Source organism: Erythrobacter sp. JB1-4 (assembly GCF_057365025.1).
The window spans coordinates 1,903,557-2,015,810 of record NZ_CP200292.1; the positions used below are offsets into that span (position 1 = coordinate 1,903,557).

At 56.5% G+C, this 112,254-nt stretch carries 112 protein-coding genes, 2 tRNA genes and 3 pseudogenes (1 of these 117 cut by a window edge); 43 read left to right on the plus strand and 74 right to left on the minus strand.

The annotated features are described in order from the left end of the window. The 3 genes in view from AC0V61_RS08910 to dapB are tightly spaced (at most 45 nt apart) and all read right to left on the minus strand, a layout consistent with a single transcriptional unit that may run on beyond the window. Positions 1-786: the 5' portion of a YwqG family protein gene (locus tag AC0V61_RS08910; protein WP_486156893.1), read on the minus strand. It extends 105 nt beyond the left edge of the window; only the first 786 of its 891 coding nucleotides appear in the window; it begins with the start codon at positions 784-786; the stop codon falls past the left edge of the window. A 45-nt stretch (positions 787-831) separates the two neighbouring features. Then, complete coding sequence (locus tag AC0V61_RS08915) at positions 832-1,695, minus strand: ion transporter (protein WP_486156894.1); 864 nt, start codon at positions 1,693-1,695, stop codon at positions 832-834. A 25-nt stretch (positions 1,696-1,720) separates the two neighbouring features. Continuing rightward, positions 1,721-2,449 carry a 4-hydroxy-tetrahydrodipicolinate reductase gene (dapB, locus tag AC0V61_RS08920; RefSeq protein WP_486156895.1) on the minus strand — a complete coding sequence of 243 codons (729 nt, stop codon included), beginning with the start codon at positions 2,447-2,449 and terminating at the stop codon, positions 1,721-1,723. Between the two features lie 113 nt (positions 2,450-2,562). Here dapB and AC0V61_RS08925 point away from each other — a divergent pair, with 113 nt between their 5' ends. Beyond that, positions 2,563-3,267, plus strand: coding sequence for an NAD-dependent deacylase (locus AC0V61_RS08925; RefSeq protein WP_486156896.1), 705 nt, complete (start codon positions 2,563-2,565; stop codon positions 3,265-3,267). Between the two features lie 5 nt (positions 3,268-3,272). Here the strand turns inward: AC0V61_RS08925 and AC0V61_RS08930 are convergent, their stop codons facing one another. Together AC0V61_RS08930 and yaaA are read right to left on the minus strand one after the other, a co-directional pair. Further along, the gene (locus AC0V61_RS08930) at positions 3,273-3,671 is read right to left on the minus strand and encodes a YidH family protein (protein ID WP_486156897.1); all 399 of its coding nucleotides are present in this window, start codon (positions 3,669-3,671) and stop codon (positions 3,273-3,275) included. Positions 3,672-3,675: 4 nt separating this feature from the next. Further along, complete coding sequence (gene yaaA, locus AC0V61_RS08935) at positions 3,676-4,464, minus strand: peroxide stress protein YaaA (RefSeq protein ID WP_486156898.1); 789 nt, start codon at positions 4,462-4,464, stop codon at positions 3,676-3,678. A 426-nt stretch (positions 4,465-4,890) separates the two neighbouring features. Here yaaA and AC0V61_RS08940 point away from each other — a divergent pair, with 426 nt between their 5' ends. Beyond that, complete coding sequence (locus tag AC0V61_RS08940) at positions 4,891-5,319, plus strand: Dabb family protein (protein WP_486156899.1); 429 nt, start codon at positions 4,891-4,893, stop codon at positions 5,317-5,319. Between the two features lie 11 nt (positions 5,320-5,330). Here AC0V61_RS08940 and AC0V61_RS08945 read toward each other — a convergent pair whose 3' ends face one another. The 4 genes from AC0V61_RS08945 to mutM form a co-directional block, all read right to left on the minus strand. Further along, the gene (locus AC0V61_RS08945) at positions 5,331-6,101 is read right to left on the minus strand and encodes a HesA/MoeB/ThiF family protein (RefSeq protein WP_486156900.1); all 771 of its coding nucleotides are present in this window, start codon (positions 6,099-6,101) and stop codon (positions 5,331-5,333) included. Positions 6,102-6,333: 232 nt separating this feature from the next. Continuing rightward, entirely contained in the window at positions 6,334-7,794 is a 1,461-nt protein-coding gene (gene dnaA, locus AC0V61_RS08950) for a chromosomal replication initiator protein DnaA (RefSeq protein ID WP_486156901.1), read from the minus strand. A 456-nt stretch (positions 7,795-8,250) separates the two neighbouring features. After that, a complete protein-coding gene (gene rpsT, locus AC0V61_RS08955) occupies positions 8,251-8,511 on the minus strand; it encodes a 30S ribosomal protein S20 (RefSeq protein WP_486156902.1) in 261 nt (86 codons plus the stop codon). A 160-nt stretch (positions 8,512-8,671) separates the two neighbouring features. Continuing rightward, positions 8,672-9,487, minus strand: coding sequence for a bifunctional DNA-formamidopyrimidine glycosylase/DNA-(apurinic or apyrimidinic site) lyase (gene mutM / locus AC0V61_RS08960; RefSeq protein ID WP_486156903.1), 816 nt, complete (start codon positions 9,485-9,487; stop codon positions 8,672-8,674). A 204-nt stretch (positions 9,488-9,691) separates the two neighbouring features. Between mutM and AC0V61_RS08965 the strand changes: the two genes are divergently transcribed. Both AC0V61_RS08965 and ubiB read left to right on the plus strand, forming a co-directional pair. Then, positions 9,692-10,447, plus strand: a complete 756-nt coding sequence (locus AC0V61_RS08965; RefSeq protein WP_486156904.1) for a class I SAM-dependent methyltransferase — start codon at positions 9,692-9,694, stop codon at positions 10,445-10,447. Positions 10,448-10,452: 5 nt separating this feature from the next. Then, positions 10,453-12,029, plus strand: a pseudogene (gene ubiB / locus AC0V61_RS08970) (2-polyprenylphenol 6-hydroxylase). Between the two features lie 15 nt (positions 12,030-12,044). On the opposite strand, the gene AC0V61_RS08975 reads toward ubiB, so the two are convergent. Continuing rightward, complete coding sequence (locus AC0V61_RS08975; protein WP_486156905.1) at positions 12,045-12,434, minus strand: hypothetical protein; 390 nt, start codon at positions 12,432-12,434, stop codon at positions 12,045-12,047. 136 nt (positions 12,435-12,570) lie between these two features. Here AC0V61_RS08975 and AC0V61_RS08980 point away from each other — a divergent pair, with 136 nt between their 5' ends. Then, positions 12,571-14,334 carry a bifunctional phosphopantothenoylcysteine decarboxylase/phosphopantothenate synthase gene (locus AC0V61_RS08980; protein ID WP_486156906.1) on the plus strand — a complete coding sequence of 588 codons (1,764 nt, stop codon included), beginning with the start codon at positions 12,571-12,573 and terminating at the stop codon, positions 14,332-14,334. 29 nt (positions 14,335-14,363) lie between these two features. After that, positions 14,364-14,822: a dUTP diphosphatase gene (gene dut, locus AC0V61_RS08985; protein WP_486156907.1), complete on the plus strand. Its 459-nt coding sequence runs from the start codon at positions 14,364-14,366 to the stop codon at positions 14,820-14,822. Here dut and AC0V61_RS08990 read toward each other — a convergent pair. The 6 genes from AC0V61_RS08990 to secB all read right to left on the minus strand — a co-directional run bounded on the left by AC0V61_RS08990 (position 14,819) and on the right by secB (position 21,107). Continuing rightward, positions 14,819-15,685, minus strand: coding sequence for an energy transducer TonB (locus AC0V61_RS08990; RefSeq protein WP_486156908.1), 867 nt, complete (start codon positions 15,683-15,685; stop codon positions 14,819-14,821). The two genes, dut and AC0V61_RS08990, sit on opposite strands and share 4 nt — an antisense overlap. Positions 15,686-15,697: 12 nt before the next feature. Continuing rightward, positions 15,698-16,627 (minus strand): energy transducer TonB, encoded by a 930-nt coding sequence (locus AC0V61_RS08995; RefSeq protein WP_486156909.1) that lies wholly within the window; start codon positions 16,625-16,627, stop codon positions 15,698-15,700. Between the two features lie 102 nt (positions 16,628-16,729). Beyond that, positions 16,730-17,437 carry a DUF4136 domain-containing protein gene (locus AC0V61_RS09000; protein ID WP_486156910.1) on the minus strand — a complete coding sequence of 236 codons (708 nt, stop codon included), beginning with the start codon at positions 17,435-17,437 and terminating at the stop codon, positions 16,730-16,732. A 229-nt stretch (positions 17,438-17,666) separates the two neighbouring features. After that, positions 17,667-18,686, minus strand: a complete 1,020-nt coding sequence (gene trpS / locus AC0V61_RS09005) for a tryptophan--tRNA ligase (protein ID WP_486156911.1) — start codon at positions 18,684-18,686, stop codon at positions 17,667-17,669. A 193-nt stretch (positions 18,687-18,879) separates the two neighbouring features. Next, a complete protein-coding gene (gene murJ, locus AC0V61_RS09010) occupies positions 18,880-20,529 on the minus strand; it encodes a murein biosynthesis integral membrane protein MurJ (protein ID WP_486156912.1) in 1,650 nt (549 codons plus the stop codon). Positions 20,530-20,576: 47 nt separating this feature from the next. Beyond that, the gene (secB, locus tag AC0V61_RS09015) at positions 20,577-21,107 is read right to left on the minus strand and encodes a protein-export chaperone SecB (protein WP_486156913.1); all 531 of its coding nucleotides are present in this window, start codon (positions 21,105-21,107) and stop codon (positions 20,577-20,579) included. Positions 21,108-21,496: 389 nt separating this feature from the next. On the opposite strand from secB, the gene AC0V61_RS09020 reads away from it, so the two are divergent. The 3 genes from AC0V61_RS09020 to AC0V61_RS09030 all read left to right on the plus strand — a co-directional run bounded on the left by AC0V61_RS09020 (position 21,497) and on the right by AC0V61_RS09030 (position 24,087). After that, a complete protein-coding gene (locus AC0V61_RS09020) occupies positions 21,497-22,168 on the plus strand; it encodes a Tim44/TimA family putative adaptor protein (RefSeq protein WP_486156914.1) in 672 nt (223 codons plus the stop codon). A gap of 29 nt (positions 22,169-22,197) precedes the next feature. Further along, a complete protein-coding gene (mltA, locus tag AC0V61_RS09025) occupies positions 22,198-23,481 on the plus strand; it encodes a murein transglycosylase A (protein ID WP_486156915.1) in 1,284 nt (427 codons plus the stop codon). Positions 23,482-23,556: 75 nt separating this feature from the next. Next, complete coding sequence (locus AC0V61_RS09030) at positions 23,557-24,087, plus strand: Smr/MutS family protein (RefSeq protein ID WP_486156916.1); 531 nt, start codon at positions 23,557-23,559, stop codon at positions 24,085-24,087. Positions 24,088-24,089: 2 nt separating this feature from the next. Here the strand turns inward: AC0V61_RS09030 and AC0V61_RS09035 are convergent, their stop codons facing one another. Together AC0V61_RS09035 and AC0V61_RS09040 are read right to left on the minus strand one after the other, a co-directional pair. Next, a complete protein-coding gene (locus AC0V61_RS09035; protein ID WP_486156917.1) occupies positions 24,090-24,680 on the minus strand; it encodes a 2OG-Fe(II) oxygenase in 591 nt (196 codons plus the stop codon). A 34-nt stretch (positions 24,681-24,714) separates the two neighbouring features. Beyond that, the gene (locus AC0V61_RS09040; protein WP_486156918.1) at positions 24,715-25,266 is read right to left on the minus strand and encodes a DUF2306 domain-containing protein; all 552 of its coding nucleotides are present in this window, start codon (positions 25,264-25,266) and stop codon (positions 24,715-24,717) included. 201 nt (positions 25,267-25,467) lie between these two features. On the opposite strand from AC0V61_RS09040, the gene AC0V61_RS09045 reads away from it, so the two are divergent. Continuing rightward, positions 25,468-26,073 carry a hypothetical protein gene (locus AC0V61_RS09045; protein ID WP_486156919.1) on the plus strand — a complete coding sequence of 202 codons (606 nt, stop codon included), beginning with the start codon at positions 25,468-25,470 and terminating at the stop codon, positions 26,071-26,073. Further along, a complete protein-coding gene (locus AC0V61_RS09050) occupies positions 26,070-26,336 on the plus strand; it encodes a LytTR family DNA-binding domain-containing protein (protein WP_486156920.1) in 267 nt (88 codons plus the stop codon). The genes AC0V61_RS09045 and AC0V61_RS09050 overlap by 4 nt, the downstream gene beginning before the upstream one ends. On the opposite strand, the gene AC0V61_RS09055 is transcribed toward AC0V61_RS09050, so the two are convergent. From AC0V61_RS09055 to aroC, 5 genes are all read right to left on the minus strand, one after another. After that, positions 26,313-26,963, minus strand: coding sequence for a Pr6Pr family membrane protein (locus tag AC0V61_RS09055; protein ID WP_486156921.1), 651 nt, complete (start codon positions 26,961-26,963; stop codon positions 26,313-26,315). The two genes, AC0V61_RS09050 and AC0V61_RS09055, sit on opposite strands and share 24 nt — an antisense overlap. 97 nt (positions 26,964-27,060) lie before the next feature. Then, positions 27,061-29,235 (minus strand): catalase/peroxidase HPI, encoded by a 2,175-nt coding sequence (gene katG / locus AC0V61_RS09060; RefSeq protein ID WP_486156922.1) that lies wholly within the window; start codon positions 29,233-29,235, stop codon positions 27,061-27,063. A 542-nt stretch (positions 29,236-29,777) separates the two neighbouring features. Then, on the minus strand, positions 29,778-30,668 hold the full coding sequence (locus tag AC0V61_RS09065) for an NAD-dependent epimerase/dehydratase family protein (RefSeq protein ID WP_486156923.1): 891 nt from the start codon (positions 30,666-30,668) through the stop codon (positions 29,778-29,780). Positions 30,669-30,695: 27 nt separating this feature from the next. Next, on the minus strand, positions 30,696-31,709 hold the full coding sequence (locus tag AC0V61_RS09070) for a fatty acid desaturase (protein ID WP_486156924.1): 1,014 nt from the start codon (positions 31,707-31,709) through the stop codon (positions 30,696-30,698). Continuing rightward, positions 31,709-32,800 carry a chorismate synthase gene (gene aroC / locus AC0V61_RS09075; RefSeq protein WP_486156925.1) on the minus strand — a complete coding sequence of 364 codons (1,092 nt, stop codon included), beginning with the start codon at positions 32,798-32,800 and terminating at the stop codon, positions 31,709-31,711. Before aroC ends, AC0V61_RS09070 begins: the two co-directional genes overlap by 1 nt. A gap of 266 nt (positions 32,801-33,066) precedes the next feature. On the opposite strand from aroC, the gene ruvA reads away from it, so the two are divergent. Genes ruvA through ruvB form a run of 3 tightly spaced genes read left to right on the plus strand, consistent with a single transcriptional unit; the run spans position 33,067 to position 35,398 of the window. After that, positions 33,067-33,675 carry a Holliday junction branch migration protein RuvA gene (gene ruvA / locus AC0V61_RS09080; RefSeq protein ID WP_486156926.1) on the plus strand — a complete coding sequence of 203 codons (609 nt, stop codon included), beginning with the start codon at positions 33,067-33,069 and terminating at the stop codon, positions 33,673-33,675. Next, positions 33,675-34,355, plus strand: coding sequence for a hypothetical protein (locus tag AC0V61_RS09085; protein ID WP_486156927.1), 681 nt, complete (start codon positions 33,675-33,677; stop codon positions 34,353-34,355). The genes ruvA and AC0V61_RS09085 overlap by 1 nt, the downstream gene beginning before the upstream one ends. Further along, positions 34,352-35,398 (plus strand): Holliday junction branch migration DNA helicase RuvB, encoded by a 1,047-nt coding sequence (gene ruvB / locus AC0V61_RS09090; protein ID WP_486156928.1) that lies wholly within the window; start codon positions 34,352-34,354, stop codon positions 35,396-35,398. The genes AC0V61_RS09085 and ruvB overlap by 4 nt, the downstream gene beginning before the upstream one ends. 640 nt (positions 35,399-36,038) lie before the next feature. Here the strand turns inward: ruvB and AC0V61_RS09095 are convergent. The 5 genes from AC0V61_RS09095 to AC0V61_RS09115 all read right to left on the minus strand — a co-directional run bounded on the left by AC0V61_RS09095 (position 36,039) and on the right by AC0V61_RS09115 (position 43,255). Then, positions 36,039-37,937 (minus strand): hypothetical protein, encoded by a 1,899-nt coding sequence (locus AC0V61_RS09095; protein WP_486156929.1) that lies wholly within the window; start codon positions 37,935-37,937, stop codon positions 36,039-36,041. A gap of 230 nt (positions 37,938-38,167) precedes the next feature. Beyond that, positions 38,168-38,470 carry a hypothetical protein gene (locus AC0V61_RS09100; protein WP_486156930.1) on the minus strand — a complete coding sequence of 101 codons (303 nt, stop codon included), beginning with the start codon at positions 38,468-38,470 and terminating at the stop codon, positions 38,168-38,170. 204 nt (positions 38,471-38,674) lie between these two features. After that, positions 38,675-38,944 carry a hypothetical protein gene (locus tag AC0V61_RS09105; protein WP_486156931.1) on the minus strand — a complete coding sequence of 90 codons (270 nt, stop codon included), beginning with the start codon at positions 38,942-38,944 and terminating at the stop codon, positions 38,675-38,677. 671 nt (positions 38,945-39,615) lie between these two features. After that, positions 39,616-42,288: an aconitate hydratase AcnA gene (gene acnA, locus AC0V61_RS09110; protein WP_486156932.1), complete on the minus strand. Its 2,673-nt coding sequence runs from the start codon at positions 42,286-42,288 to the stop codon at positions 39,616-39,618. Positions 42,289-42,346: 58 nt separating this feature from the next. Beyond that, positions 42,347-43,255 carry a DMT family transporter gene (locus AC0V61_RS09115; protein WP_486156933.1) on the minus strand — a complete coding sequence of 303 codons (909 nt, stop codon included), beginning with the start codon at positions 43,253-43,255 and terminating at the stop codon, positions 42,347-42,349. Positions 43,256-43,460: 205 nt separating this feature from the next. On the opposite strand from AC0V61_RS09115, the gene AC0V61_RS09120 reads away from it, so the two are divergent. Next, the gene (locus AC0V61_RS09120) at positions 43,461-43,604 is read left to right on the plus strand and encodes a hypothetical protein (protein ID WP_486156934.1); all 144 of its coding nucleotides are present in this window, start codon (positions 43,461-43,463) and stop codon (positions 43,602-43,604) included. Continuing rightward, entirely contained in the window at positions 43,576-44,883 is a 1,308-nt protein-coding gene (locus AC0V61_RS09125; RefSeq protein WP_486156935.1) for a L,D-transpeptidase family protein, read from the plus strand. The genes AC0V61_RS09120 and AC0V61_RS09125 overlap by 29 nt, the downstream gene beginning before the upstream one ends. On the opposite strand, the gene AC0V61_RS09130 is transcribed toward AC0V61_RS09125, so the two are convergent. The 3 genes from AC0V61_RS09130 to AC0V61_RS09140 are packed head-to-tail and all read right to left on the minus strand — an operon-like array spanning position 44,849 to position 47,581. Next, positions 44,849-45,280 carry a hypothetical protein gene (locus AC0V61_RS09130; RefSeq protein ID WP_486156936.1) on the minus strand — a complete coding sequence of 144 codons (432 nt, stop codon included), beginning with the start codon at positions 45,278-45,280 and terminating at the stop codon, positions 44,849-44,851. The genes AC0V61_RS09125 and AC0V61_RS09130 overlap by 35 nt on opposite strands. 3 nt (positions 45,281-45,283) lie before the next feature. Then, entirely contained in the window at positions 45,284-46,060 is a 777-nt protein-coding gene (locus AC0V61_RS09135) for a murein L,D-transpeptidase catalytic domain-containing protein (protein WP_486156937.1), read from the minus strand. Positions 46,061-46,117: 57 nt separating this feature from the next. Next, a complete protein-coding gene (locus tag AC0V61_RS09140; protein ID WP_486156938.1) occupies positions 46,118-47,581 on the minus strand; it encodes an NAD(P)-binding protein in 1,464 nt (487 codons plus the stop codon). Positions 47,582-47,647: 66 nt separating this feature from the next. Between AC0V61_RS09140 and AC0V61_RS09145 the strand changes: the two genes are divergently transcribed. After that, positions 47,648-48,247, plus strand: a complete 600-nt coding sequence (locus tag AC0V61_RS09145) for a hypothetical protein (RefSeq protein ID WP_486156939.1) — start codon at positions 47,648-47,650, stop codon at positions 48,245-48,247. Positions 48,248-48,254: 7 nt separating this feature from the next. On the opposite strand, the gene AC0V61_RS09150 is transcribed toward AC0V61_RS09145, so the two are convergent. From AC0V61_RS09150 to AC0V61_RS09195, 10 genes are all read right to left on the minus strand, one after another. Continuing rightward, positions 48,255-48,782, minus strand: coding sequence for a retropepsin-like aspartic protease family protein (locus tag AC0V61_RS09150; RefSeq protein ID WP_486156940.1), 528 nt, complete (start codon positions 48,780-48,782; stop codon positions 48,255-48,257). Between the two features lie 25 nt (positions 48,783-48,807). Next, positions 48,808-49,719, minus strand: a complete 912-nt coding sequence (locus tag AC0V61_RS09155) for a histone deacetylase family protein (RefSeq protein ID WP_486156941.1) — start codon at positions 49,717-49,719, stop codon at positions 48,808-48,810. Positions 49,720-49,722: 3 nt separating this feature from the next. Next, a complete protein-coding gene (locus tag AC0V61_RS09160; protein WP_486156942.1) occupies positions 49,723-50,022 on the minus strand; it encodes a type II toxin-antitoxin system RelE/ParE family toxin in 300 nt (99 codons plus the stop codon). Between the two features lie 2 nt (positions 50,023-50,024). Beyond that, entirely contained in the window at positions 50,025-50,288 is a 264-nt protein-coding gene (locus AC0V61_RS09165; protein ID WP_486156943.1) for a type II toxin-antitoxin system ParD family antitoxin, read from the minus strand. Positions 50,289-50,323: 35 nt separating this feature from the next. Then, entirely contained in the window at positions 50,324-50,836 is a 513-nt protein-coding gene (locus tag AC0V61_RS09170) for a thioredoxin family protein (RefSeq protein WP_486156944.1), read from the minus strand. Continuing rightward, positions 50,833-51,972 (minus strand): flavodoxin-dependent (E)-4-hydroxy-3-methylbut-2-enyl-diphosphate synthase, encoded by a 1,140-nt coding sequence (ispG, locus tag AC0V61_RS09175; RefSeq protein ID WP_486156945.1) that lies wholly within the window; start codon positions 51,970-51,972, stop codon positions 50,833-50,835. The genes AC0V61_RS09170 and ispG overlap by 4 nt, the downstream gene beginning before the upstream one ends. Positions 51,973-52,066: 94 nt before the next feature. Next, positions 52,067-52,729, minus strand: coding sequence for an NrsF family protein (locus AC0V61_RS09180; protein WP_486156946.1), 663 nt, complete (start codon positions 52,727-52,729; stop codon positions 52,067-52,069). A 1-nt stretch (position 52,730) separates the two neighbouring features. Further along, the gene (locus AC0V61_RS09185; protein ID WP_486156947.1) at positions 52,731-53,261 is read right to left on the minus strand and encodes a sigma-70 family RNA polymerase sigma factor; all 531 of its coding nucleotides are present in this window, start codon (positions 53,259-53,261) and stop codon (positions 52,731-52,733) included. 2 nt (positions 53,262-53,263) lie between these two features. Continuing rightward, entirely contained in the window at positions 53,264-53,737 is a 474-nt protein-coding gene (locus AC0V61_RS09190; protein WP_486156948.1) for a DoxX family protein, read from the minus strand. Positions 53,738-53,927: 190 nt separating this feature from the next. Continuing rightward, positions 53,928-54,209: a BufA1 family periplasmic bufferin-type metallophore gene (locus AC0V61_RS09195; RefSeq protein ID WP_486156949.1), complete on the minus strand. Its 282-nt coding sequence runs from the start codon at positions 54,207-54,209 to the stop codon at positions 53,928-53,930. Positions 54,210-54,430: 221 nt separating this feature from the next. Between AC0V61_RS09195 and bufB the strand changes: the two genes are divergently transcribed. From bufB to AC0V61_RS09210, 3 genes are read left to right on the plus strand one after another with little or no spacing between them, the layout of a single operon-like run. Then, a complete protein-coding gene (gene bufB, locus AC0V61_RS09200; RefSeq protein WP_486156950.1) occupies positions 54,431-55,288 on the plus strand; it encodes an MNIO family bufferin maturase in 858 nt (285 codons plus the stop codon). Continuing rightward, positions 55,285-56,073, plus strand: a complete 789-nt coding sequence (locus tag AC0V61_RS09205; RefSeq protein ID WP_486156951.1) for an HvfC/BufC family peptide modification chaperone — start codon at positions 55,285-55,287, stop codon at positions 56,071-56,073. The genes bufB and AC0V61_RS09205 overlap by 4 nt, the downstream gene beginning before the upstream one ends. 49 nt (positions 56,074-56,122) lie before the next feature. Continuing rightward, complete coding sequence (locus AC0V61_RS09210) at positions 56,123-57,061, plus strand: alpha/beta hydrolase fold domain-containing protein (protein ID WP_486156952.1); 939 nt, start codon at positions 56,123-56,125, stop codon at positions 57,059-57,061. Positions 57,062-57,148: 87 nt separating this feature from the next. Here AC0V61_RS09210 and AC0V61_RS09215 read toward each other — a convergent pair whose 3' ends face one another. Then, positions 57,149-58,315: a mechanosensitive ion channel gene (locus AC0V61_RS09215; RefSeq protein WP_486156953.1), complete on the minus strand. Its 1,167-nt coding sequence runs from the start codon at positions 58,313-58,315 to the stop codon at positions 57,149-57,151. A 136-nt stretch (positions 58,316-58,451) separates the two neighbouring features. Continuing rightward, positions 58,452-59,399: an SDR family NAD(P)-dependent oxidoreductase gene (locus tag AC0V61_RS09220; RefSeq protein ID WP_486156954.1), complete on the minus strand. Its 948-nt coding sequence runs from the start codon at positions 59,397-59,399 to the stop codon at positions 58,452-58,454. A gap of 65 nt (positions 59,400-59,464) precedes the next feature. Between AC0V61_RS09220 and AC0V61_RS09225 the strand changes: the two are divergent. After that, a pseudogene (locus AC0V61_RS09225) lies at positions 59,465-60,573 on the plus strand (isoaspartyl peptidase/L-asparaginase family protein). Positions 60,574-60,664: 91 nt separating this feature from the next. Here the strand turns inward: AC0V61_RS09225 and AC0V61_RS09230 are convergent. The 11 genes and pseudogenes from AC0V61_RS09230 to AC0V61_RS09280 form a co-directional block, all read right to left on the minus strand. After that, the gene (locus AC0V61_RS09230; protein ID WP_486156955.1) at positions 60,665-61,552 is read right to left on the minus strand and encodes a fatty acid desaturase; all 888 of its coding nucleotides are present in this window, start codon (positions 61,550-61,552) and stop codon (positions 60,665-60,667) included. Beyond that, the gene (locus AC0V61_RS09235) at positions 61,549-61,749 is read right to left on the minus strand and encodes a hypothetical protein (RefSeq protein ID WP_486156956.1); all 201 of its coding nucleotides are present in this window, start codon (positions 61,747-61,749) and stop codon (positions 61,549-61,551) included. Before AC0V61_RS09235 ends, AC0V61_RS09230 begins: the two co-directional genes overlap by 4 nt. A 1-nt stretch (position 61,750) precedes the next feature. Beyond that, positions 61,751-62,449, minus strand: coding sequence for a TetR/AcrR family transcriptional regulator (locus AC0V61_RS09240; protein WP_486156957.1), 699 nt, complete (start codon positions 62,447-62,449; stop codon positions 61,751-61,753). 68 nt (positions 62,450-62,517) lie between these two features. After that, on the minus strand, positions 62,518-63,459 hold the full coding sequence (gene bla, locus AC0V61_RS09245) for a class A beta-lactamase (protein WP_486156958.1): 942 nt from the start codon (positions 63,457-63,459) through the stop codon (positions 62,518-62,520). A gap of 12 nt (positions 63,460-63,471) precedes the next feature. Beyond that, positions 63,472-64,392 carry an RDD family protein gene (locus AC0V61_RS09250; RefSeq protein ID WP_486156959.1) on the minus strand — a complete coding sequence of 307 codons (921 nt, stop codon included), beginning with the start codon at positions 64,390-64,392 and terminating at the stop codon, positions 63,472-63,474. Further along, a pseudogene (locus tag AC0V61_RS09255) lies at positions 64,392-65,449 on the minus strand (stage II sporulation protein M). The gene AC0V61_RS09250 and the pseudogene AC0V61_RS09255 overlap by 1 nt, the downstream one beginning before the upstream one ends. Beyond that, positions 65,446-66,786, minus strand: a complete 1,341-nt coding sequence (locus AC0V61_RS09260; RefSeq protein ID WP_486156960.1) for a DUF58 domain-containing protein — start codon at positions 66,784-66,786, stop codon at positions 65,446-65,448. Before AC0V61_RS09260 ends, AC0V61_RS09255 begins: the two are co-directional and overlap by 4 nt. Positions 66,787-66,795: 9 nt before the next feature. Then, a complete protein-coding gene (locus AC0V61_RS09265; RefSeq protein ID WP_486159513.1) occupies positions 66,796-67,752 on the minus strand; it encodes an AAA family ATPase in 957 nt (318 codons plus the stop codon). Between the two features lie 26 nt (positions 67,753-67,778). Further along, on the minus strand, positions 67,779-69,089 hold the full coding sequence (locus AC0V61_RS09270; RefSeq protein WP_486156961.1) for a DUF4350 domain-containing protein: 1,311 nt from the start codon (positions 69,087-69,089) through the stop codon (positions 67,779-67,781). Beyond that, a complete protein-coding gene (locus AC0V61_RS09275; RefSeq protein ID WP_486156962.1) occupies positions 69,086-69,811 on the minus strand; it encodes a hypothetical protein in 726 nt (241 codons plus the stop codon). Before AC0V61_RS09275 ends, AC0V61_RS09270 begins: the two co-directional genes overlap by 4 nt. Positions 69,812-69,931: 120 nt before the next feature. After that, positions 69,932-70,852, minus strand: coding sequence for a prephenate dehydratase (locus AC0V61_RS09280; protein ID WP_486156963.1), 921 nt, complete (start codon positions 70,850-70,852; stop codon positions 69,932-69,934). A 164-nt stretch (positions 70,853-71,016) separates the two neighbouring features. Here AC0V61_RS09280 and AC0V61_RS09285 point away from each other — a divergent pair, with 164 nt between their 5' ends. Beyond that, positions 71,017-71,712 carry a c-type cytochrome gene (locus tag AC0V61_RS09285; RefSeq protein WP_486156964.1) on the plus strand — a complete coding sequence of 232 codons (696 nt, stop codon included), beginning with the start codon at positions 71,017-71,019 and terminating at the stop codon, positions 71,710-71,712. 29 nt (positions 71,713-71,741) lie between these two features. Here the strand turns inward: AC0V61_RS09285 and AC0V61_RS09290 are convergent, their stop codons facing one another. Next, positions 71,742-72,407, minus strand: a complete 666-nt coding sequence (locus AC0V61_RS09290) for an RlmE family RNA methyltransferase (RefSeq protein WP_486156965.1) — start codon at positions 72,405-72,407, stop codon at positions 71,742-71,744. A gap of 2 nt (positions 72,408-72,409) precedes the next feature. After that, positions 72,410-73,756, minus strand: a complete 1,347-nt coding sequence (locus AC0V61_RS09295) for a Ppx/GppA phosphatase family protein (protein ID WP_486156966.1) — start codon at positions 73,754-73,756, stop codon at positions 72,410-72,412. 167 nt (positions 73,757-73,923) lie between these two features. On the opposite strand from AC0V61_RS09295, the gene AC0V61_RS09300 reads away from it, so the two are divergent. The 3 genes from AC0V61_RS09300 (at position 73,924) to AC0V61_RS09310 (ending at position 77,022) form a co-directional block, all read left to right on the plus strand. Continuing rightward, on the plus strand, positions 73,924-74,739 hold the full coding sequence (locus AC0V61_RS09300) for a Dph6-related ATP pyrophosphatase (RefSeq protein ID WP_486156967.1): 816 nt from the start codon (positions 73,924-73,926) through the stop codon (positions 74,737-74,739). A 130-nt stretch (positions 74,740-74,869) separates the two neighbouring features. Beyond that, positions 74,870-76,048 carry a sensor histidine kinase gene (locus AC0V61_RS09305; protein ID WP_486156968.1) on the plus strand — a complete coding sequence of 393 codons (1,179 nt, stop codon included), beginning with the start codon at positions 74,870-74,872 and terminating at the stop codon, positions 76,046-76,048. Positions 76,049-76,122: 74 nt separating this feature from the next. Continuing rightward, a complete protein-coding gene (locus AC0V61_RS09310; protein ID WP_486156969.1) occupies positions 76,123-77,022 on the plus strand; it encodes an LOG family protein in 900 nt (299 codons plus the stop codon). 21 nt (positions 77,023-77,043) lie between these two features. On the opposite strand, the gene thiD is transcribed toward AC0V61_RS09310, so the two are convergent. Next, positions 77,044-77,844 (minus strand): bifunctional hydroxymethylpyrimidine kinase/phosphomethylpyrimidine kinase, encoded by an 801-nt coding sequence (gene thiD / locus AC0V61_RS09315; RefSeq protein ID WP_486156970.1) that lies wholly within the window; start codon positions 77,842-77,844, stop codon positions 77,044-77,046. 11 nt (positions 77,845-77,855) lie between these two features. Next, positions 77,856-79,193, minus strand: coding sequence for a phosphoglucosamine mutase (glmM, locus tag AC0V61_RS09320; protein WP_486156971.1), 1,338 nt, complete (start codon positions 79,191-79,193; stop codon positions 77,856-77,858). Positions 79,194-79,349: 156 nt separating this feature from the next. On the opposite strand from glmM, the gene AC0V61_RS09325 reads away from it, so the two are divergent. Further along, complete coding sequence (locus AC0V61_RS09325) at positions 79,350-80,615, plus strand: dicarboxylate/amino acid:cation symporter (RefSeq protein ID WP_486156972.1); 1,266 nt, start codon at positions 79,350-79,352, stop codon at positions 80,613-80,615. Positions 80,616-80,647: 32 nt separating this feature from the next. On the opposite strand, the gene AC0V61_RS09330 is transcribed toward AC0V61_RS09325, so the two are convergent. The 5 genes from AC0V61_RS09330 to AC0V61_RS09350 all read right to left on the minus strand — a co-directional run bounded on the left by AC0V61_RS09330 (position 80,648) and on the right by AC0V61_RS09350 (position 85,230). Then, on the minus strand, positions 80,648-81,823 hold the full coding sequence (locus tag AC0V61_RS09330) for an AI-2E family transporter (protein ID WP_486156973.1): 1,176 nt from the start codon (positions 81,821-81,823) through the stop codon (positions 80,648-80,650). A 90-nt stretch (positions 81,824-81,913) separates the two neighbouring features. Beyond that, entirely contained in the window at positions 81,914-82,546 is a 633-nt protein-coding gene (locus AC0V61_RS09335) for a sigma-70 family RNA polymerase sigma factor (RefSeq protein ID WP_486156974.1), read from the minus strand. Continuing rightward, positions 82,546-82,764, minus strand: coding sequence for a NepR family anti-sigma factor (locus AC0V61_RS09340; RefSeq protein ID WP_486156975.1), 219 nt, complete (start codon positions 82,762-82,764; stop codon positions 82,546-82,548). The genes AC0V61_RS09335 and AC0V61_RS09340 overlap by 1 nt, the downstream gene beginning before the upstream one ends. A 220-nt stretch (positions 82,765-82,984) precedes the next feature. Continuing rightward, positions 82,985-83,758: a response regulator gene (locus AC0V61_RS09345; protein WP_486156976.1), complete on the minus strand. Its 774-nt coding sequence runs from the start codon at positions 83,756-83,758 to the stop codon at positions 82,985-82,987. A 299-nt stretch (positions 83,759-84,057) separates the two neighbouring features. Further along, positions 84,058-85,230, minus strand: a complete 1,173-nt coding sequence (locus AC0V61_RS09350; RefSeq protein WP_486156977.1) for an N-acetyltransferase — start codon at positions 85,228-85,230, stop codon at positions 84,058-84,060. A 205-nt stretch (positions 85,231-85,435) separates the two neighbouring features. Here AC0V61_RS09350 and AC0V61_RS09355 point away from each other — a divergent pair, with 205 nt between their 5' ends. Then, complete coding sequence (locus AC0V61_RS09355) at positions 85,436-86,527, plus strand: fatty acid desaturase family protein (RefSeq protein ID WP_486156978.1); 1,092 nt, start codon at positions 85,436-85,438, stop codon at positions 86,525-86,527. 10 nt (positions 86,528-86,537) lie between these two features. On the opposite strand, the gene AC0V61_RS09360 is transcribed toward AC0V61_RS09355, so the two are convergent. From AC0V61_RS09360 to AC0V61_RS09395, 8 genes are all read right to left on the minus strand, one after another. Further along, positions 86,538-86,906 carry a hypothetical protein gene (locus tag AC0V61_RS09360; protein ID WP_486156979.1) on the minus strand — a complete coding sequence of 123 codons (369 nt, stop codon included), beginning with the start codon at positions 86,904-86,906 and terminating at the stop codon, positions 86,538-86,540. A gap of 45 nt (positions 86,907-86,951) precedes the next feature. Then, on the minus strand, positions 86,952-87,476 hold the full coding sequence (locus tag AC0V61_RS09365; RefSeq protein ID WP_486156980.1) for a GNAT family N-acetyltransferase: 525 nt from the start codon (positions 87,474-87,476) through the stop codon (positions 86,952-86,954). Beyond that, entirely contained in the window at positions 87,473-88,570 is a 1,098-nt protein-coding gene (gene lptG / locus AC0V61_RS09370; protein ID WP_486156981.1) for an LPS export ABC transporter permease LptG, read from the minus strand. Before lptG ends, AC0V61_RS09365 begins: the two co-directional genes overlap by 4 nt. 18 nt (positions 88,571-88,588) lie before the next feature. Further along, positions 88,589-89,848: an LptF/LptG family permease gene (locus tag AC0V61_RS09375; RefSeq protein ID WP_486156982.1), complete on the minus strand. Its 1,260-nt coding sequence runs from the start codon at positions 89,846-89,848 to the stop codon at positions 88,589-88,591. 104 nt (positions 89,849-89,952) lie between these two features. After that, positions 89,953-90,453, minus strand: coding sequence for a DUF427 domain-containing protein (locus tag AC0V61_RS09380; protein ID WP_486156983.1), 501 nt, complete (start codon positions 90,451-90,453; stop codon positions 89,953-89,955). A 19-nt stretch (positions 90,454-90,472) separates the two neighbouring features. After that, positions 90,473-90,883, minus strand: coding sequence for an ATP-dependent Clp protease adapter ClpS (clpS, locus tag AC0V61_RS09385; RefSeq protein ID WP_486156984.1), 411 nt, complete (start codon positions 90,881-90,883; stop codon positions 90,473-90,475). A 221-nt stretch (positions 90,884-91,104) separates the two neighbouring features. Beyond that, complete coding sequence (locus AC0V61_RS09390) at positions 91,105-91,902, minus strand: phasin family protein (protein WP_486156985.1); 798 nt, start codon at positions 91,900-91,902, stop codon at positions 91,105-91,107. Positions 91,903-92,040: 138 nt separating this feature from the next. Beyond that, the gene (locus tag AC0V61_RS09395; protein ID WP_486156986.1) at positions 92,041-94,062 is read right to left on the minus strand and encodes a PHA/PHB synthase family protein; all 2,022 of its coding nucleotides are present in this window, start codon (positions 94,060-94,062) and stop codon (positions 92,041-92,043) included. 190 nt (positions 94,063-94,252) lie between these two features. On the opposite strand from AC0V61_RS09395, the gene AC0V61_RS09400 reads away from it, so the two are divergent. From AC0V61_RS09400 to AC0V61_RS09430, 7 genes are all read left to right on the plus strand, one after another. Beyond that, on the plus strand, positions 94,253-95,452 hold the full coding sequence (locus tag AC0V61_RS09400; protein WP_486159515.1) for an LL-diaminopimelate aminotransferase: 1,200 nt from the start codon (positions 94,253-94,255) through the stop codon (positions 95,450-95,452). A 109-nt stretch (positions 95,453-95,561) separates the two neighbouring features. Beyond that, positions 95,562-96,161 carry a hypothetical protein gene (locus AC0V61_RS09405; RefSeq protein ID WP_486156987.1) on the plus strand — a complete coding sequence of 200 codons (600 nt, stop codon included), beginning with the start codon at positions 95,562-95,564 and terminating at the stop codon, positions 96,159-96,161. Between the two features lie 28 nt (positions 96,162-96,189). After that, positions 96,190-96,543, plus strand: coding sequence for a hypothetical protein (locus AC0V61_RS09410; RefSeq protein ID WP_486156988.1), 354 nt, complete (start codon positions 96,190-96,192; stop codon positions 96,541-96,543). Between the two features lie 5 nt (positions 96,544-96,548). Beyond that, a complete protein-coding gene (locus AC0V61_RS09415; protein ID WP_486156989.1) occupies positions 96,549-97,124 on the plus strand; it encodes a hypothetical protein in 576 nt (191 codons plus the stop codon). A gap of 53 nt (positions 97,125-97,177) precedes the next feature. Next, positions 97,178-97,567: a JAB domain-containing protein gene (locus AC0V61_RS09420; protein ID WP_486156990.1), complete on the plus strand. Its 390-nt coding sequence runs from the start codon at positions 97,178-97,180 to the stop codon at positions 97,565-97,567. After that, on the plus strand, positions 97,530-97,919 hold the full coding sequence (locus tag AC0V61_RS09425) for a winged helix-turn-helix domain-containing protein (RefSeq protein WP_486156991.1): 390 nt from the start codon (positions 97,530-97,532) through the stop codon (positions 97,917-97,919). Before AC0V61_RS09420 ends, AC0V61_RS09425 begins: the two co-directional genes overlap by 38 nt. A gap of 174 nt (positions 97,920-98,093) precedes the next feature. Next, positions 98,094-98,918 (plus strand): crotonase/enoyl-CoA hydratase family protein, encoded by an 825-nt coding sequence (locus AC0V61_RS09430; protein ID WP_486156992.1) that lies wholly within the window; start codon positions 98,094-98,096, stop codon positions 98,916-98,918. Positions 98,919-98,959: 41 nt separating this feature from the next. Here the strand turns inward: AC0V61_RS09430 and AC0V61_RS09435 are convergent, their stop codons facing one another. Further along, positions 98,960-99,739, minus strand: coding sequence for a thioesterase family protein (locus AC0V61_RS09435; protein ID WP_486156993.1), 780 nt, complete (start codon positions 99,737-99,739; stop codon positions 98,960-98,962). Between the two features lie 160 nt (positions 99,740-99,899). Between AC0V61_RS09435 and AC0V61_RS09440 the strand changes: the two genes are divergently transcribed. The 6 genes from AC0V61_RS09440 to AC0V61_RS09465 all read left to right on the plus strand — a co-directional run bounded on the left by AC0V61_RS09440 (position 99,900) and on the right by AC0V61_RS09465 (position 106,066). Beyond that, positions 99,900-99,973: transfer RNA gene (locus AC0V61_RS09440), tRNA-Cys, on the plus strand. Between the two features lie 24 nt (positions 99,974-99,997). Further along, positions 99,998-100,073, plus strand: a tRNA-Thr gene (locus tag AC0V61_RS09445). A 459-nt stretch (positions 100,074-100,532) separates the two neighbouring features. Continuing rightward, positions 100,533-101,528, plus strand: coding sequence for an efflux RND transporter periplasmic adaptor subunit (locus AC0V61_RS09450; RefSeq protein WP_486156994.1), 996 nt, complete (start codon positions 100,533-100,535; stop codon positions 101,526-101,528). Positions 101,529-101,559: 31 nt separating this feature from the next. Further along, entirely contained in the window at positions 101,560-103,272 is a 1,713-nt protein-coding gene (locus AC0V61_RS09455) for an efflux RND transporter permease subunit (protein WP_486156995.1), read from the plus strand. Beyond that, positions 103,230-104,630: an efflux RND transporter permease subunit gene (locus AC0V61_RS09460; protein ID WP_486156996.1), complete on the plus strand. Its 1,401-nt coding sequence runs from the start codon at positions 103,230-103,232 to the stop codon at positions 104,628-104,630. Before AC0V61_RS09455 ends, AC0V61_RS09460 begins: the two co-directional genes overlap by 43 nt. Further along, complete coding sequence (locus AC0V61_RS09465; RefSeq protein WP_486156997.1) at positions 104,627-106,066, plus strand: efflux transporter outer membrane subunit; 1,440 nt, start codon at positions 104,627-104,629, stop codon at positions 106,064-106,066. Before AC0V61_RS09460 ends, AC0V61_RS09465 begins: the two co-directional genes overlap by 4 nt. On the opposite strand, the gene AC0V61_RS09470 is transcribed toward AC0V61_RS09465, so the two are convergent. Beyond that, entirely contained in the window at positions 106,037-106,972 is a 936-nt protein-coding gene (locus tag AC0V61_RS09470) for a LysR family transcriptional regulator (RefSeq protein ID WP_486156998.1), read from the minus strand. The two genes, AC0V61_RS09465 and AC0V61_RS09470, sit on opposite strands and share 30 nt — an antisense overlap. A gap of 906 nt (positions 106,973-107,878) precedes the next feature. On the opposite strand from AC0V61_RS09470, the gene AC0V61_RS09475 reads away from it, so the two are divergent. Both AC0V61_RS09475 and AC0V61_RS09480 read left to right on the plus strand, forming a co-directional pair. Further along, positions 107,879-108,556: a hypothetical protein gene (locus AC0V61_RS09475; RefSeq protein WP_486156999.1), complete on the plus strand. Its 678-nt coding sequence runs from the start codon at positions 107,879-107,881 to the stop codon at positions 108,554-108,556. Between the two features lie 45 nt (positions 108,557-108,601). Beyond that, complete coding sequence (locus AC0V61_RS09480) at positions 108,602-110,047, plus strand: S41 family peptidase (RefSeq protein ID WP_486157000.1); 1,446 nt, start codon at positions 108,602-108,604, stop codon at positions 110,045-110,047. 20 nt (positions 110,048-110,067) lie between these two features. Here the strand turns inward: AC0V61_RS09480 and AC0V61_RS09485 are convergent, their stop codons facing one another. Beyond that, positions 110,068-111,255, minus strand: a complete 1,188-nt coding sequence (locus tag AC0V61_RS09485; RefSeq protein WP_486157001.1) for a helix-turn-helix domain-containing protein — start codon at positions 111,253-111,255, stop codon at positions 110,068-110,070. A 213-nt stretch (positions 111,256-111,468) separates the two neighbouring features. Here AC0V61_RS09485 and AC0V61_RS09490 point away from each other — a divergent pair, with 213 nt between their 5' ends. Continuing rightward, positions 111,469-112,227: a MipA/OmpV family protein gene (locus AC0V61_RS09490; protein ID WP_486157002.1), complete on the plus strand. Its 759-nt coding sequence runs from the start codon at positions 111,469-111,471 to the stop codon at positions 112,225-112,227. Positions 112,228-112,254 lie beyond the last annotated feature (27 nt).

A 112,254-nucleotide genomic window follows, 5' to 3' on the forward strand; every position in this document is an offset into this window, starting at 1 on the left:
TTCGTCCGATGTAAGACGTAAGAGCACGTGCGAGAAGTCTGTAAACTTGGGATCCTCGCGTACATCTGACTGAGTAAAAGCAGGATATCCCCCTGTGTGGTGGACGAGTGGCGATTTTTCTGCCGTCGCAATCCAGAGCGGCTCGAGATCATGTTTGCGGAAGTCGAGGCCCATTTCATTTTCCTTGGCGGTGACTTCGACAAGCCCCATGCTCGGCAGATCCATCGATTGCTCTGGGACCAATGATATGCCGCCAGCCATGTCGTCTTTGTTGTTTGCGGGAGTGTACTCGTACCAATCATCCTCCTCGCCTTCATCGGCACTGAGGTAGGGCGGATCATAAAGCGTAGTATCGGCATCAGCTGGGATCCATCTGACAAGATAATCGCCGTCCATATGGTCGGGGTAGCCCAGCCCCCATGTGTCGCCACCTGCGACAAAGAACTGGATTAGACCATCGCTGGGATAACCCTTGAGAGGGTCGCAATCTGCACAATCCAATTGAGCGAGAAAAACGAGTGCTTTCCCGTCTTTACCGGTTGGCCAGTCTTCATCGTTCTGCAAAAGAGCAGGGCCAAAGAGGCGCGATCCTTTTGCCTGAAAGGGCAGGGTGGGATCAGGGGTTAAAGTAACCGCAGGCTTGGCTTGTCGCTCGTGCCATTCGAGAAACTCCTTCACCATCTCAGGTGGAACTGGAGGAGGGCGTTGGCGGCGTCGGGGCGGCGGTGCGGTCGGTGCTGAACCCGCCGAAGATCCCGAAAGCAGCCTCTTCACAAAATCGAACATAACAACCCTTAGTACTTCAGTGTTTTCAAGCAGATCAGCCCATGATCAACCGGGCGGATTGTGACTGGCGCGCTCCAACTTCTCAAGCTTGGCGACCACATTTTCGTCAATCTCATCGAGCCGCTCCAGGTGCTCGCGCATTTCCTGGATTTTCTGGTCGCGGCGCGCTTGCATCGCGTCTGAAAATGCAGCGGCGATAATCCCGGTTGGCATAGCAACAAAAGCAATGCCTGAAAGAGCCAGCGTTCCGCCAATGATCTTGCCCAGTATCGTAATCGGATAGGCGTCACCGTAACCCACCGTTGTCAAAGTGATCACCGACCACCACAGCGCCCGAGGGATCGAGCCGAAGGCTTCGGGTTGAATGTCGCCCTCAACGATGTGCAACAAGGTGGCCCCTGTCAGCACAAAGATAAACGCCAAGGCAACGGTCACAATCAGATCATCGCCCCTGTCGGCAATCGCTCTCCAAACGGAATGTATCGCAAGGCTAAAGCGTCCAAATTTCATCACCGCAATCACCCGGAAGAGGCGCAGAACCCTGAGCACGGCGGCATCGCCTGCGATCAATGGAGCGAGCGTTGCCACCACCACGATGAGGTCGATAATCCCCAGCCAGCTGCGCATAAAGGCCCAGCGTTTCGACCAGGCGGAACCCTCTCCCGGAGCCTCAGCGGCGGCGTACACCCTGGCGATGTATTCGCTCAAAAAGATCGTCCCGAAAACGAGCTCTGCGACGAGTAATCCGCTATGCATTTGGGCCGATAGCTTGGGTTCGGTGCCCAGCGCCGCGCCTATCACCGCAAGCACAATCGTCACGATCAACAGGCGGTTCAAAAGCGTCAGCCGTCCGTCAGGGTGCGCTCCGACAAAGAGCTGCTCATATAGCTTTGTCCTCAATCCTGCCATTTTGATCCCCCCGGATTGGCCGCGCCTATAGGTCTAGCACATCCTCCATGGTGTAGCGCGCAGGGGGCTTTCCAATCAACCATTCGGCGGCCCGAACCGCTCCGCGTGCAAAAATCATCCGGTTTTCCGCCGAATGCGACAAGGTGAGCCGCTCTTCATTGCCTGCAAATATCACCGAGTGGTCGCCCGCAACTGTGCCGCCGCGCAAGGTGGCAAAACCGATATCGCCGGGGTTGCGCGCGCCGGTTTGGCCATGGCGTCCTGAATCCATTTTATCAGCCAGATCAACTCCGCGCCCATTGGCCGCCGCCTCGCCCAGCAGCTTTGCCGTGCCCGAAGGCGCATCCACTTTCATCCGGTGGTGCATCTCAAGCACCTCGATATCCCAGTCATCGCCAAGCCGCGCAGCCGCCTGTTTGACCAACGCGCTTAGCAAAGTGACGCCAAGCGAAGTGTTGCCGGTTTGCAGGACAGGGATGGCTTTTACGGCCTGCTCAATCGCACCAAAATTCGCCTCCTCCAGCCCGGTGGTCCCGATAAGGATCGGCACGCCTGCCACTTGCGCGGATTTGAGGTTGGCCTCGAGCGCCGCGGGAGCGCTAAAATCGATGAGCGCATCCGACTTTAGCGCCAGTGGCCCAGGCAATTCGCCTGCATCCACTCCGCCTGCGAGGGTATGTCCTGCCTCTTCAATAGCGCTTGCCAAGGCATTGCCCATGCGCCCTTTGCTGCCGATGATGCCAAAACTTGCCACATGCACTCCATAATCCGTTGCAGGGGGTGTAGGACAGCCCCCGCCCAATGCTGACCGCTGATTGCCCACCGCTCTAGGCCGATGTAGGGCATTTCAGCAAGCAGGAGGCAAAAGTGGCGTCTAAGTTCAACAACATCGTTATCCTGACAGGCGCCGGGATCAGCGCGGAAAGCGGGATCGACACCTTCCGCGACAGCGGCGGCTTGTGGGAAAATCACTCGATCGAGGATGTCGCAACGCCTCAAGGGTTTGCGCGTGATCCTGACCTTGTGCTTGGCTTTTACGATGCCCGCAGAGCAGCGCTTGCCGATGCCCAGCCCAATGCAGCGCATGTGGCCCTTGCGACGTTGGAGCGTGAGTTTTCCGGCAGTGTTCTCCTTGTGACGCAAAATGTCGACGACCTGCATGAACGCGGCGGGTCTTCCAATGTTTGCCATATGCATGGGCAGCTGAAGTCTGCGCTATGCACATCATGCGAGACCCGGTCGCCATGGGAGGGTCCTATGATTTCGCGCCCGCCATGTCCCGTGTGTCAAGCGCCCACCTTGCGCCCCGACGTCGTGTGGTTCGGCGAGATTCCGTACCAAATGCGCCGGATCGAAGAGGCGATGAAGCGGTGCGATCTCTTCGTCTCCATCGGCACCAGCGGCGCGGTGTATCCCGCTGCTGGCTTTGTCCAGCAGGCTAAGCGGCTTGGCGCGCGCACTTTGGAGCTCAACCTTGAGCCGAGCGAGGGCACGCCGATCTTCCACGAGGCCCGCCATGGTCCTGCGACGCAAGTGGTGCCCCAATGGGTGGAGGAAGTGCTGGCGGGTTGATCTTGTCAAAACTTCATCAACCAAATCCCCACCACGAGGCCGACGCTGCCTAGCGTCATAAGGGTGGCAATCAGGCGCATGTTTACTGTATCCAGCGGATCGGCTTTGTGCGCCTCAAGCCGGGCTGTGACCGCGCAGGCGTTGCGCTGGGCTGCGTAGAAGATGAAAATGCCGATCAGGATGAAAACCGTGGCAATCGCCTTGGGCAAATAGGCGGGTTCAATCTTGCCAAACAGGGCATTGAAGCCAAGCCCGATCCCCACCGCAGCAAGCCCCGTTCGCATCCATCCGGCAAAGGTGCGTTCATTGGCCATGAGCGTGCGGTCCTCAGCCCAATCGGTCCGGTCCTCGGCAAGGTCAGTGCGGTCTTCAGCAAGATCGTTGGAGGATTTCTCGCCGCTCATCGGCTCACTTCTTTTTCACTGGCGGTTGGGGACGAGTGAACACGAGCTCAGTCTCGCTCGAGGCGCTTGCATCCAGGGTATACCCTTCGGCATCAAAGCCCTTAAGGTCATCCGCTTTCTCGATCCGGTTTTCCATAATCCAGCGCGCCATAAGACCCCGGCCAAATTTGACGTGATACATGAGGCGACGCGCCTCCCCGTCTTTCACATTGAGAAACGTCGCCTCGATCACTTTGCCCGGCAGCGCGGAAGGATCGACCGCCTTGAAATATTCGTTGCTAGCCAAGTTCACGATGGTGTTGTCGCCGTGCCCTTCAAGGTCGCCTGCCAATTGCTCACCAATCCGGCTGCCCCAAAAATCATAGAGCGATTTGCCGCGCGCATTCTTCATCTTGGTGCCCATCTCAAGCCGGTAGGGCTGGATCGCATCCATGGGGCGCAGCACACCGTAAAGCCCTGACAAAATGCGCAAGTGGTCCTGTGCATAGGCCAAGGTTTCATCACCCAAGGACTTTGCCTCCAAGCCCCAATAGACATCGCCATCAAAGGTCAGCCCTGCTGGCTTTGCCGAATTGCTTCGGCCCTCCAGATCAAACGCCTGGAACCGCTCTGCGTTCAACTGCGCGAGTTTGTCCGAGATATGCATCAACTTGGCGAGCGATTTGGCTGACTGCTTTTTGGCAACGCCTGCAATCTCACGCGTGTCGTCCTCAAGCCGGGGGCGAGTGATCTCAAGCGAAGTGCTCGGCTCATCGAAATTGAGTTTCTTGGCAGGCGAGAGAAGGGTGATCATTGTGTTCTGTTCCTGAGCCGAAATGGGATTGCGTGGCGGGGTTAGTGGTTTGGGCCTCGCTTTGTAAACATCTGGGCGCTTATCGCGGTTCCCCTAAACTGGTGGCGGGGCTCATCGCCGGTCGAGGTAAAGCTCATAAAGTGACACATGTGTCACCTTTTCCCTACACGATTTTCCAGATTGTTAATATATTTCAATACTTTCCTTTGTTGGAAAAAGGTGACACCTCTTTCAATGACTTTGGCAGTGTTCGAGTATTTCGATGACGCTATCCAAGAAAATCCCGTGCCAGAATTACTGCCTGTAGGAAATCTCGCCGCGTATTTCCCGGCTGTTAAAGCGCAGTGTTGCGCGCGTCCTTTACACGCCGCGCTTACTCTGACAACGTTGTCCAAAATAGGACAAAAGGATCAAGGAGCCTCACCAATGCGCACACTGATTTCGATTATGACTGTGTTCTTGCTCGCCGGATGTGCAGCTCAGGCTGAGAGTGATCCAGCACCAACGTCGGGCGCTGGCGCTCAGGGTCCTTTGCTAACCCATTCGGTGTTCTTCGATCTCAAAGAGGCCGACGAGGCATCCGTTCAGGCCTTGGTCGATGGCGCATACAAATATCTCGAGCCGCATGATGGCATCGTCTATTTCTCAGCCGGGGCGCGGCATGTGGATTACCAGCGTGAAGTGAACGATCTGGATTTCGACGTGGCGCTCACCATCGTGTTCGAAAGCACAGCTGCGCAAGAAGCCTACCAAGTGACCGAGCCGCACAAGCAATTTATCACGCAGCTTGAAGGCAATTGGGAACGCGTGCGGGTGTTCGATAGCCTCGCGCCGGGCAGCGTTTCGGCGGATTAGGGCAAGCGCACCTAAATGTGTGAGCACCCCTTGCACGCGGGGTCCTTGGCGATGGTGAGCGTGCGCATTCCCGGCGTCATTCCGTCGAGGATATGCAACTTGCCCCACATTGGCTGGCCAAAGCGGCTCACGCCGGCCAAGAGCACCCGCACCGCTTGCATCGCGGCAAAGCTGCCGGTCCATCCTGCCATCGCGCCCAGCATGCCGTCCTCGGCGCAGGTGTCGCAGTCCTCGGCATCGAACGCATCACCGACAAAACAGCGGTAGCACGCGCTTCCCACAAGGTGTCCTGCGAAGGCGCCCACTTGGCCTTGGAACCGGCCAACCGCGGCAGAGAGGAGGGGGACGCGTTCGGCAACGCAAGCGTCCGAAACCGCTAGCCTTGTGGCAAAATTGTCGGTGCCATCGAGCACAAGGTCTGCGCCTGCAATCAGGTCGCCGACATTTTCTGTTGTGATGCGGCTGTCGGAGATGGTGACGTTCAAAGCATCGTCGAAATTGGCAAGCCACCGCCGTGCGCTGGTCGCTTTGCCATGGCCGACATCGCGCGATGTGAAGATCGTCTGACGCTGAAGATTGCTTGCATCGACCACATCGTCATCGACGAGGGTGAAGCGACCGATCCCGGCCCCTGCCAGATATTGCAGCGCAGGCGAACCGATCCCGCCAAGCCCGATGACGGCAATGTGCTTACCAGCAAGCGCCACCTGCCCCGCACCGCCGATTTCGGGCAGCACAATGTGGCGGGCAAAACGGTCTAGGCGGGCTGGTGACAAGGCCATGGATAGGCTGTTTACAGGATGTGCATGAGGTGTCGACAGGGCTGTGGGTAGCCCAGTGAATAAGGCGTCGATTAGCTGTTGGTGATTGGTTGATGAGCGGGGGCTAAACCCACCCCGCTGCGACTAAACTCACCTTCGGTTCGTTAAGTCTCGCTCCCCTACCGCTTGCGGGAGGGGCTGGGGGTGGGCCTGTGGATGCGCTGTGCAAATTGTGTGCGAATTAACCTTTGGACTAGCTCTCAAGCTGCCGCAGGAGGCTTCTCACATCGCCATCCATATCAGCATCGCGTGTGCGCAAATCCTCGATCAGGCGCACGGCATGGATCACGGTCGAGTGATCGCGCCCACCAAATTTGCGGCCAATCTCTGGATAGGAGCGGGGGGTGAGCACTTTGGACAAGTACATCGCCACCTGCCGGGGACGCACCACCGCACGCGCACGGCGTTTGGATGACATCTCGGCCCGGTCGATCCGGTAAAACTGGCACACGGTGCGCTGGATCTCGTCAATCGTGATCCGGCGGCGGTTGGCGCTAAGGATATCGGTGAGCTGCTCTTCAGCCAATTGGAGCGACACCTCCTGCCCTGTCAGCTGAGCGTAAGCGATAAGCTTGTTCAGCCCGCCGATCAGCTCACGAACATTGCGCGTGATGGTCCGCGCGAGGAATTCAATGACGTCCTCCGGCACGCTCAGCGGCGCGAAGCGGGCAAGCTTGGAATGAAGCACCTTCTTGCGAAGCTCAATGTCAGCAGCCTGAATGTCGGCCACAAGGCCCATCGAAAGACGGCTGAGCAGGCGCGGTTCAACCCCGTCCAATGCTTGCGGTGCACGGTCGGCGGCAAACACAAGGCGTTTGCCTTCGGCAAGCAGCGCATCGATCGTGTAAAGCAGCTCTTCTTGAGCCGATGCCTTGCCGATAATGAATTGAATGTCGTCCACCAAAAGCAGGTCAAAGCTGCGAAGGCGGGCTTTGAACTCGATCATCTGATTGGCTTTCAATGCCTGCACAAACTCCACCATAAAGCGTTCAGCGGAACAGTAGAAAATGCGCGCACGTGGGTGCGAGGCAAGGAAGCCGTGACCGATGGCGTGAAGAAGATGGGTTTTGCCCTGGCCGGTTGCAGCTTTCAGATAGAGCGGCGAAAACTGCGGCTGTTCCGTCGCAGCCATACGCTGCGCTGCGTTACAAGCCAGCACATTGGCCTCGCCCGTGATGAAGGCCTGGAAGGTCAAAGATGGGTCAAGCCCCACGCTTGATGTAAAGCCTGCATCGCCAAGAGTGCCCGCAGCCACTGCGATAGCGCTTGCGCCATCATTGGCGGGACGCCGGCCATCATCGATCCGCAGATCAGGCAGTTGGCGGCGGCCGGGATGCACCTGAATGTTTACCTGGCGCACATCGCTGCGCATGATCTTCCATGCCAGTTGCAGGCGATCATGAAAGCGATCTTTCACCCAATTGGCGGAAAATTCGGTTGGCAAAAACAGGTCAAGCACACCTGTCTCTTTGGTGATGCCGCCCACTTGGATCGGCTTGATCCATTGGCCATGCAATTGGTGGCCCAGGTCCTTTTTCAAACCCTGGCTAATGTCCGCCCAATCAGCGGCCAGATTTACGGCTTCTGCATCTTCCATCAAATCGTCATCGCTTTTGCGGCGCGTTGTTCGTGCCTTATCTGTATTAAACGACATTGCTTCCCCAATACTCTATTATCCTCGGAAGCACCTCTCCAAGGTTGCGATTTCATTCCTGCGACTGGGTAAAGGTTCCCCCTCCCCGTGAGGCACCCCTCACAGGCTAACCTGTCGACCAAATTGTATGACTCCGGACTGTCCCGCGCCGGATGACCTGTAATAAGCCGATTCCATGCCTCAAGCGCAAGCAATCAATTGCAATAAATCTTAAATATTTGTGTTGACTCGACCCGACCCCGCAGGGGTGCGTCTAAGTCATTGATTTCATTAAATCTGAGGCTGAAATTGATGCGAATCGTAGGGTTTCTGCGGCTTTCAGCGAGTCACAAATGTCATCTTTGTCGCAAAACAAAAGGGCCGCGCCTCACGACACGACCCTTAGTGGCTATACGCAGGCTGTTTTAGGGGAAACCACTATATGTAGTGGCCCCTAGAATAGCCTCTGAATGCGAATCAGAGTGAAGCGACTCGCTTCGACAGGCGCGACATTTTGCGCGCCACTGTGTTCTTGTGCATCACGCCGCGCGCAACACCGCGAGCAAGCTCTGGCTGTGCTGCTTTAAGAGCGGCGGCAGCCTCGTCCTTGTTGCCAGCTTCGCAAGCCGTTTCGACTTTTTTGACGAAGCTGCGGATGCGGCTCATGCGCGCTGTGTTCACTTCAGCGCGGCGGTTGTTGCGACGGATGCGCTTACGGGCTTGAGGCGTGTTTGCCATAGTTTTGTCTGTCTCGCGTCTTGTGTGGGCCGCCACGATGAACGGCCGGAAATCTAAATCGAATATACGAAAGGCGGCGATTCCTCGCCGGGAAAGCGCGCCACCTAGTGTGAAACGGTGCGAAAGGCAAGGAAACTTTGCCTCTATGCACTTTGAGCTGCTACTTCTGACAGATCGGGCAGTACCAGGTGCTGCGTCCACCCTGCACGATCCGTTTGATAACTCCGCCATCGTCGTGGTGGCACGGCTCTCCATCCCTGCCATAGACATCAAAGCGCGTGGCAAAATAGCCCAATTCGCCATCAGGTGCGGCATAGTCGCGCAAAGAAGAGCCTCCGTCGTGGATGGAGGCGGCAAGCACGTCCTTGATGGCGGGCACTAGCCGCTCCAGCTGAAGCTTAGTCACCTTGCCCCCTTGTTTGGTCGGACGGATGCCAGAGCGCCACAGCGCCTCGCACACATATATATTGCCAAGTCCTGCGACGATCCTTTGGTCGAGGAGGCACAGCTTGATGTTCTGGACCTTCCCTTTGAGCGCCGCTTTTAGATAGGCAGGCGTAAGCTCGGGTCCCAAGGGCTCAGGGCCAAGACTTGCAAACGGGCCCCATGCATCAAGCCCAGCCGTCGCCACCATATCGACTGATCCGAATCGCCTGGGGTCGCATAGGGCAAAGCGGTTGGTCGCCGTCTCCACAACCATATGGTCGTGTTTGTCGGGTTCGTCGGGATCAATGCGCCAACGCCCGCTCATGCCAAGGTGGAAGATCACAGATTGTTCGCGGTCGAGATGAAACAGCCCATATTTTGCGCGCCGCGAGAGGCTTGTGATGGTTGCACCCGTCATCACCTGCACAAGGTCTTGGGGGAAGGGGCGGCGCAAATCGGGGCGGTTCAACGTCACCCGCTCAATGCGCGCGCCATCGAGGAACTTTGCAAGTCCTCGGACCGTTGTTTCAACTTCTGGTAATTCAGGCATTCTTGATTGTTCTCGCTTTCGCTCGCGCCGGGCCACCCGCGCCCTCCACCCTTCCACCCGGAGCCTACCGGGACATAATCCGGGTGGAAGGGTGGAGGGCGCGGGTGGCTGCGGCAAGGCTTGCACGGATGTGCAAGCCGAATGCAATAAACGCCCCCCTAATCACCCTTTGCGCAGGGCACAATTCCCTCTAAGGCACCCTCCATGAGTGAAAGCACATCTGACACCGTCTCCTTTGGCTATGAAAACGTAAGCCCAGAGGAAAAGACCCGCCGCGTGGGTCAGGTCTTCTCATCCGTTGCCAAGAAATACGACATCATGAACGATGCGATGAGCTTTGGCATGCATCGGGGCTGGAAAGATCGCTTTGTGAAGCGGGTAAAACCGCAAGCAGGCGAGAACATCCTCGATATGGCGGGCGGCACCGGAGACATCGCTTTCCGCATGGCGGATCGCGGCGCGAATGTGACGGTTGCCGATATCAATCAGGAAATGCTTGATGTGGGCGCTGAGCGCGCGATGGAGCGTGATGAGGCGGCGGATGCTGGCAGCCTTGTGTTCTCCAATCAGAACGCGGAAAAAGTGACCTTTGCCTCCAATACTTTCGATGCATACACCATCGTTTTTGGCATCCGGAACGTCACCCACAAGGAAGAGGCGCTGAAAGAAGCGCTTCGGGTGCTTCGCCCCGGTGGCCGTTTTTACTGCATGGAATTTTCGGTCACGGATTGGACAGGATTTCGCGAGATTTATGACCTGTATTCTCACCACATCATGCCGCGCATGGGACAGGTGATTGCTGGCGACACGGAAAGCTATCGCTATCTTGCTGAGAGCATCCGCAAGTTCCCCCGTGCACCTGCATTTGAGGCGATGATCCGCGATGCTGGTTTTGTGAACACCAAGGCCGAGATCATCCTTGGCGGCGCTGTGGCCATTCATTCGGGGTGGAAGGTCTAACTCAAGTGACCCGGCCCACAACGCATCTCTTCCGTCTTGCACGATGGGGCGTGACCCTTGCCCGCCGCCGCGCGCTTGTCGGGATTGAGGAAGACCCCAACGCGCCAGCGCCAGTAAAGACCCTCGCGAAAGTCGCGCGTCTGGTGACCTTCACCGGCAAAAAGGGGACACGCGATTATGCGGGCGCTTTTCGTGCAATTGGCCCTGCGGCGATCAAGCTGGGGCAGTCTCTTGCAACGCGCCCTGACTTGGTCGGCGAAGAAGCGGCGAACAATCTGCTTGAGCTGCAAGACAATCTGCCCCCGGTGGATTTTGCGCTTATCAAACAGTCAATCGAGACAAGCTTTGATCAGCCTTTGGAAGCGCTTTTTTCTGAAGTTGACCCGGAACCTGTGGGCGCGGCTTCCATCGCGCAAGTGCACAAAGGCGTGACGACCGATGGGCGCAAAGTGGCGATCAAAGTGCTGCGCCCCGGTATCAAAGAGAAGTTTGAACAAGATATCGCCACTTACGAATGGGCCGCGGCCCATGTTGAGGCGATGGGCGGTGAGTTTGGCCGCCTGCGCCCGCGCGCGACAATCGCCAATTTCAAACGCTGGTCCTATTCTGAACTCGACCTTCGCCGCGAAGCTGCCTCAGCCAGTGAATTGGCCGAAGATATGAGCGGGGTCGATGGTTACCGCATCCCCGAGATTGACTGGGACCGCACCAATGGGCGTGTGCTGACGATTGAATGGGTTGATGGGGTCAAAATCTCGCGCCGCGATGAGCTTGTGGCAGCGGGCCATGACCTTCATCAGCTGTCTGAGCGCCTTGTGATCAGCTTCCTCACCCAAGCGATTAGCGCCGGGTTCTTCCATGCCGATATGCATCAGGGGAACCTTTTCGTGCAGGCCGATGGCACTATTGTCGCCATCGACTTTGGGATCATGGGCCGGATTGACCGGCGCGCGCGGCAATGGCTGGCGGAAATCCTCTACGGCCTCACCACCGGCAATTATAAGCGCGTCGCCGAAATTCATTTTGAGGCGCAATATGTGCCCAGCTATCATTCCGTTGGCGAGTTTGCGACGGCCCTTCGCGCTGTGGGTGAACCGATGCGCGGTAAGCCCGTGAAGGAACTCAGCGTTGGGCAAATGCTCGATGGGCTCTTTGCGATCACCCGCGATTTTGACATGCAGACACAGCCGCACCTGCTGCTTTTGCAGAAAACCATGGTGATGGTCGAAGGCATCGCGACGCAGCTTAATCCCGATATCAACATGTGGGACACTGCCGCGCCGTATGTCCGCAGCTGGATACGCGATGAGCTGGGACCAGAGGCAGCGGTGGCAGAGCGGCTTAAAGAAGATGCGCAGACCTTTATGCGTCTGCCCGACCTAATCCGCCGCGTGGAAGAACGCTTCCCCCCAAAGGCGGAGCGCCAGAACAAGCGCCTTTGCCAGAGATCAAGCTGCTTACAGACTTTGGGCAAAATGACGCGCCCAAACAAGCCAGCGGTGGCGGCTGGTTTGGCTATTTCGTCGCAGGGCTGGTGGGCGCAGGCGCGGTGCTGGGCGCTAGCGTTGCCGGAGTAATCTGAGCTTAGTCGCTCGCCTCAATCACTTTCGGGCAAAATCCGGGCCGCTGCGAGCGCCAGAACAACCGTCAAGAGCTCCACACCCATCGGCATAAACCAGCCTTCGAACGTGCCGTCGACTACGACGCTCACGCCGCGTGCGATAAACACAATGCCGACAAGAGCCGCGCCCACTTTGAGCAAGGTCACATTGGTCTTCCAAACGCCGATGATGAGGCTGCCTGCAAGCACCCAGAAGAACGATGTGAGATCGCCTCTGATGGTGGCCAAGCCTTGCGAACCCGCCTCAGCCACAGGCGCGATGCCAAAATCAGCGCCCGACCCCACCGGATCAGTCAAAAACCCGAAGCCCAAAACAAGGTATAAAACGCCGAGCAAAAACAGCGATACGCGCAAGATGACGGACAAAATGGATCCCCTCTTTTTGCCCCAAGGCAACAATGCCCCAAAGACCGTGCCGCATAAGTGCAATCTTAACCAAGAGAGCGCAAGGCTTCTCATACACTTGGCGTATGGGTCTTAGCTGGTTAGATGGGACAGTTGAATGGGTGTCGAACACCTTCATTTTGAGAGAGATGGATCAGGCGTGAGCGCTAAGGGACCCAAGATACTGCTCGTCGTGGGCGGCGGAATTGCCGCTTACAAATCGCTCGAGCTTGTGCGCTATATCCGCAAGGGTGGCGGTTCAGTGACGCCTGTTGTCACCAAAGGTGGCCAGCAGTTCGTGACCCCTATGTCGCTTGCGGCGCTGTCCGAAAACCAGGTTTACACCTCGCTTTTCGACCTCAAAAATGAGGTTGAGATGGGGCATATTGAATTGTCGCGAGAGGCCGACCTTGTGGTTGTGTGCCCGGCGACCGCTGATCTTATGGCGAAAATGGCGGCGGGCGTTGCTGATGATCTGGCGACGACATTGCTGCTTGCAACGAACAAGCCCGTCATGGCGGTCCCTGCGATGAATGTGAAAATGTGGGAGCATGCCTCCACGGTTCGCAATGTCGAAACTTTGCGCGAAAATGGCGTCACAGTCCTGCATCCTGACGAGGGTATGATGGCGTGCGGTGAGTTTGGTTATGGACGCCTGCCCGAACCCCCTGCCATCTGGCGCGCGATTGCAGGCCACTTTGGCATAGAGGTTGAAGAAGAAGTGCCTGTGGCAGCGCCCACGCTTCCCCCTGCTGATGTCGAGGCGATTGAGCCTGAGGATGATAGCCAAGATGCCGGTAGCGAGGCTGCTTCAACGGGTGGCCTTGGCGGTTTGCTCTCTCGCATTATTCCGCGCTCGACCGAGAAACGCAGCGCTGAAGACATTGACGCAGAGCTTGACGCGCTTGGCCTTGAAGAAGTGCCTGAGGAGTTCCTTGAGGAAATCCCCGAGGAAGAGATCGAGTTCAACCCCGACCTCGATGGCTCACCCTTGGCTAAGAAGGGTTCCGGTAAAGCCGCACCGCCGGTTAATCAGGACGCGATCAACCATGAGGTGGATGAGCGCCGTCTTGCCCCTGATGCGAGCGAAGAGGGGCTTAACGAGAAGGCGTCTGACCTGCTTGCAGAAGAGGAAAAAGCGCCGCCTCCAAAAATCGCCGCTAAGAAAGCCGCGCCTGTTCAGGTGGAGCAGATTGAGGCTGATGAAGAAGAGATCGCTGGCATTACCGCCGATGCATCCCATCAGCCGCTCAATGGCAAGCATGTGCTGGTGACCGCTGGACCCACGTGGGAATCGATTGATCCTGTACGCTACATCGCCAACCGGTCTAGCGGCAAACAAGGCTTTGCGATTGCAGCAGCAGCAGCTGCTCTGGGCGCGGATGTGACCCTTGTGGCGGGACCGGTCTATCTCAAGACCCCCGCCGGTGTGACCCGCGTGGATGTTGAGAGCGCGGAGGAAATGGCAACAGCGGTGAAGCGCGCGCTCCCGTGCGATGTGGCCGTCATGGTGGCGGCGGTCGCTGATTGGCGACCTAAGGAATATCGCGATGAGAAAATCAAGAAGCGCGGCTCTGCCCCGCCTGCTTTGATGCTCACCGAAAACCCCGATATCCTCACCAATCTGGCCGCCGGCAAGAACCGCCCAGAGCTGGTCGTAGGGTTCGCGGCTGAGACCGAGACCGTGATCGATCACGCCAAGCAAAAGCGCAAACGCAAGGCGTGTGACTGGATCATTGCTAATGATGTGTCCGGTGATGTGATGGGCGGCGATGAGAACGCTGTGCACATCGTCACCGGCGACGGGGTTGAGAGCCTCAAGGAAATGCCCAAAAGCGAGGTTGCCATGGCGATTATGCAAAGGGTGGCTGACACCTTGTAAGCGTGAACGGATTAGGCGAAAGCGGCCCCATGACGAACAGTGTAAATGTTGAAGTGAAGCGCTTGCCGCACGGCGAGGGCCTGCCATTGCCAGCTTATGCCACCGACGGCGCGGCGGGCATGGATGTGGTGGCGGCCGAAGATGTGAGCATAGCTCCAGGAAGCCGCCATGCAGTCGCCACCGGTCTATCGGTCGCGATCCCGCAAGGGTATGAAATTCAAGTGCGCCCGCGTTCAGGCCTTGCGTTCAAACACGGCATCACTGTGCCCAATACGCCCGGCACCATCGATTCAGATTATCGCGGCGAGCTAAAAGTGCTCTTGATCAACCACGGCAATGGTCATTTCAAGATCGAGCGCGGTGACCGCGTCGCCCAGCTTGTGGTCGCCCCTGTTACGCAAGGTGTTTGGCAAGAGGTTGACGAACTTGATGCGACGACGCGCGGCGAAGGCGGATTTGGCTCAACCGGCGGTCACGCGAAGCTTTAATACTCCACTTTCAGTATATATTCTGCTGCAACCGGCGTGCCGTCCGCATCTGTTTCGGGATCAAACTTCCCTCGCTCAAGAACCAACGGGCACGTTCGCTCATTTATCGCAGCAACATCGCTAGGCTCGTCAATTTTACAGTCGGTTGGAAGCCCATCTGGACCAACGGCAATAGCCACTTTGATATCCGTCGATCCCTTATCATCTGCGTAGATCGGAACATCCCGCCGGGTAATCCATTTGTCGACTTCAATTGGATTTACAATTCGATTGGCTGGCAGTGGTCCTTCGAGATCAGGATCGGGGATTGGTGCAGGCTCATAGCGGACGCTGATTGGCGGCGGCGGTGGCACAACCGGCACTGTGCTATTCGGCCACCGGCTGGCACATTTGACGAGCGACCTGTAAGCGGCAGCGCTGCCTTTCAGGGAGACGGTAAAGCGGACCTTGTCATCCACCCGGACTTCCATCGCGTTGGCTAAGCGAAAGCGCTCGATTGCTAGCTCATCGGTTGTTGCTGGGGAATAATAGTCCCCTCCAAACAGCGACCCGCGCACCACTTCATCGTCAAAGGCAAAGGTAACACTTCCCGGCCTTTGTGGTCGTGATGAACCAATTGCGCGAAGCGTCATATAGCCTACCTCGCCGCCGCCCTTGATGATGGTTAGCCTAACATCGTCTTGTTCTGGCGCTGTCAGTTTACAGGTTTGAGCGAAGGATTCGACAATCGTCCAACCGCCGATTGTGGCATATTCCTTGTCGCTACTTTGGGCGCTTACAGGCGATACACACAGAGCAGATACAAACGCTGCCGCACACAGCGAACTTGCGCATCGAGGGGTGCGGCAATTGGCCGATTGCATGAACACTATCTGCTATTCCCCCGCGAACCTCACACTTGCCGAATAACGGCCCTCAACCCGCTTGCCATCGCTCCCGCGTGCAGGCTCGAACCGGGCGCGTTGCACCAGGATACGGCAGGCGCTTTTGTCGAAGCGGCGTGAACCTGTGCTGCGATCGACTTCGCAATCTTGCGGGCGCCCGTCTTCGCCAACAAGCAAAGTGTAGCGCAAAACCCCGCGTCCTGCACGAAAGCCGCGTGATGGCCATGGCAGGGAGTCGTCATTGCTGATCCAGGCGGCCGGATTGATCGGGCGCGGTTCAAGCGGCGTGGTGAGTGTGGGCTGGCTCAAAGGCGGTGCAGCACCGTTTTCCCTCAATGGGGCGCGCGTGTTTGGTTGCGCTGTGGGAAGCGGTCTGGTGCTTGGCGCGCTCAATTGCCGGGTGTTGGCGCTGGCATAGCGCTGATACCAGGGGACGTAGCGCCATTGTTCAGAGCACTGTTTGAGCAGGCGAAATCCAGCGGAACTGGTTTTAAGATCGATCTGAGCGATTGTCTGCCCGCCGTGGCTTACGCTGAGCGTTTTGGCGGAGCGAAAGCCTGCCTCAACAGCCCGCGCGCCTGCTGGCAGCGAATAGCCGTTGTTCGCCTGATAACCGCCAAACCGAGCATTGTCGAAAGCCCACTCCACATCGCCGACAAGTCCGGTGAAGAACCGACCGGATCGGCGTTGCAATGCCATCATACCCGCCCGGCCATCGGACAAACGATAGCGAAGCACATATCGTGGGTCGTTGCTGAGGCGCAATTCGCAGGCTCGCGCTGCCTCATCCTGAACGATGACCCATCGGCCAAGGTCGACAAAGGTTTCCTCGCTAGACTGTGCGCTGACTGACGTGGCTGTCCCTGCGAATGCCAAGGAACCAATGATGCAAGTCAGAGGGGTTTTGCGAAGAGTGCTCATGGGGCCTTTGAGTGCTGCTAAAATGGGATCCTTAGAATCAAAAAGGCGGCGCTGATCCCTTCCGCCGCCTTTCCGTCCCGTCCAAGGGCAGTGTTGGGGTGTTTATCGGTTGACCGGCTTCACGCTCTTTCCATCCTCGCGGATAGTGATGCGCAGCACCTCGCCCGAGTTTCCGGGGAAATCGGTGAAGATTGCATCGACGAGGTTTGGTACAAGATTTTGTAGCCGATTGGTGCGCGAGACCGCTTGCGCTTGCCCTTCGAACAGGCGCTTTCCGGTCACAGTGTTATCGATCTTCACGTCGATATCGCTGGTGTAGACGGTGAAACTGCGGACCTCTGGGCCTGCAAGCCATGGGTCATAAAAGCCAAAGGCAAAGTTGCGGCGCAGGCCAAATCCGCCAAAGCGGCCCCAAGGTCCGAACGCGCCATAGCGGCCAAAACCGGCATTGGTGGAGCGCACGCGCTCGCGCCCATTATCGACACCGTAATCGAATCGCACCAGCAGTGTTGCCTCTTCAGGAGAAGACGCAGGCACATAGCCAAGCTCAGCCATCTCTTCGCCGACCAGATCAGCATAAAGCGAGAACTCGAGGCCCCCTGCAAGCGTTGGGTCCTCGGCGACAACGGCAAAGGATTGTCCTTGCGGTGCGGGCAGTTGCGCTTGGAAACGTGAGACGTCCGCCTTGAATGATGGAGCGCAAGCGGAAAGCCCAAGAGCGATGCTTGCAGCGAGGCTGAAACGCATCAATCGACCTTTGGCTGATGGGCGTGTGGTTTTTGTATCGCGGGTCATAACAGTGGGGTACATGGCATATCCTTCACAAAATCGCCAGCGCGACCTTGAAACAAAGGTCATCGTGGCAAGTCCCATTTGCGAGCTTGCTGTGCACATAACCCTCGCGCATTCCGGCGGTCATTGTCTCCGACAGGAATGCACCCACTTGCGACCAGTCACTCGCACGCCCAACACTAGCTGCGAGGCCTGAACCGAGTTTGAACACAGGCCCGAATGACAGTCTAGGCCATTTGGCAGATGCTTAACCCCGCACCAGTCCCAGCGCCTTATATGTTGCATTCAAGGTCGGGATCCCATGCTCGCGCGCTTGCGAGGCGCCTCGTGCCAGGATCGCATCAAGCGCCTCTTGATCGTCTTTCAGTTCCATAAAGCGCGCGTTGATGGGCGACAGCGTCTCAACCAGAACTTCGCCAAGCGCAGGTTTGAACGCGCCAAACCCTTGGCCGCCATGCTCGCTAAGGACTTCGGCTGTGCTCTGGCCGGTAAGCGCACCGTAGATGCCAACGAGGTTTCTGGCTTCCGCGCGTTCCTCAAGGCCCGCTTCTTCGGATGGCAAAGGCTCAGGGTCGGTTTTGGCCTTTTTGACCTTTTTCATGATGGTGTCGGCATCATCAGTAAGGCTGATGCGGCTCATTTCCGATGGGTCAGATTTGCTCATTTTGGCCGTGCCATCGCGAAGGCTCATAATCCGAGCAGCCGCAGGCGGGATGTAGGGTTCTGGCAGGGTGAAGAGCGGGGCGTTTTCGGGACAAAAGTCATTGTTGAACTTCTGCGCGATATCGCGGGCAAGCTCCAAATGCTGCTTCTGATCCTCACCCACCGGCACATGGGTCGCCTGGTAGAGCAGCACGTCAGCGGCTTGCAGTACAGGGTATGTGAAGAGCGCAATGGACTGACCCTCGCGGTTCTTGCCCGCTTTGTCCTTCCACTGCGTCATGCGGTTGAGCCAACCCATGCGCGCTGTGCCATTGAGGAGCCATTGCAGCTCTGCGTGGGCGGGGACCTGTGCTTGGTTGAACAGCACGGTTTTCGCCGGATCCACTCCGCAAGCGACCAAAGTGGCGACCATTTCCCGGGTGTTTTGCGTCAAATCCGCCGGATCATGCGGCTGAGAAATGGCGTGGAGGTCTGCGAGGAAAATAAAACACTCACCGCCAGCGGTGATGGCTTCTTCCTGCAACTTTACAAAATTCACGATCGCGCCAAGGTAATTGCCAAGGTGCGGCTTTCCGGTGGGCTGGATGCCTGAGACAACTCTCATTGTGGGTACTCTTTCTTCTAAATTTGTGCGGCGTGCTGAGGTGCTGGATCAGCCCTCTAGCCATCGCCAAGCCGCCCGCCCACGCAGTACGAATCGCGCAGGGGCAAAACGCAATGGGGCTGAACCGGTCGAGAAGAACGTGTTTGTCATCGCCCCTGCCAATAGCACATGCCTTGCCCCTTGCAAGAACAGCCTATTGCTTACGGGTGAGGGCTACGATGCGCGCTTTGTCGATTGCGCCAAACAGGAAGGCGAGCCCGAAATAGACGGTGACGGCTGCACCTACAAGCACGCCCAAAGCGCCAAGCCGTGCGAACAATCCTGCCGAATACCAATCGGTAAGGGTGCCGCTGGCGTAGAAGAGCGCTGCGCCCATAGCGGCGGCGGCCAGCACCTGTTTGGTGAGGCGGAAAATCAACATGGCGGGCATGCGATAATGCCCGCGCGCAGCCAACACGATCAGCAGGAACGCGACATTGATCCACGCGCCCACAACGCTGGCGGCTGCAATGCCCGGGACACCATAGCCAAGGCCCACAAGCTCAAATTCTGGGAAAGGGATTTCGATCAACCAAAGGTCGAGCGTGCCCCCGATGGAAATGCCAACATTGAGGATGCAAGCGCTGATGAAGACGCCCAAGGAGATAAATGCTGCCACCACCGGGGTTCGCGTATCCGCGCGGGCGTAGAAATTGGGCACCAGCACCTTTACCAGCACATAGGCAGGAAGGCCCAAGACAAGCGTCGCCAATACCTCGCCGGTCACTGCCGCATCGGCCAAATCGAACCGCCCGCCTTGGAAGATCATGGTCACAAAGGCTTCCGCACAAATCGCCAAGGCAACCGCGGCGGGAATGGTCAGGAGCATCGCAAGCTCAATCGCATCGGATTGGAGGGCGCTCGCGCGTTTTTCATCCTTGCCGCCGATAAATTTGGAGAGGTTAGGAAGGATCGCTGTCGCCAATGCAATGCCAATAATGCCCAGCGGCAATTGGTTCAGTCGGTCGGCATAGTTCATGTAGCTGACCGACCCATCCTCAAGCTGGTTGAGGAAGTAGAGCTGCACAAGCGTGTTGATCTGATACGCGCCGCCGCCAATCGCTGCGGGCAGGGCAATGATCGAAAGCCGCTTCACCTCTGGCGTGATGCGCGGCCACAACAGCTTTGGCCGAAATCCTTCAACCCGCGTCCAATAATACAGCCACGCCAGCTGCATCACCCCTGCGCCCGTCACCGCCCAAGCAATACCGTAAGCGATTTGTGTGACGCTTGCCCCGGTGGTTTGCGCAAACCACTCGCCCGTCAGCAGCGCCGCGATCAGAACAATGTTCAAAAGAATGGGAAAACTTGCTCCGGGAGCGAAACGCGAGACCGAATTGAGCATCCCTGTGAACAGCGTCACCATGCTGACAAGGATGATGTAGGGAAACATGATCCGCGCAAAATCAACCGCGAGGGGATAGGTCTCACCATCAATCGGCTTTTCCGAAAGCAGCCAGATGACGCCCGGCATCGCAATCTCAAACACCGCCACCAGCGCGATCAACACCGGCAGGAAGACACTCAGCACATCGTTGCTGAAGCTCTTGGCTTCTTCAAGGCCCGCCTCCGGGTCATCCTTCCCATGCAGACGCTTGGAAAACATCGGCACAAAGGCGGCTGAAAACGCGCCCTCTGCGAACAAACGCCGGAACACATTGGGTATGATAAACGCCTGAAACCACGCATCCGTCACGCCGTTTGCACCAAGGACACGCGCGAAAATCATCTCGCGCGCCATCCCGGCAACCCGGCTGACGAGGGTGAGGGACCCGATCGTCCCTACGTTTTTGAGCAGGCTCATGGGTGAGTGACTATCCCGTGGGCCAAGCCAAAAGCAAGGCGTGACCCTTAAGCGGTTGGCGCAGGAGTGGTCACACCGCCTTCTTGTGCACGGCGTGCTTGAAGCTGCTGAATGTAAAGACCGTTGAAATCAATCGGCTCAATCATAAGCGGCGGGAAGCCTGCATCGCGAACAGCATCGGCAATTACGCGGCGCGCAAATGGGAAGATGATGCGCGGTGCTTCGCCGTAAAGGAAAGCGTGCGCTTGATCTTCGGGGATGTTGCGAATGCCGACAAGCGCACAATAAACGAGCTCAATAATGTAGGCAGGACCCTGCTCACCGGCCGCGTTGATGTTGATTTTTAGATCAACCTCATGGACCTCATCACCCTTGGCTTCGGCACCGATGTTGAATTGCACGTCAACCTTGGGCTGATCGGCCCATTGGTACACCTCTGGAGCGCTTGGGTTCTCGACCGAAAGGTCTTTCACATACTGCGTGATAATGCCAGCAGCAGGCTGGTCATCCGCGCCGTTTGCGCCCTGGTTGTCGAGGTTGGTGAGAACGTCGCCTGGTGTGGGGCTGTCTTCGGCCATAATAATCGTATCTTTCGCTTGGAACAGGTGGGGTCTCTTGGGAGTTTTGGAAGGACACGATTGCCCCCCTTGGTCTCAAGGACATGAATCTGGTGAGCGCGCCTAGCAGGGGGCAGGCTTTTGGGCAATATTTCCCTTTTCCATTCGCAAAGCCGCCGGCAAGAACAGCAAAACCCGTCTTTCCGGTCCAATATTGCGGCATTCTGCTTCAAAAGGGGCGTTGGCGAATTGAATTTTATGCCTATCTGTGGGAGTGAACATCGCGGCTCGTTTGCAACCGCTGCGAATCCGGGCCGTATCTTGTGTCGGTATACACTTTCAATTCAGGCCTTCTGGCTATGATTGAAAAAATCGAGCCGGTGCAACTGAGGCCAAATCAAGGAAGTAATGTGATTTTAGAAATCGTTATCCTCGCCATGATCGCAGCGTTTTTGGGCTTGCGCCTCTATTCGGTGCTGGGCCGCCGCGCAGAGCATGAAGAGGAATCGATCCCCGGTCGCTTTGACGCTGGCGAAAACGGCGAAGCGAAATCCCCTGCCGCGGCACAAGGGCCGCAAGCCGTTCAGCCTCGCCCGGTTGAACTTGAAGGCGTGCTCCCAGCAGTAGAGCGTGGCATTCGCGATATCTCTGGCGCTGATCGCAATTTTGAATTTGCGACCTTTATGGATGGTGCACGCAGCGCGTATGAAATGGTGCTTGAGGCGTTCTGGGAAGGCGACAAAGACACTTTGCGTGAGCTTTGTGATGATGATGTGTTCGCAGGCTTTGAAGCGGCAATCGATGCGCGCGAGGCCGAAGGTCACGTACTTCAAAACAAGCTCATCCGGATCGAAGAAACCCGCGTTCACTCGGCCAACTTGGAAACCGCTAAGTTTAGCAAGGTTGCCCGGATTGCGGTGCTGTTCGTTGCTGATATCGCCGCGGTGACGCGCGATAAAGACGGCAACGTCGTAGCAGGCAGCCTCGATGATGCGATTGAAAGCCGCGATATCTGGACATTCAGCCGCGATATCTCTTCGCGTGATCCAAACTGGATCCTTGACGAAACCGATCAGGGTTAAGGCGCGTTTCGCCGGGGTTCGGGGCACTTATGTTCGGGCTGCGCAGGCACTCTTCTTATAGCAATGTAATTCGGCTGGACGGGCCGCACCCTCAAAGACATGCGCCGCGCTCGCTTGGTGCGGGCGCAGCTGCGCTTGCCTCCCTTGTCCTTCTAAGCGGCTGTCTGCGGCTTATTCCAGAGGGCAATGCACCGCGCCCCGACCTGCCAACCCCGCCCCCTGTTACCACCGCTGCGAGTGCGGCGCTTTCAGGGGTAGTGCGCGGCCCCAGCGTTGGCGCGCTTGGGATCAGCCAAAATGATGCAGGCACAGCTCTTGCCGGATTTATCGAAAGCTGCCCGCAGCTCCTTCGCCGCGAGGACAGAAGTGGCCTGTCGTATAACACCGATTGGCGGCCCGCGTGTGAGGCAGCTGTAAATTGGCCTTTGCGCGATGCTCCGCGTTTTTTCCAAACCCATTTTGAAACCGCCCGCATCGGCAATGGTGAGGCATTCGCCACCGGATATTTTGAGCCTGAGATCGCAGGCTCGCGCACGCGCCGCCCCGGGTTTGACGTGCCGGTCTACGCTATGCCGAGTGATTTGAAGCGCGGCTGGCCCCGCAGCACGCCTCAATCCGAACGCACCGGACGCGCACCATTGGGCCGCGAGCTGCCTAACGGCGATTTCGTGCCTTATTACGAGCGTGCCGAAATCGAAGATGGCGCATTGGAAGGCCGCGTGCCCGTCATCGCTTATGCCGCCGATCCGGTTGAATTCTTCTTCCTGCAAATCCAGGGCTCTGGCCGCCTTCGTACGCCCGAGGGCGAGGTGATCCGGATTGGCTATGCAGGGCAAAACGGGCGCGGGTACACCGGCATTGGCGGAGTGATGCGCGAGCGGGGGCTTCTCGGTAACGGGCCGGGGCAATATTCCGGCTCGATGCAAGGCATCATGCAATATATCCGCGAGAACCCGCGCGAGGGCAAAGCTCTGATGCGCGAAAATAAGAGCTGGATTTTCTTCCGCGAGCTAACCGGCGATGGCCCCTTGGGCGCGCTAGGTGTGCCGGTTCGAAGCGAGGCGTCTGTTGCAGCTGACCCTGCCTTTGTGCCGCTGGGCGCACCGGTGTGGCTCGACCTTGATCGCAATGAGGCGGATGGACTTTGGATTGCTCAGGATACAGGCGGCGCGATCAAGGGCGCGAACCGTTTTGACACCTTCTGGGGCGCTGGCGAAGAGGCACGCCGGATTGCAGGCGGGATGAGCGGGCGTGGCTCTGCGCTTCTACTGCTGCCCAAAGGCACCGTTGCACGCCTCAACCAGAGGCGATGAGCCTGTATTCATGAGCCTGCATCCATGAGCCTGCATTCATGAGATATCCCGGCGGCCTTTCCGAGCCCGAGCAGCGTGCACTGGGCACGGCTTGCATCGAGTGTGACGCCGATGCCGGGCAAGAAAGCGCCTGTGGTGCAAGAGGCAGAGGAAGCCAAGCCAGTCCAAAAGGTCAAGCCGGCTCCCAAACCCAAAGCACCGCCCGTTGCCAAACGCCCCCTGATGCGCGCAAACAGCCCGTCGCCTGTGAAACGGCCCATGGCCTCTAATCAGCTCGACGGTAGCTGGAACCGCAAGCTCAAATCGGGGCAAATCACGCCCGACTACACGCTCGACCTGCACGACCATAACCTCGACCGCGCCTATGACCGCATCATGAGCGGCCTTGACCAAGCGCGCATGATGGGCGCGCGGGTGGTGCTGGTGATCGCAGGGCGGGAGCGTCCGGTGGACCCTGCGGACCGCGGATCAAAACGCGGCGCAATCCGGGCAAAGCTTCTCGATTGGCTCGCAGTGAGCCGCCATGCGGATGCCATATCAGCAGTGCGGCGCGCTCATATCCGGCATGGCGGAGAGGGCGCGCTTTATCTGGTGCTGAGGCGCTGATCCTAAGGCTCTTCGCCGGGTTTTGGCGAGTACATCACATCGGTGCGCAGCATGTACTTCTCGCCTGATGTGACCACATCGCCCCGGTGAGAGATGGGGTGGAAGAACACAAGCGCTTTGCCCCTTGCAGGCTCGAAGCTAAAATCATCGAACAGGTAGGGAGTGAGCACCGCACTAAAGCTGGTCGCGCCCCCTTCAAAACCGTCGTTCAAACAAATGAGCACAGTGAACATGCTGCTCTCGCCATTCTCGCGAGCATAGACGCCGTCCTGATGCCAATCGAAGAAGTGCCCCGGCCTGTAGCGATAGATCCGGAAACGTTCGTTGAGGCCCATGGCGCGGCTGCCAAAGCGCATAGATTGTGAATGTGGCTCAATCTTTGTCCAAAGTCGCCCAGCCAAAGCCGCGTCATCAAAGATCACTCTGTCATTGTTGCGGATGTCCTTCCGCAGCTCGCCGCTGATCGAGTCATTGAGGGTCGCCTCGTGAAACCCATGAGAGTGAGCAAGCGCGATCACTTGCTGGCACTCTTCTGCGTCAAGAAATTCCGGGATTTCGACGACAAGGTCCTGAATGCATTCTGGGATGATCATAGCACGTACAGGTTAAGCCTCGTTTCTCCTATTGTCACCCAAAGAGCATCACATTCATCAGGCGACCGGGAAGGATGATTGCGAAGATGCCGGGGATCATCAGCGCGCCAAGGAAGAGGCTCACGATTTCCGCCTTGTGACGCTTGATATCGCCTTTGCGTGCGCTGCTGATGATGAGCCACGATGCGCGGTAGGTGAGCGGCACAAAGATATGGATCCAGGACAGCGCCATGCCTTCATGGATAAACAGCGTTGATGTCGCGGTGATCACCATCAGAGCAATCCAAAGCTTGCCAAGCGCCTTGTGCATCGCAGTGCCCTTTGGAGCGAGCAAAAGGTAAAGGCCGAGCGGCACGCAGGGGATGACGGTTGCGACGTGGAACGCGACGGCGGCATTGCCTAGGTGCGGCAGGTCAGGGGCAAAGCCAAAGAGGGCCCGCGCAATCGCTAGAAAGCAAACGGCTGTCATTGTAGTGCCTGCAAAAAGGACCGCTGCCCGTGTCACGAGACCCAATTGCATAACGCCTTTGGGTTGGTTCAACTCTTTGAAGGAAGCGAGTGGGTTATTGAGAGTTAGAGCGGTCATGGTGCGCCTTTCAAGTAAGCTTTGCGTTTCGTTGAGACCCACAATGACCTGAGCCCGTTCGCCAGCAATGTGTCCTGCGCCGCCGGGGCACAATGTGCGCGAAATGGCGAGAGAAATGGCGAATTCTCTAGCTTTGCCACTTTACGAAGCGCGAATGGGCAGGCAGTTTACCCCCACAAGATGACCGAGGGATCAGGCAACATGACGCAGGCACCAGAGCTCTCAGAACCACAACTCACAGGCCGGGCAGCGTTCTGGCGTGGGCTCCTTACTGATCTGGCGATCATGACGGGGATCGGCCTGTTTCTTGGCGTCCTTGGTCCCTTTGGGACAATCAACCTGCCTTTGGGTGTGCGTCTCGTTAGCTGGCTGTTCTTCGCCTATCTTGGCTATGCTTGCTATCGCCCGATGGAGCCGCTTGTCGCTTGGGGTGAGAAAGCTCTCGATTTGCCACGGATAGGGCTTTGGATTGCGGCGGCCGCGATTTCTTCGATCCCCATGACATGGGCTGTCTTGAGCATTGGGAACCTGCGCAATCCGTTCTATTGGCCCGGGCTTGATGTGGCTTTGACCAGCTATTTCTACGTCTTCGTCGTTGGCGGAGCAGTGACGCTGTTGTTCAATGTTTTAGGCCTGCGCAAGAAAGCGCAAGTCGCTGCGCCCCTGCGCCCCCTGCACCCCAACCAGACGCACCAGTGTCAGACGCGCCTGAACCTCCAGCATCTGCGCCGCCTCAACCCGCTCCGAACCCGCCCAAGTCCAACGCGCTTCTCGATCAGCTCCCCCCGGCTTTGGGCAGCGACGTGATCGCTTTGGAGATGGAGGACCACTATGTCCGCGTGCATACGTCACTGGGATCAGAGCTGGTGCTGATGCGCTTGCGCGATGCGATGATTCACGTTGCCGATATCGAAGGTCGCCAAGTCCACCGCAGCTGGTGGGTCGCGCGCCTTGCGGTTGAGGACATCAAGCGCGAGGGCCGCAATGTGCGGCTGGTGCTGCCCGGCGGTTTAGAGGCGCCCGTGTCGCGCGCTCAGGTTGCGGAGCTAAAGGCTGCTGGCTGGCTCTAGTCTCTCGCTTAGCATCGGTTGAAGCCGGTTCTTTACCGCCACCAATGCTGCGCCAAGCGCTGCGAAGAAAACCGCAAGCCCTGCGCTGTTAATGAGATATTGGGTCCATCCCAATTGGCTAAGGTCCATGAAGAAGTAGGCGTAAAACCCCGTGACCTGACCCAAAACCAAGGCGAAAGCTCCATAGGTAAGCGGCGGCACCATGATGCTTGGGATCAGTTTCATGGTTGAAGCGGCACGCGGTGTGTAGCGCAGCCAGAACAATACAAAGGCGAGGGGCACAAAGGTGTGGTGCGACTGGTTTGTGATCCGGTCGAGGCCAACCGGGTGATGGAGGTGCGCGAGCGCTCCCCAGTAGATCGCGCCAATCACCGTGAGCATCGTTGCCAAGGCTGCCATTACGCCCTTGGGAGGAGCTTTGCCCAAGCCAATCGCGGCAAGCACGATGCAGGCACCGATGTTTCCCCAAATGGTGAAGAAGCGCAGCAGAAAGCCAGTGTTCTCAAGATAGCCATATTCGCCAAGGAATGGCTGCACGCACAGCGCCGCAAAAGCGATGGCTGCGACGACCCTTGCGACCTTTCGGGCTTGAGGAGAATATAGGTTCAATTCTGATGGAGCGCTCATTCCGGCGTTCTAACGCAAACGGTCAATCGTGCTAGCCCAAGAAAAAGCCCCCGATGATCGCTCACCGGGGGCTTTTCTGTTTCGCGGTAATGTTCGCTTAGAAACGACCGGCGTTCATCACCTTGGTGAAGGCGGCGACAAAGTCGTTCACAAACTTCTCTTCGCTGCCGCTTTCCGCGTAGACTTCGGCCTGAGCGCGAAGTTGTGCGTTGGAGCCGAAGATGAGGTCCGTGCGGCTTGCGCGGAACTTCTCTTCGCCGGTTGCCCGGTCCGTGCCCACATATTCCTCATCGCCTGATCCATCGACAGGTGCCCATTTGGTGCTCATGTCGAGAAGGTTGGTGAAGAAGTCATTGGTGAGCTGGCCAACACGGTCTGTGAAGACGCCGTGCGGACGGTTGCCACTGTTTGCGCCAAGGACGCGCAAGCCCCCGACCAGAACGGTAAGCTCTGGGATCGAAAGACCCAAAAGGTGCGCCTTGTCGATGAGGAGGTCCTCGGTTTTTACATTGGCTTTGGTCTTGAGATAGTTGCGGAAACCATCGGCAAATGGCTCAAGCGCATCGAAGCTATCCGCGTCGGTCATCTCGTCGGTCGCGTCACCGCGTCCGCCGGTGAACGGTACGCTCACAGAGAAGCCAGCATCGCTCGCCGCTTTCTCTACGCCCGCGTTACCAGCCAGCACAATTGCGTCGGCCATGGAGATAGAACCGCGAAGCTCGTCGATCTTGGCGAGCACTTTGCCGAGCTCCTCAGGATCGTTAGCCGCCCAGTCCTTTTGAGGAGCCAAGCGAACCCGCGCGCCGTCTGTACCACCACGGTGGTCAGAATTGCGGTAGGTGCCGCCTGATGCCCAAGCCGCTTTCACAAGCTCGCTGACGGAAAGGCCGCTGCCGAGGATTGCCGATTTGAAAGCGTCCGCATCTGCGTCAGATGGCGCGGTGCCAGCGGGTACCGGATCTTGCCAGATCAGGTCTTCTGACGGCACTTCAGGACCCTGATAACGGACCTTTGGCCCCATATCGCGGTGGCACAATTTGAACCATGCGCGCGCAAATGCGTCGTCTAGCTGCTCTGGGTTAGCCAAGAAACGCTCAGAGATTTTGCGATATTCCGGATCCATCTTCAGCGCCATATCGGCGGTCGTCATGATCGTTGGAACCCTCTTCGACGCATCGCGCGCATCAGGTGCCATATCCTCTGGATCAGGATTCACCGGCGTCCATTGCTGAGCGCCAGCAGGGCTGTGCGTCAGTTCAAAGTCATATTTGAACAGCAGGCGGAAATAGTCATGGCTCCACGAAGTTGGGTTGTTGGACCATGAGCCTTCAATCCCGGACGTTGTGATGTGGCCTTTGCCAATTTCCTCTTCATCATGCAGCCAGCCGAAACCTTGCAGGTGGAGGTGCATGCTTTCAGGCGCCTCGCCGAACGTATCGGAAGGCTGCGCGCCGTGCGCTTTACCAAAGGCGTGACCACCAGCGGTAAGAGCGACCGTTTCCTCGTCATTCATCGCCATGCGGGCAAAGGTTTCCCGCATATCGCGAGCCGATTGCAGCGGATCAGGGTTGCCGCCGGGACCTTCTGGATTGACGTAAATGAGGCCCATCTGGATCGCAGCCAGAGGGTTTTCGAGCGCCATGCCTTCATCAGGCTGGATCCGGGTTTCAGCGCCGGTGTCGACCCAGAGTTCTTCTGTGCCCCAGTAAACCATCTCTGGCTCATAAACATCGGAACGACCGCCGCCAAAGCCGAACACAGGTCCACCCATGCTTTCAATCGCGACGTTGCCTGCCAGGATGTAAAGGTCAGCCCAGCTGATGCCTTTTCCGTATTTCTGTTTGATCGGCCAAAGCAGACGGCGCGCCTTGTCAAGGTTGCCATTGTCCGGCCAGCTGTTGAGGGGCGCAAAGCGTTGCTGGCCTGAACCCGCACCGCCGCGGCCATCGCCTGTGCGGTACGTGCCTGCTGCGTGCCAGGCCATGCGGATAAAGAACGGACCGTAGTGACCGTAATCGGCTGGCCACCAGTCCTGATCATCGGTCATCAACGCGGTGAGGTCAGCCTTCAGAGCGTTATAATCAATCGCGTTGAACGCGGCGACATAATCAAAGTCTTCGCCGTAAGGGTTGGCCGATTTGCCCTGCTCGGTCAGCAGGCCAAGGTCTGTCGCCTCTGGCCACCAATCTTTGTTCTGGCGGCCCAGCAACGTGCGGCTGCCGCCATCACCGTGGAAAGGGCAACCACTGATATCTCCGGTCTTTGCGTCCATTGTCTCTTCTCCTCAAAAAATTCACGCCTGCCCACAAGTCGCGGTTTGACTCGCGGTTCGGCGGTTATGATGAGAGGATGATGGAGAATACCAATTCGGTCCAATCGATTAATATGGCGAGATTGATTGTAAAAACCGATTGTAGCGGCAAGGCGGTGCTCAAACGTGGGCTGGCCCGGAAAAAAGGGGCTGCCCGAAAAAGGGGACCGCCTCAAAAAGGGGACCGCCCCAAAAAGGGAACCGGAAGCCGCAGACTAGTAAGGGGGAGAAGCCTGCAGACTTCCGGTTCTTTGCGATGTGCAGCCATAAGGGGGTGGGCTCACATCGAGGGTGTGAACAATCCGGCAGGGAGGGGGAGGGAGCCAGATGTTCTTCAAACGGGCGGGGTCACCCGTTGAGATGTCAAATAGGCAAAGGTTCTCGCAATGAAAGACGAGAGTTGCGATCAAACAAATCGAAAATTTGAATGTAACTTTTGAGAGCCCTTGCGAACAGGCCGAACACGAAAGGCGGTGTTCGCGATGTGCCTGGCGAAAAATGGTTTATTCCTTCTTCGGGGCAGCGCATACGCCTGGCGCAAGGACCTCCAGATCAGCCCGGTCGGCCTGTGCAAGCACCTCTTCCCAGCCCCAGCGCGTGCGCCAGCCGAGTTCCTTTTGAGCCGCAGCTGCATCGTAAACGCGGTCTATTGTGGGTGGAAGCTCCCAACCGCGTTTTTCAAACGCCGCTGCCAGCATGGGTGCGCGTTTGGCGATGAGACTTGGCGCATCTGTGGCCAGTTCCTCACAATCCGCACGCGCGAACGGCGTTGATCCTGATAATACAAAGCGCGCAAAAACGGGCCCATTGTAACCCAGCGCAAGCCTGTGCCCCTCTCCAACGTCCCTTGCATCAATACCGCGATGGAGCCGGTATGTTGCCATTTGCCGTGCGTCTTCCGGGAAGCAGCGCGACATGCGCAGCACCCGCACGGGGAGCTTTTCATTGGCGAGCGCCTCAAGGCTTTCTTCGCCAGCCAACTTGGTGCGGTGATAGATGCTCTTTGGGCTCGGCTCGGTCTTTTCATCCACCCAAGTGCAAGCGCCTTTTTGGACGGCGTGACCGTAAAGCGCGGTTGTCGAGGTGTAGAGGAAGCTCTTAATCCCGTCAGCAAGCGCCCAATTGTACAGATTGCGCGCCGCATCAACGTTGACACGGGTGAATTCCTCGTGCGCAATCTCTCCCACATGCGGTGCGTGAGGACCAGCTGTATGGATAAGAGCATCTGCCCCCTCGAGCAGTGGCCGCATGACAGTCTCATCAGCGCAATCATCAACCACCCTCGTGGTCGAAAACACCTTGGTGTCCACGCCAACCACATCATGCTCGCCCGCAAGCGCCCCAAAGATCGCGCGGCCAATTCGGCCTGAGGAACCGGTGAGGATGATCTTCATCGCGCCAGCTTGCTCCCCTGATCGCCCTTAAGCAATGGAGCGCTTCGCCTCGCGAAAAGTGACAAGCTTGCGGGCATCTTCATCCCATAGCGCCAGCCACATTGTGCCAAAGGCGTCGCGCATGCCGACGCGGTTATAGTCGGCAAGTTCAGGGTGCGCCTTTAACGCAGCGGGCAGGCGATAGAAGGGAATACGGCTCACCAGATGGTGGACATGGTGGATCGAAATGTTGCCGGTGAACCAGTTCATGACCGCTGGCAGATGGAGGTAGGAACTGCTCTCCAATGCAGAGGCGTGATAGGACCAATCCTCGCGCTTGTCCCAGGAGGTGTCTTCAAACTGGTGCTGGACATAGAACAGCCACACCCCGACAGACGCCGCCGTTAGCAGAACGGGCAAGAAGACCATCGCGGTGACCGATGCGCCAAATAGCAGGCCAAGCACCACCAAGAGCCCGCCAGTCACGGCATTGGTCAAAAGCGCGCTGATCCAATAAATCCAGCCCGCTTTCATCAGGCCGATGGGCAAACGGTGGCGCAAGAGGAAAAGGTAGGCAGGCCCAAAACCCATCAGGAACAGCGGATGGCGATAAAGGCGATACCACGCCCGGCCCAAGCGCCCCTTGGCGCGGTATTCGCGCACCGTCAAAGTGTCCACATCGCCAAATCCGCGCGCGTCCAGATTGCCCGTGCTCGCATGGTGCAGCTCGTGACTGCGCTGCCAGCAATCATAGGGCGTAAGCGTCAAAACGCCTAGCGTCCGGCCCAGCCATTTGTTGGTTGCCTTGCTTTTGAAGAAGGATCCGTGGCTGCAATCATGCTGGATAATAAACAGGCGCAGCAAAAGCATTCCAGCAAGCGGTGTCAGCACGAAAGCGGCATAATACCCCGCTTCGACCGCGAACAGCATGATGGTCATTAGGCCGGCAAATGGCAGGAAAGTGGAGGCCACTTCCCAAATGCTGCGGGCAACGCCAGGGGTGCGGTAAGCGGCAAGCTCGCGCGCCAATTTGCGCGGGTCGGGTATGGATTTTGCGTCCATTATGCGCCTCCCATCTGTGCGCGGTGAAGCAGCTTTTGATCCGCCAGCACCAGCGCCATCATCGCCTCGACCACCGGAGCGCCTCGGATGCCTACGCAGGGGTCATGGCGCCCTTTAGTGCGCACCTGGGTTGCCTCGCCATCTGAGTTGATCGAGTCCACCGGGGTGAGGATTGAGGAGGTGGGCTTAAACGCCACGCGGCACACCACGGGTTGTCCGGTTGAGATGCCTCCAGCGGTGCCGCCTGCGTGGTTGCTGGCATAGACGGGCTTGCCGTCTTCTCCGGGCCGCATCGCATCGGCGTTTTGTTCACCGGTAAGGCGCGCGGCTTCAAAGCCGTCACCAATCTCCACGCCCTTGGTCGCGTTGATGGTCATCATGGCGCTTGCAAGCTCGCTGTCCAATTTGGCGTAGATCGGCGCGCCCCATCCCGCTGGCACACCCTCAGCGACGCACTCAACAACTGCGCCCAACGATGAGCCGTTTTTCCGTGCATTATCGACCAGTTCTTCCCACCGCTGCGCCGCCCAGCTGTCGGGGCAGAAGAAGGGGTTCTTGTCCACGTTGTCCATCATAATGGCATCGCGCTCAATTTTGTCGCCGCCGATTTCGCACACGAAAGCTTTGAGTGTGACCTCGGGGATGACTTTGCGTGCGACTGCGCCAGCCGCGACCCGCGCCGCTGTTTCCCGCGCGCTTGACCGCCCGCCGCCTCGGTAGTCGCGAATGCCGTATTTGGCGTCATAGGTGTAGTCCGCGTGCCCCGGGCGATAGCTCTTGGCGATCTCGGAATAGTCTTTGGAGCGCTGATCGGTGTTTTCGATCATCAGATGGATCGGTGTGCCGGTGGTGACCTGAACCCCGTCCGCATTTGCGAATACGCCGGAGAGAATGCGCACCTGATCGGCCTCTTGGCGCTGCGTCGTATACTTGCTTTGCCCCGGACGGCGCGCGTCCAAAAAGGGCTGAATATCGGTCTCGGTCAAAGGGATACCCGGCGGGCACCCATCAATAACCGCGCCGAGTGCCGGCCCGTGGCTTTCGCCCCAAGTGGTAAAGCGGAAGACCCGCCCGAAGGTGTTGTAACTCATGGACAAGAGCCAATAACGGGTGCGCCTTGTTTGTCGAGAGTTTCAAATGCGGCCTATCTTGCTTTTGCGCCCACCCATCCGGGCGGGCGTCCTCGCTAGACGGGCAGGCAAGCTGCCCCCGCGTAGTTTATCCTGAGCGGCTGGCTTGCCAGCCAGCCGAAGGGGGCGGGCGGTCGCCCTTGCGACCCTTCGGGCCGTATGGCGCTCTTGCGGACAAACTGTGATGGCCTCTGGCGCGAGGCGCTAAGTTGGGGCAGGAACAAACCATGATTGCAAAGCTATCGGGCAGGCTGGACTCCATTGGCGAGGATTGGGCCATCGTTGATGTGCAAGGGGTGGGCTATCTCGTCCATTGCTCCGCGCGCACACTGAGCGCTTTGGGAGAGGTGGGTGAGGCTTGTACCATCCACACCGATATGCAGGTGTCGGAGAACGACATGCGCCTCCTCGGCTTTGCCGAAAGTGCAGAGCGCGATTGGTTCCGCCTTTTGACACAGGTTCAAGGCGTGGGCTCCAAAGTGGGCCTCGCAATCCTTTCCGCGCTCTCCACCGGAGAACTGCGAGATGCCTGCGCAGGCGGAGATGCGGCCAGCGTGGCGCGCGCGAATGGGGTCGGGCCAAAGTTGGCAGGCCGGATCGTCAATGAGCTTAAAGACAAGGCAGGCGCGTTGCCCGGTGGCGGCGTTGCCGGAGTGGCGATGTCAAGCGCGGCTCCCAAAGGCGGAGCAAGCGCCGATGCGATGAGCGCGCTGGAGAACCTCGGGTTTAAGCCTGCGATTGCGGCGCAAGCGGTGTCGCGGGCGCTGGAAGAATTGGGCGAGGGGGCTGGCGAGGGCGACCTGATCCGCGTGGCGCTGAAGAAGGCGGCTGGGTGATGGCCAAATCCATATTTCGATGGATGTTCAAGCTATTATTCGTTGCCAGCGCGACAGCTCTGGCATGGATAAATCTTTCTGCCTCGATAGTGTTCATTTGCGCTGTGCTTATTGTCGCGTTCGCTGACAAACTAGAGTCATTCGTCGAGGTCTCGTTTGGGCCCCTGAAGGCTAAGCTCGATCTTGATGTAAGTCAGGTGGAGGAGATCAAGAGCAAACTTAAGTCATTTGCTATCATTCAGGCTAAGGCTGGTATCGCTACAAGCTCAAGGACAGGGCGTTGGATATCAAATGAGGCCTGGAACTACGAATTGGTACTCGAAACGGAGAAGTACCTGCGCGAGCTAGGTGTTTCAGAAACTGAGATCCAGGCGGTAACATCCGACTTCGTGCGGTTTACACTCATTGACTTGAGTTGGTCGATCCTCGGTGGTTCATATGCGCCGGTCGATCTTGGGAATGACGCAATGGCGGGTTATCGCGAGTTAAGCAAAGGCAAAGAAAGGCCTGACCCGGATCAGATTGAGGCGTGGCTAATTGAATGGGGGCAGCTAAACGAGGACCGGAAACGGCGTCTTGAAGACATTAGGTGGATAATCGAGCATGACCGTATCCGCGACCGTGAGCAGTTTCGTAGAAGTCAAAACCCAATCCCTTGGAAAGAGGGGCAAGTGGGATGACTGACACCGCCCCACCCATCCACTCAGGCGAGAATCAACCCGGCGATCCGGACACAGCCCTACGCCCTAAGCGCCTTGCCGAATTCATCGGTCAGGAGGGAGCCAAGGATAACCTCTCGGTGTTCATCGCCAGCGCTAAAGCTCGCGGTGAAGCCATGGATCACACCTTGTTCCACGGCCCGCCGGGGCTGGGAAAAACCACGCTTGCTCAAATAGTTGCAAGCGAACTGGGTGTGGGTTTCAGAGCAACATCTGGACCCGTCATTGCCAAGGCAGGCGACCTTGCAGCACTCCTCACAAACCTTGAACCGCATGATGTCTTGTTCATTGATGAGATCCACCGATTGAACCCGGTGGTGGAGGAAGTTCTCTATCCCGCAATGGAAGACCGCGCGCTTGATATTATCATCGGCGAGGGGCCATCGGCGCGCAGCGTTCGCATCGACTTGCCGCCCTTTACGCTGATCGGGGCCACCACCCGGCAGGGCCTTCTTACAACGCCTCTAAGAGACCGTTTCGGCATCCCTGTGCGTCTGCAATTCTACACCCATGATGAGCTCGACCTTGTGGTTACCCGCGCGGCTAACCTCCTGGGCCTCAACATAGACCCCGCAGGCGCGCGTGAGATCGCCAGGCGAAGCCGCGGGACGCCCCGTGTGGCAGGTCGCCTCCTGAGGCGTGTGCGCGATTTTGCGCAAGTGGCAGGTGAGAGCACTGTGACACAGGCAATCGCCGACAATGCGCTCACCCGGCTTGAGATCGACCGGCTGGGATTGGATGCGATGGACCGGCGCTATCTCACCATGATTGCAACCACTTACAAAGGTGGACCCGTGGGCGCATCGGCCCTCACAGCAGGCCTCGCAGAACAACGCGATACCGTCGAAGAAGTGATCGAACCTTACCTCATCCAACTGGGCCTGATTGCGCGCACTGAACGCGGCCGGATGCTTAATGATGCGGCTTGGAATCACTTGGAAATGGCCAAACCGATTCTTCCCAGTTCGGTTAATCAATCGGGCCTTTTCGACGAAAACGACTAACTAAGCCGCTCTTTTTGGTCTCAAAACGGGACAGCGAACCGGAAAACCGCCGATTTTACGCCCTTTGACCCGCTGAACGAGCCTTGGACATGGTTAACCCCATTGCGGTCAACCTTATTTCAATCCCATCAGAGCATAGGAAATTGGTGAATGTGCAGACCGGCTGCACACGGCCATGACATGCAAGGTTCGGTTTTATGTCGATCAAAATGATATCAGCTAAGCTCGCGGCAACGGCCGCTGGAGTTGCGCTTCTGCAAGGTGGGGCGGTTCGGATGGCCGAGCCGATGAACACCGACCAGCCGCGCTTCGCGTCTGACGCGAAAGGACAGCTGGTGGAGAGCAAGGCGCTTCCCGTGGCTCGGCCCATTGGCGAACCGCGCTATGTGAAGACGCAAGGGTTTGGTGAGCCGCGTTACGTAAAAACGGATCGCGCCCGCGAACTTCCACCGCTTCCGCAGGTTGAGCCTGATCGTCGCCGCCGCATTGTTGAGCGCACGATTGAATGCGCTCCAGCGCCGGGCCCTTACGGTCCGTTTGGTGGCCCTTCTGGTGGACGTGATGTGGTGGCCGGAACCACACCGATCCCAGGCGATATCGTTGAAACATATTATGATGATGTAGAATGCCCGCCAATCGCTCAGGTCGCATATGCGCCTGCGCCTCTTCCACCTTTGCCACCTATTCGTGGCGGCGGCGGCGGCTTTGCTGGCCCGATCGCAGTTGGCGGTGGCACCGGCTTTGGCGGTGGTTTCGGCGGCGGCTTCTTCGGCGGCTTCTTTGGCGGCGGCGGTGGCGGCGGCGGAGGTATCTCCTCTGGCAACGTAACAACCACCACGACCACGTCAGGTGGCGGTTCGTCAGGTGATGTATCATCAAGCACGAGCACCAGCGGCGGCAGCACGAGCGGTGGCAGCACCAGCACCAGCGGCGGTAGCACCAGCACCAGCGGTGGCGGTTCAAGCTCGTCGGGCGATGTTTCCAGCACAAGCGGCTCTAGCGGTGCAGGTTCGAGCGGCAGCACGACCACGACGACAACGACCACGACGTCGGGCAATGTATCAAGCACGACTTCGGGTAACATTTCCTCGAGCACCTCTGGCAATGTCTCAAGCAGCACATCGGGCAACGTGTCTTCAAGCACATCGGGTAATGTGTCCTCGAGCACGTCAGGCAATGTCTCGTCGAGCACGAGCTCTGGTAATGTCTCGTCGAGCACCACTTCGGGCAACGTTTCGTCAAGCACGACGTCTGGCAACGTATCGAGCACGAGTTCGACCTCGGGCAATGTATCCAGCACGACCAGCTCGACCTCTGGCAATGTCTCAAGCACGAGCACGTCGACCACCTCTGGCAACGTGTCGAGCACGTCGAGCACCTCTGGCAACGTGTCGAGCACCTCGAGCACATCGGGCAACGTGTCCAGCACTTCGACCTCGACCTCTGGCAACATCTCCAGCACGTCTGGCAATGTATCGAGCACCAGCACCGGCGGCGGTTCGTCTTCATCAAGCTCATCGTCGTCAAGCAGCAGCTCAAGCTCGTCTTCGAGCTCATCTGGCGGTAGCGGCTCAGGCGGTAGCGGCTCAAGCGGTGGCAGCACCGGCGGTGGATCAAGCAGCTTTGGCGGCTCAAGCTCGTCATCTTCATCGAGTTCATCCTCGTCGTCGAGCAGCTCATCCTCTTCGGGTGGTGCAAGTTCGGGCGGCGCCACTAGCGGCGGCAGCTCCGGCAACTTCAGCAGCTCGACCAGCTCTTCGTCGTCAAGCTCATCTTCCAGCTCGTCCTCGTCTTCATCAGGCGGTGCTAGCTCAGGTGGCGCAAGCTCAGGTGGCGCAAGTTCAGGCGGCTCAAGCAGCTTTGGCGGCAGCTCATCTTCATCGAGCTCTGGCTCCTCGTCATCGAGCAGCGGTTCTTCTGGCGGTTCGAGCAGCTTTGGCGGAAGTTCGTCATCCTCAAGCTCAGGCTCATCCTCCAGCAGCAGCTCTTCATCGGGCGGCGACAATGGTAGTTCCGGGGGCAGCTCAGGAAGCAGCTCAAGCGGTTCGTCTGGTTCATCAGGCAGCAGCTCGGGTGGCTCAAGCAGCTTTGGCGGCAGCTCTTCGTCTTCCAGCTCAGGCTCGTCTTCTTCGAGCAGCAGCACCTCAGGCGGCGCGTCTAGCTCATCGTCAGGCGGTAGCTCTGGATCATCGGGCAGCAGCACATCAGGCGGATCAAGCAGCTTTGGCGGAAGTTCTTCGTCTTCAAGCTCAGGTTCGTCCTCAAGCAGCTCCAGCACCTCAGGCGGCGCAACAAGCACGTCTTCAGGTGGAAGTTCGGGCAGCTCGGGCTCATCAACGAGCACTTCGGGCGGCAGCACGACAAGCACATCAACCAGCGGCAGCTCAGGTTCGACAACGTCAACCAGCACCGGTGGCTCGACGACATCAACATCGACTTCTACCTCTGGCTCATCATCGTCCAGCACCAGCTCTTCGACCTCGGGTGGAAGCAGCGGTGGCAGCAGCAGCGGCGGCAATGAAGTGCCAGCGCCGCCCATGATGATCCTCTTCGGCCTTGCAGCCGGCGCGATCCTCTCTCGCAGGGCGTTCGGTGCAAAGACTGCCAAGACCAATGAGGGTGCAGCGGTTTAGAAAAGACCCCAACCCGGGGTGGCAACACCAAAAGGGCGGCTTCCTTAATCAGGAGCCGCCCTTTTTTATTCCTTTTTCACTGTATTCGAAGTGCTGAGTGAGCGCGATGCCAATACGCAGCGCCCAGCCGTTACGGCTAGGTTCCGGGGGATTCACCGGGCACTTGGCCGCGGCGTTGAAGGTTTGCGGCCTTGTAGCGCGACTCTTCGGCCAAAGCCCGCCATTCGCCCCGTGTCGCGCACACTTTCTTCTTCATACGCGAGCCAATAACCGCGACCCGCTTGCAGACGCGTTCATTATCATCCTCAGCCGCTTCAGCCTGTGGAGGAGCCCCGTGCGTGACCACGTCCGAGACCCCATGCGTGACCGCGTGCGTGACTACTGGCGTGGCTTGGACCCAAAGCAAAGCAGTGGCGGCTAGTGTTGCAGAAAAGAGCATTTGCAAATCCCTTCAGTGATGAGGATTGACACTCTAGAATAACACCAGCGCCGTGACCATGGGCGCTCAATCATAAGCCAACCTTAAACACTGGGCGCGATGCTCAAACGCAAAAAGGCGGCCTTCGCAATCGGAAGACCGCCCTTTTAGATTTCTTGCGGGTCTTTACGCCCTGGTCTTTACGTTCTGGTCCTTGCGGTCGGATCAGCCGCCGATGCCGCTGCCCGGGACCTGCCCTCGGCGTTGAATGTCTTCGGTGGTTGAGCGCGATTGCTCAGCCATTTCGCGCCACTCCTTGCGCGTGGCACAGACCTTTTTCTTCATGCGAGTGCCGATCAGGGCCACCCGGCGGCATTCACGCTTGTTGTCATCTTCCGCTGAAACCTGCGCGTCAGCCGCAGCAGCCTGCGTTTCGACCGGTGTCGATTGGAGAGAAAAGGCAAGCGTTGCAGCAAATGTTGTCGTCAATAGCATTGGGAGAGGTCCTCCGATATTGGGGCTTTGATGTGTAAGGCCTATAGATAAGCGGTGCTGTAATCTAGCCCAGATCGACAAGAGGCGACCTGGTAACCACGAGCAACATGGCGCCGAAAAGCCGTTCGATTGACCAGCAGTGATAGATTGTTGCTTTAGTTGAGGGCCTTAGCCGCGCGGGGGTGTTGGTGGTTGAGACGCGCTGTAGTCTTTGTGTTGGTGCGCAGCTTTGCCTTTCAATGGTGCGCCATTTGGCCCTTCTTGCGCAAATGCGCTTTTCAGGCGCAAGGCTGGCAGCGATATTGTCTTACAGATTCGCGCACTGTCATCCAGCACTGCTGCCGCCGCGACCAAATTATGCTCGTGCCGTCGCTCTAAGGGCTATTGTAAGTTGAAAGAGCATCACTTTGGATGCCACGTGCCCCCGAAAGATGTGCGCCCGAAAGACGTGCGTCCAAAAGACGCTGGTTTAATGACGGCTTGATGCGACGCTGTGCGTATTATTGTGCTTGTTATGATGCTGGGCGTCGAGATGCGCAAATTCATAGCCAAACGGGGCCTGTGTCGGAGCATCTTCAGCCTCATTCCCCGTCGGCGCACAGGCAGCAAGTGCCAGCGATACCAATGCACACAAAGAGAGGCTTCTGATCATATTACCGAGTGTCCGTCTTTTACGAAGCGAGCTTTCTCAAAACATAGTGGAGAATGCCGCCATTGCGGTAATACTCCATCTCGTTTTGAGTATCTATACGGCAAAGTGCAGTGAAAGTGAAGGTTGAACCATCGCTGCGGCGCGCCTCGACTTCCACGTCTTGTCCCGGCTCCAAGTCAGCAAGGCCTTTAATCGAGAAGGTCGTGTCCGCATCAAGGGCGAGCGTTTCGCGCGTGTCGCCCTCTTTGAATTGCAGCGGGAGCACGCCCATTCCCACAAGGTTGGAGCGGTGGATGCGTTCGTAGCTTTCGACAATCACAGCGCGAACGCCCAAGAGGATCGTGCCCTTGGCTGCCCAATCGCGGCTGGAGCCGGTGCCATATTCCTTGCCGCCCACCACGATCAGCGCGGTGCCATCTTCCTTGTGACGCATGGCCGCGTCATAAATCGGCATGCGCTCGCCATTGTAGGTGGTCTCGCCGCCCTCAACGCCGGGGACCATCTCGTTTCTTATACGGATATTGGCAAAGGTGCCGCGCATCATCACATCGTGATTGCCGCGGCGCGAGCCATAGGAGTTGAAGTCCTTGCGCGCGATCTGGTTGCTCTTGAGATAGGCGCCTGCGGGGCTGTCTTCCTTGATGGAGCCAGCAGGAGAGATGTGGTCGGTGGTGACGCTATCGCCGAGGATTGCGAGCGGCTTTGCATCCACGATATCGGTGATGGGCGCAGGCGTCATTTCCATGCCTTCGAAGTAAGGCGGATTGGCGATGTAGGTCGAGCCCGCGCGCCATTGATATGTGTCGGAAGGCTCAACCGTGATCGCCTGCCAATGTTCATCGCCATCGAAGACGTTAGCGTAGCGGTCCACGAACATTGAGCGGTCGATATTGGCCGCGCGGTGCTCAGCGATTTCGGCGTTGGAGGGCCAAAGGTCGGCGAGCATCACGTCATTGCCATCTTGGTCTTGGCCAAGCGGTGTTTCGGTGATGTCTTCGGTCACAGTGCCTTTGAGCGCATAGGCGACCACCAATGGCGGCGAAGCCAAGAAGTTCGCGCGCACATCGGGGCTTACGCGGCCTTCGAAATTGCGGTTTCCTGAAAGGACGCTGGCAGCCACAATATCATTGCCATTAATCGCTTCGCTGATCGGAGGGGCAAGCGGGCCGGAATTGCCGATGCAGGTCGTGCAGCCATAGCCGACAAGGTCGAAGCCGACTGCGTCGAGGTCATCCTGAAGCCCGGATTTGACGAGGTAGTCGGTCACCACTTGGCTTCCGGGCGCAAGCGAGGTTTTCACCCAAGGCTTTGGCCGCATACCGCGCTCGTTTGCTTTCTTCGCTACGAGGCCCGCTGCGATAAGCACATCGGGGTTGGAGGTGTTGGTGCAGCTGGTGATTGCCGCGATTACAACGTCGCCATCGCCAATGTCGTGATCGGTATCGGCCACGTCCACGCGCGCAGGTTCGCTCTTGGAGTAAACCTTGGCGAGGTCTTCATTGAAGAGCTCATCAACCATGGGCAGCGTCACGCGGTCTTGCGGGCGCTTGGGACCGGCAAGGCTTGGGACAACTGCGCCCACATCAAGCTCAAGCGTATTTGAGAATACCGGCTCATTGGCGGGATCGAACCACATGCCCTGCTCCTTGGCATAGGCTTCAACCAGCGCGATTGTCTCCTCAGAGCGGCCTGTTAGGCGCATATATTCGATGGTCTTGTGGTCGATCCCAAAGAAGCCGCAGGTCGCGCCATATTCCGGAGCCATATTGGCGATCGTCGCGCGGTCAGCGAGGGTGAGGTTGGCGACGCCCTCTCCGTAAAACTCAACAAAGCGGCCCACCACGCCCACTTCGCGCAGCATTTGGACGCAGGTGAGCACTAGGTCGGTCGCGGTGACGCCTTCGGCCATCTTGCCCGTTAGCTTGAACCCGACCACTTCGGGCACCAGCATCGAAATTGGCTGGCCGAGCATAGCGGCCTCCGCCTCAATCCCGCCAACACCCCAGCCAAGGACGCCAAGCCCGTTGATCATGGTGGTGTGGCTGTCGGTTCCAACACATGTGTCAGGATAGGCGACGAGTTCCCCATTCGCATCCTCGCTCGACCACACGCCGCGGCCGATATATTCAAGGTTCACCTGGTGGCAGATGCCTGTGCCGGGAGGGACGGCTGAGAAGTTTTCAAAGCTCTCCGCGCCCCATTTGAGGAAGTCATAGCGCTCGGCATTGCGCTCATATTCGAGCGCCATATTGGCTTCCATCGCTTTGGGATGGCCAAACTCATCGACCATGACCGAGTGATCGATCACAAGGTCAACGGGGACCTGCGGATTGATCTTGGCCGTGTCTCCGCCTAGCTTTTTGATCGCATCGCGCATCGCCGCCAAATCGACGACGCACGGGACGCCGGTGAAATCTTGGAGCAGCACGCGCGCAGGCCGGTATTGGATTTCGCTGCCGGTGACAGGATTGTTCTGCCAGTCGATGATGCCCTGAATATCCTCACGGCCCACCGTAAAGCCGCCATCTTCAAAGCGCAGCATATTCTCTAGCAGCACCTTCATCGAAATCGGCAACTTTGACACATCGCCCAACTGCTCAGCGGCTTTCGCGAGCGAATAATAAGCGTATGATTTGCCGCCCACTTCGAGAGTAGAGCGCGTCGAGAGGCTGTCTTTACCGGTGGCTGTCATATGCGTTGATCCCTTGAAATTGTCCCACCCCATAATCTGGGCGAATGGGTGCCTTTGTTCAAGGTATGGTTTCGGGCGCCAAGGGTTCCTTAGTTTTGCCCTTCCGGGTGGCGAGCCAGCATCCGGTGACGATCAGGCCCGTCCCAGCAAGTGTCGGCAGCGTCACAGCCTCTTGGAAAAACAGCCAGCCCAGAACGCTCGCCCACAAAAATCCTGAATATTCAATCGGCACCAACGCCTGTGCCTCGGCCCGCGCATAGGCCCAGGCAAGCGCCATTGCGCCGATCACCGTCAGCGCGCCCGCAGCGATCAGGGGCACTACAGCCTCGCCTGCCAAGGGGCCTGCAAATAACGGCGCGAACACTCCCAAGATCACCGCGCCTACCCCGCTGTGGAAGGTCGCAATTTCGATAGGCCCAGCGGCCTGCGATTGCTTGCGGATTACGATGAAGTTGTAGGCATACAGAACAGCGGAGAAGAGAACAGCGGCAATGCCCAACATCGCATCGTCGTCGAAATCGCCCTGTCCCATTTTGCCGCTCACAATGATGATCGTGCCTGCAAAGCCCAGAATACTGGCGAAAATCGCTGCCGGCTGGATCACTTCGCCCAGCAAAACACGCGCAAGATAAAGCGCGATGAGCGGCGCGATAAAGCTGATCGCAATCGCTTCGGCCAAAGGCAATTTGGTGATCGAATAGAAGAAGGAAAGCGCCATCAACGCGCTGATCAGCCCGCGCTCTAAATGCAGCTTCAATGCCGCGCGCGAGGGCCAACCTGTCCACTTCCACAGCCAGAACGGCGCGATAATCAAAAGGCCAATGCATGACCGCAAAACGGTCGCCGTGTACGTGCCGGTCGCAAGCGCGGCCTCTTTCATAAAGGCGTCCATGATCGACAAAAAGCCCACGCCCATAAGCGCTGCGAGGAAAGGCAGCAGCGGGGAGGAGGGAGCGGGGCGGTTCATGATATCGCGCTCTCTACTGCCCCCATGCCGCCGCGTCACCCACCATCGCGCACAAGTTTTATGAGCAAATTCAGCCTCGCGTCATCTCTTATGGTTGATAGCAGCACTGAAAAAGCGGTATATTTACCTTTAAGGGGCAACTTTAGGGCTGACCTTGCGCGCATTTGACGAGAATTTGGCGGGCAAGCGGTATTAGGTGGATGAAATGCACAAACGGTTAGGCACTTTTGCAGGTCTTTTGGCAGGAGCTTCGGTTCTGGCGACGGGCGCTTTTGCGCAAGATACGCTGGTTGACAATCCTCTGGCGCAAGACAGCGGTTTTGAAGATCTCGCAAGGCTCGGCCGATGAGCAGGTCGAACGCGATGCGAGTTTCGATGAAGCCTTTCCCGCGATGGTATCAGAGCCTCTGGTGCAAGGCGCTGAAGGAGGCGACCTCGCGCCTCCGGGTCCGATGGTCCAAAACTGGCTTCCCGATGATCTGAACGCATTGGTCGAAGTCATCGAAGGGATTGGCGCAGAAGGCCTTGACCCCGCCGATTACAATTTGGCCGCCATCAAAGAGCTACAGGCGCAAGGCCCCTCCGAGACGCTCGACAAGCTTGCATCGCAGAGTTTTGTTTGGCTTGTCGAAGATATCCGAGACGGGCGCACCCCGATGGATGCACGCGTTCAGTGGTTCGTGGTGGACCCAGACCGCGACCGCTTCCGCACGCGCGATCTTTTAACAGAAGCGCTGCAAACGGGCGATGTCAAAGGCACTTTGGCAAGTCTCCACCCCACCCATCCCGATTACGCTGCTTTACGCGCAGAACTCGCGGCCACCCCGCAAGAGGAAGCCGCCAAGCGCAAGCTCATCCGTGCAAATATGGACCGTTGGCGCTGGCTCGCGCGTGATTTGGGCAGCCAATATCTCATCACCAATGTGCCAGAATTTCAGCTGCGCCTGACGGTGGCTGATAAGATTATCAGCACATACCGCACGGTGGTCGGCAAGCCGGGCCGCACTGCGACCCCGCAATTGGCGGAGGTTGTGTCTGGCGTGGTGTTCAACCCCACCTGGACCGTCCCCCAATCCATCGTCAAAGGCGAGGGTCTGGGCGAGCGTGTGCTGAACAACCCTGCGTGGGCGCGCTCAAAGGGCTATAAGGCGACCCGCCACGACAGCGGCTGGATCAGTGTTGTCCAGCAGCCCGGGCCCACCAATTCGCTGGGCCGGATGAAGCTGGAGATGCCCAATCGCCACGCGATTTTCTTCCACGACACGCCTTCGCGTCATCTGTTCAACAACAATATGCGCGCGCTTTCGCATGGCTGCATCCGGACAGAGCGCGCGCTCGAGCTGGCGATTACCATGGCGATCCTTGGCAAAGGCGCGACCAAGGAAGAGGCCGTTCGAATTGCCACTAGCGGTGAATACACCAAGGTGATGATCGAGAAGAAGATGAACGCCTATATCACCTATTTCACTTTTGGAGTGGATATTGACGGCAACCTTCGCGAGTTCAAAGACATCTACGGCCGCGACAAACCAGTGCTCGCAAGCCTCGACAAACCGCGCGTGCAAAATCGCTCGGGTGAAAGCGATGATGAGGTTATCGTGATTGAGAACAACCCGCTGGCGGGGTGAGCTGCCACCAAAGAGTAAATCCCGCGCCAAGGGCGAAGGGAATTGGAATAAGCCACTTCAACTCATAGCTTGTTATACCTGCCCAACTGTACCAAGCTCCAGTTGCGATTGTCGCGCCAAGCAGACACAGCGCAAGTGCTGGATAGCCATTCAGATTGCAGCCGCGAACAATCAGCGCGGTCGGGACGCCTCCTAAGAGCGTACAAGGCGCTACAAAGACAAGGCTAAATACGGCGATAAAGAACGGCAAAAATAGGACGCGCCAGACCGCACTCAATTCGAGCGATATTTCGCCAAGTACCAGAAGCGCGATGGTAACAACGAGACCGCCAATCCAGGCGCCACCTAACATCGCTCGCACGATTGCTTCGGGAGTGGAAACAATCTCAGTTCGCATTACTCAAAACGTCCCCGGCACGCGCCTTTGCATCGCCGTAGGGTTATCCGGCGTCAGCATTTGCATATTCGGCCCGTTTGCATTTCTCTGGCTTAGCGCCAATTGCTGCTCGCGGCTGAGCATTGCGCCGTCTTCCTGAAGGCCCAAGCTGTCGGTGTAGAGCAGACGCCCGCCTGAGAGATTGAGCAAAACCTCGCGGAAATCCTGCGTGCCAAACACAAAGCACCCTTGCGAGCGGCCCATCTTACCCCAGCGCTGTAAGTGCGATGGCTCTGCATAGGCTGCGCGGTGCATCACGATATAGCGGCGAAGCGCGGCCTCATTGGAGGCTTCCAAACCGCCAAGGCGCACCGAAGTGCCATATTTGCCCTGATACCACTCCCAAGTCACATAAGCGCCGCGGCTTGATGCATGGGAACCCTCACGGTTGGAATAGCTATCGAGCCAGCCATCGTGATTGCGGTCAGAGCCCGAACCGTGGCTGACATGGAAAGCGGTCACTTCTTCAAGCCGCATGTTCACGAGGTAAAACCGTTGCCGCGCCGAGTGGACGCCATAATCGCAAATGCCGACGATATCCTTGCGCCAAATCGCATCGCCAGCGCGGGCCAGTTGTTCGCTCGCGATATCGAAGAGCGCCCGGTCGCGCGGGGTGCCAGTGCGGGCCTGAGCTGGAAGGGGTTGGGCCGCGAGTTTTGCCGGCAGGACAGGCAGCGTCGCAGAACCGGCAAGCACTGCGCCAGTTGCCAAAGAGCCCTTCAAGAGATCGCGACGGTTCATACTTGCCTTCTTACGTAGAGGATAATGACCTTCCCGTGAATCCCTAAATAGCGCCGTTTATGCAGCTTCGTGAATGGCCTTAGCCGCCATGCCCAATTTTATGACACCGGGCATATTGGATTGGATCTTGGGGCCAATCTGAGAGAGCGCCGCGAGACGAGGATCACCCTTCGCCATCATCTCTGCCACCGCTGGCCCTGTGGGATGCAGGCGGCTTCGCGCGTTGAAAGCGTTGGTCTTTTCATTGCCTGACAGGATCGCAGTGCTCATGAGGTTTGCCATCATCGCGTAAGGATAAGTGTCGGTGCTGTCAGTCAGAGGCGCTGGCGGCGCAAGGTTGTTTTTCTCCTCATCGGTCTCGAAATTCGCCTCAATGAATGCCGCCAAAGCTGCGCTGTAAGGTACAAATGGCGCTTGAACGATTTGCAGCGTGATCGTGTCGCCGTCGAAAAACTTGCGCGTCTGGTCGCGTTGCTCAAACGGAACCGCGCTCGCCGTGCAATTGATGAAGAGCGTGCCTTCGGGCATTTCCACTCTCTCATCACCAAAGTGCATGGCGGCCGGTTCAAGCGCGGTGACCCGCTTTTCGCGGTGTACCTTGGTGATCTGCTGGAGGAGTGCGACTTCGGCCTCAGAAATCACAGCAAAATGGAACATCTTAGGCGTCACATTCTCATCGATCCGAAGCATAGTGCCGCGCTCGCCCAGCTTTGCGAACATCTCATCGCCTGTCTCAGACCCATTGGCGCATTCGACAAGATCAATTTGGAACTGCACGAGGTCTTCGAGGTGGTGTTTTGCTGGTTGCAAGAGCTTGCGGTTGAACATCCAGCTGTCACGCGGGCGCACCCAGTCGATTTTGTCGGCTGGAACGCCTGCTTCAAGAAGCCAAACGGCGGTATCCATCGCCGTCTTACCCCCGCCGATGACACAGTAATGCTGCGGCAGATTGTCGGTGTCCATCCATAGCTTTGGCAGGTCGCCGGGGATCGCAAAGCGGGTGCCCTCAGCGATGTCAAAACCGGGCGTATGCGTTGCTGGCACACTGGTTTTGAACCAAGTCCCATCGACTAGCTTGCGGCGCACTTGGAAAGAATGCTCTTCACCTGAGAGAATGCTGCGGGCCTCGTGTTTGCCATCACCGCCGCCTTTGTAGTCGGTCAGCGGGAGATATGTCACGCGCCCGGAGGGCACAAAGCGCTCGCTCATCAGCTTGCTGTAATAGGCGAGGATTTCCTCGTGCTTGGCGAGCGGATACAGCCCCTTGTTGTGTCCGTCAGTGTCGACGCGGTCAGGACACATCTCCGCAGAATTCACACCGTAAGTCGCGCTTGGCTGGTGCAAGGTTACGAAGGAATACGCGTCATTCCAGTGGCCACCGGGCCGCGCGTGCTTGTCGATGATAGTGATGTGGCAGTCGAGATCTTCGTCCAGCAAAGTATCGACAAAAGCCATGCCCACAGCGCCGGCGCCAACGACAAGATAATCGGTTTCGTGAGAATTCATGGGGCCAGTGCTCATGGGAGTGGTTCATCCTTTGGGATCTAAGGGTGTATGATGTCTCGCGAATCAGGGAAGAGATCAGTTATGCCTCGTCTATCATGCCTAATTACGCTTTTCGCGGGTTTTTGGACGTTGGGAGCAGGCACGGCGGTGCAGGCTCAACAAGAGCCGCCTGCGGTTGAGGATCCGCTCGCCCTCGAAGCGCCCGCTTTGACGGGCCTTAAAATCGTGAGAAGCAGCGAGGGGGATCTGCCCGATGTGATCGTTGTGGAAACCGCCGAAATTCCAAAGGCGCTTCCCCGCATCCTCGACCAAAAGGGTGCCGATAGGTTGATGCACAATGAGGGGGTGACGCTTCAGTGGATCGGCTGGGAAAAGCGCGGCACTGTCTGGGTGGCGGTGGCGCAAAGCGGGCATTGGCTGCTGCTTGGCGGACAAAACGGCGGCGAGGACGGGTTCATGGATTTGGAAGGCTTCATCAAGGAGATTGGTGAGGATTACTTCATCTTTGAGGGCACAATCAAAATTCTTGGGGCCCCCGATAAAGAGAGGGCCTGCAATGTGACCAAGACTTGGCGTTTTGAGGTGACGCAGAACCGCTCATATTATCGCCTGCGCGAATTTGAATGGTGCGATTATCTCACCGATTACATCGATATCTACTTCCCGCTGTCAATGAAGTAGGCGGATATCAAGCACCTGAAAGGACCATCTGGTTGCCCTCGATTTTGACCGAACCGATTTGGCCAAGATAGGACTGACCCAGAAGCGAGATATCGAGACCTTCAGGAACGATCATTGCGCGCACATTTCGGCGCGTGAAGCCGCCGACATCCACCACATCGATTTGACGAACGACCCCGTAAACCGTGCCACTCGCCCCGCGCGCGACTGGGCGAACCTCGCTTTGGTCCCAGTGCATTCCAGCGGCCCGCGCGTCTGATCCGGTGAGCGCGATAACGCTTGCCCCGGTGTCCACCAGCATACGAAGGCTCGCGCCGTTCACATTGGTGTTGGCATAGAAATGCCCGTCATATTCGCGAGAGAGCGTGTGTGTTCCGGAATACCAGTCCTCATTGGCGGCTGTGGTGGAAGTTTGCGCGACCGAACTGCGCGGCACCCAATCACCGCCTTTTTCAGAGCCCGCATTAGAGCCCCCTGCAACAAGCGCTGCAAACAGGCATACACAAGCGACAAGAGCGAGATAACGTCCAATCATGGTCAGACGGCTTAAGGCGAAAGGTTTAAGGCGCTCTAAACTTCGCGTTCTCTTGGGCCATTGCGATCATCGAGCGAGCGTGGCGCGCGGCGACTGCGCGTTGATCATCGCCATAGCCGCCGCCCAGCGCTGAGGCGATGGGAAGGCTGCGTTTGCGCGCTTCGCTTACAATGTATTGGTCGCGTTGGACGAGGCCATCATCGGTCAGCCCTAGGCGGCCAAGCTTGTCGTCCTTATGGGGATCAACGCCCGCCTGGTAGAAGATGAAATCAGGTTTGAAACCGTCCAAGAGCTTGGGAATGTGGTTTTCGAGAACCGTCATATAAGCGGCGTCATTGGTCCCATCGGGCAGGCCGATATCTATGTTTGACCGGGCCTTGCGCACCGGGAAGTTCTTCTCGGCGTGGACGGATAGCGTTGCAATATCTTCGCGCCCGGCGGTGAGCGAGGCGGTGCCATCGCCCTGGTGCACATCGAGATCGATGATGGCGATCCGCGCGGCATCACCTTCAGCGATAAGGCGGTTCGAGGCGACGGCGAGATCATTGAATACGCAATACCCTGCGCCTGTTTCGGCAAGCGCGTGGTGGCTACCTGCGGCGCTGTTCGCCGCGTAGCCGTGCTGCATCGCCAACTGCGCCGCCAGCCACGTTCCGCCATTGGTGTGGCGGACACGGTCACGGATGGCCTCTGTCACTGGAAAGCCGATACGGCGTTCTTTGACGTGAGGGACCTCTGCGCGAAAGACCTCGTCGACATATTCAGGATCATGCACCGCCTCGAGCCATTGCCTTGGACAAGGGTCCGGGGCGTGCTCGGTGATGGCAGCGCCAGATTCGCGCAGCTCCTCCATCACGAGGTAATACTTGTCGAACTTGAACGTGCCGCGCTCAGGGCGAGGGGCCATGTAATCGGGGTGGTGGACGACGTGGAGCATGGGTTAATCGAAGAGTGCGGTCAGGTTACGGCGTTCATGAATGATGCGGACAATCTCGACCCGCTGTTTTTGATCGAAATATCGGTAAAGCAGGATATGCCTTTCGCGCGCCATGGAGCGCAGGTCAGGCCCGATTTCCGGCCTTGTCCTGCCCATTAGCGGCGTTACTGCAAGCAGGTCGATAGACTGACCAAGCGACCGGACAATCCGGGAGGCCGCGCTGCGATCATGGGCCGCAACCGTGTCCCAAATGTCTTCGAGATCGCGCTCAGTGGCCATCGACCATTCGATTTGCGCACCCATTTCTAATCAGCCGATTGCGCCATCTTGCGTGCAATGAGTTCCTCTACACCGTTGTAAGGCTGATACCCGCTCGCATCCCCTTCTGCGACCAGCCTGCGCAATTCCTCAATCGCGGCGGCTTTGCGTGCCTTTTGATCTTTCCATTCGCGCAAGGCCTCGCGCACGACTTCGCTGGTGGAGGCGTAATTGCCCGACGCCACCGCGCTTTGCACTTCTTCGAGGAGTTCGCCGGTCAGCGAGATCGAGATTTTTTCAGCTTTGCCCATTGCTACTTGGTAGCAATAATTCGCACCAAGCGCAATTAGGCGCTCTTATCAGCCAGCATCCCCAGCTCTTCGTAAATTTCATCCTCGCTGCGGCTGGCGGTGTTGCGCCAGCTTTGGGCGGTGTCGGCGTTCAGCACTTCGCCTTGCGCCGTGAGCACTAGAACAAGCGGTGTGCCTTCCTGAGCCTCGATACCGAAGCGCCCGAGCACATTCTTGTTATGCCAATCCCCCGTTTGCGGCATGCCGACATTGACGAAGACAAGCTCATAGCGCTCTTCGATCAGGCCACCGATGTGTTCACTCTCAGTCCAACCAGCAAAAGCGCGGCTGTCGTGGCACCAGTTGGCGCCAAAGGCGATGAGGACGCGTTTGTCATTTTCGGCGGCTCTGGCAAGGGCAGCGTCAACGTCACCCATTGCGTCTTCGCTCACATCATAGAGCTTTGCTTCGGGATAGTCGTGCGAATGGTCGCCATCGCCCTTGGCAAAGGCGACGCCGCCAATCACTAGGACCCCTGCAAGGATGCCCGACAATATCGCCTTAATCATTCAGCCGCTTCCGCCGCGTGCGGATCAAACGCGGTCGCTTCGCCTGCTTCAATCGCGGCCGCCTTGTCTTCGACCAGTTTCACGATGTGGCTGAGCATGTCTTCATCCTCAATCGCGTGCGCTTTGACGCCGGAGAGGTAGACCATGTGCTTGCCATTGCCTCCGCCGGTAAGGCCAATGTCGGTCTCGCGCGCCTCGCCCGGTCCATTGACCACGCAGCCAAGCACCGAGAGGCTCATAGGCGTTTTGATATGCTCAAGGCGTTTTTCGAGTGTCTCAACCGTGCGGATCACGTCAAAGCCTTGGCGTGAGCAGGAGGGGCACGAGACCACACGAACGCCGCGGGTTCTAAGGCCCAAAGACTTGAGCATCTCATAGCCGACTTTGACCTCTTCCTCAGGCTCAGCCGACAGCGAGACGCGAATGGTGTCGCCAATGCCAGCCCAGAGCAGAGAGCCCATGCCGATGGAGCTTTTTACGGTTCCGCCGATGAGGCCGCCTGCCTCGGTGATGCCAAGGTGAAGAGGGCAATCGACCGCTTCGGCAAGGCCGTGATAGGCCGCGACCGCGAGGAATACGTCTGATGCCTTCACCGCGACCTTAAACTCGTGGAAGTCGTGATCTTGCAGAAGCTTGATGTGATCAAGCGCGCTTTCGATCAGCGCCTCTGGGCAAGGCTCACCGTATTTCTCAAGCAGGTCCTTTTCGAGTGACCCCGCGTTCACCCCAATGCGAATTGCACAGCCATTAGCTTTCGCCGCGCGCACCACTTCGGCAACACGGTCGGATGAGCCGATATTGCCCGGATTGATCCGCAAACACGCAGCGCCCGCATCGGCGGCTTCAAGCGCGCGTTTGTAGTGGAAGTGAATGTCCGCCACGATCGGAATACGCGCCGCCTTGGTAATTTTCGCGAAGGACTTGGTCGATTCCTCGGTCGGGCACGAGACGCGGATGATATCGCAGCCCACCTCCTCACACCGCCTGATCTGGTCAAGCGTTGCCACCGCATCTTCGGTGGGGGTGTTGGTCATGGTTTGTACGGTGATCGGAGCCCCGCCACCAACGGGCACATCGCCCACCATGATCTGACGGCATTCCCGCCTATCGATATCGCGCCAAGGTCTAACAGACATGAGCGTCATATAGGCCCGGAATCATGAAGGGGCAATGACAGTAAAAAGGGGCGACACTGCATCGCCCCTTCAAATTGCGTCTAATTGTGAGTGCTTACCAGCGGATAAGCGGCGGCGCGGCATAGCGCCAGAAGACCGCTGCTAAGAAGACCGGCGCAACGTGGGAAAATCCGACGTGGGGCAGTGAGTCCAGAGGGCAAGTGAGGTTATAGGCAAGTGCGCCAAGCGAACCGCTTGTCAAACCAATCAGCCAACCTGCACGATTTAGCGAAACCGGAGCCCCGCGCCGCAGGAACAGGATTGAGGCGACCGCGATCAGCGAACTTGCACCAAGACCATAGGCTGCACATTCCCAATAAAGGAGGCCAGGATCATTAAGGCTAAGGCCATGATCGTGCCCTGCTTCGACAGACATCAAGCCGATGAATGCCGCAACAGGAAGCGCGGCCAACATCGCCGTGCTCCATGCAGGCGCAGAACTCTGTGCTCCGACGCGCGGCGATACGGTCGAGACAAGCGCCGTGGCACTTGAGGCACCCACAACCGCCAGCAAGAGATTGCTGATCCAGAAGAAGGGCGAGGCGCGGCCATCGATCATACCGCTCCAAAAGCCGAATATGACGATACACGCGAGCCCAGCTGCAATGGTGGCAAAGGCGATCAGACCGAGCCCATCGCGCGGGCGAACGGGCTTCACCGGAGTGATATCTTCTGTCAGGGCTGCGATCAGATCATCGCGGTTTTCAAACTTTTCCATACTATTCAGCTTTCTCAACCAACGTGGCGAGCTTCTTCAAGCCACGGTGGATATTCACTTTGACAAGGCTTTCGCTTTGCCCGGTTTTTTCGGCGGCCTCCCTGATTGAGAGCCCTGAGATTTTGACCATCTCAATGACCTCTGCCTGACGTGTTGGCAATTGCCCGAATAGCCGATCAAGGCTTACTCTTGCCATAACGACTTCCTCGTCGCTTTCCTGCGTCCCATCGTCGTCCATGAGCTCTTGCGCTTCATGCTTGTAGACCTTGCGCAAATGATCGACCCAGCGATAGCGCGCAATGGCTGCAAGCCATGGCAGAAACGGGCGGGACGGGTCCCAGGTTGCCCTCTTGGTGTAAAAGGCAATCAGCACATCTTGCACCAGATCATCGATGGAATGCGGAGGAATGCGCCGCCTGAAATACCGCTCAAGCCAAAGCCCGGCCTCAGACAAAAGCACATTGGTAGCGGCTTTATCGCCGTCCTGTGCTGCCGTCATCAGCCGGGCAAAGGTGGGCTCGTCAGCGACCATTGTTAGTCAGCTTTGGCAGGAAACATGCGATCGAACAGACGATCAAGCGAGAACATACCACCGCCGCGGCTGATCAGGATGAGAGCCATGGAGATAATACCAAAAGCCCAGCCCCAGAAGTGCCCAGATGTCGGGAAAATGAAAATCTGAATGACGATTGCCATCACTGCAAGCGCTGCTGCGCCAAACCGGGTGAACAACCCTGCGAACAGCAGGACGGGGAAAAGGAACTCGGCATAGATCGTCAACGGCATTGCGATGTCGGTTGGGATGGGAAGCCCTGAATACAGATCCTGAAACAGGAACGGGAGCGTATCGTTCGGCGTGAACCAAGTGCCTTCGGCGATCTTGGTTTTGTACGAGCGCCAGAACACGCCTGCAAGCGCGATGCGGATGCCAAGAAGACCGATGCTTTCGGCGACTGGGCTAGACAAAAGGCCGATTACTCGGGCGTAAGCGTTAGTAATTGCGTTCATGGTATCCTCCTTGAAAACCAGATCAGAAGCGCGGCTCGATTTGCCTGAAGCTGCGCGAGGCTCTTGGTTTTGTCCTAATTTTGAAAAGCTTGCCGTCACCCTCTCACCGGCCCTTGTGCACCGGAGTATGTCACACTTTTCTCCAGATGGAAGAGATGTGGTGAGAGAGCTTAAGGACAAGCGCTAGAAGTTAGCGGCGGATCGGGGTGAGCGAGCCGTTGCCTTTGGGTGTTTTGATGCTGGTGCAAGTGCCTTTGTTGACATATTTCCAAGCGTTGCCTTGGTAGTCGCGGGTCGAGGTGCCAGCGCAGCTTGTGCCGGGACCTGCTGCACAGTCGTTCTTGCCAGCAAGGCTGATGCCGTAGCATTTTTCTTTAGCGCCTTGAGCAGCGACTGGGGTGGTGGCCATGCCAGCTGCGATACCAGCGGTCAGAGCAAGGCCTGCGAGTGAAGCGATTGATTTCTTGTTCATGGCGTTTTCTCCAAAACGTGTCGTATCTAAAATCTTGCGTCCCGTTTCTCATCGGAACTGACCGGTGGTTCGCCATGAGGTTCAATTGGGTTACACTTTTTTCGAAAAAACGTGTCATCGCCCTCGGTCAAAGAGCTGTAACGGGCCCCGCGACTAGGGCGAATAGAGGTATGAAAGAGCGCGCTTTGGGTGCGCTGAAAATCTGCTAGGATTGAACCATCATGAGCCAGCATCTTGACCCTATCGAACCCTTCTCAGGCTTTGGCCTGGGATTGCGCCGTACGCATTATGAGGATTTTCTTGAGGGCGATGTGCCGGTCGATTTTGTTGAGGTCATCAGCGAGAACTATATGATCGAAGGCGGGCGGCAGATGCGTATCCTTGAAGAGGTGCGCGAGCGTCTGCCGGTCATCATCCACGGCGTTTCCATGTCTATTGGCTCTGCGCGGGGCCTTGATGCAGACTATCTGGCAAAGCTCAAATTGCTGGAGCAGCGGATTGACCCGCTTTGGGTGTCGGATCACCTGTGCTGGACGCGGACGAGTGCGCATAACAGCCATGACCTTTTGCCGATGCCTTTAACCAAGGAGGCGCTCACGGCAGTGTGCGAAAATATTGACCATGCGCAAAATGTGTTGGGCCGCGCGATGCTGTTCGAAAACCCGTCGAGCTATCTCACTTTCCCCGAGGACGAGATGACCGAATGGGAGTTTTTGAGCGAAATGACGAGGGCCACAGGGTGCTATCTGCTGCTGGATGTGAACAACATCTATGTCTCATCTAAGAACCACGGGTTCAGCGCTGAGGAGTATCTGGCAGGGCTTCCGCTCGACCGGGTGCGGCAAATCCATCTGGCTGGACATGACCCTGCGACGCCAGAGCGCGATATCATCATCGACACCCACGACCGCGAAGTGATTGAGCCTGTGTGGGAGCTGTATGCCAAAGCGCTTCAAATGCTCCCGGCTGTGCCAGCCGTGATGATTGAACGCGACGATCACATTCCCCCGCTTCCTGAATTGCTGAGCGAATTGGACCGCGCCCGCGAAATTTCTGGCCGGGTCTTGGAGCCCGCATGAACACTTTAGCAGAGCGGCAAGACGCATTCCTTGCATCCATCCTAGACGAAGGCGCACCTGCCCCCGACGGGTGGGGCAATTCTCAGGCGGCGGGGATGGCTGTCTATCGCGGCAATTATCGCTCAGCCCTGATGGGCGCGCTGGCAGAAACTTTTGAACGAACCGCACTTTTGCTTGGGGGCCAAGCCTTCGCGCAAGCTTCAATCAACCACGCGATTGCCCATCCTCCAGGCGGCTGGACGATTGATGAGGCGGGTAAGGGATTTGAGGACACTTGCGCCCAACTTTTCCCAGAGCGCCCCGAAGTCGCTGAACTTGCGTGGCTGGAATGGAGCATGATGGAGCTTGCGACCGCTCCGGACACTGTTCCTCTAACTGCGCAAGACTTCGCCGCGGCAAGCGCTGAGTTTGGCGATGAGGATTGGGGCGAACTGCGCTTGCAATTTCAACCCCGCGCGAAGGCTAGAGTGGTTACACACGATCTTGAGGCGCTTTGGCGTGCGATTGATGCTGGCGAAGAGCTTCCTGTTGTGCGCCTCGAGAGGCCGCGCGCCTGCATCGTATCGCGCCATGGGGAGCGACCTACCTTCACTCTTTTCGAAGAGGACCACGCCCCGGCATTCACCGCCATGCAGGAGGACGCGAGCTATGGTGAGCTGATCGCAGTGCTGCTTGATGGCAGTGAAGCTCCCAGCCAAGAAGACGTGCAATCTGCTGCGATGAGAGCCGGCGCGATGCTGGGGGCTTGGCTGAATGAGGGTCTGGTCGTCGCTATCAATTCTTGACTTGAGCGCCGCTTAGGCCACTCTCCCGCCCGAAAGAGGAGAGGGATCCATGTTGACAGACGCTTCCACCGAACTTCGCAGTGCAAAGCCAAGCATGCTGATGCGCACCATCAAATGGCTGATGTCGAAGCGCCCCGGCGTGTTTCCCAAAGACCCTGCCGGTCTTGGCCCATTTTTGAATGGCCGCGCGCTTCCCAAAGATGCGCCGATGCCCGATGGTTTTCGCGGCAAGTTCGTCGTCGAAGAATGGGAGGCGGCAGGCCAGAGGGTTGTCACGCTCCACCCAAAATCCGGCCCCGGAACCTGGCACATGCTCTATTTCCACGGCGGCGGGTTTGTCCTGCCGATGTTCAAAGAGCACTGGCCGCTTGCAGAGGCGATGGTGAATAAGCTTGGGGTCAGCATCACCCTCCCGCTTTACGAAGTGGTCCCGGAAAGCCCGCACACCCGCCAAGATGAGCTCGCCGATGCTGCCTTTGCAAAGCTTGCCGAAACCCATGACCCGGCCAAGATCATCCTCAATGGCGACAGCGCTGGCGGGCATATGGCGCTCAGCCTAGCGCTTCGTCTTGCAAGAGCGGGCGGGCCGCAGCCGGGGAAGCTGGCATTGTTTGCGCCTTGGCTGGATGTGACGATGGCTGATCCAGCCATGGAGGCGGTCGAACCCCATGACATCATGCTCAAGATCGGCACTTTACGCGGTTGCGGGAAGATATTTGCAGGCGAGGGCGATCCGGCCACCCCACAATTCAGCCCGCTTTACACCGCAAAAGAAGAACTGGCGCTTCTCCCACCAACGCGGATTTGGACCGGCCGCCATGACCTTTTCATCATCGACAGCCGCACTTTCACAGGCAAGCTGCGCGATGCGGGTGTCGATGCCAAGCTCTACGAATATGAAGGTGCGCCGCACGTCTTCATGGCCGTTGTGCCCACCAAGGAGTCCAAGGATTGTCTCAAACTCCTTGGCGAATTCATTGCTGAGTGAACATGAAAAAAGGGCGCGTCGGACTTTGCCAACGCGCCCTTCAGTTTACCGCGACCCGATGCCGCAGCTAGCGACCCGAGGTCTCGACTACTCTTTGTCGAGTTGCTCGAGCTTTTTCGCCGCCCATTCGCGTCCGCCAAGGCCAAAGGCAAGGGAACCCGCAACCGCAAGCCCGATGACCAGCGCGCTAAAGGCGGTCTGGACGATTTCTTCGCCCACACCCATGAACTGTAGGCCCATAAAGGCGAACAGCAGGATAGCGGCATAACGCACCACATTTGCGGCCATCGAAGAGCCGCCGGATGCACCGCCGACAAGCTTGGCGATGAGGTTTGCGACCATAAAGCCGACCGCGATAACCACCGCGCCAAACAGTACGTTGCCACCAAGTCCAAGCACATTGTCGAGGATCTCGGTCAGCTCGCCAAAGCCCAGCATGCGCGTGGCAGCGATGGCGAAGAACAAGATGATGCCGATTTGTGCAATGCGCGCGACGACCTCTGAGGCTTTCGTGCCATCGGGCAAAAGGCCAAGCGCCGTGATCGGACCATCAATGCCAAGCCCGCCAAGAAGCTCTGTGAGAAGCCCCACAACAAAGCGGCTGATGAGATAGCCAATGCCAAGAAGGATGCCCGCTGCGATAATGTTCGGGATCGCGGCAAGGATCATTTCCAGCATGTTGGTCGCTGGCACGGAAATGGTTGCAATGTTGAGCACGCCCAAAGCGCCGATGGCCACCGGGATAGCGATTAGCGTGTAAACAACCGTGCCCAGCGTCTTGGAGATGGTGTTGTTGCCAGTGACCTCATCAACGCCGCCTTTGTTGGCCCATTTATCAAGGTCAATCGCCTGCATCGCGGTCACCGCAATATCGCGAACGATACCGGCAATCATAAGGCCGATGAACAGGAGAAGCCCCGCGCCCACAAGGTTCGGCACATAGCCCATAACTGTGTCGAGCAGCTCAGTGATCGGGCCTGCAACCCCGCCAAGCTCAAGCACGTCGAGTATGGCAAGAAGGCCAAACAGCCACACAAGAAGCGAGACGATCTTGCCCAGCGACATACCGATGCTCTCACCTGATCCGGTGGGACGGCTAAGGAACCCGATCCGGTCAACCAGCTTTGCAAACGCCCATTTGGCCGCCTTTGCGACCGCCCAAGTGATGACAAGAATACCAAGCGCGAAAGCCGCCTTGGTTCCGATTTCGACCGCGAGTGCTGGGTCGAACTGATAGTTCGTGAGTTGCATCATATCCCCTCATTTTGTGAAACCGCGCTCAACAAACGGCGCGTTCAGACATTCTGCGATTTGTATAGAGCAAAATGTAAAATGGCGGGGTAAAGCCCTGTAAACTCGCGAAACGATTTGTAAAATCGGACGGTTGGCGTCAGTTGAATGTCTCGCCGATCATCTCTTCTGAAAGGCTCCACAAGCGGTCGGCGCTCGCCTTATCAAGCGCGTAGCTGCGCACACCGCTATTGCTGGAAACATCGTCCACCTCGGCGACGTGGCAGTCCTCGCAATAAACCCCGCCACGGCCCTCAAGCTCGCTTGCGGTGGCGGCCCAAACTTGCGTTGCGGCGCCTTGCGGGATGGTTTTGAATTTGAAATTGGGATCAGAGGCGGTGACGTTTTTGATCAGCTCTTGCTCTGCCTCTTCGGAAAGGTGGCGGGCAAGGTTGGTGTTAATCCCGCCCGGGTGCACAGCGTAGGCGTGGATGCCTTGACCTGCGAACCGATCTTCAAGCCCGCGGGTGAAGAGGATGTTTGCGGTCTTTGATTGGCCATAGCTTAGCCACGGCGCATATTCGGCACTCTCAAAGTTGGGATCGTCAAGGTTGGCAGGGCAGATGTGGTGCCCACGGCTTGAAAGGTTGACGATGCGCTTGTCTGCGCCCGCTTCGATGAGAGCCATGAGCTGTTTGGTCAGCGCAAAGTGGCCCAAGTGATTGGTGCCAAACTGCATTTCGAACCCATCAGCGGTGTGCATCTTGGGGCATGCCATGACGCCCGCGTTGTTGATGAGGATATCGACCTTGTCAAAGCGCTCATTCGCCTCCGCACCCGCTGCCGTGATGCTTTCCAATGACGCCAAATCGCAGGTGAGTGTATCGAGCCTCGCCTCCGGCACCTCGGCTCTGATCGCAGCGACTGTCTCATCCATCTGCGCAAGGTTGCGAGCTGTAATGATGACATGCGCACCCTTGGCCGCCATGGCGCGGGCGGTCTCTTGGCCAAGCCCTGAAGGGCCGCCTGTGACCAGCACTGTCTTGCCCGACAAGTCCTTGCCCTCAAGCACCTCGTCGGTTGTGGTCGTTGCTCCAAATGCGCTCATGTGTGAAGTCCTATCCCAAATCAGTGTCTGGCGTGCTGAGCTTAAAATGGTTAGCGATGCAAGTCATGAAAAACGCTCTTCTCACGATTGTTGCTGCCGCGCTTGCGCTGGCTGTCCCCGCAACCGCCTTTGCCGACGACCATGGCGAGGAAGCGAAGCCCAAATGGTCGCTTGCGATCCATGGCGGGGCGGGGACGATTTTGCCCGAGAACATCACGCCTGAGCAGCGGGTGGCCTATGAGGCGGCTTTGCAAGAGGCGCTGGATGCGGGGACTGAGGTTCTCAAAAACGGCGGCAGCGCGATGGACGCGGTCAAGGCGGCGATTATTCCGATGGAGGATAATCCGCTGTTCAACGCAGGGCGCGGGGCTGTGTTCACATGGGAAGGCGCAAATGAACTCGACGCCTCGATCATGGATGGGCGTGATCGCAGTGCTGGCGCTGTGACCGGGGTGACGACGGTGAAGAACCCGATCCTGCTCGCAGATAAAGTGCGCACTGACAGTCCGCATGTGTTCCTGATGGGCGAGGGAGCTGAGCAGTTTGCGGGAGAGCAAGGTTTTGAAGTGACCCCGCCAGAGTGGTTTGCAACCGAAAGCCGCCGTCAGTCGCTTGAACGGATGAAGGCGCGGGAGCTGTCAGCGCTGGATGTGGATTTGAAGTTTGGGACCGTGGGCGCGGTGGCCTTGGACCAAGACGGCAATTTGGCTGCTGGCACGTCGACCGGCGGCATGACCGGCAAGCGCTGGGGCCGGATTGGCGATGCACCTGTGATTGGCGCTGGGACATATGCGGATAACCGGAGCTGCGCCGTGTCAGCGACGGGCTGGGGGAGTATTTTATCCGTGTTGGTGTAGCTCAGGAGATTTGTACCGAACTTCGGCATGCTCAAGGCCACGCTTATGTGATCTACAATCAAGGCGAACCTCTGCCTGAAGCACCTAAGCAGCCGATGACCGAAGGTGTTGCCCAGGGCATCGCGGATGACGTCATGGCCGAAGTCAAAGAACTCGGCGGTGACGGCGGCATCATCCTTGTCACACCCGATGGCCACACAATCTACAGCTTTAACACCGCCGGCATGTACCGGGGCCGCGCGAACAGCGATGGGCTCAATGAAGTGGCGATCTTTGGCGGGGAAGAGGCTGGGGCATCGAACACGCCGGATCATTAATACAACACCCGTTCGTGCTGAGCTTGTCGAAGCACAGCCACCGTCTGCGAGCGTCCTTCGACAGGCTCAGGACGAACGGAGGTTGTGAGAGTTACAACTCCCCCAAATCACACCCGCGCGCCTCCAATATCGGCTTCATCTCCCAAAACGCAGCCGGGGTGCGGGTGAGGGGGATATAGGGGTGCAAATGGTGGACGATATGGAACTGCATCCACATCGAGCCCCAATTGCCCACCTTCGACTTCCAAGCGCGCGAATTGCGGTATCGGCTCGTCTCATTGCTCGGATGGTGCGGCGCCCATGAGAGGAAAAACACAATATAGCTGATCGCAATCTGATACGGCAGCCACCACAGGAACAGCGCTTCGAGTGCATAGCCATTCCACGCGAGCGTTCCCAAGATCGCGACAAATCCAAGCATATAGCCAAGAGTCAGCAACAGCAGACCGGGCCGCCCAGCGCGAATGATCGATGCTGCATAGTCGCTCTTGCGCTTGGCACCCGGTTGCCGCTCTTGAACGGTGCGCCAGAGCGCCGTCCAGGGGCCGGGCGCTTTGCAGCTGATGTCGACGTCACGCTCGGGATCATTGGTGTGGCGGTGATGGTCGAGATGCGTGATGCGCAGCACCTCAAACGGATACACCAGCATCCAGCTGGTGCCATGCCCGATGAGCTCATTGAGCCAGCGCCATTCTGTGCCCGGACGCCCGATAATATCGTGCTGCGCCTCATGTGTGGGCAGGTACACCAAGGCCATGTTCACGGTCGCAATGGGAAAGGCGATCCACAGCGGCAGGATATCCATAAACACCAGCGGCCACAGCGAAAGCCACACCGCCAGATTGCCAAAGGCCCACACAACCGCTTCCCACGGGAACATGCCCGAATGCTTGCGCGCGATTTTCAGCTCGAGGCGCTTAAGCTCGCCATTGGACAGCCGCGAAAGGTCGTCTGGCAGAATGATCGAATGCGCGTTCATATCCACCTCCCGCTGACCTGAGCAAAGAGCCCCCAAGCCCCTGCGACAATCAGGCCAAGGGTGAGCGTCGAAAGCCCGAAAGGCGCCGTCACACCCAGCGCCTGCAATCCCTGATCAATCACCGGCGCCAGAAATGCGAAGGCGAAGATTAGCGGCAGGCACCACACCAATGCCTTCAAGACACGTTCAAGGGTCATATCAAGCCGCCTCCCTATCTGCTTTGGCGTTGGCTGGAGCGGGCAGGGACAGTGCCGCAATCCGATCAAGCAGTTCTTCGCGAAACGCATCGGAAGCATCTGCTGCCATGACGGTGTAAAAACCGACCCTTTGCCGCCTTAACATTTCATCTGCATCTATCGCGTCATGCAGCCAGTCATCGAGTGCCGAGCGATAGACAGCAAACATCTGGATCCCGAGCTCGCGAGGCTCCAAACGCCCAAGCAATTGCCCTGTCGCAATCGCGGCATTGCAGGCATAATGCGCCATCGCCACAGCGCGCCTGGCGGAAATTGCGCCCGGGTCATCGCTCGTTGGGTGGTAAGCAAAGGCGATACCCAGCCTCTCCAACGCTATAAGATTGCCGCGGTTGAACCCAATATCGGCTGTGAGCTGCGCGAAGGCTTCCTCAAGGATCGCATCGGCCATAGCCAGAGGCTCCCCGCGCTCGTTCAGATGAAGGCGGCTCCATAAATCCTCCATTGAGGCCATCGCCATTGTGGTGATGATTGCCGTCTTGTCGCCAACCAGATTGTAGAGTGTGGGAGCGGTTACCCCGGCCGCTTTTGCAAGGCCGCGCGTCGTGAGCGCGTCATAGCCTTCGTGCGCAATTATGCTGCGCGCCGCTTCCAGGATGCGTGTCTTGCGGTCGGCGATTGACTGGTCGCGTTTGCTGAGCATGGCGCACAGCTAACCCGGTAAAAAACTTTTATCAATGATAAAATTTAATCAGCGATAAAATCTTATGCCTATTCCACCTTCTCCATGCCTTGCGCAAAGTCCTTTAAGACCTCGCCCACGCGCGCCAGGGGTTCTTCATGCGCACGATCAAATGAATTGTCTGTGCCGGGCGGACGGTAATAGGTCGCAAAGGTGATCGGAGTGCGCGCCTTGGGTTCGACAAAGCCAATATCGACATAAATGCCCGCAGTGCTTTTCATGAGGCCTGTGCCCGTCTTGTCGCCGCTGCGCCATTCCTCAGGCAGCCCAGCGCGCACCCGCCTGACCCCGGTAGGTGTGTCGACCATCCATTGGCGTAGGAGCGCGCGGGCTTCCTCTGGCAGCGCATCACCATAGGCAAGCTTGGCGACGGTTCGCGCCATCGCAGTTGGCGTGCTGGTGTCGCGGACCTCGGATGGGGGCACGGCGTTGAGTGCGGGTTCGTACCGGTCAAGACGGCTCACATCATCGCCCAAAGAGCGCCAAAATGCGGTCAGCGCCGAGGGTCCGCCAATTTCCTTGAGAAGGATGTTTGCCGCCGCATTGTCCGAATATTTCTGCGTTGCCTCTGACAATTCGCGCAAAGTCGCGCCCTCTTCCAGCTTGCGGGTGGTGAAGGGCGAGACGAACATCAGGTCGTCTTTGGTCCATGTCACGCGGCGATCTGCGCTGTCTTCTCCGCTTGCGTCGCGCTGAAGAATTTTGGCAGCGAGCGAGAGTTTGAACGATGAACAATGACCAAAGCGCATATCGCGGTTGATGCCCGCAGATTGTCCCGTTGCGATGTCGAAAAACTCAGCGCCCAAAGTGCCGCCCGTTTCCCCTTCGATCTGGCGCAGCATGGCCTCAAACCGGTTGCCGGGCCCAAGTTGCGGAGCTGCAATCGCAGGATTGTCCAAAGAGCAACCAGAAGCGGCGAGGCCAGCCAAAATGAAAGAGCCGCCTACGAAGTGCCGTCTATCAATGCTCATCAGTGTTTACCTTTAAGAGTTCTTATCCGCTTTGCGTTTGCCAAAGCGCATATCGCCTTCAAGTCTGGCGCGAAGCTGCGAATAGAAGGCTTCGAGGAAGGCACGTTCATCACCTTCGCCCGGATCCCAACCTATCTTGCGACAGATTGCCGCGTGAACGGGGCCAAGCGCGTCATCCTTGTCGTCGCGAAGCACTCGCTCGAGCACTTGCAACTCGTGCTCGCCATAGATGGACAATTCTGCATCGCCAAAATCATAGCGTGCGCCTGTCAAATCGCTTTCACCGCTCGCAGCAGCAGCGCCGCTGGTGGAAAGCGTATCGGCAAGCTTGGTGCGCGGCGCCTCGACCACCCACGTTCCTGCGATGATATCGCCAGCGCGCAATTTGTCTTTGTTAAAGAAAGGGAAGAGCACAAAGATGCCGAACCAGATGAGCCCGGCATATCCAAAACTGCCGATGCCGCCGCCCGGTGCTTCTTGAATAAAGCTGAGCGGCAAGAACAGCTCGATATCGCGGATCAGATTGCGCGCAACGACCGCTTCGGGTGTCAACCGCCCCCCGCCGCGCGCCGCCACGCGAATGCCGAGCATCCGTTTACCCCAGGTCGCGCCTCGGGGGCCAAGTTCCATGACCATGAAATAGCCATAGCGCATAGCGAAGTATACGATGATGAGAACGACCACCAAGAACTCAAGCGCGCTCCTTGTGTTCTCATTTTCTAGTGCCGCCAGCTCCTGCTCAAAGCCGCCCACCATAAATGCCATAAGTATCAGCAAGAGGACCGGTACGGCGACCAGTATGATGTAGTCGATCACCAATGCGCCAAAGCGGCTGGCGCGAGAGGCAAGCTTTACCGGCACGCTCAAACCCTCAGGTGTGATGAGGATGCGTTTTTTCTTGTCTTCCCTCGAGATGGCGGCGGTCTTAGGCATTATTCCTCCACCTTTCGCGGGGCGTAGAGGAAGAAATAGGCAAGCCAGAATACAAGAAGCCCGCCGCCTATGCCAAAGCGCGTTTGCGTACTTCCAATGAGTTCGCGGCCATATGATTCAAGCAGGCCTGCCATCACCATCATGATGGTGACCCCGACCATCACAACAGCTGTGCGCCTGCCAGCAATCGCAGCCGCCTCAAGCACCGATTTGTCACCCGGAAAGGCCATGGACCGACCGATATGCATGCCAGCCGCACCGGAAAGCAGGATCGCAAAAAGCTCTGTTGTCCCATGGATTGATAGCCACGCGGCGAACTCTATGTGCAGGTCTTGGCTTGCAAACACCCACATCATCGCGCCCAGCGTTGCCAGATTGTAGACCAGCAAAAGCAGCGATGGGATGCCGAACGCAAATCCAAGCGCAAAGGCCAGGATCGCAACGCCTGCGTTATTCTGAAACAGGAAGGCTCCAAAAATCGCAAGGCCATCGGGTTCGGTTTTCGCCGCTAAAGTTTCCATCAGTTCTTCGCGGCTTGCCCCTGGCACGCGTGTCTCGCCAAATCCTGCGGGCACTATGCGGTAATACCAATCCTGGTCTTGGGCCACCAGCAGCCAACCGACGATTGCGCCTGCAACCATCACGAAAAGAGCGATACACACATCGAGCCAGATTTCGCGGACGGCTCTGCTCCACCCGCCAAGGATGAACTCCTTGAACCATGCAAAGAACCCTTTGCGAGGGCCATAAACCTGGAACCACGCACGCTGAACGAGCGATTCAAGATAGCTTAGCGTTGCAGCATCAAGCGATGTTTCGCGCGCGACAGACAAGCTTGAGGCAGCGGTGCGATAGAGGGTGGGCAGAGCAAGCAGATCGTCATCGTCGATCCGGCGAAGCCCCCTTTTTCCATCCGGACAATAATATCTTCAAGCCTGCGCCAATCCTCTTCGCGCTCCAAACGGAAGCGGTCGGAACGAAGAGCAGCGCTCTCGATATCGGGCGGAGCCTCGACAGCGGTTTTGCCGAACCATGAGGAGATGACAGGCGCCTTCATCCTATCGCCTCGCTGTTTTTGATGGCGTAATACCGGTCGATCAGATCATAGCCGATACGGTCATAGGGCGCCTCAATCACATCGACACCCATCTGGCGCAGGCGTTGAAGCACGACCCGGCGTTGTTGGAGGAGCGTGTCTGCAGTGACACTGCGCGCCAGGGTCGCGACATCGCTGGGGCCGTCCTCTATGAAGGTTTCAAGTTCGCTGTCTTCGATGGTGACAAACAAGAGGAGGTGTTTCTTCACCAATCGCCCCATGCTCTCGATCATCAGTTCCGCGGCTGTGGGATCGGTAAAGTCGGAGAATAGGACAATCAAAGAGCGGCGTTGCAGTTTGGATGTGAGAGTTGCCAGAGCCAGCGTGAAATTGGGCTCTGCACTTTCATAATCAAGCGCAGCAGCGGCGCTTTGCAGCCTGTGAAAGGCGCGTGCGTCAGACACAAATGGCGTCATGACCTGTGGGCGCTGGGCAAAGCCAAAAAGAGACGTTTTGTCGCCGCTCTTCAAGGCAAGGTATGCACAGGTTAGCGCAGCTGACACGGCCCGATCGATCCGTGGAAGCCCTTCGACAGGTTCGCACATGGCTTGGCCGCAATCAAAGGCGAATACGATCTGGTTGTTGCGCTCGCTCTCATTCTCGCGGGCGTAAAGCGCGATGTGACGTGCGCTTGCTCGCCAATCGATACGCCTTCTGTCCATACCCGGCTCGTATTCTGTCAGAGCCTCAAACTGTGTGCCTTCGCCGCGAATGCGCCGTGCGATAAGGCCGGTTTGGGCATCTTTCAGGAAGGTTTGCAGCTCCTTGGAGCGTACAGGCGACAAATCGGGCCAAATGCGCACCTCGTGGTCTTCCAGAACCTTTTCCTGTTGCCTTGCGCCCAGTCCCAAGGGTCCACGCCAGCGCAGCCATGCACGCGTGACAGCCGCGGTCCCGCGCCGGCTAGGTTGCACTGTCTTGCTGCCGTTGTATTCGCCCGGATTGGCGCTGGGTAGAAGCGTAAAGTTTGCCATACCCTCAGGCCCGAGCCGTGGGTCGAATTCGAGAGCGGCCTCATGAACGGATGCAAGGCTGCGCAAGAAACGTGCATGAACATCGAGGTCGGTGTCCTGCCCCACTTCGGTATCGGCTGGCACGATGACATGCCATTCATCGCACTGGCCTGCGATAAGACCATCGAGAACCACCAAAAGCACCAGAGCAAGCGCTGCGACCGGAGCAACAATCCAAAGCTCGGGCGACGACGCGCCAATCACGACCGCGATAGGCGCAAGCCCAGCGATGATCCATGCTGCGCGCTCGGTGGGCACAAGGGGAAGGGAGCGGAGGCTAGCCACAGAAAATGCCTATCGCGGCGCCTCGGTCATTTCGATAAGCTCTGCCACCAGCGCCTCGATATCGCGGCCCTCGATTTCGGCAGCTGGGCTAAGCGTCAGGCGGTGGCGCAGCACGGGCACGGCAAGAGCCTTTACATCATCAGGGATGACATAGTCGCGGCCTTCCAGCGCAGCGCGCGCTTTCGACGCCCCTGCAAGCATGACCGCCGCGCGCGGTGAGGCGCCTACAGAAAGGTCAGCATGGGCACGCGTTGCACGCACGAGGCGCACGACATAACCCGCAATATCATCGGCCAAAGTCACTTGGCTAAGTGCCGATGTGGCGGCTGCCAAACTGTCAGAATTGGCCACTGCGCTCACCCCAAGATCAGATGGGTGCTGAGGGCCTTGGCGTGAGCCATAGTTTGCCACAATGCGCGCCTCGCCTGCTTCATCGGGGTATGGCACAAGGAGCTTAAACAAGAACCGGTCGAGCTGTGCTTCGGGAAGGGGATAAACGCCTTGGTTCTCGATCGGGTTTTGGGTTGCCACCACCATAAAACGCGGCGGCAATTGGTGAGTTTCGCCATCCAAGGTCACCCGGCGCTCCTGCATCGCTTCAAGCAGAGCGGCCTGCGTTTTGGGAGGTGTCCGGTTGATTTCGTCCGCGAGCAGAAGCTCACAAAAGATTGGCCCGCGCGTGAGAGTGAATTGGCTGGTCTGGAAGTTAAACAGGTTTGAGCCCAGAATATCGCCCGGCAGCAGGTCCGGGGTGAACTGGATCCGCCCAAAATCAAGTCCAAGCGCGGTCGAGAAGCTTTGCGCAAGAAAGGTCTTTGCCGTCCCCGGAGGCCCTTCCAAAAGCACATGGCCTTGCGCAATCAGCGCGACCAGCAATTGGTCAACCATCGCCTCCTGCCCGACAATCGCCTTTGCGATCTCGGCTCGGATATTGTCAGCAAGTGTCCGCACGTCCGCTAGAGACATGGTTGCAGTTGCGCCGGTATCGCTGGTCATCTTGTGGATTTCCCTGTTGTCTTTGAAACGAGATCGTTGAGGCTTTGTGCAGCGCGCACGACATCTGCGGCGCTGCTGGCGTTTTGAAGGCGTGCCACACGGTTTGAAAATGGTTCTTCATCGGGCAAGCGCTGGGCAAGGCCTGCGTCAATTGCTGCGGCATCTGGGTGGGATAGGCCAAGCGCAGAGGCCAATTTGCGCTGGGTCAAAGCAATATAGGGTTCGCCCAAAAGTTTTAGGCGACCCGCTCGCATAATGAGGCCTGCGCCATTGGAGACGAGCTGCGCCTTGCCAAAGCTGGCCACATTGGATTTTGCTGCAATGGGACCAAAGCGGAGGAATGCACGCCAACCCACGATCAACATTGCGACAATAAGGCACAGCGTCGCTGCAAGGAAAGGTGGCTGAAACGCGAGGGTCAAAAGGTTAGTCGTGCCTCCAAAACCCACCAAGGTCATATCGAAGATCACGTTTTTATCTTCATATCCAGACTGTTCCACGATCGCTAGCGCAAGGGCGGCGCGGGCAGGGTCGGCAAGGCCGTAATTGTTCATCAAGTCAGGTTCGATGACAAAGGTTAGGAAGTGCGCCTCGTCATAGAAATAGGTGCCCTCCTCGCCAATCACATTGGTTGCAAGCGGCCGACCGGACGGATCAATGACAAGCGCTTTGTGACCCGAGATTTCCTCTGCGTAAAGCGAGGATGCAGTGGGTAACTCACCCTTCAGACCCAATCCGGCCCACCGCCCATTTTCCTCTGTCTCGGGGGGCTCCTGGCTGACCTTGAGCGAGTAAGGTTCAGGCAATTCTTCGGTCCAGGAAGGGCGAGCAGTCGACACGAGGCGTACCCAGTCGTCTTTGACCCGGCCCTTATCCTCATCGGCAATCTCGCCGCGCGGCTTCATGGCAAACCACTTTGGCAAGATTACAAGCGTTGGCCCATAATATTGCCGATCCTCAAGGATCTTGGCGAATTCCTGCGCATTGGTCCCCTGTGTAGGCGTTAGGACCAGCAGATCCGGGGATTGATATCCGCTGCGCTCCAGTGATTTTGAGACCGTGTAGCCATTGGCTTCCAGCAAATCGGTGAGCCCGGCATAGCCATGCAGCGCGTTTGATGAGGCGTGGGCAGGCCCCGTTCCCCGGTTGCCACCAGTATCACCAACCCCAAGAAAATAGAGCATCGCAATGAACGCGCCAAAGCCGATGAGAAGGATCGCAAGGACCGAGCCGCGCGAGAAGGGGGAACTGGTCCTTGCTGCTGCAGTTGCCACTGAACCCTCACTGGAAACGCTTGCCGTGCTCATGCTGCCGCACCGCCTTTTGCGCCGATGGACCGGCTGGCAAAATCAGCATAGGCCGCACGCGCCGCTTCCCAGTCGGCCTTGTCGAGTGATCTCAAGGCAAAGAGGCTGCGCTCAACCCTATCGGAGATCGTTCGAAATGCGCTTCGGGCAGGATCAGAGAGCGCAGGCAGCGCTGCCAATTCACGCGCCGTGCTGCTGGGATCAACCCAATCGGGTTTCGCTTTGGCAATCTGGTTCACACTTCGCTTGAGCAGTAGGTGAGTTGCCTCGTCAAACCGCCCTTCTGCGGCCAACCGATCAGCGTCCTCCAATAACGAAAGGCTTTCCTCGCGCGAAGGTTGCCATTGTGGATCGCTTTGCGCTGCGCCTGATTGTTCTTTCTTCTCGCGGCGCATTCTGGCGAGCGGCCCGATACTGCGCGCAATCCAATAGAGCACGAACAAAACGAGCAGCGCCAAAAGGACCCATTTCAGAATATCCCAAGACCCTGCAATAAAGCTGCCAACAGGTCCAAAAATACCCGAGAAAAGCTCACCTAGACCTTCCAATACATCGTCGATCCAGCCCGGCTCGCGCACCTCGGGCGGCGCCATGGCAAATTCGTCGAACTGAATATCTTGGTTGTCCCTCAGCTCACGCCAGCCCTCAGGCGCTGGCACATCAGATGTGTCAAGCGCGCCGTCTTCTGCTGGAAGGGGAATGGTCGGAGCCGAGGTGGTCATTCTTAGTATTGAAGTGGCATGCCTAATGCGTGCAAGCAACTAACTAATTGGCTTCTCAACGCACTAATCATTGCAAGGATCGAGACAAAGCGGGGGTAATTGGGCAGCGATCATTACTAATCAACCGCGTTTGCGAGCCTGTTCATAGGACCCAAGGAGGCGCAATTCTTTGGAATGGAAGGCGCATTCCTCAAGGGCACGGTCCACCGCTGGGTCGCCTGGAACACCAATTATATCGGCATAAAAGCGCGTTGCCGAAAAGCTCGCGCCGACTTGGTAGCTTTCAAGCTTGGTCATATTGACCCCGTTCGTCGCAAAACCGCCCAGCACTTTGTAAAGGGCCGCTGGGATGTTTTTCACCTCGAAGATGAAGGTGGTCATCGCGGGCTTTTCCGGGTCAACCGATAAAAATGTGGGCCTGTCTGCAAGAATCACAAAACGCGTCATATTATCATGGGCGTCCTCAACATGGTCCTGCACGATATCAAGACCATAAAGCTCCGCTGAAATGGCTGGAGAAATTGCTCCAATCGTTGGATCGCCCAGCTCAGCGATGTGGGCCGCTGCGCCTGCGGTGTCGATAAAATTCAACGGCACGATATCGTGCTTTTTGAGAAACGCGCGCGATTGACCCAGCGCTTGTGGGTGGCTGTAGGCACCTTTGATCGAGTTGAGGGTCGGCTTGGCTTGTCCCTCTGCCACCGGAGGAGCCATCAAGGCATGGTGGATCGGCAGAAAGTATTCACCCACAATCGACAACCCGCTTTCGGGCAGAAGAAAGTGAATATCGGCCACCCTGCCATTGTGAGAATTCTCAATTGGAATAATGGCTTGGCCTGCCTCTCCCGACTTTACCGCATCAAGCGCATTGGCAAAGCCATAGCATGGGAGCGGGGCCATATCAGGGCACGCTTCGAGCGCGGCGCGGTGCGAATTGGCACCAGGCGAGCCTTGAAAGGCGATTGCATTGCTGGGATTGCGCTGTGCCTCTTTGCGCAATTGCTCAACTATGGGCAGGGCAAGGTCCGGAAAACTCATCATAATGCCTCCGGTGCTATCCTTCGCGCCGTCCAGTGACAAGACTTAGGGTTTTTGACTGAGGCCTTTGGCGACAGATTCTCTTTTCTCTTGTTGTAACGAATGCACCCAATGATGACGCGTTTGATCTTGCACACTGACAAACGCCAGCTTATGGGGGCGCCGGGATGACACAGGACAAAGCGAAAATGTCAGAAAATGACACGGGATCAGGCGATCTTTTCAACACTGCTGCTGGCTGGGTGCTCTTTGCCGCTGGCCTAGGATTGGGTCTTTCGATCCTGAGCGGAAAATATTTTCACGCTGACAACCCAGAGCGTCCAGAACAGCTGGGCTATGTGATTGAAGGCGTTGAGGAAGCAGGCGGCGGCGCTGCCGAAATGACGATGGCGCAAGCGCTCAACATGGAAAGCGTAGACGTTTCTGCCGGTGAAAAGGCCTTTGCGAAATGTGCAGCTTGCCACTCGATTGAGCAGGGCGGCGCGAACGGTGTTGGGCCCAATCTTTACGGCGTAATGGGCAAGCCTTTCGGTAACAACAGCGCCTTTAGCTATTCCACCGCACTCAAAAGCGCAGGCGGCACTTGGGGCTGGGACGAAATGAACGAGTGGCTCGATAACCCTCGCGGATATATCGATGGCACCAGCATGGGCTTTGCGGGTATCTCAAGCATTGAGGACCGCGCAGCAATCGCTCTTTATCTCAACTCCTTTGGCTCGAACCTTGAAGTCCCAAGCTATGTGGCTGACGTTGTTGAGGAAGCAGAAGCAGAAGCGGTTGCGGACGAGACGGCCGAAGTTGAAGCTGAACAAGATGTCGCCGAATCAACATCGGAAGAAACAGCCGAAGCTGCCGAAAGCTAAAGCGCTGTCCTGATTGTGAGGGCGCAGTCTTAACTGCGGCCCTTAAATCCTTGAGCAACGACATACCACTCCGATGAGCCCTTGCGGCTTGCCGGAGGTTTGGCGTGTTTGACGGTTTTAAAGTGCGCTTTGAGCAGCTTTAGCAAATCTGCATCGGTCCCGCCTGCTAAGACCTTTGCGATAAATGCGCCCCCTTGCTCGAGGGTTTCCACCGCAAACCAAGCACCTGCCTCGACGAGACCCATGGTCCGCAGGTGGTCTGTTTGCTTATGCCCAACGGTATTGGCCGCCATATCGGACATCACCAAATCTGGTGCCCCGCCTAATGCCTCTTCAAGGCGAGCGGGCGCTGCATCATCCATAAAATCCATCTCAAAGATGGTAACGCCCTCGATGGGCTCAGTGGGCAAAAGGTCGATCCCAACGATTTCTGCTTTAGGGGCCTTTGCACGGACCACCTGGCTCCATCCCCCTGGCGCAATCCCCAGGTCCACGACCCGCTTGGCTCCCCTTATCAAGCCGAACTTCTCGTCCAATTCGATGAGCTTGTAAGCGGCGCGGCTGCGATATCCATCGGCCTTTGCCTGCTTTACATAAGGGTCATTAAGCTGACGCTGAAGCCACCGTGTTGAGCTTTCGGTCCGCTTTTTGGCGGTCTTGACCCGGCGGTCTGGATTTCGGCCTGAGCGTGTCATTGCTATCCTGCTGCCCGTTTGTTTTGAGTTCCCTCGCGGGCGTCATGTAGGGATTGCAAACTGCGTTCGCTCTCACGATCAGCGGCCATCATGCTGCGCAAAATACCTTCGCGGATGCCTCGGTCGGCAACCCCCAACCGTTCCGCCGGCCACAGGTCGAGGATCGAGTCAAGAATGGCGCAACCTGCCACAACAAGGTCAGCCCGATCTTCTCCGATGCAAGGCAATTGGCTGCGCTCTTTGGGAGACATTCCCGACAAGCGCGCGCTTATATCACGCATGGCAGCCGAGGGCACGATCAGCCCGTCCACCGCTTTGCGATCATAATGCGGCAATTCGAGGTGTAGGCTTGCCAAGGTCGTCACCGTTCCACTGGTCCCCAGCAATCGGATGTCGTCGCAAGCCGCCGCGTCCGCAATTCGTGCAGCGAAAGGCCCGAAGCTTTCCGACACCAAGCGTTTCATTTCAGCGTAGCGGGCAAGCCGCGCTTCTTCAGGCCCCAGGTCAGCAGCATTGAACGAGCTGACCGTGTCGGTGAGTGAGACAACGCCCCAGGGGACACTTTGCCAGTCAATAATGTGCGGGATCTTCTCGCCAGGCTCAAGCAGCACAAGCTCTGTTGAGCCGCCACCAATGTCAAAAATCACCGCCGGACCTTGGCCCGCTTCAAGAAGGATATGGCACCCCAACACCGCAAGCCGCGCTTCTTCCTCAGCGCTGATGATATCAAGCGCAATGCCGGTCTCGCGCCGGACGCGTTCAATAAAATCCTCACCATTGGACGCCCTGCGGCATGCCTCGGTCGCAACAGAACGGGCAAGGCGCACATTACGGCGGCGCAGTTTCTCTGCACAAACCGCAAGCGCGCTCATGGTGCGTTCCATTGCATTATCGGAAAGGCGACCTGTCGTTGTCAGGTCCTCTCCAAGCTTTACTACGCGGCTAAAGGCGTCAATCACGGTGAAGTCGCGGCCCGAGGGCCGGGCAATCAACAATCGACAGTTGTTCGTCCCCAAATCAAGCGCAGCATAAGCCTCATTTGATCTCCTTGGCGAGTTTCCAGACCTGTTTGTGGGTGCAAACCGCGAAGGTTTTTTGTTTCTTTGAGCGCCAGAGCGAGCCTGCCGCGAAGCTTTGCCTTTTGGTGCGGGGTTGCGATCTTGTGACCGTGCGTCACCCGGCACCTTTGCGTCTTGCGCGCATGCACCCCGTTTCGGGCTTGCTCGCCTAGGCTTCGTTTTGCTCTGCTGACCGGAGCGTTTGTACCGAAAATCGGCTACTTTGCCGGACTTACCGCTCCGTCTCTTGCCAGCTTTCTTTTTCTCGTCCGGCGGAAGCGTATCCGCCATATTACATTCTTTCAATTCACCGAGTGCGTCGATTGCATCGGAACTTACCTGAATAGATAAACCATGAAGAAGTTAAGAGCAAGCAAGCTTGGCTTGACCGCTGTCATTGGCAGACCTACCCCGCCACCGCCCCAAGCGGCGTTTTGGTCATAGGGAGAGTTTTGAGAGTGACACAGGCGGATTATTGGTCACTCCACGAGGCGGCATGTGAGCGCGGCGAGACCACATATCTTGATCCAAAGACCGGCTTTGTCGTCTTCACAAAGTTGGGCCTGCTTGAACGTGCGAAATGCTGCGGGGCAGGGTGCCGGCATTGCCCCTTTGGTCACGAAAGCGTGCCCACCAAACGCAAGGCCGCCCGGATTCAGCAGCCTGCTTGGATGACCGATGCCCGCCCAGATGCGTCTTGCGATCTGGCTTTCCTTTTCTGGAGTGGAGGCAAGGATAGCTTCCTGGCGTTAAGAGCCATGCAACGCGAAGGCCGCCTCGCGCCCGTCCTGCTGACAACATTTGATGCACAGACGCGTGTGATTGCTCATCAGGAATTTCAAATCGAAGAGGTGGTTGCGCAAGCAGAGACGCTTGATGTCCCACTTATCGCAGTGCCGCTGCATTCTGGTGCGGATTATGTGGAGCAGCTTGGCCCGGCGTTCAAACTTGTGCCGACATGCAGTCATTTGGCCTTTGGTGATCTCCATCTTGAACACATTCGCGAATGGCGTGAGCAGGCTTTTGCTGAAAACGAGCAGACGTCGCCAATGATGCTCGAATTCCCGCTTTGGCAGGTAAGCTATGATGAGTTGCTTGAAGACCTTGTCGCATCAGGTGCCGTTTGCACCATCAGCGCGATTGCCGCTGAATTGCCAACCATTGCCCTGGGCGACCGGTTTGATGCTGAACTCATTGCAAAGCTTCCGGCTGGCATTGATGCATTTGGCGAGAACGGCGAGTTTCACACAAGGATTGTGCCTGCAAAATCGTAAGGTCGATGCGCACTGAAAGATTTGTTTGAGAACGCAAGATTTGTTTGGAAACAATTGATACGCGCTTCGTTGAAGTGACACGGCATGCAGGCGGAGCTCTCCTGCACAGTGCAATTGGCAAAAGGTATTGATGATCGAGGACACCCATCTCGATGAAGACGCGCGCAAGGCGATCGCTGGTGGCGAGCCGGTTGCGCGCGCGGTTCAATGTGCAGATGGGGCGCACTTTACCCGGGTTGTGGAGCCTTATCACTCTGACATAGGGGGCGTGAAGGTGACCTACACGCCTGCTGATGCCTCTTCATCGTTCACTCAATTGGCGATCAAGAACACGGTGCAGTCGCTGACCGCTGGCATGATGCAAGTCGGGGTTTGGACGCTTGAGACCAATGGTTTGCAGCTTGATTGGGATGAGGCTTTTGCGCAGATCACAGGCCTTAGCGGAACTGGTCAATCGCTGGATGACAGCGGCTTTGAAGAGCGCATCTTAGCAGAAGACCGAGAGAATTTTGCCCAAAGTCTGCAAGCGACAATCCAAGAAAGCAAAGCGCAAGATATTGAGCTGCGATTTTGCCCACCGGGAAAATCTCAGCGCTGGGTCAGGCTTCGAAGCGAGCGTTTGCCCAATCCCGGGGGTGATTTGATCGTCGGCATTCTGGCCGATGTGACGGAGAATAAAGACGGTAAAGAGCGCAGCGACTTTATGATGCGCGAGCTTGACCACAGGGTGAAGAACCTCCTTGCGATCATTCTCTCGATTGCTGAAATTACGGCTCGGTCTAACACTGATATTCAGACCTACAAGGGAGACTTTCGCTCTCGGTTGGAATCGATGGCGAGGACACACAATCTGCTCTCGCAAACCCTTTGGGGAGGGGCAGACCTGCGAACGCTTGTCGAGGAAGAGGTTTTCAGCCTTGTTCCCAAAAGTGCAGTGACGATCAACGGGGGCGCGCTTGAGATATCTCCTACAGCGACGCAATCGCTTGCAATGTTCTTTCACGAGCTCACCGCAAACGCCCTCAAGCACGGTGCCCTTGTGGATGAAGCGGGCCGTATAGAAATTTCTTGGGAGATCGACCGATCCGCAGATGCGCGATTGCGCCTTACATGGACCGAAAGTGGCGGAGGCGAAGTCGCAGAGCCCGCGCGCGAAGGTTTTGGCGGGCGCGTTATCAACCGTATCGTAAAGCGACAATTGGACGCACAGGTTACGACCGATTGGCACGCGGCTGGAATGAAGCTCTTAGTCAGCATTCCGCTACAGAACATTGCGGCCTCCTCCAGTGTCGATGGAAATGCCCGATAGGTTAGCTGCGTAAAGTGTGTTTTGGCCCAAATGCCGACTTGCGGGCGGGTTGGTGGGCGATTAGGTCGAACCTCATGAACAAGCCATCAAACAACAAGTCCCAAGGCGATGACCACAATCTGGTAAGCCGCAAATTCTATCCTGCACAAGAAGAAAGCCGGTTTGCCGACCAAGCACCGGTCAGCACCCCTCAGACGGAGCATCCGGCATATAAGCTCGCCTTTAGCGATACAGACTTCCTTTTGCGCGACGAGCTTCGGCCTGTCCGGTTCCAATTGGAGCTGTTGAAGCCTGAGATGCTGCTTGATGAGGCCCGCGTGGGCTCAACCATGGTGATGTATGGTTCGGCGCGCATTCCCTCGCCCGAGGAGGCGCAGGCGAAGATCGATGCGGCCAAAGACGGCGATGAATGGGACCAAAAAGTCGCGGCCAATCTGGCCAAGAAGGCCAAATATTATGACGAGGCGCGCAAGCTTGCCCGCCTGGTTTCTGAAAAAGCGATCATTGAAGAGGGTAAGCGCCAGTTTGTGGTGTGTTCAGGCGGTGGGCCCTCGATCATGGAAGCGGCCAATCGCGGCGCTAGTGACGCTGGCGGAGAGAGCATCGGCCTCAACATTGTGCTGCCTCATGAGCAAGCGCCAAACAGCTATGTCACACCTTATCTCTCATTGAACTTTCATTATTTCGCCCTGCGCAAGATGCACTTCCTTCTCCGCGCGCGGGCTGTTGCGGTCTTCCCTGGCGGATTTGGAACGTTCGATGAATTCTTCGAGCTCTTGACCCTTATCCAAACGGGCAAGATGAAACCGCTTCCCATCCTGCTTTTTGGCAAGGACTTTTGGACGCGCGTCGTCGATTTTGATGCGATTGCTGAAGAAGGCACGATTTCGAAGAAGGACTTGGACCTCTTCAAATGGTGTGAGACGGCTGATGAAGCTTGGGGCTATATCTCCGAGTTTTACGGGCTTAGCTAAACTTCGAGCTTACTCTTTGGGCTAAACCTTGCGCACCGCTTGGTGACCAAGGGGGCCGTTACCCTCGCCATAGCCAGGAGCGTTTTTGATCGCTTCAAGAACGAACCTGCGTCCAATGCGGGCGGCATCCTTGATCAACAGCCCATGGCCTAGCAGCGTCGCGATAGCCGAAGACAATGTGCAGCCAGTGCCATGGGTGTGCTTTGTATCGATGCGCTCGTGCTCAAACTCCTCGATAAGTTTGCCGTTGTAATTGACCAGAATATCGGTGACCCTATCGCCCTTAGCGTGCCCACCTTTGGCCAAGACATCAGCAAATGCGCGCTGACCCAATTCGCACGCCGCCTCAAGCATTTCCTGCGGGCCGTTGACGTCCCTGCCCAGAAGAAGCTCAAGCTCAGGCAGGTTGGGCGTGATGACGGTTGAACACTGAAAGATCTTGTCTTTGATGGCTTGAACCGCTTCTGGAGAAATCAAGGGATCGCCGCTGGTTGCGACCATGACAGGGTCAAGAACAATATCGGGGTCTGTATCCATTAGGGCATCGAGGACCGCCTCGATGGTCTCCTCATTGTGGAGCATGCCGATTTTGATCGCGTCCACTCCAATATCCTCGATGCAGGATCGGATCTGTTTATGAACAAGCTCAGCGGGTAGTGGGTGGACGGCCTGCACCCCGGTTGTGTTCTGCGCGGTGACAGCGGTGATAGCGGACATGGCATAGCCCGAGAGCATAGTAATCGTTTTGATATCGGCCTGTATGCCTGCGCCCCCGGAGCTATCAGACCCGGCAATGACAAGAATGCGAGGAGGCTTTGCCATGGGCCCTTGCCTTAGGCCGCGGTGCGCACAGCATCGCACACGCGGTCGACAACTGCTTCTACCTGAGAGGCATCATCGCCCTCTGCCATCACGCGAATGACCGGTTCAGTCCCAGATGGTCGGATAACCAGCCGCCCTTGGCCTTCAAGCTCGGCTTCTGCCTCGGCTATCACCTGTTTTACGGTCTCATTTTCCAGCGGCTTTCCACCCTCATAGCGCACGTTCTTGAGCAGCTGCGGGACGGGATCGAACTGATGAAGGATTTCGCTCGCTGGCTTGCCTGAGCGAACGAGCGAACTCAGCACACGCATCGCTGCGACCGTGCCATCGCCGGTGGTGGTATGGTCGAGCATGATCATATGGCCCGATTGCTCACCGCCTACGTTGAAACCGCCCTCTTTCATGCGTTCAAGAACATAGCGGTCACCCACTTTGGTCCGCTCCAGCGTCAGGCCTTGTGATTGCAAATGCCGCTCGAGCCCTAGATTGGACATCACAGTTGCGACCACACCGCTGCCTTTGAGAGAACCCTTCTCGTGCATGCGCGTCGCGATCAGGGCCATAATCTGGTCACCATCAACCTTGCGCCCTTTTTCATCGACCACGATCAGCCGGTCAGCATCACCATCAAGCGCAATCCCGATATGTGCGCCTTCTTCGACAACCTTGGCCTGCAACGCCTCGATTGCGGTAGAGCCAACGCCGTCATTGATATTGGTGCCATTGGGATTGACGCCAAGCGTGACCACTTCTGCGCCAAGTTCCCAGATCGCCGAAGGAGCAACTTGGTAAGCGGCCCCATTTGCGCAATCGACGACCACTTTGAGGCTGTCAAAACGCACATCGCTGCCAACGGAGTTTTTGACCGCGTGAATATAGCGCCCTCGCGCATCCTCAATACGGCGAGCACGGCCAATGTTTTCCGCTTCTGCAAGCTTTGGCTCGACCTCGAACAGCGCCTCGATCTCCGCCTCTGCCTCATCTGAAAGCTTGAAACCGTCGGGGCCGAACAGCTTGATACCATTGTCAGGGAAGAGGTTGTGGCTGGCCGAAATCATGACGCCAAGGTCAGCTCGCATTTCCCGCGTAAGCAATGCGATGGCAGGGGTGGGAAGGGGCCCTGTCATGATTACATCCATGCCGACACTGGTGAAGCCTGCGACCAATGCGCTTTCCATCATATAGCCGGAAAGGCGGGTGTCCTTGCCGATCACCACGCGGTGGCGGTGTGTGCCGCGCACAAAATAGTTTCCGGCCGCTTGGCCTACGCGCATTGCGGTTGCAGCGGTCATGACGCCTGCATTGGTGCGGCCCCGGATGCCGTCTGTGCCAAAGAACTTGCGTGACATTTGGTTTGCTCTTGTCCTTAGTCTGTTTGCGTACGCGTATAGCGGCACATAGTTGCAGCAGCGTTATTAGCCACAAGCGGATTTGTCACTTTCTTCTCGCATGGTTATCGCATCGAGGTAGCCCTCCCACGTGCTGCAATCGAAGGGACAAATTTCTTGAGCGTTACATCGGAAGCCTCACCGCAAGATACAGGGTTTGAGCTGGTCACAATTCGCTTGCCAGTCATCGCCACATTTTCAGCGCTCATCATTGGGTTGGGCTGCGGCGTGCTTGTTTCAGGCGCCGCAGTGCCGGAATTGGCGCTGGAGGTGCTTGGTCTTACCGGCTCGTTATGGCTTCGAAGCCTACAGATGACCATCATTCCGCTCGTCGCAGCGCTATTGGTGCTCGGCCTTGCGCAAATGGTTGCAGCTGCCCGGGCGGGCGCAGCTGCTCGCAAATTCTTGGGGCTGGTTTTCGGGGTTTTGATCCTTGGCGGTGTTTTCACCGCGTTTGCTCTGCCGATGCTCTTAAGCGTCTTTCCCATACCTGAAAGTGCGAGCGGCTTTTTGGCAGAGGTGCCCGAAGGTGAGCTTGCGGTTCCCAATATCCTCGAATTTCTGAAGTCTCTTATCGCACCCAACATCATCGCGGCCGCCAGCGAAACAGCAATGCTGCCACTCACGATATTCTTTGCGCTATTTGCGATTGCTATTTCCCAGCTCCCCAGGGCGCAAAAAGCTTCGCTCATGGGTTTTTTCCACGCTCTGGCAAACGCGATGCTGATCATTATCGGCTGGGTCTTGTGGGTTGCACCGGTGGGAGTGTTCGCTTTGGCGTTCGGAGTTGGAATGCGCAGCGGGGGAGGGGCCTTTGCAGCGCTTGCCCATTATATTCTCATCGTGTCGGCCATGGGCGGTTTTATTCTGGTGCTGGCGTATGTGATTGCGTGGGGCTTGGGCAGGGTCAGCCCTTTACGCTTTGCTCGCAGTGTGCTTCCTGCACAGGCGGTGGCGGTTTCCACACAAAGCTCGCTCGCCAGCCTTCCTGCCATGCTTGATAGCTCCACCCGTTTGGGGCTTCGATCAACGACCAGCGAGTTCGTTCTGCCTCTCGCGGTAGCGATTTTCAGAGCCACAAGCCCGGCCATGAACATGGCTGTAGCAATGTATGTCGCAGCGCTCGCCGGGGTGGAGATCACATTACCCTTGTTGATTGCTGGTGTGCTCGTGTCGCTTATCATCAGCGTTGGCTCGGTAAGTCTTCCCGGTTCTATCAGCTTCGTGGTCTCTATCGGTCCCATCGCGATTGCCATGGGTGTGCCGATTGAACCACTGGCACTGCTTGTCGCTGTCGAGATGCTGCCCGATATTATGCGAACCCTGGCGAACGTGACGATGAATGTTGCGGTGACGAGTGCGGTTGACCGCGACCAGGGTTAGAGCGGTCCTCATGATTACACTGGCCCCTAATACTAAAGTGGTCCGGCCTGATCTTCGACATGCCCATGCTCTAATGCGTCGCCATTGAACAGCGGCTCACCAAAGATGAAGCCGACGAGATTGGGTCTGCCTATATGGTCGAACAGCGCCGTGAGGGTGAGGAGAATTGGCACTGACAACAGCGCCCCTGGCACGCCCCAGATCCATGTAAAGTAAGACAGCGTGATCAAAATCATCACCGGGCTCATCGTAAAGCGCGCGCCTAATATCGATGGGGTGATTACATTGCCTTCAATCGTGTTCAATCCAAGATAGGCAAGCGCCGGGATCATGCCCAGGAACACCGTCTCACCTGTCCCGATGCCGAACAGGGCAAGCAGGGCGAACATCGCCATAGGCCCGATATAGGGGATAAAATTGAGGATCATGGCAAGTCCGCCCCACATAATGGGAGCCTCCACACCAAGCGCCCAGGCCCCAAGCGCGACCACTACGCCAAGCCCTGCATTGATGCAGCCAACGGTCATTATATAGGCTGCGACCCTGTCCTGAACCTCGCGGATTGCGCGTGCCGCTTTCACGCTTGAACCAAAGCTTGCCCGGTCGAACAAGAGATGCCGCCGCATCCGCACGCGGGCCTCGATCATAAAGAACGCCATCAGCACCATGATCAGCACAGACACCACCACCGATGGGGTCGCAAAGGCGATCTCTTCAAGCAGGCTTGGCGTTGCAAGCACGACTTGCGACGTGCCGGTGTCCCCCATGATCTTGGCAAGTTCGGCATTGGCAATTGCAAGCCATTCAAACTCGCCGCGAAGGTCCTCAAAACGTTGGCCTACAAGGCCTGAGATCTCAGGGATTTGCTCAAACAAATCGAGCGCAGGTTGAAGAATTAGGCCAAGCGCCAGGAAAAGCACGCCCACAAACACAAGCAGCGAGGATAGCGAGGCGAGCACATTGGGTAGGCCCAGTTTCGAAAGCCTATCCGCAAGAGGCGATAGCAAAATGGTCAGCAGCACAGCAGTGACTATTGGCAGAAAGACAACTGATCCGATTGAGAGCACAAAGGGCAATGCCAGGAAAACGCCAAACCCAATAAGCACCACCAGAGAAGACAAGAGCCTTGTCTCTTGGTGCGATGGCGCCGTCTCAGGCCATCCGGCGCCGTGCCCGTCATACGGCCTATCTGGTGCTTGTTGGTTCATTGTCTCAGCGCATTGCCCCCGCTGGAATCAGGTCTATTCAACACTGCCCTTCGCGCCAAGTCTGACCGACTGGCGACTGACAATTTGCAATCAGTCTGTGTCATCTCCGCTACCTATATCGCCTCCGCTAGCGACCACATCGTCTAGCTCGTCGAGAATGGCGCTGTGAGCGGTTGCATCTTTGGTTGAACGGCCAGGGACATTGTCCTTGGATAGCATTTCGTTGAGGGTCGCCCTGGCACGGCCAACCCTGCTTTTGATGGTCCCCAGCGCGCAGCCGCAGATTTGCGCCGCCTCTTCATACGAAAAGCCACCTGCACCCACGAGCAAAAGCGCCTCGCGCCGCTCTGGTGGAAGGGTGAGCAATGCACGGTGCATATCGGATAGGTGGATCGGCTCTTCTTGCGCGGCAGGTTGGGTTAGAACGCGCTCCGCAACGCCCTCATCATAGGTGCCCCTAAAGCGATTGCGGCGCATGTCGGTCAAATAGGCATTGCGCAAAATCACAAAGGTCCAGGCCCGCATCGATGTGCCCGGCTCAAATCGGTCCTGTGCAGCCCAAGCTTTCAGCAGAGCTTCTTGGACAAGGTCATCGGCCATATCAGCTCGGCCACACAGCCCGCGTGCAAAGGCACGAAGATGAGGAATGACCTCAGTCAGTTCTCGTTTGAAATCTGCGCGTTCACTCGCAGAGGGTTTGGGTTTTTCTTTTTGTTCGCCCACTAACTCTGCTTTCCGGTTCCGGCATCATCGCCGGGCCCGGTGCTTTTATCGAAAGCGTCGAGCAGGTCCTTGAATGCATCCGGTAATGGCTCATCCACCACCGAATCATAGAGCTGTTTAAGCCCCTCCGCCCAAGCCGGAGCGTCAACCGACGTGTCCCCGCGCGCATCAGCGAGCTGGGCAGCCTTATCCTGTTCCGGTTTCTTCGCGGAGCTCATCTACGAACCTGCTAAATCCCACCGCCTGCAAAAAATGTTGCAGACGCGATATATCGTTTGCGCTTTTGACTGTGCGCAAAAGATACCATTGAAACTTGCAAGTTACGCAAATGTTCCCTCGTTTATCCTGAGTGAGGCCGCTTAGCTTGGTGTCAGTGGGACTAGACGCTATTTTCTGACAAATAAACCTGCATTTGTAGCAGGGGCTCGGCGGTGCAAATCAGCCAAAGAAAAGCGCCTGGCTTATTGCGGCGCGAACGGTCTGCTCGCGAAACGGTTTTGTCACGAGATATGTTGGCTCCAACCGGTCGCCGGTAAGAAGCCGCTCAGGGTATGCGGTGATGAAGACTACGGGCACCTTGCTTGCCCCTAATATCTCATCAACCGCCTCAAGCCCGGATGAGCCGTCGGCCAATTGAATATCTGCCAGGACAAGACCCGGCTCACTGTTTTGCGCCGCATTCACCGCTTCTGCATGGGTGGTTGCGGTCCCGCAAATCTTGTGACCCAAAGAGGCCACCAAGTCTTCAAGCTGCATCAGGATCATTGGCTCGTCTTCGATGATAAGCACGCTCGTCTTTTGCTCATCATCGATTTGAGAAACAGCATCGTTCACCAGCGCTTCTACCTCGTCTGCGGTAATCTCAAGGATTTCGGCCGCCTGACGTGCTGAAAATTCTTCGACCGTCGTAAGGAGCAGGGCCTGACGCTTTTGATCCGTCATGGCCTTAAGGTTGCTGATCGCACGCGCCTCTTTTGTGTTCGAGATTTCGCTGGTCTGTGCCTCAATCATGGTTTCGCCAAGCGAGGCATGGAACACCTTATAGAGCGCAATTCTCCCACCTTGCAGTGACTGTTTAACCGCCGGGTTCCTAAGCGCTGCCTCCAGAGTTGTTTTGACCAGTGTATCACCCTTTTGCTGGGAACCGGTCAGCGCACGGGCATAGCGACGAAGAAAAGGAAGGTCGCCCGCGAGTTGTTGGCTGAGTGACACTGTCGCCTCCAAATAGATCAAATAAACATGAGACGAGCCTTTCGGATTGCGGCTCGTTTCTGCGCTTTCGTCTTCGAGCTATGCCCGCAAACAAGCGCCTGCGCAAAGCAGAAAGGAAAAAATTTTCAAGTGCTGGGAACCGAGTGGGCAAGAGCGCATTTTATTTGTGTCGTCAACACGATCCCCCTCCCGTCCATGTGGCTGGCGACAAGATCCCGAAAGGCCTTCACTCTCATGAGTGGAGGCCTTTTTTCGTGGCAGTTTGCTTTTTCTTTCAAAGGAAACCGGGCGCAGCAGTTTTACGCGATTGCCTTTTCATAGATAGCGTATTCGCGGTTCACCTTGCTCTTGATCGTGTCTGCAATCGCAACCATTCCCTGATTGTCGTCAAGTATCCAGCCGATCTCGCCGCGTTGAGACTGATACTTGGCTGCCGCATTATCGCGAATATAACTGATCATCATAAAGGCAAGCTGGCTGGCAAGGCGCGAGTTTTGAAACTCTTTTAAGACGCCCATTAAAGGCACTCGCATACCACCCTCGCGAGGGGTTCGCAGCCAGCGCAGCATATGGAACCATCCAAACGGGAAGAGCTTGCCGTCGATCTTGGCCAGAGCTTGGTTCACATCTGGAAACACCAACATGAATGCAACCGGCCGCCCGTCGACTTCGGCAATCATATTGAGCTCTTCTTTAATGATCGGCTTCAGCTTTTTGCCTGCATACGCCACTTCTTCAGGCGTGAAGGGTACAAAACCCCAATTGTCCGACCATGCATCGTTAAGGATTGAGAGCACGATCGCTGCATCTTTATCCCATTTTGATTTGTCGACTTGTCGCACGTTGATGCGCTTGTTGCGCTCACCTGACTTTACAATCCGTTGAACAAGCGGGGGAAACGGCTTTGTGACGTCCAGGTCATATGTCAAAAGGGTCTTGGCAAGAGTATAGCCCGCTTGCTCGATCCATGCTGCGTAATGGTCAGGGTGGTGGCCCATCATGACCATTGGCGAGTGGTCGTGTCCTTTGACCAATAGGCCCGGCTCTTCCCACATCGCCATAGAAATGGGGCCAAGCACGCGCGTCATGCCTTGCCCTTTGAGCCATTCTTCCGCTGTCTCGATAAGCGCTTTAGCCACCATTTCGTCTTCAGCATCGAAATAGCCAAACATTCCTGTGCCCGGCCCGAACCCTTGTTCAACCGGCATTTCTAAGGCGAGTTTGTCGATTTGAGCCGAGATTCGTCCAACAGGCTCACCGTCGCGCATGGCGATAAAGAGTTGTGCTTTGGCGTGACCAAAGAAAGGATTTTTGCCCGGGTCGACCAGCTCTAGCTGTTCGGAGCGGATCTGAGGCACCGAATGGGGCACATTTTGAGCAAACACACGGCCCAAATCCACGAAGCGGGCGCGGCCCTTCTTTCCCTCCACGGCTTCGATGATAAGGGTTGATTGGGCAGCTTGTGAAACCATTTTCTGGTGCTCTTCCGTATATTCCTAGCAAACTGATCGGCTGGCTTTGATATGCCTTCATGCATGGCCGTTGTGCCCTATGGAACCAAACAAGCCAATCGATCACTCTGATTGTATCACCGCGTTTGCGCTTTCATGTTGCTTTGCAGTATGAGGGGTAAAAGCAAAGGTATTTTGGCAACCTCTACCCCATGTTCTTTATCTCATGACAATGCATCAAACTATCTCTTCCCAGCCCGCAAAAGCGGTGAAACCCCGCGCAAAACGGGAAGATTTTCAGCGTGAGGATGACAAAGACATGCTGCGCGCGGCGCGCGATCTGACAAAAGATTTGGGTGAGGCAAAGGGCCGCATTTATTGGCCCGATATGCTGATCTCGACAGGGATCGGTTATGCCGGGATTGCGGTCGCAATTTTCACCAGCAATCTGGCGCTGGCCGTGATTGCAGGGTTTGTGGCCTCACTTGCGCTCTACCGTTCGCTGATGTTCATTCATGAGCTCACCCATATTCATAAAAGCGCACTTCCAGGTTTTCGCCTTGGATGGAACCTTCTTGTAGGAATCCCGATGATGGCACCCAGCTTCATGTATGAAGGCGTGCATGTCATTCATCATAAGCGCACGCAATATGGGACGATCGAAGACCCGGAATATCTACCGCTTGCTTTGATGAAACCGTGGAGCCTCCCGCTCTTTGTTGTCGTTGCCGTTTTAGCACCCATTGCAGTTATTATACGCTCGGGCATTTTGGTTCCACTTGGCCTTGTGATCGCGCCATTGCGCAGGCTGGTGTGGGAGCGGGCGTCCTCCTTGTCGATCAACCCTGATTTTCGTCGCAAGCCTGCCACAGGTGACTTTGCAAAACAGGTCCGTTGGCAGCAATTGGGCGCGAGCGTGTGGGCGATAGCCTTGATGGTGAGCCCGCTTGTTATCGGTTGGAAGCCGCTGCTTGTTGCTCTTGCAGTTCTTTCTTTCACTACGCTCCTGAACCAACTGCGCACTTTGGTTGCGCATTTGTGGGAGAATGAAGGTGAGGCGATGACAGTGACGGCTCAGTTCCTCGATAGCGTGAACGTGCCCCCACCGGGAATTGCTGCGGAGATTTGGGCGCCAGTGGGCCTGCGCTATCACGCGCTCCACCATCTGATGCCATCCATGCCGTATCATGATTTGCCCGAAGCGCACCGCCGCTTGGCGCGTGAGCTTGGCAACGGCTCGACTTATGAAGGCGCAAATCATCCGGGAATGCTTGCTCTTGTCGGGCGTATTGCGCGCAGCACAATGTTGCCGCGCTAATCGCTAAAGCTTAATTGAACCGCTGCACTTTTGAGCCTTTCGGAGGCTCAAAATCGGGAGGATTGCTGCCCGCTTCCATCGTATCAGGCAATTTGCGCTGACCCATATCGCCAGGTGTAGCGCTGCCCCTCGAGTTATTCGAAACCGTATCAGGTGAACCTGCGCTGGGCAGGGACGGCGTACCGGTTGAATTCTCACCGTCCTCATTGTTCACGCCGTCCGCAGCCGAACCGGTGCTCGCTTCGCCTTTTTCATCGAGGTTGAGCGGGATGGCCTCGGTGATATCCGGCGCCTCTTCTGCTTCGCCTCCACATGCCGAAAGGGCCAATGAAAAGCCCATCACACTGCACGCGGTAAAGCATGGACGGTGAAGTTTCATAACGGCGTTCTCCAAACCAGGTGGTGCCTCACTATACCCTTGAAGCTACTTGAGGAAATGGATCATCGCGCAGCGTCTCGAAACGGGAAGGCCATTGTCAGCCTCTAACGCCAACTCGCTAGCCAGCCGAGGGTGCGCATCGAGGGCGGTTACCTCTTCAAAGCCGCGCGCCTCATAGAACGGTCCATTCCACGGCACATCGCGAAAGGTGGTAAGGGTGATCGCTGCAAAGCCACAATTGCGTGCGTCAATCATACACGCGCGAAGCAAACCAGCACCAACGCCCAGCTTTTGAAAGTCGGGGTGTACATCCATTTCCCATATGTGCAGTTCGCGCCGGAACGGTTCTGTTACGATAAAACCGATCATTCGCTCGGCGCAATTAGCAACGAGGCAATGCCCTTTGCGGATATAGCGCTGCAAGCGGTCAACCGGCACACTGGGCCCGCCTGCAACACCGACCAGCCCTTCGACGCCTTGAAAAAGAGCGCCCGCTGCCCGCTCAATATCAGGCATAAATTGCGCATCATCCTTGCGTGCGAGCCGAAGGGACCACTCGGGTGCGCTCATTCTTCGGTGCGGATGAGGACGGTTTCACCCACCAACAGGAACAAGAAGAAGGGAGCCCAGGCAGCAAGGAACGGCGGATAGCCTCCGAAACTGCCCATGGCGAGGGCCGCGTTATCGACCACGAAATAGGCAAAGCCCAACGCCATTCCGATCACAGCACGGACGAACAATTGCCCAGAACGCGCCAGGCCAAAGGCAGCGATTGAGCCCAAGAGCGGCATCAAAAGTGCGGACAATGGCCCGGAAATCCGGTGCCACCATTTTGCGCGCATCTCCGATGTTCGCCTTCCGACTGCTTCGAACGCAGCAATGGTTTCGGAAAGCTCCCAAAAGCTTTGACCGTCAGGATCAACCGATTGGAGATCGATTTGGTCAGGCGTGAGGGTTTCCCCTACCACAAGGCTGTCTAGCTCTTCTGTCTCAGCGCTGCCGACATCGAAGCGTTTGGGGGTGTCGAGCCGCCATCCGGGCGCTGCATAAGTGGCGCTTGGTGCGCGAACCTGCTCGCGGATAATGCCGCCCGGAGCGCGCGTATACCACGTCACGTTGCTGAGTTTGATTTGCGAGCCTTCTCCTGTGAGGGACACGGCGGTCAAAATATTCTCGCCATCGGTGAGATAGACATTGGAGCGTGTGCCAGAATCTTCAGGGATCGGCCCATAATCAACCGCCTCCCATGCCTTGATCGTGGAGTTGGCGCGGGTCACGATCCTCTCGTTAAAGCCAAAGCTTATCACGGCCACCACCGCTGCCGTAAGGAGAAGGGGCGAAAGCACTTGGTGTGCGGAAAGCCCTGCGGCTTTCATTGCGACAACCTCGCTGTTCTGATTGAGCGTCACCAAGGTGATAAGCGTTGCCAGAAGGACCGAATAGGGGAGAAATCGCGATATCAGCTGGGGTATCCGAAGGCTGGCATATTTGATGATTTCAGCTTGCCCATTGCCCTCTGGCGCAAGGATTTTGCCGGTGTTGCCAAGCAGATCGAGCGCCATGAGCACCAGCACCAGCATGACAAGCACCGCCAGAATGCGCACGATGAACATCTTGGCCAGGTAAAGCGTCAAAGAGCGCGAAGGGAAAAAGTCCAGCTGCATAAGGGTGCTCGAATTGCTCTATTCTGCCGGCGCTATCACAGCGTCTTCGCTATCGGCCTGATGATCGGCAACAAGCGATTTAGGCTGCCTTCCAGCAAAAAGTTTTCCGACTTGCTTGCCGACTTTGTCAAACACCCGTTCCAGCGCGCCCAAGGCCTGCCCACCAGGTACATGTGCGGTGCGGTGGTACATCCATAAAATCAGCGCTGCGAAAAGCACAAACGGCCCCCAAAGTGCGATGATAGGGTCAATCCGGCCAAGGGCGGCGATGTCTTCGCCATACTGATTGATCTTGTGATAGGCCACGACCATGATGATCGAGGCAAAAACCCCCAATGCGCTCGTCGATCTCTTTGGCGGTACAGCAAGCGCGACCGCCAAGAGCGGCATCAGCCACATCATCACAATCTCGACCATGCGATAGTTGAAACTCGCCTGTGTCGCGTCTCGCTGCGCCTCGGTTGCCGTTTCGTCTGCCCATCCGATGCTTAAAAGTTCAGGCAATATATATTCCCTGCTCCCTTCGCCTCGTGCTCGGAATTGCTCGATTGCGGGCAGGTCTATTGGCAAATCATGGCGGGAAAAAGAGAGAACGCGCGGGGTCTCACTTCCGGTGTCTTGGACGATTGTTCCCTCGGTTAAGCGCAGGATTATGGTGTCCGGATTGTCCGTCGTTGCCATAAAGCTGCCCTCGCGCGCGCTGATCGAGAGGACCTGACCCTCACTGTTCGAGACGCGGGCGAAAATGCCGATAAGGCGCTGACCTTGATCTTCGCTTTCTTCAATTCGCAAGGCCATGCGATCTGCCAAAGTGGTGAATTCACCCACTTTGATCGATGCACCCAAAGCGCCCGATCGCAGCTCATACTCCATCTGTTCGTAGTAATAGCGGCTCAACGGTTGGATGTAGAAGACAAGCGCTACATTGACGGCCACTAGGATCGCGGTGAGAGCGTAAGGTACGCGCAACAGCCGCCAATAGGAAAGTCCCACACCGCGCATTGTGTCGAGTTCTGAAGAAGTTGCAAGCTTGCGGAAAGCGAACAGCACGCCCAAGAGCAGGCCCAACGGAATGGCAAGACTTGCATACTCAGGGATCAGAGCGCCGAGCATTTTGAAGACCACACCGATCGGTCCACCTTCAACCGCAACAAAATCAAACAGCCTAAGCATTTTGTCGAGCATCAAAAGCGAGGCCGCAAGCGCAAACACGCCGAGCATCGGCACGATCACGAGCCGAAAGATATAGCGGTCAATACTGGGAATGAAGTTCAACACGTCTTGTCCCGTCGCTCTTTCTCGTCTGCTAGAGCTTTCGCCTGAGCTCTAGCGGCAAATAGCGCGCGCGTCATGCCCCCAAATGTGGGTAGATGAGCCAAACCTCACCAGAACTGACTGCTAGGAATACCTTTGAAGGGTCCTGCTTCGTATTGGCTTATCCAGCCGCCATAGAATTGGCCGGGCTGCGGTGTGATTGGTTCGCCATCAATCAGGCACCGATCAAGCGGGTCAGGGTAGAATGCGATGAAGTCCCGAATGCTCGCAAAGCTCCGAGTTGGGGCGGCGTAGCACCATGCTCCCGCAGTGATCGTATCATTTCCCACCATGATATCGAAATAACGGGCCTGCCCTTTCCATTCGCACATGGTTCTGCGCGCATTGGTGCAAAGGTAATCCATCGCGATATCGGTCTGGGGAATGTAATATGTGGGCGGATGACTGGTCTCGAGCGTGCGCCATGCATTCGAGCTATCAACGAGCTCAACGCCTTTATGGATGATCTGGACCCGTCGCTTTGTTGGTTCGCAAATAGCGGGACGGGGGTAATCCCAAACGCTCTCTTGTCCCGGCTTTATCGGATCAGGTTTAGGGTGTCCGAGCATGCTGACAGCGTGCTTGGCCTTAAGCTTTTTCAAGCGTGCATTGCAGCGGATGCTGATTCTGCCGGGCAAAGTCCATCACCTGATTGACCTTGGTCTCGGCCACTTCGTATGGAAAAATGCCGCAAACGCCGACGCCCTTCTGGTGAACATGCAGCATGACGCGGGTCGCTTGCTCCAGATCCATGCTGAAAAATCGCTTCAAGACCATGACCACAAACTCCATCGGAGTGTAATCATCGTTGAGCAATAGGACTTTGTACTGGCTGGGTTTTTTGGGCTTTGTGCGGGTCTTTGTCGCGACCCCAACCTGCGCATCGCCGTCATCTTCATCCCCGCCACCCGGTTTGTCAGCGTCAGAATCCGAAGAGATCACCAAAACGGCGATTTCATGAGCTTGGGTTGGCAGAATATCGGGATCGAGCGTCTTCATCGGTTTCCATTATGGGATTCGTTTGCCGTCACGCAAGCTAAGACCGCGCCGATCCAGCACTTTCTCTCAGGCAATCCCCTCGCATTGGGCCATGAGCACAAAATAAAAGGACCAGAAAGACCGGGGGGTCTTTCTGGTCCCTGCGCTTTCGCGCTCTTTCGTAAACCGGGCGAAGAGAGAGAGGAGAGAGGCCCGGCTTAGGAACTCAAATGGTTGCTTGATTAAGCGGCCTTCGAAACTTTTTCAGCAGCAACGCTCACGCGGTTTGAGATCGGTGCAAAGGCGTCGTTGTAAAGTTTTACGATGGCTTCGGTGCGCTGTGAGCCGAAAGAAACCGCAGCATCGAAGTTACGACGAACGATTTCGCCTTGAAGTTCGAAAAGCTCGGTTGGTGATTTGATCGCAACAACTTTCTTGGCGTCTGCAGAAACAGTCTCGATCACAGCTTTGCCGGTTTCGACGTCTGATTTCACGAGTTCTTGCGCACCAGCAACGAAGATCTTGCCGCTTTCAACAACAGCTTCAACGTTTGCTTTGTTGAATTCGCCAGCTTCTGAAGCAAGCTCGCTTGCTTTACCGTAGGCGCCTTTGACGCGGGTTTGTGCGTCTGCAGCAAACTCTTTGGCCTTGGTTGCGATATCAGCGGTCAGGTCGGTTTTTTCTGCGGTTGCCATGATGGTGTCCTTGAGTTTTGAAATGGGGTTAGTGGTCGCGGCTGTCTTCGCCGCCACTTTAGCTGGTGCCTTTTTCGCCGGTGCTTTCTTTGCCACAGGCTTCTTGGCTGGAGTTTTCTTTGCAGGCGCTTTTTTCGCAGCCACCTTGCGGGCAGCAGGGGCGCGCTTCTTCGCAGGAGCAGCGACTGCTTTTTTGACCGCCTTGGTGCTGACAGCGGGTTTTGGTGCATCGGCTTCAACCGCGTCGGCAACTCTTGCAGCGCTCACGGTTTTCTTCGCAGCCGTCTCAGCTTTCACTTTTTCAGCAGCAGCGTCAATTTTTGATGTCGTCTTGGCGTCGGCCATGATTAACTCCGTTTGTTGCACTGCACAAAATAGGCATTGCAGCTGCGAAGTCAAGAATTTTTTGTGCGGTGCACAAAAATCAAGAAAGTGTTTTTATTACAGAAGGATAGGGGCGGACTGCGGGTGTTCTTAACACTATTAGCGCGATTTCACATAGGTCCCCGGTGCATCTTCAATCACCTTATCCCCGCGTCCGCCGGGCTTGCGTTTGCCGGTCGCAGGAACTTTTGCACTCGCCTGCCCATCAAGCCACTCAAGCCAGTAGGGCCACCAACTGCCAGGGTGCTCGCTTGCGCTTTCGATGAATTGCGAAAGCGAGCCTGCATTCTTATCGCCGAGCCAATATTGATATTTGCCGGCATCCGGGTGGTTCACAACGCCTGCAATGTGGCCTGAGCCTGCAAGCAGAAATTCCAGCGGCCCTTTGAAGTGATCTGTTAAACGCCACACGCTCTCAGCGGGCGCAATGTGGTCTTCGCGGCCTGCTTGAACAAAGGTTGGCGTTTCAACCATGGTAAGGTCTATCGGCGTCCCGTCGGCTTCCAGCGCACCGGGGACCACCAGCTTGTTGTCGCGGTATAAGTCGCGCAGATAATCATTATGCCATTTCGCTGGCAGGTTAGTGACATCTCCATTCCAATGAAGAAGGTCAAAAGCCGGGTAATCCTCTCCCAGCAGATAATTGTTGATCACATAGTTCCAGATGAGATCTTTACCGCGCAGCGCATTGAAGGTCGCTGCAAGATAGCGTCCATCGAGATATCCTTCAGGAGAAAGCTGTCCAATCAATTCAAGCTGCCCGTCGCCGATAAAGTGCTTAAGGTCGCCGCTTCGATCAAAATCGACTTGAGCTGTGAAGAACGTCGAGCTTTTGACTTTTTCGGCTTCGCCTCGAGCGGTCAGTATGGCGAGTGTTGCGGCCAGAGTTGTGCCTGCCACGCAATATCCGATTGCATGAACGCTCGGCACTTCCAGCCGCTCGCAGATGGTGTCGATCGCCTCGATCTGGGCGCGGATGTAATCGTCCCAGACCACCTCGCCCATTGTATCATCGGCTGATTTCCAGCTGACCACAAAAACGGTGATGCCCTGATCGACCGCCCATTTGATAAAGCTCTTTTGCGCGGTGAGATCGAGAATATAAAATCGGTTGATCCAAGGCGGGAAGATTACCAATGGGACTTCGTAAACGTCCTTGGTCGACGGCGAATATTGGATCAGCTGATAGAGCGGTGTTTGCGCAACCACCTTGCCAGGGGTGGCGGCTAAGTTTTCCCCTAAGGTGAAGGCATTGGGGTCGGTATGGGTGAGTTGTCCGCGCTCAAGGTCGGCGATAAGGTGGCGCATGCCATTTACAAGGTTTTGCCCGCGCGTCTCCACCGTGCGTTTGAGCACCACCGGATTGGTCGCAAGGAAATTTCCCGGGCTCATGGCTTCGGACAAAGCATTGATGGCAAACTTGAGCTGGACCTTTTTCTCGTCTTCGAGCCCATCCATATTGCTGGCGGCGCGTTGGAAATACTCTGTCAGCATCAGATACGTTTGATGCAGCAGAGCAAAGGCTGGATTCTCGCGCCAAGCAGGATCAGCAAATCGCCTGTCTGATCGGGGAAGGGCGGGATTGTCCTGATCACCAGATGCCCCCGCTAGGACAGCATTGGGAAGCTCGCTTGCGCCGCTCAGAAGTTGTTTGGCGACCCCCTGCCAAAGCTGCAATGCATCTCCGGCGATTTTAGCCTGCGTCTTGGCAAGTTCAGCCGGTTTAAGGATGTCGCTCGGCAGAGTTCTGACCATGCTTTGCGAGATCAAGAGCCATTGCGCTGGATCAAGCAGGTTCCGAGCAGAGGCGCTGCCTTTGCTGCCTTTGGCAGCTTGATTGGTGACAAATTGAAGCCACATCGCATGCATTTCGGTGCTGGCCTTGGTCCATTCGCCAAGGTCGCCCAAGTCTAGAGGGCCCAAGTCTAGCGGGTTCGTGCCCTCCGGCAGTGCAGGGGCGTTCCCTTGGGGCCACTGCGCTGCTCCTGAGGGGATTTGCGAAAAAAGAGACTGAAGCGCCTCGCCTTGCATTGCCATAAGGGAGCTTAAAGGAGCACCGGGCGCAAACGGATTGTCGAAAAAAGAGGAAGCCCCCTCGCCGTCTTTCTTTTCGTCAGCCATTATCGCGGTCCCATCTGCACTACGGCGCACCATATGCTCCGATACATCGTTTTGCCAGCCTGATAGCGCAATCTTGTGGCGGCGTAGCTAAAGCGGCGTATATAGAAAGTCTTTGGCGAATGAGATATTCACAAAAGGCTTGCAGCAAATGGTAAGTCAATCGCCGCTACAGGCACTCGGGCAGGACGTAATGAACGAACAATTTTATCGGATGAAGCGGCTTCCGCCGTATGTGATTGCTGAAGTCAATTCGATGCGCCACGCCGCCCGCCAGGCGGGGGAGGACATTATCGACCTCGGCATGGGTAATCCAGATCAGCCTCCGCCCCAGCATGTTATTGATAAATTATGCGAAGTGGCAGCCAAGCCTGATGCGCATGGGTATTCCCAGTCGAAAGGCATTCCGGGCCTAAGGCGTGCGCAGGCCAATTATTATGCCCGCAGGTTCGGGGTTGATCTTGACCCAGAGACCGAAGTTGTCGTCACCATGGGATCAAAAGAAGGGCTTGGTAGCCTCGCGACCGCGATCACTGCGCCCGGTGATGTGGTGCTTGCCCCTAACCCCTCGTATCCCATCCATACCTTCGGCTTCATTATCGCAGGCGCCACTATTCGTGCTGTTCCGACGACGCCGGACGAGGATTATTGGCGTTCCCTCGAAAGTGCGATGAATTTCACAGTGCCGCGCCCGAGCGTATTAGTCGTGAGTTATCCGTCTAACCCGACCTCTGAAATTGTGGACCTTGCGTTCTATGAGCGGCTGGTGGAATGGGCGCGCGATAACAAGGTGTGGGTGCTTTCTGACCTTGCTTATTCAGAGCTGTATTACGACGGCAACCCCACACCCTCAATCATGCAGGTGCCCGGTGCAAAAGATGTGGCCGTCGAGTTCACGAGTATGAGCAAGACCTATTCCATGGCCGGTTGGCGCATGGGGTTTGCGGTTGGCAATAAGCAGCTGATTGCAGCTCTTACCCGGGTCAAATCCTATCTCGATTACGGTGCCTTTACACCCATTCAAGCAGCGGCCTGTGCGGCGCTGAATGGTCCCCAGGACATCGTGGAATCGAATCGGCAACTTTATCAAAAACGCCGCGATGTCATGGTTGAAGCATTCGGCCGCGCCGGCTGGGATATTCCGCCACCTCCCGCCTCAATGTTCGCTTGGGCACCGCTTCCACCGGCATTGAAAGACATGGGAAGCCTTGAATTTTCGAAGCAATTATTGACAGAAGCACAAGTCGCTGTTGCGCCGGGCGTTGGCTATGGCGAGGAAGGCGAGGGTTTTGTCAGAATAGCAATGGTCGAAAACGAGCAAAGACTAAGGCAGGCTGCTCGTAATATAAAACGTTACTTTTCAGCAATGGGAATGAATTCTTCTGCAGCGTGATTGCACAGATGAGTAACTTATTTTCGTCGCTGTCTTGCGTGGAGTTAATTGGACAACTGGTCCGATTTTGATGTAAGTTAAGCTAATTGGATTAACGTAGGAGGTTGGCATGTCGTGGGATACACTGCGACCCCTTACAAATAGGCAACAGGCCGTCATCGAACGGATCGATCGACGCACCCCTATCAAAGTTATTGCGCGTGAACTTGGAGTCTCAGAGACTCGAATAAACCAACATATCAGGGCCCTTAAGAATATCTATAAGGCGGAAAGTCTCACCGACCTTGTTGAGGCTTATCGTGCAGAAAAGATCGCCAAGGAAGAATCTGAAAATCTCGAAAAAGAACCTATAGATCAAGAGGTTGAGGTTGGAGTTCAGGGCTTAAGCGAAGCTATATACAGCAAAAATCAGGTGCCCATCAGTGCGCTAATCGGTGATCCATTGGTGCAGGACGACCCAGGCGAACTCGTGATCCGCGATGTTTCATCTATGGTTGACGAGGCGCCTTGGCTGCGCCCCGGCGAACCGCAGGTCGTCCCCCGGGCGCTCGATGGCGAAAACGCCGTCTGGCTCCGCCTCGCTGCGATTGTTGGGATTGCCTTTGGCTTCCTGGCTGCAGTGGTTCTTACTGTCACAGCTGCTGTGACACTAAGTGAGGCGCTGGACGATCGCGTTGCTGTCCCGGTTGACCAACAAGGCTTCTCCTAACGAGTGAGGAGGGGCACGGAGACCTGATATGACTGATCGTATGCTCGCTGATGCCCATAACCTTAAGAAACTGGTTCGCGAGGCAGAGGCGCTTGCTGACGAATCTATGCTGGCCTTTGCTCGGTTGAAGCAAGCCATGCTGACCGCAAGACAAAACCCCAATGTGGAAGTGGACACCGGCCAGCGGGCGCTCCTGCGTCTTAACCAAGCGGAATCCCAAGCTTTGAGCATGTCGACAAGCTTGCTTCGAGTTCATGACGAACTTAGTAAAGTGGCTCGCGAACGAATGGCGGGAGACGAAGACATTCCGACTGAACTCCTTGAAGCGGATATCGAACCGGCTGAAGCCAAATCACCTCTCAAGGTTGCTGTAGAAGCATAAGCTAGATGTTGGACGCGCTCCTTCTTGAATACCGAACCAACGTCCAAGACATCGTTGCAATCACTTTTTGTTTGGCAGCGATCGTCTGGGGCGGGGGTCCGGAACGCGCGGTCGCGGCGACTTGGCTGATCGTTTTTGAGGTCGCTGGCAGGGTTCAGGACTGGATCTACGGACCTAGCGTCCAACTTGGCGGAGTTGATTGGTTTGTTGCAAGCTCCGATGGCGTTGCTTGTGTGCTATTTGTTCTGATCGCGCTGAATGCGAACCGCAATTACACCTTGTGGATTGCAGGGATGCAGGTCTTAGCCGTGACTGCCCATATGGCACGAAGCCTGGCCGATCTGATCTCACCTGTCACCTATGCCGTCATGTTTATAGCGCCAGGTTGGATACAGCTGTTCCTTCTTGGGATTGGACTTGCAAGGCACTTACAAAGACAGCGCAAGCACGGCCACTATCGCGCCTGGCGGGTTAGCAAACCAGCGATCGGCGTAAGCGCTGCGCCCTTGCCTCACAAAGGCGCAGGCACGGCCGTATGGCAAAAAGCAGGGCAGCCATCCTGGCGGGATGAGCTGAAATGATAAAAGCTGAGCCCAGGACCGTACCATGCAAAACCGCATGGCAAGATTGCGCGATGGTGGAATTTTTGAGGGCGATGGTGATCGCTCATCCTGCCAACGCTGAACGGTTTCACGTGCTCTTTGTTGACCATGCCGGGGCTTATATCGGCGATTGTCCGATGGGGGCCGGTGGGTCAGGCTGCTTGTCACTGCGCATGAGAGATATTTTCGCAAAAGCGCTCTCTCACAATGCAAATGGAATTCTGGTCGCACATAATCATCCATCTGGGCTTTGTCGTCCAAGCCGCGCGGACATTCTTTCAACGCGCCGATTGGAAACGGTAGCCACAGCGCTCGATATCGAGTTGCTCGACCATCTCATTTTTACAAAGGACGCGGTCTATTCGATGCGCGCGGGGGCACTTCATGAGTTCAAAAGTCGCAAGCCGGTTTTTTCCCGATAACGGAACCCTCATTCCCCGCTTTAGGCAGGCGGGTGAGGTCACCCTTGATCTGTTTCACCGCGATGGGCGTGTGGATGACCATTGGCTCGCCTTTCATCCCAGAGAATTCGAGGTTCTTTGGAGGCTGGCTGAAGAGGCTGGCAACCGGGTCACGAAACGCCAGCTTCTCTTTGATGTCTGGCGCATTGATTATGAGCCAGAGACCAACAGCGTCGCCGTCCATGTGGCGCGCATCCGAAGCAAACTTGAGCCACTTGGCCTTGCAGGGACAGTCGTAACGCACCCTGATGGGGGATACCTCGTCAACGCTCCGCAAAAAGACATGGACATGGCATTCATCGAGACCAGCTGAGACCCTCGTTGGGGCTTTCAGACTAACGGTTTCACCTCGTGATAAGGGCTGTTTTGCTCACTCTTCCTTTGAGATTGCGCCGATAAGGTTGCAGCCTGCAACTGACGGCTGGACAGTTTCCCACGCTTGCTGCACACCATCTGGCAAACAGCATATCCCAACGGAGAGATGAGAATGTCACAGGTCCAAACCCTCTCAACCAATGAGCGCGTCACAATCGAGCTTGCCGATAATGGCATTGCCCATGTGCGCTTTGTTCGTACCGACAAAATGAACGCGCTCGATCCAGCAATGTTCGACGCCATGATTGAGGCCGCGCAACTTCTTGCAAGCACGTCGGGTGTGCGCGTTGTGGTCTTATCTGGTGAGGGGCGCGCATTTTGTGCAGGTATCGACCTAAACAACTTCACCAATTCTGATGGTGCCACATCACATCGGCTCGAAACGCGCACTCATGGCAACACCAACAAGTTCCAAGAGGTCGCGTATCAATGGCGCCGTTTGGGTGTGCCAGTCATTGCGGCAGTCCATGGCGTATGCTTTGGGGGCGGCTTGCAGATCGCAAGCGGTGCGGACATCCGCATCATTCATCCCGAGACCCGAATGGCCGTCATGGAAATGAAGTGGGGCTTGGTGCCTGATATGGCAGGATATGCGCTTTGGCGCGGTTTGGTGCGCGATGACGTATTGCGTGAGCTCGTTTACACCAACAGAGAGTTCTCCGGCGCAGAGGCGCAGTCACTTGGTTTTGCAACCTATGTAGAGGATGAACCACTCGCCCGCGCCATGGAGATTGCCGAAGTGATCGCAGGCAAAAACCCTGATGCTATTCGCGCGGCAAAACGTCTCCAGGAAGTGATGCAAAATGAGCGAACAGATGACATTTTGATGAGCGAAAGCCTTGAGCAGGATAAAATCAGCCGCACGAAGAACCAGATCGAGGCAGTCATGTCATCAATGCAAAAGCGCCCAGGCGTTTTTGACGACGTCGCAGCATAGGTATCTTTGGCCTTGCCCCAGAGGGGTTTAGCAAAACTCGCTTAACCGAATACAGCCACGCACTGAAGGCCGTCGAGAACTTGGCGGCCTTCTGCGTCATACATGCGTAAGCGCTCAGAGGAGTAACCTGCATCCAAATGCTGGCTGGCGTTCTCTGAAAGATACCAGCCGTCTGCTGACCGGGTGTGCGGATCAAGCACATTGAAAGACCAATTGATCGAACTAATGGGGCCGGGCCGCTCCATGATCCGCATGGCTCCGGGCGGCATAACATCTCCCATTAGTACAAGCTTGCTCACCGGATCGAGGTCGTGATTTTCCGTGAGACGCGCCCATCGCCGGATCGTTGCGCCGTGGTCGTCGCCTTTGGTTTGACCATAGCGAATTTCAAAATTGTTCTGGATGAATGGGGGCCCCTTTCCCTCCATCGCGCGCGGATTGTCTTGAGGCGGGCCGGGCCAATCAACTAGCGGGTTGGCTGCACGCTTTCCATTTGGCTCTCGGTCCTCGGCAAACAGCCAGAAACCGGTGAGAGCCACGCCTTTCTCGTTGCGAATTTCGCTGCGCACTTGAGTAACATTGCGGCCTTGTCGCACAATCTGCGCGGAGAGCTCTATTTCTTCACCCACAGGCGCAACGAAGCCGATTTGAGCAGCGCGCAAGGGTGGCAAGTCGGGAAAGGCGCGCTTTGCCATTGTAAAGGCGACAAGAGCCGATGCGCCGCCATAGAGCGTGCGGCCTTGCATCCAATTTTGTGCGTGGGTCAGGTGCACAGGGCCCGGCATGCCGGTGATCGGTTCAAGCAGGCTTGCAATAGTCATAATGCATCCTTTGCCCTGCGTTTACGCGTTGGTCCAGATTGACGTTGCGTCAGCCGTCTTGTGCGCAAACGCACGGTATCAGCGGTCTGTTGAGCAGGAGTGCATTGCCTTTAGTCTCGCGAATCGCTAGTGCGCCGCTTCTGCCCAACTTTGGGCGCTCGGCCCGATGGCGGAGTGGTGACGCAGCGGATTGCAAATCCGTGTACGCCGGTTCGATTCCGGCTCGGGCCTCCACCCTCTCGCAAGATGCGAGAATTTGCCGCTTTAGCTCAGTTGGTAGAGCACATCATTCGTAATGATGGGGTCACAGGTTCAAATCCTGTAAGCGGCACCATGCCTTTCAGCTGAAAAATCAGATATATATGGACGGAAGTGCGCTCGAACTTATCCCGAAAATGCACTCTATTTAAGGCGTTTTCGCCCATTGATTGGCTGGCTTCTAAGTGGGATGGGCTTGGGTCAGATTATGGGCCGATAGCAGCATGTCAGTTTAGAGCGGCAAACCCACGAAAGCCGACGTTCCGGAAGCGACCCAGTTTCGGCCAATTTAGCGACGGCGCACTCGAATTCTTCCCTACGGGATTAGTCACACCAGCTTTTGTGAGACTGGAGAAGCCCCTCCTCTCAATAAAACGCAGAACTTCGCGCATCAAATGAGTTCTCGTGCGCGCGTTCTGGCATCGACTTCTGCATACCAATCGAGAAATTGGCAGTGGGATTTGATGAAGGGAGACTAGATTTGCGCCGGACTAGGCTCATTGCGCTTCTCGCGTTGGTTTGTGCCTGTTCTCCTATGGATCAGAGCGCAGAGCTTGCGGAACCAAGAGCTGTCAAACTCTTCGAAGTTACCCGAAACAAACAGTCATCTGGCATCGTTTACCCAGCAACTATTCGTTCGGTCCGCACGACTGATCTTGCCTTCCAAGTCAGCGGTCGGATCATCGAGTTGAATGCGCTCGAAGGACGTATTTTTGCCCGAGGCGATGTGATCGCTCGGATCGATCCGCGCTCCTTTCAGAATGCAGTGACGCAAGCACAGGCGGAATACGATAACGCCCAAAGCGAATACGATCGGGCGTTGCGCTTGATTGAAGAAGACGCAATCTCGCAAAGCGTACTAGAGGGGAGATTGGCGGAACGCAGGGTAGCTCAAGCACAACTCGATAGCGCGAAGAAAGACCTTGCCGACACCGTTATTCGAGCGCCCTTTGCTGGCAGCGTAGGCAAAACCTACGTTGAGCAATTCCAGAGCATCCAGGCTCAGTCTCCGGTCCTGACGCTACAGAGCAGACAAGTTGAAGCGATCATTGATGTCCCAGGTCGATTTGTGGCTGACGTGCCGAAAATCCGTAAGATCGATGCTGTTGTAGAGTTGGATGCCGTGCCCGGGCGAGAGATGGTGGCGAATTTCCGCGAGGCGTCTGGTCAAGCGGATAGTTCGACGCAAACATTCCAAGCCCATTTCACATTTAGGCCTCCCGCAGATGTGCTTGTCCTAAACGGCATGACAGCGAGACTGCGCGCAGATGTGCAGCTTTTTGAACAGGCAGAGGGCGATAGAGCTGCCATTCGTGTTCCATTGAGTTCTATTTGGACCAGCGACAATCGGAGATACGTTTGGATCGTTGTCTCCCCCGAAATGACAATTGCCAAGCGTGAAGTGCAGGTTGCCTCGAGTTTTGGCGATCTGATCGAGATTAGCAGTGGCCTTGAAGAAGGTGATACGATTGTCGCAACTGGCGGCGGATATCTAAATCAAGGCGACGCGGTTCGCCCATGGTCAAGGTGATGGTTTTGCAGCCAGAAGCCAGGTCGCGACCATGAACATTGCTGAATTCAGCATAAAAAACCGTCTGGTTATGTGGATTGCGATAGCGTTGTCGCTTGTGATCGGGTTTCAGGCCTACCGCGAGATGCCCAGGTTTGAAGACCCTGAATTCACGATCCGCATTGCGCAGGTTTTGACGAACTATCCCGGCGCAAGCCCTCAAGAGGTGGCCGAAGAAATTACAACTCCGCTTGAAACCGTCTTGCGAGAGATTGGTGAAATTGATTCGATCACCTCAACATCATCTGATGGATTTTCCGAGATACAGATTGAGGTGAAGTACTCCGCTTCGAAGTCTGCTGATCAGCTTGAAGCAATCTGGACTAAGGTCAGAAACAAGGTCGACGAAGCGCAGTCCGAGCTTCCTTCAGGTGCGACGCAATCGGTGGTCTACGACGAGTATGGAGACGTATTCGGCATCCTCTACATGCTAACAGGAGAAGGATACGATCTAGCCGAACTGAACGAATACGCGGAGCAGCTTAGACTGGAGCTACTTGCAGTAGATGGGGTCAGCAAGATCAACATCTCAGGAAACTTGGATGAGGTGATCTTCGTTGAGATACCGACAGAGACGGTCGCATCCCTTGGTAAATCCGTTGACGCAATCTTCGATCAACTCTCAGTTCAAAACGCAATTGTTCCGGCTGGCTCTTTGCAAATAGATGATCGGCAAGTCGTCATTACAGCAACTGGCGATGTAGACTCAGTAGCAGCAATCGAAAACCTTCTCATTTCCTCCAATGATGGCAGTGTCACCCGGCTAGGTAGCATAGCAAAGGTGACCCGCGGATACACCGACCCCCCTAGTTCTCTTGCCTATTACGATGGGCAGCAAGCGATTGGCATTGGCATTGCCGTAGACAGTGGCTCGAACGTGGTTGCCATTGGTGAAGCGTTGACCGCAAAACTTGCTGAGCTATCGAGCGCTCGCCCAGCTGGTATGGAGCTGCAGGAATTCTATCATCAAGGCAAAGTCGTTGATCAAGCGATAGGCGATTTTGTCGTCAATCTCGCGTCCGCATTGGCAATTGTAATTGTCACACTGCTGATCTTTATCGGCATCCGTTCTGGCCTCATCATCGGTGCAATGCTTCTCATTACGGTCGCCGCGACCTTGGCCACGATGTATTGGATGAACGTGCCAATGCATCGCATTTCTCTTGGTGCCCTCATCATTGCTTTGGGCATGTTGGTCGACAATGCGATTGTTGTTACCGACGGAATTCTAACCGGGATGCGTCGCGGGGAAGCCCCGATCAAAGCGGCCAGTAACGTGGTCAGCCGCTGCTTTTGGCTACTACTCGTCGGCACCCTAGTGTGCATTTTTGCTTTTTCGGTCGTCGGTCTATCGCCGGGTGCGGTTGCGGAGTTCACGCGCGATCTCTTTTGGGTGATTATGATTGCGCTGTTCTACAGCTGGCTTTTTGCGATCACTTTGACACCATTCTTGTGCGACTTGCTGCTCAAGAAGGAGGAGGAAACCTCGGATGCGGAGCCTAAGCCAAACCGCTTCCTCCTCTGGTTCAAGTCTGTTGTTCGGACCATGATCCGGGCAAGATATCTCACGCTCACTGGCGCAATTAGCCTCTTCTTGCTCTCGGTCTTTGGCTTCAATTATGTGAAGTCTGGGTTCTTTCCAGCGAGCACCTCTCCCAGGTGGTGGTCGACTATTGGGGGCTGGAAGGAACAGCCATCTCGATAACGGATGCAAGGCTTCAAGAGGTAGCCAAGTTTGCTGAATCGATTGAAGGCGTGACCAATGTCAAAACGCTCGTTGGTGCAGGCACGCAGCGTTACATGCTGATCTATGACGCAGAAAGCCAGAACAGCGCCTATGGTCAACTCCTCATAAAGCTCGAAAACTTCGACCAAATTGACCGGGTTATCGCGACCCTTCAAGATTACGTCTCCACCGAACTAACAGACAGCCAAGCGAAGGTCTGGCGTTTCACAATGGGGCCAAGCGGCGGTGCGAAGATACAGGCGAAGTTCTTTGGCCCCGATCCCGCACAGCTTAGGCGTCTTGCCGATCAAGCGACCGCTGTTCTGAATGCCCATCCAGACACGATTATGGTTGAGAATAGCTGGCGCCAGCAAGTGCCAGTAATCCAAGTCGACTACGCAGAAGATCAGGCGCTAAGGGCAGGGGTTTCGCGCAGTGATCTCGGCAATGCAGTCGCACGCGCGTTCTCAGGAGAACAGGTTGGGACCTATCGTGAAGGCGATGATCTGATCCCAATCACATACAGAGCGCCAGCAAGAGAACGCGAAACGGCACAATTTCTTCCAACAACACAGGTCAGCAATTCAACCGGAGATACTGTCCCGCTTATTCAAGTGGCGAATTCTGTCCAGACTATCTGGAGAGACGGCCGGATCAAGAAGGAAGACCAAGTCTACTCAATCACAGCTCAGGCTGATCCTGCACCCGGCGTGCTTGCGGGTGATGTTCAAGCCGACATTCAAGGCGATATCGAGGCAATTGAACTGCCGCCTGGATACTCATTCGAATGGGATGGGGAATTAGGAAGCAGCGCCGAGGCAAATGCTGATCTGTTTTCGGTGGTCCCATACAGCTTCGGCGCAATGGTTCTTGCAACAATTTTCCTTTTCAACGGACTGCGCCAACCCTTGGTAATCTGGTGCGTAGTCCCTTTTGCGCTTGTTGGGGTCGTGTTCGGCTTGATCGTTATGGGCGTACCGCTCGAGTTCATGGCAATCCTCGGTTTGCTGTCTCTTTCGGGCTTGTTAATTCAGAACGCGATCGTGATGGTGGACGAGATCGACGCACAGATTGCGAATGGCAAACCCAGATTTGATGCTCTAGTCGATAGCTCTGAAAGCCGATTGAGCCCTGTTGTGCTCGGCGCTGCTACGACCGCACTTGGTCTTATCCCACTTTTCTTCGACGCCTTCTTTCAATCTATGGCTGTAGTCCTGGTCTTTGGCCTGACCTCTGGAACAGTCCTTACGCTCGCAGTGGTCCCCACCGTCTATGCAATCCTTTTCCGCATCGGAAACGATGAGACAGCGGAGCAGAGCTTAGAGGAAGCTACATGAAGCTATCGCGGACCATTCTAGCCGTGTTATTTTCGGCAACAGCCTTTCTGGCTCTATCTGCCTGCTCAACTTTGAGCACACCGGGAGACATTCGAAGCGCGTCCCGACAAAGCCTTCCGGAATTACCCGACACATGGCTGGTGGCGGGAGCACAGCCGGGAGAAGTGCAAATCGGCTGGATTGATCATCTGGGAGACCCTTTGTTGTCGGACTATGTCCGACAAGCACAATTGGCGAACCCCGACATTCAGTCAGCCACTGCCAGTCTCGAAGCGAGTTATGCGGCTGCGCGTCAAAGCCGGGCTGATCTTTTCCCGGGCGTCGAATTCTCAGCTTCTGGGACAGAGAGCGATCTGTTCGATACGCCCAGCACAGGTGGTGAAAGCAGCAGTGTCCTGTCGCAATCAAGTTGGGATTTTAGCCTTCAGGCCTCGTGGGAAGCTGATTTGTGGGGACGTGTTCGCGCTGGTCGAAACGCAGCATATGCCAATGCGCGTGCGGTGGAAGCGGACTTCAAGTTTGCCCAACATTCTCTCGCTGCAGCAGTTGCCTCTGCATACTTCGCTATCATCGAAGCGGAGCTGTTGCTGCAGGTTAGTCAAGCCAACTTCGAATCCTACGCTGAAACGGATCGACTGGTACGTGTAAGAGCGAGGGAAGGGTATGCCGACGCGCAGGATGTCCGTACTTCGGCCTCAGACCTCGCATCCGTAAGGGAGAGCCTTGAAAGCGCAATTGTCGCTAAGCGGAGCGCAGTGCGCTCGCTTGAAATCTTGCTCGGACGATATCCAGGTAACTTAGCAAAAGGCGCATCTGACTTCCCGACCACGCCTCCTTCGCCCCCAGCCGGGCTACCGTCGCAGCTCTTGGAGAGACGGCCCGATCTGATTGCTGCCGAATACGAAGTCGCATCCGCGTTTGGCTTGCTTGATCAAGCGCGTGCGGCGCGTTTGCCCATCGTCAACCTAACCGCAAGCATTGGGGGATCGTCCAATGAGCTGAATGATCTTCTCGATGGACGAAATCTGGTCTGGTCGCTCATTGGAAGCGTGCTTCAGCCCGTTTTTGATGGGGGCCTGCGGAACGCTCAGGTGGATGAAGCTGATGCCAATCAACGTGCAGCAATCGCAGCTTACGCAAGCGCAGCGTTGACCGCCTTTAATGAGGTAGAAGATGGAATAGATCAGCTAGAGGCATTCCGGCTAAGAGAAGATCAGTTGCGCCGGTCGCGCGACGAAGCTGTCGAAGCAGTACGGCTGGCACGACTGAGGTACAAAGAGGGCGAAACTGACTTAATCGATGTCCTGAGTATTCAACAACGCCAGTTTACCGCTGACCAGTCTTATGTTGCGATCCGCCGTGCGCGCTTGGAACAGTGGATTGCTCTCAATCTGGCACTAGGCGGTTCATGGGAACTCGCTGGCATCGATGTCTAATTCAGTGCTCGTTGTGCTTGAGGCACTCCGCACATCAGTCAGATGTGACTGAGCGTACATCCTGAGGTGACGCACAAATGATGTCACCAGTTTCGTTCTGTGAAGGTCGACATGGGTGACGATCCAAACAGGTACAATGAGGGGTGTTCGAGTAGTTGGAACCTCTATAAGGTCAGGATCTTCCTCGATTTCTCTAAGCGTCGCCAGACCAAGACCGAGCCCTTCCTTTATACTGCGAAGAGTAGTGCTAGGCTCGTTGGAAGTTAGCTTGATCGAGTTTCGAGCGACACAAAAGGTTTTGACCAGATCTAGCGTCCCTTCGCTATTTTCGATCGCAATCAGATCATAGTTTCCAAGCTCCTCCTCATTTTCTGGGGCGCCGTGAGTTTCAACGTAACGCTTGTTCGCACAAAGCCCGAGACTGAACTCATGAGAGGGTAGCACAACATAGTCTAGTTCCTCAGGCTTCTGACCAAACTGTATCGCAACATCTGCCTCGCGTTGTGCTAAGTTTGGCACGTCAATCGTGGACTTGAGATGCACCGAAACGTCTGGGTTAAGAACAGAAAATTTTTGAATGGCCGGTAAGAAATAGGGATGTGCAGCTCCTATCGCCGTCACCTTAAGAGAGCCACTAAGGCTGGGTCGCTCCAGACCCAACTGTGACACAAAGCCATCAAGAAGGTCGTCGGTCGCATGCGCCAAAGAGGCCAGGCTCTCGCCTTCCTTTGTTACCGAATAACCATCGCGATGCCGAATGAAGAGCCTCTTTCCTAGATGACGCTCAAGTGCATCAATATGGCGAGTCACGGTCGCGCGATGAATGCCCAGCTCTTTTGCAGCCGCTAAAACCGTTCCGGCGCGGGCAAGCACCATTGCGGTGCGCATTTCGGTCCAAAGTTCCATCTAGCGAGCTTATTCCTATCCACTAGTTCGCAATTCGGCACTTCGCCGTCTGCGATCTTCTTTAGCGTGCCATTTGATAGATTTCTGCGCAAAGGCTTCAAGCGCTAAGGCCGTTGCAAAAATGCGCATATCTGCATGCTTGATGCGTACTGATGCACATAGTGAGGCACCCAATCAGTCCCCACTTCTGTCCGGTTTCACTCCCAATCTCGGACATCTGACGCCCCTCGCTCTCATGCCGATACCAGCCGCTGCAATGGGTATGGTTGCGGTCGACTTACGGAGGTCGGCTGAAGTAAAGCACTTTCGCTAGGAAACGGCGATCGTTGAACGCGAACGCACTTTGGGTTCACTGTGGGGTGGCGCAAAAGGTGGCTGCGTCGGGCGGTCTAAGGGTCTGACGAATATGGATTATTCCAAACTACTCCAATAAATTCGTAATGATGGGGTCACGGGTTCAAATCCTGTAAGCGGCACCATGCCTTTCAGCTGGGAAATCAGACTCATAAAGGCTTAAGTCTTTTCCGCTGTCTCCCGAAATTCAGCTTTGTTTGAGGCGTTTTTGTCCATTGATCGGTTGGGTCCCAAGCGGGGTGAACTTTGGTCCGATTCTGGGCCGGAGCGTCTAAATGAAATTTGAGAAACCGCTGTGCATTTCCCGCTTCTCGTGCCTCGCACTGGTAGCCTTGAGCGGCCTGACAATGAGCGCTTGCGCCAGCCAGATAACGAAGAGCTTTGTCAGCCGCGATGTCGCAAACGCCACTGTGGGCTACGGCCCCTTGGAAAAGCCAGACTTTGATCGCGAGTGATGTGGCGGATCACAAGGTGTCCTTGCCGCCATATGTGGACGCCCAATGCCTGCGTTCCGTATAACTGAATAGCTCCTAGCCAAAGGAGTACATCATAATGCTGCGCACTTTTCTGTTTCCATGCCTTTCGCTGATCGCCCTGAGCAGCGCAGCGAATGCCAAGACGGACGATCCACTAAACGCAGCTCTGGATGCAAACACGAGGGGGCCTGACTATTCCTATCAGCTTGACCTGAGAGTTGATGATTTTGAAGGTCGCGCTCGCATTCATCCAGACCGTCCCGCTGGAAAAAGGGTGGCCATGCTTGCCCCTAAACGCGCCGCCCTCAATTCCGAACAGCGCCAAGGCCTAAAGGATATTGATGCGGAGGCTTCGGATGATTTTTGGTGTCATAATTTTGCCCGGCGCATCCCTCGCACGCGAGCCAATTTGATCAGCCAAACCGCCACGACCGCGACTTATCGGTTCAAGCCATTACCGGACCAAACCGACAAGGATGACATCAAGCTGATGAAACATCTTACCGGCACCGTGACGGTCGATAAAAAGCAGCCCGCCATTCTCAGTTTTGCCCTTACAGCGCCCGAGTCATTCCAGCCGGCGATGGTCGCGAGAGTCGATGCTTTCAATTTGCAGGCGCAATGCGCCCGCACACCTGACGGGCGGACTTATGTGAGCAGTTTTGTCCTCAATGTGAGAGGCTCTGCGATGCTGCAATCGTTTGAGAATGTCCAGGAGCGCAAACACTCAAGGCTGCACCGCATAGGCGGATGAAGCAAAGGCCCACTCGGCGATTAACCAGACTAAGCGAGACAATTCATGACCAAACCTGCCCTTCGCAGCGCAATTTCAGCCACCACGATTATCGCGGCCCTAATGCTCCAATCCGGCTGCGCCACTGCTCGACTGCCTTCTGAACCGGGGGACGCGCATTCTCAAAAGCCTGATGGCGTTTGGCAGTCTGATGGCTATGGGTATGTCCTCGACCTCAGAGACGAGAATGTGGCGCTCTATCATGTGGCGGGCGATGCCTGCGTGCAGTCCAAAACCAGCGTCGAAAACCTGAACCATTATATCAGTAAAGGCGCGTTGAAGATCGCGGCCAATGGGTATGAAGGAAGCTTCACGCCAACCTTGGAAGACTATCCGATGCAGATGAACCGGATCGAGGCCGTCCCGGCCCAATGCAATACGCCTGCACGCGATGATGCCATCGGCACTTTCGATGCTTTTGCCGCCTATTTCGCAGAGCATTACGCCTTCTTCGATCTCTACGACACAGACTGGGCGGCGCGCGTTGCTAGTGCCCGCGCAAAAGTTACAGCCAACACATCGGACGAAGACCTGTTCGCAATCCTAACCGACCTGCTGGAACCGCTCAAAGATGGCCATGTGTCCATCACCGCACATGTGGATGGGTCAGACCAAAGCTTTGATGCCAATCCCAGCGTAGTCAGCCGGTATCTTACCACCGAGGCCGCGCGCACCGGGACCGCGCGATCGGAATTGAACGACAAATTTATCGAAGCATTCTGGCTGCGCAGTATCGCGGGCGATATCTTAAAGCGGCGCGGCGAGATGGCTGGCGATAACCGTATCCAGTACGGGATGGTGGACAACGAGATCGCCTACATGACTTTTATCACCGTCGCGGGATTTGCAGGCAAGGGATTGGGACATGAGAAGGACGACCTCGCTGAGCTGAACGCCGTTCTAGATAAGGCGTTCAAGCGATTTGAGAAACGCGGGGCCCAAGCACTAATCATAGATCTGAGTGTTAATATGGGTGGGTATGATTTTATCAGCCGCGCCATTGCCAGCCGCTTCGCCAGCAGCAAGATGCTCGGCTACAGCAAGCGCGCAGCTGACAGCTCAGTCACACAGCCTTTCGGCCATATAGTCTCCCCGCATAATGGGGCACGGTTCACAGGGCCGGTTTATGTTCTGACTTCGCAGGCAACCGTCAGCGGCGGCGAAGTTTTGACTCTCGCCTTGCGGGCGCTTCCGAATGTTACCCATGCAGGCCAGCCCACTCGCGGGGCATTTTCGGACGTGCTCGAAAAAGAGCTGCCCAATGGCTGGGAAGTTACCTTGTCCAATGAAATCTATACCGATGCTCAAGGTCGCAATTGGGAAGCGCGCGGCATTGCGCCTGAGCTTCCCATAACGGTTTTTAACTCGACCGATCTGGTTGCCAGCCACAGGCGATCAATCACAGAGTTGGCAAGAACGATCAAAGCTCGCCTCGCTGGCTCACAGCACTAAGGTGCCCTTGCAAAATGCTTTTAAGGCTCCGCGCGAACGCGCTCGCGATATTGCGTTGGTGTCTCTCCGGTCTCTCTTTTGAATGCGTTGTAAAACGATGACCGCGAATTGAATCCGACATCATACGCGATATTGGTCACTTGCTCATCGCTTTGTGCAAGGCGGGGCATAGCATCGCGGATACGCCAGCCATTAATGTAGTCAAAAAAGGTCGAATTCAGACGCCCGTTCAACGTTTGCGACACGTAGTTTGGATGGGTTCTGATGTGGCTGGCCAAGTGCCTCAATGATAGGTTGGGGTTAAGGTAGAGCGCATCTGTTCGCATGGCGCGGTCTATATCTTTTGCAATCCGATCTATATGCTCATCAGACAGAGCCGATTTGGCGTAGCGTGTCTTGTCATTGATATTGTTGGTTTCTTCTTCTTCTTCTTCGACAAGCGCAGGCTCATCGGAGACGGAATGGGCGCGCAAACCGGGAAGCTGTTTCAGTCCCCAAACAGACAACAACCAAATCAGTGCAACATTGGCGACTTCACCCACGATTTCCTCGTGGCCGGAGGTTTCGAAGAACGTTGTGTAAAGCGACCAGATCACATTAATGAGCAATAGGCCTAGCATCCAGATTACCCAGCTCAGATCACGTTTGTCTGTGCTCGCATAAAGGTCGCGCAGGCGCTTCCAATACCTAAGCAGTCTGTGAATAATCGGGAATGTGTATCCGATCAGTTGTGCGGCGTTTATGAGGATAATCGCAATCACAAGCAGAGTTGAGAAGAATACGACCGGTGCATCAGTGCGCGGTTGATCACCGAATATCTGCTCACGAACATCCTCCGATACGATGGCCATTGCGATGCAGACCAGAACGCCAAGGGCAAATGGTGCGAAATGCCACAACTGGCGTTTGGTCAGATGGGCCGGATGTTCAGAGGTGAGAGCGACGAGATAGATCCACACCGCTGGCGCCAAAAGCAGGGTCGCCGGTAGTCCTGCAAGGACAATAGCGTGTTCGATACTGAGGTAGGAAAATTCGAATAAAGAGGGCAACGAAGAAATCTCCGTCACTGCGTTCGCAATGAAAAAGACGATGAGCGGCATCCGCACATCTTTGGGGGCCTCACTAACCGACAGCAGGCTTGCACTGAGTAAAGACTGCCCCAGCGCCATGGCGGTCATGACACCAAGGAACATATCCAGATTGGTCAACGATTGCTCCTGATGACGGCGCTGTATGCGCCGCTTGCGTTCTGGCGAGAGGCGTAGTGTGGCACCTGCACAAAGCACAAGGTGTCCGCGTCCCGATATGAGGGGAAAGACACGGTTGGTTGTCTCAAAACACACCGCTGGATGCCCCTATCACCCGTTGCCTTCACATGTTCTTCGCAAGGCCAAATCCCCGGCCATTTTCTGGAGAATGTTATGCGTACCACTAAATTGCTTTTCGCCCTTACGATGTGTGCTGGTAGCCCCGCTTTTGCTCAGGATGGCTTTCAAGGGCCAGGCGAAGCCGAAGGGCTTACGATTGGTATCGCGGTGCTTGCAGATTTTTCTCCTTACGAAGGCGTGGATGAGGTTGAGGCCAATCCTTTGCCTTATGTCGCCTATGATTGGGAAAACATGCACATCGGCATCGACGGGTTCACGTACACATTTTGGGATAACGAGGTGTTTGAACTCACTGCGCTGGCAGAGCCCCGTTTTGCCTTTACTGACCCTGCCGAATCCCCTCAATTTGAAGGGATTGATCGCAAAACAACCGCCGAAGCGGGCCTTCGCGCACGGTTCAATGCAGGGCCTGCTTATGTCGAATTCCAAGGGACCCATGACGTTCTTGATATACACAATGGTTATGAAGCATCGGGCCGGGTCGGAGTGGAGTTCGAGCTAGGAAGAGTGGCCTTCGATCTAGCAGGCGGTGCTTCGTACCGCGACAAAAAGTTAAATGACCATTTGTTCGGTGTGCGCCCCGAAGAAGCCAACGCAACCCTTGCGCAGTTTACTCCAGAAAGCTCAATCGAACCGTTCGCATCTGCCGACATCGCCTGGCAGTTGGGGCGCCGCACCGCCATCATCGCTTTTGCTGATTTTCGCCTGCTTAGCGACGAGGTGCGCGCAAGCCCGTTAGTCGGCGAGGAATACACCGGCACAGCCGGCATGGCATTCCTGCGGCGATTCTAGGCGAGCGTGGGAAATGCTCGCTTTGTC

Bases quoted from the DNA above. Each gene is read 5' to 3' on its own strand.
- AC0V61_RS08915 (WP_486156894.1), bottom strand. From the start codon at position 1,695: ATGGCAGGATTGAGGACAAAGCTATATGAGCAGCTCTTTGTCGGAGCG.
- AC0V61_RS08930 (WP_486156897.1), bottom strand. From the start codon at position 3,671: ATGAGCGGCGAGAAATCCTCCAACGATCTTGCTGAAGACCGCACTGAC.
- yaaA (WP_486156898.1), bottom strand. From the start codon at position 4,464: ATGATCACCCTTCTCTCGCCTGCCAAGAAACTCAATTTCGATGAGCCG.
- AC0V61_RS08940 (WP_486156899.1), top strand. From the start codon at position 4,891: ATGCGCACACTGATTTCGATTATGACTGTGTTCTTGCTCGCCGGATGT.
- AC0V61_RS08945 (WP_486156900.1), bottom strand. From the start codon at position 6,101: ATGGCCTTGTCACCAGCCCGCCTAGACCGTTTTGCCCGCCACATTGTG.
- dnaA (WP_486156901.1), bottom strand. From the start codon at position 7,794: ATGTCGTTTAATACAGATAAGGCACGAACAACGCGCCGCAAAAGCGAT.
- rpsT (WP_486156902.1), bottom strand. From the start codon at position 8,511: ATGGCAAACACGCCTCAAGCCCGTAAGCGCATCCGTCGCAACAACCGC.
- mutM (WP_486156903.1), bottom strand. From the start codon at position 9,487: ATGCCTGAATTACCAGAAGTTGAAACAACGGTCCGAGGACTTGCAAAG.
- AC0V61_RS08965 (WP_486156904.1), top strand. From the start codon at position 9,692: ATGAGTGAAAGCACATCTGACACCGTCTCCTTTGGCTATGAAAACGTA.
- AC0V61_RS08980 (WP_486156906.1), top strand. From the start codon at position 12,571: ATGGGTGTCGAACACCTTCATTTTGAGAGAGATGGATCAGGCGTGAGC.
- dut (WP_486156907.1), top strand. From the start codon at position 14,364: ATGACGAACAGTGTAAATGTTGAAGTGAAGCGCTTGCCGCACGGCGAG.
- AC0V61_RS08990 (WP_486156908.1), bottom strand. From the start codon at position 15,685: ATGCAATCGGCCAATTGCCGCACCCCTCGATGCGCAAGTTCGCTGTGT.
- AC0V61_RS08995 (WP_486156909.1), bottom strand. From the start codon at position 16,627: ATGAGCACTCTTCGCAAAACCCCTCTGACTTGCATCATTGGTTCCTTG.
- AC0V61_RS09000 (WP_486156910.1), bottom strand. From the start codon at position 17,437: ATGTACCCCACTGTTATGACCCGCGATACAAAAACCACACGCCCATCA.
- trpS (WP_486156911.1), bottom strand. From the start codon at position 18,686: ATGAGAGTTGTCTCAGGCATCCAGCCCACCGGAAAGCCGCACCTTGGC.
- murJ (WP_486156912.1), bottom strand. From the start codon at position 20,529: ATGAGCCTGCTCAAAAACGTAGGGACGATCGGGTCCCTCACCCTCGTC.
- secB (WP_486156913.1), bottom strand. From the start codon at position 21,107: ATGGCCGAAGACAGCCCCACACCAGGCGACGTTCTCACCAACCTCGAC.
- mltA (WP_486156915.1), top strand. From the start codon at position 22,198: ATGTTCGGGCTGCGCAGGCACTCTTCTTATAGCAATGTAATTCGGCTG.
- AC0V61_RS09035 (WP_486156917.1), bottom strand. From the start codon at position 24,680: ATGATCATCCCAGAATGCATTCAGGACCTTGTCGTCGAAATCCCGGAA.
- AC0V61_RS09040 (WP_486156918.1), bottom strand. From the start codon at position 25,266: ATGACCGCTCTAACTCTCAATAACCCACTCGCTTCCTTCAAAGAGTTG.
- AC0V61_RS09045 (WP_486156919.1), top strand. From the start codon at position 25,468: ATGACGCAGGCACCAGAGCTCTCAGAACCACAACTCACAGGCCGGGCA.
- AC0V61_RS09055 (WP_486156921.1), bottom strand. From the start codon at position 26,963: ATGAGCGCTCCATCAGAATTGAACCTATATTCTCCTCAAGCCCGAAAG.
- katG (WP_486156922.1), bottom strand. From the start codon at position 29,235: ATGGACGCAAAGACCGGAGATATCAGTGGTTGCCCTTTCCACGGTGAT.
- AC0V61_RS09065 (WP_486156923.1), bottom strand. From the start codon at position 30,668: ATGAAGATCATCCTCACCGGTTCCTCAGGCCGAATTGGCCGCGCGATC.
- AC0V61_RS09070 (WP_486156924.1), bottom strand. From the start codon at position 31,709: ATGGACGCAAAATCCATACCCGACCCGCGCAAATTGGCGCGCGAGCTT.
- aroC (WP_486156925.1), bottom strand. From the start codon at position 32,800: ATGAGTTACAACACCTTCGGGCGGGTCTTCCGCTTTACCACTTGGGGC.
- ruvA (WP_486156926.1), top strand. From the start codon at position 33,067: ATGATTGCAAAGCTATCGGGCAGGCTGGACTCCATTGGCGAGGATTGG.
- AC0V61_RS09085 (WP_486156927.1), top strand. From the start codon at position 33,675: ATGGCCAAATCCATATTTCGATGGATGTTCAAGCTATTATTCGTTGCC.
- ruvB (WP_486156928.1), top strand. From the start codon at position 34,352: ATGACTGACACCGCCCCACCCATCCACTCAGGCGAGAATCAACCCGGC.
- AC0V61_RS09095 (WP_486156929.1), bottom strand. From the start codon at position 37,937: ATGGGCGGCGCTGGCACTTCATTGCCGCCGCTGCTGCTGCCACCGCTG.
- AC0V61_RS09100 (WP_486156930.1), bottom strand. From the start codon at position 38,470: ATGCTCTTTTCTGCAACACTAGCCGCCACTGCTTTGCTTTGGGTCCAA.
- AC0V61_RS09105 (WP_486156931.1), bottom strand. From the start codon at position 38,944: ATGCTATTGACGACAACATTTGCTGCAACGCTTGCCTTTTCTCTCCAA.
- acnA (WP_486156932.1), bottom strand. From the start codon at position 42,288: ATGACAGCCACCGGTAAAGACAGCCTCTCGACGCGCTCTACTCTCGAA.
- AC0V61_RS09115 (WP_486156933.1), bottom strand. From the start codon at position 43,255: ATGAACCGCCCCGCTCCCTCCTCCCCGCTGCTGCCTTTCCTCGCAGCG.
- AC0V61_RS09120 (WP_486156934.1), top strand. From the start codon at position 43,461: ATGCACAAACGGTTAGGCACTTTTGCAGGTCTTTTGGCAGGAGCTTCG.
- AC0V61_RS09130 (WP_486156936.1), bottom strand. From the start codon at position 45,280: ATGCGAACTGAGATTGTTTCCACTCCCGAAGCAATCGTGCGAGCGATG.
- AC0V61_RS09135 (WP_486156937.1), bottom strand. From the start codon at position 46,060: ATGAACCGTCGCGATCTCTTGAAGGGCTCTTTGGCAACTGGCGCAGTG.
- AC0V61_RS09140 (WP_486156938.1), bottom strand. From the start codon at position 47,581: ATGAGCACTGGCCCCATGAATTCTCACGAAACCGATTATCTTGTCGTT.
- AC0V61_RS09145 (WP_486156939.1), top strand. From the start codon at position 47,648: ATGCCTCGTCTATCATGCCTAATTACGCTTTTCGCGGGTTTTTGGACG.
- AC0V61_RS09150 (WP_486156940.1), bottom strand. From the start codon at position 48,782: ATGATTGGACGTTATCTCGCTCTTGTCGCTTGTGTATGCCTGTTTGCA.
- AC0V61_RS09155 (WP_486156941.1), bottom strand. From the start codon at position 49,719: ATGCTCCACGTCGTCCACCACCCCGATTACATGGCCCCTCGCCCTGAG.
- AC0V61_RS09160 (WP_486156942.1), bottom strand. From the start codon at position 50,022: ATGGGTGCGCAAATCGAATGGTCGATGGCCACTGAGCGCGATCTCGAA.
- AC0V61_RS09165 (WP_486156943.1), bottom strand. From the start codon at position 50,288: ATGGGCAAAGCTGAAAAAATCTCGATCTCGCTGACCGGCGAACTCCTC.
- AC0V61_RS09170 (WP_486156944.1), bottom strand. From the start codon at position 50,836: ATGATTAAGGCGATATTGTCGGGCATCCTTGCAGGGGTCCTAGTGATT.
- ispG (WP_486156945.1), bottom strand. From the start codon at position 51,972: ATGTCTGTTAGACCTTGGCGCGATATCGATAGGCGGGAATGCCGTCAG.
- AC0V61_RS09180 (WP_486156946.1), bottom strand. From the start codon at position 52,729: ATGGAAAAGTTTGAAAACCGCGATGATCTGATCGCAGCCCTGACAGAA.
- AC0V61_RS09185 (WP_486156947.1), bottom strand. From the start codon at position 53,261: ATGGTCGCTGACGAGCCCACCTTTGCCCGGCTGATGACGGCAGCACAG.
- AC0V61_RS09190 (WP_486156948.1), bottom strand. From the start codon at position 53,737: ATGAACGCAATTACTAACGCTTACGCCCGAGTAATCGGCCTTTTGTCT.
- AC0V61_RS09195 (WP_486156949.1), bottom strand. From the start codon at position 54,209: ATGAACAAGAAATCAATCGCTTCACTCGCAGGCCTTGCTCTGACCGCT.
- bufB (WP_486156950.1), top strand. From the start codon at position 54,431: ATGAGCCAGCATCTTGACCCTATCGAACCCTTCTCAGGCTTTGGCCTG.
- AC0V61_RS09205 (WP_486156951.1), top strand. From the start codon at position 55,285: ATGAACACTTTAGCAGAGCGGCAAGACGCATTCCTTGCATCCATCCTA.
- AC0V61_RS09210 (WP_486156952.1), top strand. From the start codon at position 56,123: ATGTTGACAGACGCTTCCACCGAACTTCGCAGTGCAAAGCCAAGCATG.
- AC0V61_RS09215 (WP_486156953.1), bottom strand. From the start codon at position 58,315: ATGATGCAACTCACGAACTATCAGTTCGACCCAGCACTCGCGGTCGAA.
- AC0V61_RS09220 (WP_486156954.1), bottom strand. From the start codon at position 59,399: ATGAGCGCATTTGGAGCAACGACCACAACCGACGAGGTGCTTGAGGGC.
- AC0V61_RS09230 (WP_486156955.1), bottom strand. From the start codon at position 61,552: ATGAACGCGCATTCGATCATTCTGCCAGACGACCTTTCGCGGCTGTCC.
- AC0V61_RS09235 (WP_486156956.1), bottom strand. From the start codon at position 61,749: ATGACCCTTGAACGTGTCTTGAAGGCATTGGTGTGGTGCCTGCCGCTA.
- AC0V61_RS09240 (WP_486156957.1), bottom strand. From the start codon at position 62,449: ATGCTCAGCAAACGCGACCAGTCAATCGCCGACCGCAAGACACGCATC.
- bla (WP_486156958.1), bottom strand. From the start codon at position 63,459: ATGAGCATTGATAGACGGCACTTCGTAGGCGGCTCTTTCATTTTGGCT.
- AC0V61_RS09250 (WP_486156959.1), bottom strand. From the start codon at position 64,392: ATGCCTAAGACCGCCGCCATCTCGAGGGAAGACAAGAAAAAACGCATC.
- AC0V61_RS09265 (WP_486159513.1), bottom strand. From the start codon at position 67,752: ATGTCTCTAGCGGACGTGCGGACACTTGCTGACAATATCCGAGCCGAG.
- AC0V61_RS09270 (WP_486156961.1), bottom strand. From the start codon at position 69,089: ATGAGCACGGCAAGCGTTTCCAGTGAGGGTTCAGTGGCAACTGCAGCA.
- AC0V61_RS09275 (WP_486156962.1), bottom strand. From the start codon at position 69,811: ATGACCACCTCGGCTCCGACCATTCCCCTTCCAGCAGAAGACGGCGCG.
- AC0V61_RS09280 (WP_486156963.1), bottom strand. From the start codon at position 70,852: ATGATGAGTTTTCCGGACCTTGCCCTGCCCATAGTTGAGCAATTGCGC.
- AC0V61_RS09285 (WP_486156964.1), top strand. From the start codon at position 71,017: ATGACACAGGACAAAGCGAAAATGTCAGAAAATGACACGGGATCAGGC.
- AC0V61_RS09290 (WP_486156965.1), bottom strand. From the start codon at position 72,407: ATGACACGCTCAGGCCGAAATCCAGACCGCCGGGTCAAGACCGCCAAA.
- AC0V61_RS09295 (WP_486156966.1), bottom strand. From the start codon at position 73,756: ATGGCGGATACGCTTCCGCCGGACGAGAAAAAGAAAGCTGGCAAGAGA.
- AC0V61_RS09305 (WP_486156968.1), top strand. From the start codon at position 74,870: ATGATCGAGGACACCCATCTCGATGAAGACGCGCGCAAGGCGATCGCT.
- AC0V61_RS09310 (WP_486156969.1), top strand. From the start codon at position 76,123: ATGAACAAGCCATCAAACAACAAGTCCCAAGGCGATGACCACAATCTG.
- thiD (WP_486156970.1), bottom strand. From the start codon at position 77,844: ATGGCAAAGCCTCCTCGCATTCTTGTCATTGCCGGGTCTGATAGCTCC.
- glmM (WP_486156971.1), bottom strand. From the start codon at position 79,193: ATGTCACGCAAGTTCTTTGGCACAGACGGCATCCGGGGCCGCACCAAT.
- AC0V61_RS09330 (WP_486156973.1), bottom strand. From the start codon at position 81,823: ATGAACCAACAAGCACCAGATAGGCCGTATGACGGGCACGGCGCCGGA.
- AC0V61_RS09340 (WP_486156975.1), bottom strand. From the start codon at position 82,764: ATGAGCTCCGCGAAGAAACCGGAACAGGATAAGGCTGCCCAGCTCGCT.
- AC0V61_RS09350 (WP_486156977.1), bottom strand. From the start codon at position 85,230: ATGGTTTCACAAGCTGCCCAATCAACCCTTATCATCGAAGCCGTGGAG.
- AC0V61_RS09355 (WP_486156978.1), top strand. From the start codon at position 85,436: ATGACAATGCATCAAACTATCTCTTCCCAGCCCGCAAAAGCGGTGAAA.
- AC0V61_RS09360 (WP_486156979.1), bottom strand. From the start codon at position 86,906: ATGAAACTTCACCGTCCATGCTTTACCGCGTGCAGTGTGATGGGCTTT.
- AC0V61_RS09365 (WP_486156980.1), bottom strand. From the start codon at position 87,476: ATGAGCGCACCCGAGTGGTCCCTTCGGCTCGCACGCAAGGATGATGCG.
- lptG (WP_486156981.1), bottom strand. From the start codon at position 88,570: ATGCAGCTGGACTTTTTCCCTTCGCGCTCTTTGACGCTTTACCTGGCC.
- AC0V61_RS09380 (WP_486156983.1), bottom strand. From the start codon at position 90,453: ATGCTCGGACACCCTAAACCTGATCCGATAAAGCCGGGACAAGAGAGC.
- clpS (WP_486156984.1), bottom strand. From the start codon at position 90,883: ATGAAGACGCTCGATCCCGATATTCTGCCAACCCAAGCTCATGAAATC.
- AC0V61_RS09390 (WP_486156985.1), bottom strand. From the start codon at position 91,902: ATGGCCGACGCCAAGACGACATCAAAAATTGACGCTGCTGCTGAAAAA.
- AC0V61_RS09395 (WP_486156986.1), bottom strand. From the start codon at position 94,062: ATGGCTGACGAAAAGAAAGACGGCGAGGGGGCTTCCTCTTTTTTCGAC.
- AC0V61_RS09400 (WP_486159515.1), top strand. From the start codon at position 94,253: ATGAACGAACAATTTTATCGGATGAAGCGGCTTCCGCCGTATGTGATT.
- AC0V61_RS09405 (WP_486156987.1), top strand. From the start codon at position 95,562: ATGTCGTGGGATACACTGCGACCCCTTACAAATAGGCAACAGGCCGTC.
- AC0V61_RS09410 (WP_486156988.1), top strand. From the start codon at position 96,190: ATGACTGATCGTATGCTCGCTGATGCCCATAACCTTAAGAAACTGGTT.
- AC0V61_RS09415 (WP_486156989.1), top strand. From the start codon at position 96,549: ATGTTGGACGCGCTCCTTCTTGAATACCGAACCAACGTCCAAGACATC.
- AC0V61_RS09420 (WP_486156990.1), top strand. From the start codon at position 97,178: ATGGTGGAATTTTTGAGGGCGATGGTGATCGCTCATCCTGCCAACGCT.
- AC0V61_RS09425 (WP_486156991.1), top strand. From the start codon at position 97,530: ATGAGTTCAAAAGTCGCAAGCCGGTTTTTTCCCGATAACGGAACCCTC.
- AC0V61_RS09430 (WP_486156992.1), top strand. From the start codon at position 98,094: ATGTCACAGGTCCAAACCCTCTCAACCAATGAGCGCGTCACAATCGAG.
- AC0V61_RS09435 (WP_486156993.1), bottom strand. From the start codon at position 99,739: ATGACTATTGCAAGCCTGCTTGAACCGATCACCGGCATGCCGGGCCCT.
- AC0V61_RS09450 (WP_486156994.1), top strand. From the start codon at position 100,533: ATGGATCAGAGCGCAGAGCTTGCGGAACCAAGAGCTGTCAAACTCTTC.
- AC0V61_RS09455 (WP_486156995.1), top strand. From the start codon at position 101,560: ATGAACATTGCTGAATTCAGCATAAAAAACCGTCTGGTTATGTGGATT.
- AC0V61_RS09465 (WP_486156997.1), top strand. From the start codon at position 104,627: ATGAAGCTATCGCGGACCATTCTAGCCGTGTTATTTTCGGCAACAGCC.
- AC0V61_RS09470 (WP_486156998.1), bottom strand. From the start codon at position 106,972: ATGGAACTTTGGACCGAAATGCGCACCGCAATGGTGCTTGCCCGCGCC.
- AC0V61_RS09475 (WP_486156999.1), top strand. From the start codon at position 107,879: ATGCTGCGCACTTTTCTGTTTCCATGCCTTTCGCTGATCGCCCTGAGC.
- AC0V61_RS09480 (WP_486157000.1), top strand. From the start codon at position 108,602: ATGACCAAACCTGCCCTTCGCAGCGCAATTTCAGCCACCACGATTATC.
- AC0V61_RS09490 (WP_486157002.1), top strand. From the start codon at position 111,469: ATGCGTACCACTAAATTGCTTTTCGCCCTTACGATGTGTGCTGGTAGC.